This is a genomic window from Clostridium sardiniense, from assembly GCF_016907995.1.
In the GTDB taxonomy this organism is placed as follows: Bacteria; Bacillota; Clostridia; order Clostridiales; family Clostridiaceae; genus Clostridium; species Clostridium sardiniense.
Genome location: NZ_JAFBDA010000007.1, coordinates 57,672 through 173,014 on the forward strand (window position 1 = coordinate 57,672; position 115,343 = coordinate 173,014).

At 28.8% G+C, this 115,343-nt stretch carries 103 protein-coding genes and 1 other annotated feature (2 of these 104 cut by a window edge); of the genes, 19 read left to right on the forward strand and 84 right to left on the reverse strand.

Features of this window, described 5'->3' with window-relative positions; translation table 11 throughout:
* The 9 genes from lon to JOC62_RS07740 all read right to left on the reverse strand — a co-directional run.
* Positions 1 to 313: the start of an endopeptidase La gene (gene lon, locus JOC62_RS07700; protein ID WP_204594675.1), read on the reverse strand. The gene continues 1,997 nt to the left of window position 1, outside the view; only the first 313 of its 2,310 coding nucleotides appear in the window; the start codon lies at positions 311 to 313; the stop codon falls past the left edge of the window.
* Positions 314 to 440: 127 nt separating this feature from the next.
* A complete protein-coding gene (gene clpX / locus JOC62_RS07705) occupies positions 441 to 1,739 on the reverse strand; it encodes an ATP-dependent Clp protease ATP-binding subunit ClpX (RefSeq protein ID WP_204594676.1) in 1,299 nt (432 codons plus the stop codon).
* A 32-nt stretch (positions 1,740 to 1,771) separates the two neighbouring features.
* Positions 1,772 to 2,368, reverse strand: a complete 597-nt coding sequence (clpP, locus tag JOC62_RS07710) for an ATP-dependent Clp endopeptidase proteolytic subunit ClpP (RefSeq protein ID WP_204594677.1) — start codon at positions 2,366 to 2,368, stop codon at positions 1,772 to 1,774.
* A gap of 147 nt (positions 2,369 to 2,515) precedes the next feature.
* Positions 2,516 to 3,799 carry a trigger factor gene (tig, locus tag JOC62_RS07715; RefSeq protein ID WP_204594678.1) on the reverse strand — a complete coding sequence of 428 codons (1,284 nt, stop codon included), beginning with the start codon at positions 3,797 to 3,799 and terminating at the stop codon, positions 2,516 to 2,518.
* Positions 3,800 to 3,913: 114 nt separating this feature from the next.
* Positions 3,914 to 4,708 carry a hypothetical protein gene (locus JOC62_RS07720; protein WP_204594679.1) on the reverse strand — a complete coding sequence of 265 codons (795 nt, stop codon included), beginning with the start codon at positions 4,706 to 4,708 and terminating at the stop codon, positions 3,914 to 3,916.
* Between the two features lie 85 nt (positions 4,709 to 4,793).
* Positions 4,794 to 4,949 carry a hypothetical protein gene (locus JOC62_RS07725; protein ID WP_204594680.1) on the reverse strand — a complete coding sequence of 52 codons (156 nt, stop codon included), beginning with the start codon at positions 4,947 to 4,949 and terminating at the stop codon, positions 4,794 to 4,796.
* Positions 4,950 to 5,380: 431 nt separating this feature from the next.
* Entirely contained in the window at positions 5,381 to 6,682 is a 1,302-nt protein-coding gene (locus tag JOC62_RS07730; protein ID WP_204594681.1) for a murein hydrolase activator EnvC family protein, read from the reverse strand.
* Between the two features lie 18 nt (positions 6,683 to 6,700).
* A complete protein-coding gene (locus tag JOC62_RS07735; protein WP_204594682.1) occupies positions 6,701 to 7,960 on the reverse strand; it encodes a TcaA 3rd/4th domain-containing protein in 1,260 nt (419 codons plus the stop codon).
* Positions 7,961 to 8,127: 167 nt separating this feature from the next.
* Complete coding sequence (locus JOC62_RS07740) at positions 8,128 to 8,469, reverse strand: hypothetical protein (protein WP_204594683.1); 342 nt, start codon at positions 8,467 to 8,469, stop codon at positions 8,128 to 8,130.
* A gap of 94 nt (positions 8,470 to 8,563) precedes the next feature.
* On the opposite strand from JOC62_RS07740, the gene JOC62_RS07745 reads away from it, so the two are divergent.
* Complete coding sequence (locus JOC62_RS07745) at positions 8,564 to 9,337, forward strand: histidinol phosphate phosphatase (protein WP_204594684.1); 774 nt, start codon at positions 8,564 to 8,566, stop codon at positions 9,335 to 9,337.
* 8 nt (positions 9,338 to 9,345) lie between these two features.
* On the opposite strand, the gene JOC62_RS07750 is transcribed toward JOC62_RS07745, so the two are convergent.
* Complete coding sequence (locus tag JOC62_RS07750) at positions 9,346 to 10,323, reverse strand: aromatic acid exporter family protein (protein ID WP_204594685.1); 978 nt, start codon at positions 10,321 to 10,323, stop codon at positions 9,346 to 9,348.
* A 262-nt stretch (positions 10,324 to 10,585) separates the two neighbouring features.
* On the opposite strand from JOC62_RS07750, the gene JOC62_RS07755 reads away from it, so the two are divergent.
* Positions 10,586 to 11,617, forward strand: coding sequence for a glycoside hydrolase family 18 protein (locus JOC62_RS07755; protein ID WP_204594686.1), 1,032 nt, complete (start codon positions 10,586 to 10,588; stop codon positions 11,615 to 11,617).
* Positions 11,618 to 11,656: 39 nt separating this feature from the next.
* Here JOC62_RS07755 and JOC62_RS07760 read toward each other — a convergent pair whose 3' ends face one another.
* Together JOC62_RS07760 and JOC62_RS07765 are read right to left on the reverse strand one after the other, a co-directional pair.
* On the reverse strand, positions 11,657 to 12,859 hold the full coding sequence (locus JOC62_RS07760; RefSeq protein WP_204594687.1) for an alanyl-tRNA editing protein: 1,203 nt from the start codon (positions 12,857 to 12,859) through the stop codon (positions 11,657 to 11,659).
* Positions 12,860 to 13,002: 143 nt separating this feature from the next.
* Complete coding sequence (locus tag JOC62_RS07765; RefSeq protein WP_204594688.1) at positions 13,003 to 13,518, reverse strand: nitroreductase family protein; 516 nt, start codon at positions 13,516 to 13,518, stop codon at positions 13,003 to 13,005.
* A 155-nt stretch (positions 13,519 to 13,673) separates the two neighbouring features.
* On the opposite strand from JOC62_RS07765, the gene JOC62_RS07770 reads away from it, so the two are divergent.
* The gene (locus tag JOC62_RS07770) at positions 13,674 to 14,270 is read left to right on the forward strand and encodes a sigma-70 family RNA polymerase sigma factor (RefSeq protein ID WP_204594689.1); all 597 of its coding nucleotides are present in this window, start codon (positions 13,674 to 13,676) and stop codon (positions 14,268 to 14,270) included.
* Complete coding sequence (locus JOC62_RS07775) at positions 14,263 to 15,378, forward strand: DUF4179 domain-containing protein (protein WP_204594690.1); 1,116 nt, start codon at positions 14,263 to 14,265, stop codon at positions 15,376 to 15,378. The genes JOC62_RS07770 and JOC62_RS07775 overlap by 8 nt, the downstream gene beginning before the upstream one ends.
* A 220-nt stretch (positions 15,379 to 15,598) precedes the next feature.
* Here JOC62_RS07775 and cax read toward each other — a convergent pair whose 3' ends face one another.
* Entirely contained in the window at positions 15,599 to 16,645 is a 1,047-nt protein-coding gene (gene cax, locus JOC62_RS07780; protein WP_204594691.1) for a calcium/proton exchanger, read from the reverse strand.
* 263 nt (positions 16,646 to 16,908) lie between these two features.
* Positions 16,909 to 17,143, forward strand: a binding site (T-box leader).
* A gap of 342 nt (positions 17,144 to 17,485) precedes the next feature.
* Here cax and tyrS point away from each other — a divergent pair.
* Positions 17,486 to 18,715: a tyrosine--tRNA ligase gene (gene tyrS / locus JOC62_RS07785; protein WP_204594692.1), complete on the forward strand. Its 1,230-nt coding sequence runs from the start codon at positions 17,486 to 17,488 to the stop codon at positions 18,713 to 18,715.
* Between the two features lie 442 nt (positions 18,716 to 19,157).
* Positions 19,158 to 20,069 (forward strand): AEC family transporter, encoded by a 912-nt coding sequence (locus JOC62_RS07790; RefSeq protein WP_243425037.1) that lies wholly within the window; start codon positions 19,158 to 19,160, stop codon positions 20,067 to 20,069.
* A gap of 133 nt (positions 20,070 to 20,202) precedes the next feature.
* Here JOC62_RS07790 and tdc (JOC62_RS07795) read toward each other — a convergent pair whose 3' ends face one another.
* The 3 genes from tdc (JOC62_RS07795) to tyrP (JOC62_RS07805) all read right to left on the reverse strand — a co-directional run bounded on the left by tdc (JOC62_RS07795) (position 20,203) and on the right by tyrP (JOC62_RS07805) (position 25,570).
* Positions 20,203 to 22,056 (reverse strand): tyrosine decarboxylase, encoded by a 1,854-nt coding sequence (tdc, locus tag JOC62_RS07795; RefSeq protein ID WP_204594694.1) that lies wholly within the window; start codon positions 22,054 to 22,056, stop codon positions 20,203 to 20,205.
* A 208-nt stretch (positions 22,057 to 22,264) separates the two neighbouring features.
* Complete coding sequence (gene tyrP, locus JOC62_RS07800; RefSeq protein ID WP_204594695.1) at positions 22,265 to 23,674, reverse strand: tyrosine-tyramine antiporter; 1,410 nt, start codon at positions 23,672 to 23,674, stop codon at positions 22,265 to 22,267.
* Positions 23,675 to 24,163: 489 nt separating this feature from the next.
* Positions 24,164 to 25,570: a tyrosine-tyramine antiporter gene (gene tyrP / locus JOC62_RS07805; protein ID WP_204594696.1), complete on the reverse strand. Its 1,407-nt coding sequence runs from the start codon at positions 25,568 to 25,570 to the stop codon at positions 24,164 to 24,166.
* 604 nt (positions 25,571 to 26,174) lie between these two features.
* Between tyrP (JOC62_RS07805) and JOC62_RS07810 the strand changes: the two genes are divergently transcribed.
* Positions 26,175 to 28,046 (forward strand): pyridoxal-dependent decarboxylase, encoded by a 1,872-nt coding sequence (locus tag JOC62_RS07810; protein WP_204594697.1) that lies wholly within the window; start codon positions 26,175 to 26,177, stop codon positions 28,044 to 28,046.
* A 61-nt stretch (positions 28,047 to 28,107) separates the two neighbouring features.
* Here JOC62_RS07810 and tdc (JOC62_RS07815) read toward each other — a convergent pair whose 3' ends face one another.
* The 4 genes from tdc (JOC62_RS07815) to JOC62_RS07830 form a co-directional block, all read right to left on the reverse strand.
* The gene (tdc, locus tag JOC62_RS07815; protein ID WP_204594698.1) at positions 28,108 to 29,961 is read right to left on the reverse strand and encodes a tyrosine decarboxylase; all 1,854 of its coding nucleotides are present in this window, start codon (positions 29,959 to 29,961) and stop codon (positions 28,108 to 28,110) included.
* Between the two features lie 184 nt (positions 29,962 to 30,145).
* Positions 30,146 to 31,558: a tyrosine-tyramine antiporter gene (gene tyrP / locus JOC62_RS07820; protein ID WP_204594699.1), complete on the reverse strand. Its 1,413-nt coding sequence runs from the start codon at positions 31,556 to 31,558 to the stop codon at positions 30,146 to 30,148.
* Positions 31,559 to 32,498: 940 nt separating this feature from the next.
* Positions 32,499 to 34,220 carry an MFS transporter gene (locus JOC62_RS07825; protein ID WP_204594700.1) on the reverse strand — a complete coding sequence of 574 codons (1,722 nt, stop codon included), beginning with the start codon at positions 34,218 to 34,220 and terminating at the stop codon, positions 32,499 to 32,501.
* A gap of 56 nt (positions 34,221 to 34,276) precedes the next feature.
* Positions 34,277 to 34,825 (reverse strand): TetR/AcrR family transcriptional regulator, encoded by a 549-nt coding sequence (locus JOC62_RS07830; RefSeq protein ID WP_204594701.1) that lies wholly within the window; start codon positions 34,823 to 34,825, stop codon positions 34,277 to 34,279.
* 443 nt (positions 34,826 to 35,268) lie between these two features.
* On the opposite strand from JOC62_RS07830, the gene aspD reads away from it, so the two are divergent.
* Positions 35,269 to 36,915 (forward strand): aspartate 4-decarboxylase, encoded by a 1,647-nt coding sequence (aspD, locus tag JOC62_RS07835; protein ID WP_204594702.1) that lies wholly within the window; start codon positions 35,269 to 35,271, stop codon positions 36,913 to 36,915.
* A 57-nt stretch (positions 36,916 to 36,972) separates the two neighbouring features.
* On the opposite strand, the gene recQ is transcribed toward aspD, so the two are convergent.
* The 4 genes from recQ to JOC62_RS07855 form a co-directional block, all read right to left on the reverse strand.
* Positions 36,973 to 39,147 (reverse strand): DNA helicase RecQ, encoded by a 2,175-nt coding sequence (recQ, locus tag JOC62_RS07840; protein ID WP_204594703.1) that lies wholly within the window; start codon positions 39,145 to 39,147, stop codon positions 36,973 to 36,975.
* A gap of 168 nt (positions 39,148 to 39,315) precedes the next feature.
* Entirely contained in the window at positions 39,316 to 39,822 is a 507-nt protein-coding gene (locus JOC62_RS07845) for an AAA family ATPase (RefSeq protein WP_204594704.1), read from the reverse strand.
* Between the two features lie 30 nt (positions 39,823 to 39,852).
* A complete protein-coding gene (locus tag JOC62_RS07850) occupies positions 39,853 to 40,413 on the reverse strand; it encodes an NUDIX hydrolase (RefSeq protein ID WP_204594705.1) in 561 nt (186 codons plus the stop codon).
* Positions 40,414 to 40,457: 44 nt separating this feature from the next.
* Complete coding sequence (locus JOC62_RS07855; protein WP_423882975.1) at positions 40,458 to 40,934, reverse strand: GNAT family N-acetyltransferase; 477 nt, start codon at positions 40,932 to 40,934, stop codon at positions 40,458 to 40,460.
* Positions 40,935 to 41,019: 85 nt separating this feature from the next.
* Between JOC62_RS07855 and JOC62_RS07860 the strand changes: the two genes are divergently transcribed.
* Entirely contained in the window at positions 41,020 to 41,865 is an 846-nt protein-coding gene (locus JOC62_RS07860) for a response regulator transcription factor (protein ID WP_204594706.1), read from the forward strand.
* 205 nt (positions 41,866 to 42,070) lie between these two features.
* Here JOC62_RS07860 and JOC62_RS07865 read toward each other — a convergent pair whose 3' ends face one another.
* From JOC62_RS07865 to thrC, 12 genes are all read right to left on the reverse strand, one after another.
* The gene (locus JOC62_RS07865) at positions 42,071 to 42,643 is read right to left on the reverse strand and encodes a DJ-1/PfpI family protein (RefSeq protein ID WP_204594707.1); all 573 of its coding nucleotides are present in this window, start codon (positions 42,641 to 42,643) and stop codon (positions 42,071 to 42,073) included.
* A 115-nt stretch (positions 42,644 to 42,758) separates the two neighbouring features.
* The gene (locus JOC62_RS07870) at positions 42,759 to 43,529 is read right to left on the reverse strand and encodes an EFR1 family ferrodoxin (protein WP_207758164.1); all 771 of its coding nucleotides are present in this window, start codon (positions 43,527 to 43,529) and stop codon (positions 42,759 to 42,761) included.
* A gap of 418 nt (positions 43,530 to 43,947) precedes the next feature.
* Positions 43,948 to 44,082 (reverse strand): clostri-philic family protein, encoded by a 135-nt coding sequence (locus JOC62_RS19330; RefSeq protein WP_279381512.1) that lies wholly within the window; start codon positions 44,080 to 44,082, stop codon positions 43,948 to 43,950.
* 178 nt (positions 44,083 to 44,260) lie between these two features.
* Positions 44,261 to 44,866, reverse strand: a complete 606-nt coding sequence (locus JOC62_RS07875) for a hypothetical protein (RefSeq protein ID WP_204594708.1) — start codon at positions 44,864 to 44,866, stop codon at positions 44,261 to 44,263.
* 64 nt (positions 44,867 to 44,930) lie between these two features.
* Positions 44,931 to 45,503: a class I SAM-dependent methyltransferase gene (locus tag JOC62_RS07880; protein ID WP_204594709.1), complete on the reverse strand. Its 573-nt coding sequence runs from the start codon at positions 45,501 to 45,503 to the stop codon at positions 44,931 to 44,933.
* On the reverse strand, positions 45,496 to 46,023 hold the full coding sequence (locus JOC62_RS07885) for an ECF transporter S component (protein ID WP_204594710.1): 528 nt from the start codon (positions 46,021 to 46,023) through the stop codon (positions 45,496 to 45,498). The genes JOC62_RS07880 and JOC62_RS07885 overlap by 8 nt, the downstream gene beginning before the upstream one ends.
* Before the next feature lie 111 nt (positions 46,024 to 46,134).
* On the reverse strand, positions 46,135 to 46,623 hold the full coding sequence (locus JOC62_RS07890) for a hypothetical protein (RefSeq protein WP_204594711.1): 489 nt from the start codon (positions 46,621 to 46,623) through the stop codon (positions 46,135 to 46,137).
* A 131-nt stretch (positions 46,624 to 46,754) separates the two neighbouring features.
* A complete protein-coding gene (locus JOC62_RS07895; RefSeq protein ID WP_204594712.1) occupies positions 46,755 to 47,426 on the reverse strand; it encodes an HD domain-containing protein in 672 nt (223 codons plus the stop codon).
* Positions 47,427 to 47,465: 39 nt separating this feature from the next.
* The gene (locus JOC62_RS07900) at positions 47,466 to 47,966 is read right to left on the reverse strand and encodes a GNAT family N-acetyltransferase (RefSeq protein WP_204594713.1); all 501 of its coding nucleotides are present in this window, start codon (positions 47,964 to 47,966) and stop codon (positions 47,466 to 47,468) included.
* A 137-nt stretch (positions 47,967 to 48,103) separates the two neighbouring features.
* On the reverse strand, positions 48,104 to 48,541 hold the full coding sequence (locus tag JOC62_RS07905) for an ACT domain-containing protein (RefSeq protein ID WP_204594714.1): 438 nt from the start codon (positions 48,539 to 48,541) through the stop codon (positions 48,104 to 48,106).
* On the reverse strand, positions 48,538 to 49,434 hold the full coding sequence (gene thrB, locus JOC62_RS07910; RefSeq protein WP_204594715.1) for a homoserine kinase: 897 nt from the start codon (positions 49,432 to 49,434) through the stop codon (positions 48,538 to 48,540). Before thrB ends, JOC62_RS07905 begins: the two co-directional genes overlap by 4 nt.
* Position 49,435: 1 nt before the next feature.
* Positions 49,436 to 50,899, reverse strand: coding sequence for a threonine synthase (gene thrC, locus JOC62_RS07915; protein WP_204594716.1), 1,464 nt, complete (start codon positions 50,897 to 50,899; stop codon positions 49,436 to 49,438).
* Between the two features lie 312 nt (positions 50,900 to 51,211).
* Here thrC and JOC62_RS07920 point away from each other — a divergent pair, with 312 nt between their 5' ends.
* Positions 51,212 to 52,240 (forward strand): hypothetical protein, encoded by a 1,029-nt coding sequence (locus tag JOC62_RS07920; protein WP_204594717.1) that lies wholly within the window; start codon positions 51,212 to 51,214, stop codon positions 52,238 to 52,240.
* Positions 52,241 to 52,340: 100 nt separating this feature from the next.
* Here JOC62_RS07920 and JOC62_RS07925 read toward each other — a convergent pair whose 3' ends face one another.
* The 6 genes from JOC62_RS07925 to JOC62_RS07950 form a co-directional block, all read right to left on the reverse strand.
* Positions 52,341 to 52,907 carry an NUDIX hydrolase gene (locus tag JOC62_RS07925; RefSeq protein ID WP_204594718.1) on the reverse strand — a complete coding sequence of 189 codons (567 nt, stop codon included), beginning with the start codon at positions 52,905 to 52,907 and terminating at the stop codon, positions 52,341 to 52,343.
* Positions 52,888 to 53,868, reverse strand: a complete 981-nt coding sequence (locus JOC62_RS07930; RefSeq protein ID WP_204594719.1) for a PD-(D/E)XK nuclease family protein — start codon at positions 53,866 to 53,868, stop codon at positions 52,888 to 52,890. Before JOC62_RS07930 ends, JOC62_RS07925 begins: the two co-directional genes overlap by 20 nt.
* A 110-nt stretch (positions 53,869 to 53,978) precedes the next feature.
* A complete protein-coding gene (locus tag JOC62_RS07935; protein WP_204594720.1) occupies positions 53,979 to 55,562 on the reverse strand; it encodes a 3'-5' exonuclease in 1,584 nt (527 codons plus the stop codon).
* A 4-nt stretch (positions 55,563 to 55,566) separates the two neighbouring features.
* Positions 55,567 to 55,872 carry a hypothetical protein gene (locus JOC62_RS07940; RefSeq protein ID WP_204594721.1) on the reverse strand — a complete coding sequence of 102 codons (306 nt, stop codon included), beginning with the start codon at positions 55,870 to 55,872 and terminating at the stop codon, positions 55,567 to 55,569.
* Positions 55,873 to 55,887: 15 nt separating this feature from the next.
* On the reverse strand, positions 55,888 to 56,223 hold the full coding sequence (locus JOC62_RS07945; RefSeq protein WP_481128549.1) for an alpha-helical endospore appendage domain-containing protein: 336 nt from the start codon (positions 56,221 to 56,223) through the stop codon (positions 55,888 to 55,890).
* A 147-nt stretch (positions 56,224 to 56,370) separates the two neighbouring features.
* Complete coding sequence (locus tag JOC62_RS07950; protein ID WP_204594723.1) at positions 56,371 to 56,703, reverse strand: alpha-helical endospore appendage domain-containing protein; 333 nt, start codon at positions 56,701 to 56,703, stop codon at positions 56,371 to 56,373.
* A gap of 244 nt (positions 56,704 to 56,947) precedes the next feature.
* Between JOC62_RS07950 and JOC62_RS07955 the strand changes: the two genes are divergently transcribed.
* From JOC62_RS07955 to JOC62_RS07970, 4 genes are all read left to right on the forward strand, one after another.
* Positions 56,948 to 57,172, forward strand: coding sequence for a PspC domain-containing protein (locus tag JOC62_RS07955; RefSeq protein WP_204594724.1), 225 nt, complete (start codon positions 56,948 to 56,950; stop codon positions 57,170 to 57,172).
* A gap of 278 nt (positions 57,173 to 57,450) precedes the next feature.
* Positions 57,451 to 58,041, forward strand: coding sequence for an ECF transporter S component (locus tag JOC62_RS07960; RefSeq protein WP_204594725.1), 591 nt, complete (start codon positions 57,451 to 57,453; stop codon positions 58,039 to 58,041).
* Positions 58,042 to 58,102: 61 nt separating this feature from the next.
* Entirely contained in the window at positions 58,103 to 59,071 is a 969-nt protein-coding gene (locus tag JOC62_RS07965; protein WP_204594726.1) for a P1 family peptidase, read from the forward strand.
* A gap of 207 nt (positions 59,072 to 59,278) precedes the next feature.
* Entirely contained in the window at positions 59,279 to 59,473 is a 195-nt protein-coding gene (locus JOC62_RS07970) for an alpha/beta-type small acid-soluble spore protein (protein WP_204594727.1), read from the forward strand.
* Between the two features lie 58 nt (positions 59,474 to 59,531).
* Here the strand turns inward: JOC62_RS07970 and JOC62_RS07975 are convergent, their stop codons facing one another.
* The 4 genes from JOC62_RS07975 to JOC62_RS07990 form a co-directional block, all read right to left on the reverse strand.
* The gene (locus tag JOC62_RS07975) at positions 59,532 to 60,203 is read right to left on the reverse strand and encodes an ABC transporter ATP-binding protein (RefSeq protein ID WP_204594728.1); all 672 of its coding nucleotides are present in this window, start codon (positions 60,201 to 60,203) and stop codon (positions 59,532 to 59,534) included.
* An 11-nt stretch (positions 60,204 to 60,214) separates the two neighbouring features.
* Complete coding sequence (locus JOC62_RS07980; protein WP_204594729.1) at positions 60,215 to 61,690, reverse strand: ABC transporter permease; 1,476 nt, start codon at positions 61,688 to 61,690, stop codon at positions 60,215 to 60,217.
* Positions 61,691 to 61,779: 89 nt separating this feature from the next.
* A complete protein-coding gene (locus JOC62_RS07985) occupies positions 61,780 to 63,216 on the reverse strand; it encodes a sensor histidine kinase (RefSeq protein WP_204594730.1) in 1,437 nt (478 codons plus the stop codon).
* Positions 63,200 to 63,862: a response regulator transcription factor gene (locus JOC62_RS07990; RefSeq protein WP_204594731.1), complete on the reverse strand. Its 663-nt coding sequence runs from the start codon at positions 63,860 to 63,862 to the stop codon at positions 63,200 to 63,202. The genes JOC62_RS07985 and JOC62_RS07990 overlap by 17 nt, the downstream gene beginning before the upstream one ends.
* 180 nt (positions 63,863 to 64,042) lie before the next feature.
* Here JOC62_RS07990 and JOC62_RS07995 point away from each other — a divergent pair, with 180 nt between their 5' ends.
* On the forward strand, positions 64,043 to 65,200 hold the full coding sequence (locus tag JOC62_RS07995; protein WP_204594732.1) for an AI-2E family transporter: 1,158 nt from the start codon (positions 64,043 to 64,045) through the stop codon (positions 65,198 to 65,200).
* A gap of 115 nt (positions 65,201 to 65,315) precedes the next feature.
* On the opposite strand, the gene JOC62_RS08000 is transcribed toward JOC62_RS07995, so the two are convergent.
* The 15 genes from JOC62_RS08000 to JOC62_RS08070 form a co-directional block, all read right to left on the reverse strand.
* The gene (locus tag JOC62_RS08000; RefSeq protein ID WP_204594733.1) at positions 65,316 to 65,594 is read right to left on the reverse strand and encodes a NifU family protein; all 279 of its coding nucleotides are present in this window, start codon (positions 65,592 to 65,594) and stop codon (positions 65,316 to 65,318) included.
* A 23-nt stretch (positions 65,595 to 65,617) separates the two neighbouring features.
* Positions 65,618 to 66,253, reverse strand: a complete 636-nt coding sequence (locus JOC62_RS08005; RefSeq protein ID WP_204594734.1) for a nitroreductase family protein — start codon at positions 66,251 to 66,253, stop codon at positions 65,618 to 65,620.
* Between the two features lie 116 nt (positions 66,254 to 66,369).
* Positions 66,370 to 67,488: a 4-hydroxybutyrate dehydrogenase gene (locus JOC62_RS08010; protein WP_204594735.1), complete on the reverse strand. Its 1,119-nt coding sequence runs from the start codon at positions 67,486 to 67,488 to the stop codon at positions 66,370 to 66,372.
* Positions 67,489 to 67,516: 28 nt separating this feature from the next.
* Positions 67,517 to 68,887, reverse strand: a complete 1,371-nt coding sequence (locus JOC62_RS08015; protein ID WP_204594736.1) for an aldehyde dehydrogenase family protein — start codon at positions 68,885 to 68,887, stop codon at positions 67,517 to 67,519.
* A 36-nt stretch (positions 68,888 to 68,923) separates the two neighbouring features.
* Positions 68,924 to 70,447, reverse strand: a complete 1,524-nt coding sequence (locus JOC62_RS08020; protein WP_243425036.1) for an acetyl-CoA hydrolase/transferase family protein — start codon at positions 70,445 to 70,447, stop codon at positions 68,924 to 68,926.
* Positions 70,448 to 70,489: 42 nt separating this feature from the next.
* Positions 70,490 to 71,440, reverse strand: coding sequence for a DMT family transporter (locus JOC62_RS08025; protein ID WP_204594737.1), 951 nt, complete (start codon positions 71,438 to 71,440; stop codon positions 70,490 to 70,492).
* 134 nt (positions 71,441 to 71,574) lie between these two features.
* Entirely contained in the window at positions 71,575 to 72,876 is a 1,302-nt protein-coding gene (locus JOC62_RS08030; RefSeq protein ID WP_204594738.1) for an acetyl-CoA hydrolase/transferase family protein, read from the reverse strand.
* Positions 72,877 to 72,909: 33 nt separating this feature from the next.
* Positions 72,910 to 74,364 (reverse strand): 4-hydroxyphenylacetate 3-hydroxylase family protein, encoded by a 1,455-nt coding sequence (locus JOC62_RS08035; protein WP_204594739.1) that lies wholly within the window; start codon positions 74,362 to 74,364, stop codon positions 72,910 to 72,912.
* 325 nt (positions 74,365 to 74,689) lie between these two features.
* Complete coding sequence (locus JOC62_RS08040; RefSeq protein ID WP_204594740.1) at positions 74,690 to 75,982, reverse strand: acyl-CoA reductase; 1,293 nt, start codon at positions 75,980 to 75,982, stop codon at positions 74,690 to 74,692.
* Complete coding sequence (locus JOC62_RS08045) at positions 75,979 to 77,091, reverse strand: LuxE/PaaK family acyltransferase (protein ID WP_204594741.1); 1,113 nt, start codon at positions 77,089 to 77,091, stop codon at positions 75,979 to 75,981. Before JOC62_RS08045 ends, JOC62_RS08040 begins: the two co-directional genes overlap by 4 nt.
* Complete coding sequence (locus JOC62_RS08050; protein ID WP_204594742.1) at positions 77,084 to 78,574, reverse strand: AMP-binding protein; 1,491 nt, start codon at positions 78,572 to 78,574, stop codon at positions 77,084 to 77,086. The genes JOC62_RS08045 and JOC62_RS08050 overlap by 8 nt, the downstream gene beginning before the upstream one ends.
* A complete protein-coding gene (locus tag JOC62_RS08055) occupies positions 78,571 to 78,813 on the reverse strand; it encodes an acyl carrier protein (RefSeq protein ID WP_204594743.1) in 243 nt (80 codons plus the stop codon). The genes JOC62_RS08050 and JOC62_RS08055 overlap by 4 nt, the downstream gene beginning before the upstream one ends.
* Before the next feature lie 61 nt (positions 78,814 to 78,874).
* Complete coding sequence (locus tag JOC62_RS08060) at positions 78,875 to 80,305, reverse strand: sigma-54 interaction domain-containing protein (RefSeq protein ID WP_204594744.1); 1,431 nt, start codon at positions 80,303 to 80,305, stop codon at positions 78,875 to 78,877.
* A gap of 195 nt (positions 80,306 to 80,500) precedes the next feature.
* Positions 80,501 to 82,660 (reverse strand): YhgE/Pip domain-containing protein, encoded by a 2,160-nt coding sequence (locus tag JOC62_RS08065; RefSeq protein ID WP_204594745.1) that lies wholly within the window; start codon positions 82,658 to 82,660, stop codon positions 80,501 to 80,503.
* A 25-nt stretch (positions 82,661 to 82,685) separates the two neighbouring features.
* Entirely contained in the window at positions 82,686 to 84,845 is a 2,160-nt protein-coding gene (locus tag JOC62_RS08070) for a YhgE/Pip domain-containing protein (RefSeq protein ID WP_204594746.1), read from the reverse strand.
* Between the two features lie 237 nt (positions 84,846 to 85,082).
* On the opposite strand from JOC62_RS08070, the gene yjeM reads away from it, so the two are divergent.
* On the forward strand, positions 85,083 to 86,582 hold the full coding sequence (yjeM, locus tag JOC62_RS08075) for a glutamate/gamma-aminobutyrate family transporter YjeM (protein ID WP_204594747.1): 1,500 nt from the start codon (positions 85,083 to 85,085) through the stop codon (positions 86,580 to 86,582).
* Between the two features lie 113 nt (positions 86,583 to 86,695).
* Here yjeM and JOC62_RS08080 read toward each other — a convergent pair whose 3' ends face one another.
* The 11 genes from JOC62_RS08080 to JOC62_RS08130 all read right to left on the reverse strand — a co-directional run bounded on the left by JOC62_RS08080 (position 86,696) and on the right by JOC62_RS08130 (position 95,971).
* Complete coding sequence (locus JOC62_RS08080) at positions 86,696 to 87,124, reverse strand: MOSC domain-containing protein (protein WP_204594748.1); 429 nt, start codon at positions 87,122 to 87,124, stop codon at positions 86,696 to 86,698.
* Positions 87,125 to 87,126: 2 nt separating this feature from the next.
* Positions 87,127 to 88,107 carry a GTP 3',8-cyclase MoaA gene (gene moaA, locus JOC62_RS08085; protein WP_423882976.1) on the reverse strand — a complete coding sequence of 327 codons (981 nt, stop codon included), beginning with the start codon at positions 88,105 to 88,107 and terminating at the stop codon, positions 87,127 to 87,129.
* Positions 88,108 to 88,116: 9 nt separating this feature from the next.
* Positions 88,117 to 88,593 carry a cyclic pyranopterin monophosphate synthase MoaC gene (gene moaC / locus JOC62_RS08090; RefSeq protein WP_204594749.1) on the reverse strand — a complete coding sequence of 159 codons (477 nt, stop codon included), beginning with the start codon at positions 88,591 to 88,593 and terminating at the stop codon, positions 88,117 to 88,119.
* Positions 88,594 to 88,597: 4 nt separating this feature from the next.
* Positions 88,598 to 89,617, reverse strand: a complete 1,020-nt coding sequence (locus tag JOC62_RS08095; protein WP_204594750.1) for a molybdopterin-binding protein — start codon at positions 89,615 to 89,617, stop codon at positions 88,598 to 88,600.
* A 13-nt stretch (positions 89,618 to 89,630) separates the two neighbouring features.
* The gene (modB, locus tag JOC62_RS08100; RefSeq protein ID WP_204594751.1) at positions 89,631 to 90,287 is read right to left on the reverse strand and encodes a molybdate ABC transporter permease subunit; all 657 of its coding nucleotides are present in this window, start codon (positions 90,285 to 90,287) and stop codon (positions 89,631 to 89,633) included.
* Between the two features lie 2 nt (positions 90,288 to 90,289).
* On the reverse strand, positions 90,290 to 91,066 hold the full coding sequence (gene modA / locus JOC62_RS08105) for a molybdate ABC transporter substrate-binding protein (RefSeq protein WP_204594752.1): 777 nt from the start codon (positions 91,064 to 91,066) through the stop codon (positions 90,290 to 90,292).
* Positions 91,051 to 91,542 (reverse strand): MogA/MoaB family molybdenum cofactor biosynthesis protein, encoded by a 492-nt coding sequence (locus tag JOC62_RS08110; protein WP_204594753.1) that lies wholly within the window; start codon positions 91,540 to 91,542, stop codon positions 91,051 to 91,053. Before JOC62_RS08110 ends, modA begins: the two co-directional genes overlap by 16 nt.
* A gap of 2 nt (positions 91,543 to 91,544) precedes the next feature.
* Positions 91,545 to 92,054 (reverse strand): molybdopterin-guanine dinucleotide biosynthesis protein B, encoded by a 510-nt coding sequence (gene mobB, locus JOC62_RS08115; protein WP_204594754.1) that lies wholly within the window; start codon positions 92,052 to 92,054, stop codon positions 91,545 to 91,547.
* A 1-nt stretch (position 92,055) separates the two neighbouring features.
* Positions 92,056 to 92,631 (reverse strand): molybdenum cofactor guanylyltransferase, encoded by a 576-nt coding sequence (locus tag JOC62_RS08120; protein ID WP_204594755.1) that lies wholly within the window; start codon positions 92,629 to 92,631, stop codon positions 92,056 to 92,058.
* A 2-nt stretch (positions 92,632 to 92,633) separates the two neighbouring features.
* Positions 92,634 to 93,830 carry a molybdopterin molybdotransferase MoeA gene (locus JOC62_RS08125; RefSeq protein WP_204594756.1) on the reverse strand — a complete coding sequence of 399 codons (1,197 nt, stop codon included), beginning with the start codon at positions 93,828 to 93,830 and terminating at the stop codon, positions 92,634 to 92,636.
* Positions 93,831 to 93,901: 71 nt separating this feature from the next.
* A complete protein-coding gene (locus JOC62_RS08130) occupies positions 93,902 to 95,971 on the reverse strand; it encodes a molybdopterin oxidoreductase family protein (protein WP_204594757.1) in 2,070 nt (689 codons plus the stop codon).
* 368 nt (positions 95,972 to 96,339) lie between these two features.
* On the opposite strand from JOC62_RS08130, the gene JOC62_RS08135 reads away from it, so the two are divergent.
* Positions 96,340 to 97,305: a TDT family transporter gene (locus JOC62_RS08135; protein ID WP_204594758.1), complete on the forward strand. Its 966-nt coding sequence runs from the start codon at positions 96,340 to 96,342 to the stop codon at positions 97,303 to 97,305.
* 83 nt (positions 97,306 to 97,388) lie between these two features.
* On the opposite strand, the gene JOC62_RS08140 is transcribed toward JOC62_RS08135, so the two are convergent.
* Together JOC62_RS08140 and rpsD are read right to left on the reverse strand one after the other, a co-directional pair.
* Positions 97,389 to 98,108, reverse strand: coding sequence for a Bax inhibitor-1/YccA family protein (locus JOC62_RS08140; protein WP_204594759.1), 720 nt, complete (start codon positions 98,106 to 98,108; stop codon positions 97,389 to 97,391).
* 202 nt (positions 98,109 to 98,310) lie between these two features.
* Entirely contained in the window at positions 98,311 to 98,904 is a 594-nt protein-coding gene (rpsD, locus tag JOC62_RS08145) for a 30S ribosomal protein S4 (protein WP_204594760.1), read from the reverse strand.
* 390 nt (positions 98,905 to 99,294) lie between these two features.
* Here rpsD and JOC62_RS08150 point away from each other — a divergent pair, with 390 nt between their 5' ends.
* Positions 99,295 to 100,521, forward strand: a complete 1,227-nt coding sequence (locus JOC62_RS08150; protein WP_204594761.1) for an FprA family A-type flavoprotein — start codon at positions 99,295 to 99,297, stop codon at positions 100,519 to 100,521.
* 47 nt (positions 100,522 to 100,568) lie between these two features.
* Complete coding sequence (gene rd / locus JOC62_RS08155; protein WP_204594762.1) at positions 100,569 to 100,730, forward strand: rubredoxin; 162 nt, start codon at positions 100,569 to 100,571, stop codon at positions 100,728 to 100,730.
* 120 nt (positions 100,731 to 100,850) lie between these two features.
* Here the strand turns inward: rd and JOC62_RS08160 are convergent, their stop codons facing one another.
* The 10 genes from JOC62_RS08160 to JOC62_RS08205 form a co-directional block, all read right to left on the reverse strand.
* Positions 100,851 to 102,053 (reverse strand): cation:proton antiporter, encoded by a 1,203-nt coding sequence (locus JOC62_RS08160; RefSeq protein ID WP_204594763.1) that lies wholly within the window; start codon positions 102,051 to 102,053, stop codon positions 100,851 to 100,853.
* Positions 102,054 to 102,336: 283 nt separating this feature from the next.
* Complete coding sequence (locus tag JOC62_RS08165; protein WP_204594764.1) at positions 102,337 to 102,732, reverse strand: hypothetical protein; 396 nt, start codon at positions 102,730 to 102,732, stop codon at positions 102,337 to 102,339.
* A 120-nt stretch (positions 102,733 to 102,852) separates the two neighbouring features.
* On the reverse strand, positions 102,853 to 105,456 hold the full coding sequence (clpB, locus tag JOC62_RS08170; RefSeq protein WP_204594765.1) for an ATP-dependent chaperone ClpB: 2,604 nt from the start codon (positions 105,454 to 105,456) through the stop codon (positions 102,853 to 102,855).
* 106 nt (positions 105,457 to 105,562) lie between these two features.
* Positions 105,563 to 106,570, reverse strand: coding sequence for a DNRLRE domain-containing protein (locus JOC62_RS08175; protein WP_204594766.1), 1,008 nt, complete (start codon positions 106,568 to 106,570; stop codon positions 105,563 to 105,565).
* A gap of 279 nt (positions 106,571 to 106,849) precedes the next feature.
* Positions 106,850 to 110,890: an Ig-like domain-containing protein gene (locus JOC62_RS08180; protein ID WP_204594767.1), complete on the reverse strand. Its 4,041-nt coding sequence runs from the start codon at positions 110,888 to 110,890 to the stop codon at positions 106,850 to 106,852.
* A 292-nt stretch (positions 110,891 to 111,182) separates the two neighbouring features.
* Positions 111,183 to 112,445, reverse strand: coding sequence for a helix-turn-helix domain-containing protein (locus tag JOC62_RS08185; protein WP_204594768.1), 1,263 nt, complete (start codon positions 112,443 to 112,445; stop codon positions 111,183 to 111,185).
* Between the two features lie 18 nt (positions 112,446 to 112,463).
* Positions 112,464 to 113,765 carry a helix-turn-helix domain-containing protein gene (locus JOC62_RS08190; protein WP_204594769.1) on the reverse strand — a complete coding sequence of 434 codons (1,302 nt, stop codon included), beginning with the start codon at positions 113,763 to 113,765 and terminating at the stop codon, positions 112,464 to 112,466.
* A 253-nt stretch (positions 113,766 to 114,018) separates the two neighbouring features.
* Positions 114,019 to 114,186, reverse strand: coding sequence for a YtxH domain-containing protein (locus JOC62_RS08195; protein WP_204594770.1), 168 nt, complete (start codon positions 114,184 to 114,186; stop codon positions 114,019 to 114,021).
* 99 nt (positions 114,187 to 114,285) lie between these two features.
* On the reverse strand, positions 114,286 to 114,960 hold the full coding sequence (locus tag JOC62_RS08200) for a ribonuclease H1 domain-containing protein (protein WP_204594771.1): 675 nt from the start codon (positions 114,958 to 114,960) through the stop codon (positions 114,286 to 114,288).
* Positions 114,961 to 114,978: 18 nt separating this feature from the next.
* Positions 114,979 to 115,343 carry the final stretch of a YkvA family protein gene (locus JOC62_RS08205; protein WP_204594772.1) on the reverse strand. 739 nt of this gene lie beyond the right edge of the window, so only the last 365 of its 1,104 coding nucleotides appear in the window; its start codon lies off the right edge, out of view; its stop codon occupies positions 114,979 to 114,981.

The window sequence follows — 115,343 nt, forward strand, 5'->3', positions numbered from 1 at the left end:
AAACTTTCTTTGCCTGATATTTTTTTATTTTAGCTCTCTCTTTACCTTCAACTAAAACTCTTATTACATCATCAGGTAATTTAATTATCTGTTTTATATCACATATCGTTCCAAATTTACTTATATCGCTTTTTTTTGGATCATCTATCTCTACACTTTTTTGTGGTGCTAAAAAAATCTTTTCTCCATTTTGCATTGCAGCCTCTATAGCTGCTTTTGATTTTTCTCTTCCAACATCAAAATGAGTAACCATATTTGGGAAAATAGTTATCCCTCTTAGAGGAATTAAAGGAAGAATGTTTTCGTTTGTCATACCTGTCTTCCTCCAATCTTCATCATTATTTTTATTAGACCTAATAAGTATACCATAACCATAACTTTTTTCAATAATTGTAATCCTATAAATAAAAAAACACTCTTTATTAGAGAGTGTTTTTTATTTATGCTGTTTCCATATCTTCTTTATTCTTTGATGATTTATCAACAAGCATAGGTCTTACTTCACCTTCTGGTAATCTATGAACCTCAGGTTTTTCACCTTTTTTGATGGTATCTTCCGTTATAACTACCTTTGTAATTCTTTCATCTGAAGGAATTTCAAACATTATATCCATCATCATTTCTTCTATTATAGCTCTTAACCCTCTTGCACCCGTGCTTCTACTAATAGCTTCTTCAGCTATTGTATCTAATGCTTTATCTGTAAATTCAAGATTTACATTATCAAGTTCAAATAGCTTCTTATATTGCTTTACTAGAGCATTTTTAGGTTCACATAGTATTTTAACCAAAGCTTTCTTATCTAGAGATTCCAAAGTTACTAATATAGGTAATCTTCCAACAAATTCAGGTATTAACCCAAACTTTAAAAGATCTCCTGGCATAATCTCTTTGAATACTACTCCTAAATCTTTTTCTTGCTTTGATTGAATTTCTGCTCCAAAACCAATTGAACTTTTTCTTGTTCTCTTTTCAATTATTTTATCTATTCCATCAAAAGCCCCACCACAAATAAATAATATATTTGAAGTATTTATTTGTAATAATTCTTGATGAGGATGTTTTCTTCCACCTTGTGGTGGTACTGAAGCAGTTGTTCCTTCTAATATTTTAAGAAGTGCTTGTTGAACACCTTCTCCTGAAACATCTCTTGTAATTGATGGATTTTCTGACTTTCTTGCAATCTTATCTATCTCATCTATATAAATAATACCTTTTTCTGCTTTTTCTATATCAAAATCAGCATTTTGTATTAATTTTAATAAGATGTTTTCTACATCTTCTCCAACATATCCAGCTTCTGTTAATGTTGTTGCATCTGCAATTGCAAATGGAACATTAAGAACTTTAGCTAATGTTTGAGCAAGTAATGTTTTACCTGAACCTGTTGGTCCAAGTAGTAATATATTACTCTTTTGTAATTCTATATCATCATTTGAGACTTTCTTAGTATTTATTCTCTTATAATGATTGTATACTGCAACAGCTAATGATTTTTTAGCTCCTTCTTGACCTATTACATATGAATCAAGATATTCCTTAATTTCTTGTGGTTTAGGTAAATCTTGAGAAACTACATCACTAGTTTCTTCAAATTCATCTTCTATAATTTCTGAGCATAATTCGATACATTCATCGCATATATAGACTCCCGGACCAGCTATTAATCTTTTAACTTGATCTTGATTCTTGCCACAGAAAGAACATTTTAACTGTTTCTTTTCTTCGTATTTAGCCATATTTTCACCTCGCTAAGGACAAATCCTAATTATTATGCATTTTCGATTTCATTCTTAGTAATAACTTTATCAACTAATCCATATTCCATAGCTTCGTCTGCTTCTAAGAAGTAATCTCTTTCCACATCAACTTTTATTTTGTCTAAAGGTTGATTTGTGTTTTCACTTAGTATTTGATTTAATTTATCTTTTATTCTTAAAATTCTCTTTGCATGTATATCAAAATCAGTTGCTTGACCTTGGAATCCACCTAAAGGTTGGTGTATCATAATCTCAGCATTTGGAAGGGCATATCTCTTTCCTTTTGCTCCTGATGAAAGTAAGAAAGATCCCATTGATGCAGCTAATCCAATACATATAGTACAAACGTCTGGTTTGATATATTGCATTGTATCATATATAGCCATACCAGCTGTAATTGATCCTCCTGGACTATTTATATAAATATATATATCCTTATCTGGATCTTCGCTTTCTAAGAATAAAAGTTGAGCAACTACTAAATTTGAAGTCGCATCATTTATTTCACCATTAATCATTATTATTCTATCTTTTAATAATCTAGAGAAGATATCATAACTTCTTTCTCCTCTATTTGTTTGTTCAACAACCATTGGAACTAAGCTCATTACTGTTCCCTCCTTTTTAATGTAACTTTAAATAAAATTATACCTCAAGATTTATCTTTTGTTAATCTTTTTATTTGAAATAATTGCCAGAAAAACATTTTCTGGCAATTATCTAATCGTTACATCTATTAACTTTTAATATATCAATTATTTACAGTTATCTTCTAATAACTTAATTGTCTTTCCAACAACGATATCTTTTTCAATCATGTGCTTTTGAGTTTGAACTAGCATTTCAGCCATTTTTTCGAATTCATCTCCAGCATACATCTTAGCTATTTCAGTAGCTTTTTCTTTAATCTCTTCTTCAGTAGCTTCGATTTTTTCAGCCTTTGCTATAGCTTCTAATACTAAGTCAGCCTTAACTTTCTTATCAGCATTTTCTTTCATGTATGATCTCATTTTTTCTTCTGTGTTTCCAGTGAATTGCATGTATTGTTCTAATGATAATCCTTGTTGGCTTAATCTTGCTTCAAGATCTTTAACCATGTTATCAATTTCTTTTTCAACCATTACTGCTGGAATGTCCATTTTTGAATTTTCAATAACTGCTGTTATTAATTCATCTTCAAATTCTCTTTCAAATGAAGATTTCTTAGTTTCTTCTATTTTACCAGTTATATCAGCTTTTAATTCAGCTAATGTATCAAATTCTGATACTTCTTTAGCAAATTCATCATCTAAAGCTGGCATTTCTTTAACTTTTATTTCTTTAACTTTAACTTCAAAAGTAGCTTCTTTTCCGTTTAAGTCTTCTTTTCCATAATTTTCTGGGAATTTAACTTTAACTTCTTTTTCTTCATCAGTGCTTAATCCTATTAATTGATCTTCAAAGTTATCAATAAATGATCCTGAACCGATTTCTAATGAATAATCATGTCCTTCTCCACCTTCAAAAGCAACTCCGTCGATGAATCCTTTGAAATCTATAACAGCGATGTCGCCTTTTTCAATTGATCCTTCTTCCTTAGTTTCTACTCTTGCGTTTTGAGCTTGCATGTTCTTTAATTGGCCTTCAACTTCAGCATCTTCTACTTTAACTTCTTTTCTCTTAACTGATAATCCCTTGTATTCTCCAAGTTCGATTTCTGGATATACAGTAACTTCTGCTGTATAAACTAAATCTTTTCCTTCTCCAACTTCTAATACATCTATGCTTGGGAAATCAACTGGCTTTAAGTTGTTTTCTTCAACTAATGTTGGGTATGTTTCACTTACTACTGTGTTTATAGCATCTTCAAATAATACTTCTATACCGTAGTGCTTTTTAACCATTGCCATTGGCACTTTACCTTTTCTGAACCCAGGTATATTAAAATTCTTCTTATTCTTGTTGTAAGCTTTATTTAAAGCAGCAGTGAATTTTTCTGCCTCTACTCTCACTTCAAATTTAACAACATTAGCTTCTATCTTTTCCATTTTAGCTTCCATTTTTGTTCTTCCTCCTAAAATAGTTCTTTATTCTCGTTTATTAACTACGTTATTATAACATAGATTTCTACACATTTTCAAATGCTTTGTGTTATATAGCAAATTTGGTATATCTTACTTTACAATACTTCCCTTATTATTAATTATATATTCATTTTTATCTACCTTAACTTCTATCCCTTTTTTAGGAACAACTTTACCTATAGTAATATCTTTACCAGATATACTTCTTACTAACGTATTATTTTTACTCTTTATATTGTATATCCATAAATATTCCTTATTAGCTGCTGTCCCAAAGTATGGTAAATTACTTCCATAAGCTATATTATCATCATCTATGAACTTAGCTTGATTATGCCAGACATAACCCTTGTCCTTTTTGATTATAGTATCTTTAGGGAATTTATCTCCCTTTGTAGATACATATTCTTTTCTTGTTATATCTGTAACTTTTCCATCTATATCTACTAGTTTAATATTTTGATCTTTATCTAATATTAGTAACAACTGTTTATTAGGTGATATATCATAGCTAGCCCCTTCTATTTTTTCCATTCCAACGAATTCTTTCTTGTCATCAACTATTTTATATTCACATTTAGCTACAATGTCCCCATCAAGCTTCGCTTCTATATAAGTCTTCTTTGGAGGTTCCGGCTTAACTTCCGGTTCCTTAACTTCTGGCACTTTAGATTCTTCTACTGGTTTTTTTATGTCTGGATTATCACTATCAACCCATGCTTGCAATTTATTTCTTACATTAGAAAAATCCATATTTTCTATTTTAAATTTATATATAAGCAATCCAGCAATAATTGCTACCAAGCCAACTATTATTATAATTCTAAGCCTTCTTCGCTTCATCTTCTTTTCATAATCTTTACTAAAAATACTTGGTTTAGCCAAAATATTTACCTCCTAAATTTACTAATAATAAATATAGTATACAATATTTATTTAATTAAAATAATAACTTTTTCTTATATTTTAATTACTTTTTTACTTTAGCCTTGCTTTTACAACGACAATTGCACACTTTAATTCCTAAAGATCTCTTCTCATCATCTGTAAGTTTAGCCACATTATCTGAATACTCTTCATATTCTGGAGCATCTTTTAAAAAAGTCTTCTTTTCTAGTCTTAACATAACTACTCTCCTTTATTAAATTATTAACACTATGTGTGGTATTTTATTCTAACAAAAATTTGTAATTTTCTAAATTATATTTTAGCACAAATCCGATAATATAATACTCTTTATATAAATATTTTTATTTTTCTCCTTTTTTCAACATATTTAAACATTCTTTTAACTATTAATTAACAAATAGTAAATTAATCCTTTACCTATTGGAATTTATTTTAAATTTTAGTATAATTACATTAACAGATAAATAAAAATTAATTAAAGCCCATACCACTCTATTAGCAAACGCTATAGAGTTTAAATAAACCCCACAAAATGTTCATTTATTCCCTTTCTTAAATGAACATAACCCTTTAACCTGTGCTATTTTAGTGCAGGTTTTTTATTTTATATAATAATATAACCGCTAAAAAACTTAAGCGGTTATATTATTACAAGTATCTCATAGGATCTGTATGATTACCATTAATTCTTATTTCAAAATGCAAATGTGCCCCTGTACTCATCCCAGTACTTCCAACTTTAGCTATAACTTGTCCGCCAGAAACTTTCTGTCCAGCAGAAACTAAAAGTTCACTTGAATGTGCATATAAAGTTTGCTTCCCATTCCCATGATCTATTATTACAGTCTTTCCATACCCACTCATCCATCCAGCTGTAACAACAGTTCCACTTTTTGATGCTTTTATAGGTGCTCCATGGGGTGCTCCATAATCTACCCCTGTATGGAAGCCATTAGCACCTGTTACTGGATGTACTCTTGCCCCATAAGAACTAGTTATAGGTCCTACTGTAGGAACCATGAATCCACTTTCATTTGGATTATTATTACTTAAATCAGAATTATTATCATTATTGGTATTACTACTACCACTATTATTGTTATTATTACTACCGCTATTATTTTTTTTATTTATTTCATTAAATATCTTGTTTATTTCATTTTGAAGTTCCTCATTGTAACTTAATATATCCTCAATCTTATTTTTCACGTTCTTCTCTTCTGATGATAGTTTATTTATTTTACTCTCTTTTTCATGTTCTAAACTTTTCAGCTTATTAACCTCTGCTTCATGCTTGTCCTTCTCTATTTTAGACTTTTGCTTCAATTCTTCTTGCTCTTTTTTTGCATTTTGCACTTTAATCTTCTTATTATTAAGGGTTTCCTTTTTTTCTTCTAATTCTTTATGTAGTTCTTTTATTTCTTTTAGAAGCTCATTATCTGTCTTTATTATCTTATTTACATTAAATATATTTGAAAATAACTCTCCAATACTTTTACTTGAAAAAATCATATATAAATATTGAGATTGAAAATTTGCTTTATAATAACTTCTAAGTCTATTTTCTAATAACTCTTCTGTATTTTTAGCTTCTTCTTCGTTTTGTGCTATTTCCTTCTCATTTGTAGATATTTCTGTGTTGATTTTATCTACTTCCTTATTCAATCTCTGTACTTCATTTTCGTATTTTTTCAGTGTATTTTCTGACTTTGTAAGCTGAAGGCTTTTCTCTTCTATCTCCTTCATAAGGAAATCAAGTTCACTTTCTTGCTCTTTTTTCTTCTCTTTTATATTATTCTTTTCTTTTTCTAAATCATTAATTTTTTCTTTATTACTCTCAATCTTTTCTTTTTTAGAATTATTAGCTGCGTATACATTAAAATTATCAATTGGAGCTAATACAGTTACCATGGTTATAATTATCGTCAGTGATATTACCTTCTTTTTCATGCCCCATTCCCCTTTCATTTATAACGAAAAGTTCTCTACATCATCGACAGTCCACTTATTATTCTTATATATAAGCTTAGTTAAGAACTTCTTGCTATTTTCTTTTCTTCCTAATCCAAACAATACTTTGCTAGTATCATACTTTACCTCACAAACTATAGTTGCTTTATACTCTCCATTTTTATATTGAAAATTGCTCTTTTCTTTATCAATATCTAAAGATTTCATTTCATAATTATTTTTCAGTATGAAATACTGCTTCTCTATAACTGAATATATTTTATCCCTTGCTTCATTAGTCGCTCCTTCTATAGCCTCCTTATCTTCATTATTTAAAGCTTCAAATACACTTTTATAAAAAGTATTTAAAGATGTATTTATTTCATTCCACAGTGCATCATTCTCTATATCTAGTTTTAAAGATATATTTGGTGTTTGAAGCACTTCACTTTCTTTTCCCTTTACAAGCCCCCAAGGAAATTCCTTCTGAATTGAAAGCTTTATACTACCATCAGTTGGCATTGGCCCTATATTTCTAAAATCTTCACACTTTATCCCGCTATCCTTACCATTTATAAATACATTAGCATCTCCAAATTTACTATCTACAGTTACCATAATCCCGTCTAGCTTAATCTCTACAGTCTCATCATTCATTAAGGATATGTCTTCTTCTTTTTTGATTTTCCCATATTCATTATCTATTGATCCACTAATCTTATATTTACCTGGTATAAGGTTATTTAATGTATCTCCTGAATTTACTTTTTCTTTTTCATTTAAATATATATTGGCATCTTTAAAGTTACTTACAATTTTAAGATTAAAAGTCTTTAAATTTACATAATAATTATCACCAAATATACCTTTTTCATTTACTAATTCAAAAATAGCCTTTTTATTATCATCCTTTAGTCCATCAATTATATTATTAACCTGTGAATCTTGTCCTTTATAATAAGCTATTAATGGAGCTAAATCCTTCTTCTTTAGTTTTTTATCATTAACTCTTATAACATCTTGAAGTTTAGATGAACTTCCATCCTCAAGACCTATCTCTAATTTTTTAAGGAGTTGCTCTTTTGTAGTTCTAATATTTCCTACAAAATATCCAGATAACAAAAATATTACAATACCAATTAAAATAATTATCTTGATATTTTTTTTAAGAAATTCTCTATAAGTATCTTTGTTTAACTTTCTTATTTCATAACTTTTATTAACTAAGATATCCTTTGTTTTCTTAATAAATCTATCTAATTTTTCTTTAATCGCCATTTTTCACCTCAACCTTTAAATATATAATAATAAATTATTTGCCATAAAATCAATATTTTATTAACCTAATTCTTTATTTTTTTAATCATTTATTGTTAAACTTAATATTTTAGTAATAATTTAAGGCGTTATATAAACATTTTCGTCTATATAACGCCTTATTTTCACTATTCTAAAATATCTATAATCCACTTTCCGCAATCAACACATTTGTATACTCTTATAACAAATAAATCTAATGTTTCTTTGCTTAATACATTTTCAAATTTTTCTTTTTCTTCTTTTGTTATAAACTCGTCTTCTTCATTTATATATCCATGAATTTCGATATAATAATTATCTTTACTTACTTTACAGCATTCATTAATTTCAACACAGCTAATTCTTTCATAATCTAATTGATCCGCTAAATCTTGTATTATAGGAATTATATCTTCATACTCTTCAATTTCATCTAAGAAATCTTCTTCATAAAATGACATATCTTTTATTTTAAATAACTCTTTCATAATCATTCCTCCATATATAGGTTATTATCCTTATAATTTATAATACTATGCTATAATATAAAAAAGCAATTTATTATTTTGATGGAGGTTATTTATGATTTTCGATTGTCATATGCATACAGAGTTTTCTTCAGATAGTAAAATGAAGATAGAAGATGTAATAGAAAAAGGTAACCAATTAAATATAGGCACTATAATAACAGAACATATGGATTATAATTATCCTAAAAAAGATTTATTTAAAGTTGATTGTAGTGAATTTTTTAATAGATATTCTAAATACAGAAGTGATAATTTATTACTAGGTATAGAAATTGGACTTTCACATACTATAGTTCATAAAAATAATATCATATCTAATTCATATCCTTTTGATTTTATTTTAGGTTCAATACATTCAATAAATGATGTTGATATCTTCTTAGATGCACCAAAAACAAATGTGTCAAAACAAGAGTATTTATCTAAGTATTTTGAAGAGATTATAAAAGACGTAAGCGAATTTGATAATTTCGATTCGTTATCTCACATTGATTATCCTTGCAGATATTTAAAATATGCTGATAATGAAATATATTTATCTGAGTTCTCAGGTTATCTTGATAAAATATTTAGTATACTACTAAAAAAGGACAAGGTCTTAGAAGTAAATACTAGACGTCTTGGTGATGAAAAGGCAATTAAATCACTTATACCTATTTATAAAAGATATAAGGAACTAGGTGGAAAATACGTAACTATTGGATCTGACGCTCATTCTAAAGAAGGCATAGGGTTACATATTGATGCTGCAAAATATATCATAAAAGAGGCTGATCTTACTCCTGTATATTTTAAAGAAAGAAAAATGCATATTATTAATATATAAAAATAAAGCTAAGATAGTCTCTTAGCTTTATTTTTATATATTTTTCTAAATTCTTTCTTTATTAATAAAAACTCTTCTAAATCATTCAAAAACTGAAATAACATTGCTCTATTTTCAAACTCTTCTCTAGTTTTTGGAAGAGGCATAGACTTATAACTCGCTCTCAACTTAGTTAATTCATAAAGAAGTTCTATACAATCATTATCAGCATATATATTAGTTGCTATATTTTCTGTAAAAGTAGCCATTATTAATGTTTGATCATAAGTTATTGAAAATCTTGAAAAATGTGAAGTCATTCTCTTTATTGCTTCTAGCTGCTTCACTCTCATTTCTATATAATCTATGTAATAAAGCTCATCTTTAAATAAATAATTATTATTTATTTGATAGGCTAGTGCTCTAGTCTCTTCTATAACCTTCTCTACCTCAATAAGTCTTTTTCTTTCATTTACTGGAACAGCTTTTGTAATTAAGCTCTTTGACATATCAAAAATTATATTTCTATACTGATTCTCAATAAACTCCTTATTTAGATTAAATTTATCATCAAGAGATGGCATATATAAATTGAATAACGATGCTATGCCTATACCTATAAAAGTTAGAGCCTCTTCATTAACTATCCAACTCAAGTTTATATCACTACTAACTAAAAGGTGAGTTGATAAAACAGCTCCAACTACCATTCCTTCTTCTATTTTGAACTTCTTAGTTATAGGAATAAATATAAGTAAGAAAAGTCCAAATACTAAAGAGTTATTTCCAAGTAATACATATAGTAAATATGATAATAATACAGCTATAGTAGCTGCTATTACTCTTCTTCCACCAACTAATAATGCTTCCTTTTTTGTGTCTTGTATACTAAGTATTGCAATTATTCCAGCAGTTACTCCAAATTTTAAGCCAAATCCTTCCGCTATAAATATTGCAATAGTTGCAGATACTGCCATTTTGAATGTATTTCTTTTAAAAAATTCCATGTTTATCACCTTAAATTACTTCCTTAAGTATATAATAATAAATTTTGCTGACTTTTTCTATTTAAATATTATTTAACAATCTTTCTTATATTTTAATATAATTTTTTAACCTATAAATCGCTTACTTATTATTGTTAGTTTGATTCAATTATTACTATATCAATCACTAATCCTAAGTTTATGTATAAGTTATTTATAATATGTTCCATGTAATAATTGATAAAACATTTAATAAATCAAAAAAATCTTGGAGGATTCATTTATGAGAAAAAAATATGTAATCGCTTATTTAAGAGATTCAGGCCTTAAAGATATTACAAAGAAAGATGCACTAAAACTTACTCATATAAATATTGCATTTGCCAAAATAGATGACTGTGAAATATATACTAAACTTAAAAAATTAGATCAATTAGATAAAATAAGAACTTTTAATCCTAATTTAACTATTTTAATATCAATTGGTGGATGGGGAGCTGGAGGTTTTTCTGAAGCTTCTTCAAATCCTATAAACAGAAGATTATTTGTTAAAAATGCAATTACATTTATGCATACTCACAAATTAGATGGAATTGATCTTGACTGGGAATATCCATGCTATTCAGTAGCTGGAATAGATTCATCTCCTGCTGATAAAGAAAATTTCACACTTTTATTAGAAGAGTTCAGAAATCAATTAGATATTGAGGAAAATAAATATAACAAACACTTTCTTTTAACCATAGCTGCTGGTGCTGATAAATATTATACTGATGCAACTGAAATGAATAAAGCACATAATTATTTAGATTATGTCCAACTTATGACTTATGATTTAAGAGGTGGATTTCAAATTTTAACTGGTCACCATACTAATTTATATAATTCAACTGGAGATATCTTTAGAATATCCACTGATTCATCAGTTAAATTATTTATTGAATCTGGTGTTCCTAAGGAAAAGTTAGTAATAGGTTCAGCCTTCTATGCAAGGGCTTGGAGATATGTTCCAAACTTTAATAACGGATTATTCCAAATGGCAAAAACAGTTGGTCTCTTTGGTGGAAATTACGATGTGTTAGAGAGTAATTTTATAAACAAAAATGGATTTAAAAGATATTGGGATAACGAAGCAAAAGCACCTTACCTATTTAATGGATTCGATTTTTTATCATATGATGATGAAGAATCTTTAGAGCATAAATGTAATTACCTAAAGAGGAATAACCTATTAGGAATGATGTTTTGGCATTATTCTGCTGATAGTACAGGAACACTCCTTAACAAGATTTATAAGGAACTTATAAAAATATAAGACTTATCTATAAACATAGATAAGTCTTATATTTTTATCTTATTCTAATGAACTCTTTACTTTTTTGAAAGCATAGTCAAGAAGAGATTCAAGATTATTATTATTCTTTCCTCCACCTTGAGCTAATATTTTACTTCCGCCTCCTCTTCCATCAATTAAACTAATTGAATCCTTAAGAAGACTGTTCATATCTGCATTTTTTATATTTTTTGATGCTGCAAATATCAAGTTTACTCTATCATTATTCTTCACTGCCATTAAAGTTATCACTTTGCCCATTTCAGTAAGCTTACTTGCAAGCTTACTTACATATTTAACATCCTCATTATCATATATTTCTCTAATCACTGATACATCAGATACCTTATCAGCATTTTCTATAAGTTCTTTACTCTTATATTCTGATATTTCTATTGTAAGTTCCTTATTCTTGCTATTTGCAGTTTTTAATTCATTATTCAAGTTATTTATACTATTTATAGCTTCATCTTCGCTACAGCTTAAGAATCTACATATTTTCCTTGAAAACTCATCTTTTTTAAAGCTATCATTAATAGCTCTATTGCCAGCTAAATACTCTATTCTAGTATTCCCTTTATGCTTTTCATATCTCCCAAGCTTTATAGCTTGAAGTTCTATAGTTCTACTTGGATGAACACCACAACAAGCATTTATATCTAAATCTTCTATTTTTACAATTCTTATTTTTTCATTTGTCTTCGGAAGATCACGTCTAAGTCCCATCTTCTTAAGTTCTCTTTTTTCTGGGAATAAAAATTCTACCTTTAAATTTTCATTTATAACTTTATTTGCATACTTTTCAGCTTCTCTTATTTGTTCTTCTGTAATTTCTCCTACTATATCTATAGTGCTTATTTCTTTTCCTAAGTGTATACCTGCAGTATTATGATTAAATAGTTTGAAGAAGCATCCTGAAAGTATATGTTGTGCTAAATGCTGTTGCATATAATCAAATCTTCTTTCCCAATCTATCTTACACTTTACTTTATGTATTTTTATAGGCTTTCTAGATACAACATGATATACCTTTCCAGCTTCTTCATATGCATCTAAAACTTCATGTTCTCCTATGAATCCTAAATCGCAAGGCTGACCTCCCCCACCTGGGAAGAATGCAGTTTTATCTAGAATTACATGAAATCTATCATCTTTTTCAATTATATCCTCTATCTCTGCTGTAAATTCTTTTATGTATTGATCTATATAATATAACTTTTCCAAATTATACACGTCCTTTCATAATTACTACCCTTAGTATATCATTTATACAATTTAAATTTAACATTCAAGTTTAAAAGTAAATATTAAAATGGCTATACTAAATATTATTAGTATAACCATTCATTTTATATTAAATATTAATCTTAAAACTTACCATAATGAACTTTTTCATAATTTAACTTTGAATCATCATAAGCAGGCTTTTCTTCATCTTTATATCCTATAGTCAATATAGTTAACACTCCATAATTTTCTGGTAACCCTAAGAGATTTCTTACAGCTTCTTCTGAATCTCCATTTTCACTTTGTCTATTTCTTATTTGTATCCAGCATGATCCAAGATCTAATTCTTGAGCTTCTAATTGAATTAATGTTGATGCTATTGAAGCATCTTCAATCCATACATTACTTCTTTCCGTATCTGCAATAACTACAATTGCAAGTGGTGCGGTCTTTAATCCAAGTGTTCCTTTAGCCTTACATTCTTCTAATTTTAGTAATGTTTCTTTGTCATCAACTAATATAAACTCAACCGGTTTCTTATTCATTGATGATGGTGCAAGGAGCGCCGCTTTAAGTATTTTATCTATCTTTTCTTTTTCAATTTTTTGTTCTTTATACTTTCTTATACTTCTTCTTTCTCTTAGCATTTCTAACATTGAAATCATCCTTTCAAATTGCATTTTTATTATTATATCACCTAATATTTAATTTAACTAATTAATTGGATATTATTAATTTTTTTGAAACTTTTTGGTATAGTATAAAGACTAATATATGAAACATCGATGTTACTAATCAAGGAGGACAACTTATGATTGATACTATAAATATTAAAAGCTTAATTTTAAGACCAAAATCTAATTCAGAATTTACTTCAGAAGAATTAATTATAAAAAGAGCCATAAAAGGTGACAAGATTTCTTATGAGAAGTTAATCAAAGCCAATAAAGAATACTTATATAAACTTGCTTTTTTATATGTAAAAAACGAGCAAGATGCCCTCGATATAATTCAAGAAACCGTATATAAAGGATTCTTAAATATTAGCAAACTAAAAAATGTTCAATTTTTTAATACATGGTTATCAAGAATATTAATCAATACATCAATAGATTTTATTAAAAAGAGAGATAGAGCACTTCATACCCCTATTACTAATATAGATTATAGCTCAATTTATATTCAATACAATACATCCAAAATTGAATCAAATCTTGATCTATACAATGCAATTGACTTATTAAAATATGAATATAAAACAGTTATAATTTTAAAATATTTCGAGGATATGAAAATAGACGAAATATCAAAAATTTTAGACATACCTAAAAATACAGTAAAAACCTACTTAAAAAGAGGTCGTGAATCATTATCTAAAATATTAAAGGAGGACTATTTAAATGAATAATCAATTTAATAATATTAAATTACCAAATAATATAGATGATGTTATAGATTTAGGTGTAGAAAAAGCTTGTGCTCAAAAAAAGAATAAAAATAAAAAATTTAAGATAAAGGTAGCTTCAACAATCTTAATAATCACTACTACTCTTACTATTTTAGGTATCAAAAATCCAGCTTTTGCATCAAGCATCCCACTTATTGGTGGCATATTTGAAAAACTTCAAGATAAGATTAATTTCTCAGGAAATTATAAGGATTATTCTAGCAATATTAATGAAATATCTCATAGTAATGGTACTTCTGTAACTATATCTGAAGCTCTTTGTGATGGTGAATCTCTTTATATAACATATAAAATCGAAAGTAAAAAACCATTTAAATACACGACTTCTGATGAAAGTTTAATAAATTATATAGACAATTCTAATATTGGAGTTAAAGAAAATGAATTGATGCAAATTTTAGAGGAGGGTACAATTAAAACTAACTTTTCTAACATTGAAATCCCAACTGCTACATCTGGTATACAAGGTAATTATTTAGATAAAAATACATTCATAGGTGCTGCAAAATATGATATTCCAAAGTTAAATACAACAATACCAAAAGATTTTAAATTAAATATAAACCTTAAAGCTTTAAGTATCCCTTCAACCCTTTATGAACCAGCGAAGGATATTGTTGTTAATAAAGATCAAATATTAAGGGGAAATTGGAAGTTTAATATACCTATATCTACTGACAATTCACTAGTAAAAATAATAAATGTAAATAAGAGAAATAACTATGGTTCTAGTTTGGATAGTATTTCAATCACTCCGTTTGAAATTAAGTTACAAGGCAAAACTGAAAAGATCCCACCTACAAAAGCTGGCGGAAAAATCCATCAATATGGAATAAATATCAAAGATGATAAAGATTCTCTTGTATCATCAAGTTCACAAACCTTTAAAGATGGTAGCTATTCAGTTATTTTAGAAAGAAAAAATATTAATTCAAGATCTTTAACATTGTCTTTATTTGAAGAAATCTTATGTATTCCAGATGAAAATGGAAATACAACCATAATAGATGAAAAAACTTTATTTAGCACTAAATTTAAAATTGATTGATATAAAACATCGTTTCTATCCATAATATACCTACTGATCCAGATATAATACTTTTTAAATAACTGAAGATTATAAATAATTTATTGCATTAAAAATCACGTGTATCTTAACAAGGAAAATCACGTGATTTTTATATTTTATAATTTTATCTACTCTATATATCTAAATTTAATAATTGTTTAACTTTAACTATCTACTCTATATCAATAAAATTAAACTTCTACACTACAAAAAAGGCAGCAGCTATAATTATATATACAGCTAATAATTGTACTCCTTCAAGCCAATTTGATTCACCATCACTTGCAACTTTATTTGCAATTATGACTGAAACAATTAAAGCAACAAGCTCAAAAACATTAAATACAATACTCATCGGAGTGAACAAAAGACTTAAGAAAATTAGAACTGGTGCAACAAATAAAATTATTTGAAGACTTGATCCAAGTGCTATTTCTACGGCAACATCCATTTTATTTTTAAGTGCCATAACAACAGCAGTACTATGCTCTGCTGCATTTCCAATTATAGGTATTAAAATTATACCTACAAAGAATTCACTTAATCCAAGTGATTGTGTCATAGGTTCCACTGCCCCAACTAAAAGTTCACTTTCAATTGCAATTAAAACTGTTGCTACAGCAAGAACTAATATAGATTTTTTAAGTGACCATTTAGCTATTTCTCCATTCTCTTCATGTTCTACTTCATATATATCCTTATGAGTAAAGAATGAAAATACTAAACTTAATATGTAAATTGCAAACATTATAACAGCAACTATTATACTTAATCCTTCGTATTTTGTATTTAATAGCTCTGGACTAACTGTATGTGTAAATATAGCTGGTATACTTAATCCTATAACTGAAAATAAAAGCATACTTGAGCTTATATCTATAACCTTTTTATTAAATTTTTGAGTCTTAAATTTAAGTCCTCCAACTAACATACTTGCACCTAGAACTAACAGCGTGTTTCCTATTACTGACCCTGCTATTGATGCTTTAACCACATCAAACAAACCACTCTTTAATGCAAAGAATGATATTATAAGCTCAGTTGCATTCCCAAAGGTGGCATTTAAAAATCCACCAAGTTTTGGCCCTGTATAAAATGATATTTCCTCTGTAGCCTCCCCCATAAGTCCAGCAAGCGGAATTATAGCAAGTGCTGCTAATATAAATAATATTGTAGGTGATAAATGCATAAACTCACCGATTATACTTATAGGTATAAATATTAATAAGTACTTTAAAAATTTCATGTTAATACCTCTTTCTTCTTTACTATATTCTATTTTTTATTATTTTTTTTATTATTATACAATATAATTGTTAAATATATATAAATAGCTTAACTCTCGTATTTACTACGTTTCCCATAATACTTTTAAAATTTATTAACTTAAAAATCTATGTTTCAATGGTATTTAATGCAATTTTTTTTAAATTAATGTTGACACTAAGATTTTATGGAGATATAATGAGTTCAAGCAGTCAAACAAAGCACTGCTAAATAAATTAATAACTAAAGACAATGAAGAGAACAAGTAGGAATACCTAAGCTTAACAGAAAGTTGCCGGGTGATGAGAGGCGCTAAGACATTTATTTTGAATACATCTCGGAGTCATACATTGAACTCTATTTATTAGATATTAGGTGTTATCGATTAAGTATCGTTAAAAACTTTTAATGAGGTTATATATTAATTAAAGTATATAATAAATTAAGGTGGTACCACGTGAGTAATCTCGTCCTTATTATGGATGGGGTTTTTTTTGTTATATAAAAAGATTTTATACTCACACATTTGAGGCAAAAAAAAACTATATCAAATTAATATTTATAACAATGTATCTAATGTTATAACTTCACTACTTCAATCGTCCAAAAAAGAAGTATAATTAAAAGTTATTAAGCAAATAGTACTTAGTGTCATAAATAAAAATTCGTATAGCAAATAAAAGAGCCCACAAAACTGCATAGTTATTGCTCTTCTACAATATCATTATTTCACAGATATATTATATTGTTTTATTTAAAGAAGGTCAATAATTAATGCAAAAAAAAATAAAAAATACATTAATTATTGGAGGTTTTAGTAATGGAAAGAAATGTTTTAGATATCCTAAAAGAACGTGGATACATTAAACAGTTTACTCATGAAGAGGAAACAAGAGAATTATTAGGAAAAGAGAAAATTACTTTCTACATTGGATTTGACCCAACAGCTGATAGCTTACATGTTGGTCACTTTATCGCAATGATGTTCATGGCTCACATGCAAAGAGCTGGACATAGACCAATTGTATTAATTGGTGGTGGTACTGTTACTATCGGAGATCCAAGCGGAAAAACTGATATGAGAAAAATGTTAACTGATGAACAAATTCATCATAACGTTGAATCAATAAAGAAACAAATGGAAAGATTTATAGATTTCTCAGATGATAAAGCTATCTTAGTAAATAACGCTGATTGGCTTAGAGGATTAAACTACATCGATTTCTTAAGAGAAGTTGGTGGACACTTCACAGTTAATAAGATGTTAGCAGCTGATGCTTTCAAGAAAAGATTTGCTCTTGATAGAGGTTTATCATTCTTAGAATTTAACTACATGTTAATGCAAGCTTACGATTTCTTAGTATTAAATGAAAAGTTCGGTTGTAAAATGGAACTTGGTGGAGACGACCAATGGTCAAATATGATTGCTGGTGTTGACTTATTAAGAAAGAAAAAAGGCGAAAGCGTATACGCTATGACTTGTAGCCTACTTACTAATAGCGAAGGTGAAAAAATGGGTAAAACTGTTGGAGGAGCTTTATGGCTTGATCCTGAAAGAGTTTCACCATTTGAATTCTTCCAATACTGGAGAAATATAGCTGATGCTGATGTTGAAAAGTGCTTAAAACTTTTAACATTCTTACCAATAGATGAAATAAATGAATTATGTGCTCTTGAAGGCGCAGCAATTAACGAAGCTAAGAAAACTTTAGCTTTCGAAGTTACTAAATTAGTTCATGGTGAAGAAAATGCTCAAAAAGCTTTAGCTGCTTCACAAGCTTTATTCGAAGGTGGCGTTGATTTAGAACACGTTCCAACTATTGAAATAACTGAAGCTCATTTAGGTAACAACTTATTAGATGTATTAGTTGAATTTGATGTATTCCCATCAAAATCAGAAGCTAAGAGATTCGTATCTCAAGGTGGATTAGCTATAAACGAAGAAAAAGTTTCTGATATAGCAAAAACTTTAGAAAAAGAACATTTTGAAGAAGGTTTTGCAATGATTAAAAAAGGTAAAAAAGGTTTCACTAAAATAATAGTTAAATAGTGATTTAGTAAGTAATAATTTATTTAGGGGATAAATTATACTGTAATAAATACTATAACAAATAATAATGTTTTAAACGGAAATAGTTAAACAATAATGCTAAAATAATTTTAAAATAAAGATTCGGAAAATTTTAATTTAGTTAATGCTTAATAAATTAAAATAAAAATTTAAATATACACACTGTTCATAAAAGATAATTTAAAATAGATAAATAAATTTTAAAATAATGCTTAAAATAATGTTTAAATAAGTCACTCATTTATAATTCAAATAGATAAATAATGCTTAAAAGGGTATCGATGTAATGCTTTGTCGATACCCTTTTATTTTTCATGTTAATAATATATTAAGCTTCTTTATTTTATCAACACTATATCTATTATAAATGTATAATTATAATGTGTATTAAAATATAACACTGGAGTTGATAAAATTGAATATGACAATAATAAATCAAGTTATAATACTATTTTTAATTATGCTTGTTGGAGTATATGCTAGGAAAAAGAACATCATTACTGAAGAAAGTAATGAATCTCTTTCTAAGTTTTTATTAAATATAGCACTTCCCTTTTTGATCCTTTCTTCATTTGATTATAATATATCAAAAGAGGAAATATTTAATGCAGAACTTATATTTTTATATTCTACAGTTATACACCTTTTCTTAATCTTTATAACAAAGATATTATGTATTAAGTTTGATAAAGATACTTCAATTGTATCTAGATGTGCTCTTATATTTTCAAATGCTGGCTTTATGGGATACCCTTTAATGGCTGGTTTATATGGAAAAATTGGTGTCTTTTATACAGCAATTTATGGAATTCCTTATAATATAATTCTTTTTACTTACGGAACTATATTATTTAGTAAAACCAATTTAAAGGATAACTATAAAGATGCTTTAAAAAAGATAATTTTAAACCCAGGTATTATAGCTATATTTTTAGGTATGATTCTACTTATAACTAAATTTAAATTACCAGATCCAATGTCAGAGACAATATCATTAATTGGTAACACAACTACTCCCCTTGCCATGATTATAGTTGGAGCTATGCTTGGTAATTTAAAACTTAAAGAAATATTCAAAGGAAAAATTATATATTACATAAGTTTTATAAAACTTATATTAATACCTGTAATGGTATTTCTTTTAATAAGCCTTTTTAATGCAAATCATTTTTTAAAAAATATTTGTGTACTACTAGAAGCTACGCCTGCCGCAGTTGTATGTTCTGCATTTGCAGCACAATATAATATACAGAAAGATCTGGCGGCTAAATTAGTCTTTGTAACTACTCTATTTTCAATTATAACTATTCCTATAATTATGAGTATCTTTTAATTATACTTACTTATATAAAAATAAGGCAACATTATAATTGATATAATGTTGCCTTATTTTTTTGTCATTCTTTTACTATATCAAAATAAAAAAAGTAGCAAAGTAATAAACCTTGCTACTTTAATATAATATACTATCTTACATCATAGATTTTATCTAATTTCTTTTGAATAGCTATGTGAATCTTGTCCATATATTCATTGAATACTTCTTTATCATTTATAAATGGTGAAAGTACACAAGCTCTTAAGATAGTAACCTTTTCTTCTTTATCCCATTCTTTTTCAGTTATTCCACATCTTTCAACGAAGTTAAGTGGGCTATTTCCGTAGTCTGGTACAGCGAAATCAGTATGTGATGTAATGAAGTCATTATTGTATAATCCTCCATCAACATATGAAGCTTCATCATAGAAATCATGATTTAACTTATTCATTTTAGCTAAATCTGTATTTCCTTCTTCATTAAATACAAAGTCTACCATGTTGAAATCTGGTCTTGTTAAATTGTGCATCTTTATAGTTTTATCTCCAACCTTAAATTCTTTTCCTTCAAGGTAAGTATAGAAATTATATGCACCTTCAATACCTGCTCCTATAAGTTTTCCGTATCCTGTAATATTTAATGGTAATATTCTATGTGCAGTCCAAACTGATGCTGCAGTAGCTCCTGCTTTTGATCCTTCAAGCATGAATGCTCCAAGTAATGCAGGGATATCCATTCCTTTTTCAAATACGTAAGTTGCAAAGTATGAAATTGAATCTCTCATTCTCTTATCTTTTATAACTATACCACCAGCTGAATATGGTACATATCCCATTTTATGTGGATCGATTGTTACTGAATCAGCTTCACTTATAGCTTTAAATGCTTCATAAGTATCATCTGAAGGCCATTCAGTTTCTTTATTTAAGAATACTCCATGTTCTAAATATTTTTCTTTTAATTCATCCTTAGCTATGAAATTATAATCTTCATCTAAGAATATTGATCTTGCATATCCACCGTATGCAGCATCAACGTGTACATAGAAATGTATTCCTTCTTTAGCTAACTTATCTCTTACAGCTATGATTTTGTGTATATCATCAACTGCTCCTTCTTCTGTTGAACCAACAACACCAACAACTCCTAGAGTTGGAATTCCTTGTGCAGCTAACTCTCTGATTTTCTTTTCAAGAACTTCTGTGTTCATTCTAAATTTATCAGTAACTTCTACAGCTTCAACATTGTCTAATCCAAGACCAATGATATCAGCAGCTTTAAGCCATGAATAGTGCTTAGTTTGTGGAACTAACCATTTACCTAATTTTTGAATGTTTTTACCACTTCTTGCTGATTTATCTTTTAAATCATCTAATTTTTCTGGAACCTTAGCTACTAAATCTAAGATTTCTTCAGTTGACATATTTAATAATTCCCATTCAGTTTTTCCTTTTACAAGTTCTGGGCAAACTTCACTCATTGCAAGTGGTAATGATTTTAAGTTTCTTGCATACCAAATACCTTCTAAATTAGCTATTGATCCATCAGCACTGATGTGTCCCCAACCAATTCCATCTTTATATCCCATAAGTCTTGCAAAATCAGCTCCAACTTCTTCTTCCATTTGTGAAGTTCCTGGTGATGATTCATACGCAACGTTGTTACCATTGTATAACATTGCAGTGAAGTATCCTAAAATTGCTGGCATTAAAGTTTCTGAGTTCATGTGTCCTAAGAATCTTGGTGAATGCCATGGTAATGATTTTGATCTAAGTTTAACTGATAATTCTGTTAAAACTTCTTCCATTTTATCTGAAGTCATTCCAAAATCTTTTTCATTCATATCGTTCTTTTTGATTATTGGCATATCTTCTGGATGATAATTTTTTCTCCATTCACTATGATCTTCAAATAACATCTTTAAATACTTTTCGAAAGTTTCTTTGTTTTCTGACTTTGGTCCTAAAAATAATGCTTTTAAGTTTAAATCTTGTCCATTCATTTATATCTTCTCCTTCGTAGACTCAATTAAAACTATATGACCATTTAAAATGAAACTAATGCAATTCATTTTAAATTACCACACGTTTCATTGAGGGCTTTATAATATTTATTAAAATCATATGACATCTAAGATAATGCTAAGACTTAAATGTCATATGATGTTTTACTATATTAATAGTATTTTTAATGCTTTTATTGATAATTTATTATTTTACTTTTTTCCATTCAGGTTTTCTAAAGTGGAATATAATAAGTGGTATTACCACACTTACTATTGTTCCAATTACTTGGAATGCTATATATCCAGGACCTTCACTTGCTGGTAATATTGATGGTGGTATTAAACTTACTAATATAGTAATTGATACACCAATAATTGCAAGTATTGCAACAATCCACATTAATGAATTTCCTTTTGCTCCAAGTCTAAATGGTCTCTTAACATCTGGTCTCTTATATCTTAATACAATTGCTGATATGGCCATTAAGATATATGCAACACAATAAACAATAGTTGTTGTTATTGTAATCATAAAGAATGCACTGTTAACATCTGATGTTACTAAGTAAGTTATTGATATTAATGAAATAACTATAGCTTGTATTAAAACAAATGTTATTGGTACTCCCTTTTTTGTTCTCTTTTGGAAAAATGGTGGTAAATTCCCCTCTTCAGCAACTTTAATCATTGCTTTTGATGGTCCAAGTACCCAAGCACTTAATTGTGCTAGAACACCAATTGCTATCATAGCTGATATTATATTATTAAATATTGATGGTATTCCTAAAGCTTCACAGTATATAACAAATGGTTGAGTTATATTTGATAGTTCCATCTTACCCATTGGAACTGCATTTGCAACAGTTAAACCTGCAATTAAGTTAACTATTACTAATAAAATAACTGATGCTATAACAGCTATTGGGTAATTTTTCTTAGGGTTTTCAATATTATTAGCATGTACTGATGATATTTCTACCCCTGCAAATATAAATATAATTCCTGAGAAATATGTTAAAGTTCCGAAATCGTGGAAATTAGGTATAATTTTATCTGCGCTAAATGTTCCTAAATAACTACCTGGTTGAATACCAACTTTAATTGCATATGCTATACCTAATACAACTAATGCTATAAATGGAATATAAACACCTATTAAAGAACCTATATTACCAACAACCTTAACCATGTCAAATTTAAGGTTTAATAGAGTAACACCCCAATAAGAAATAATAATTACTATAAATACGAATATGTGGTTTTGTGCAAGTTTTGCATCACCTACAACATAACCAAGTAAAACTCCAACTGTTGAAGCAACCATTACCATTCCAAAGAACATTTGAACCCATAAAAGCCATGAAGTTACAAATCCCCATCTTTCACCTAGCGCTTCTGTAACCCAAACTTGAGGACCACCTTCTTCTGGCCATCCAGTTGCAAGTTCTGCTGCTATAAGTGATATTGGAATAGCAAATACAATAACTGCTCCTACTAAATAGAAAATTTGAGACCAACCATTAATAGCTAATGTAGGTACACTTCTTACTGTACCAAAGAAAGCCATAGTAATCCCAATAAGTTGGAATAGTGTAAGTTTTTTAACACTGCTCATAAGAATAATTCCTCTCTTTCAATATTAAATTTTTAATCTTACAATCAGTGATTTTTGTTTTATTACCAATGCTTTTAATAAATTTAATGCTTTAATAATCTATATCTGGATTTAACAAAACAATAATCACTAAACTGCTGTAGCTTGGCTACATCTTTATCTTATACCTTAGCGAGTTATTGTCAAATTGCCCAGATTCAATTGCGTATATTTTAAAAAAATTTGTTTACTTTTTAATACTTTGTTGATTTTTTATTCATGCAAAATTTTCCCATATATACATATAATTCATCTTATTGAAAAGATTTTGATTAATAGTTCATATTTGATTAATTTTTCTGTATTAATATGGATAAACATTAATATTTACATGATTACTTTATTAATAATGTGAAAATATAGCTTTGTAAATCAATCTTTTAACATCACTGCCTTAATAATACATTTATTGTATTATTAAGGCAGTGATTATTCTATACTTATTCTTCTTTAATTCTTCTTCCATTCAGGTCTTCTAAATTTAAATATTAATAATGGAATTATAACACTTACTATTGTTCCAATTATTTGGAATAATATATAGAAAGTATGTTCACTCTCTTTTAATATTGATGGTGGTATTAAACTTACTATTATAGTAAGGATAACTCCGAACAAAGCAAGTAAAACTATTACCCACATAAAGCCATTTCCATGTGAACCTAATCTAAATGGTCTATTAACATTTGGTTCTTTATATCTTAGCAATATAGCGGATACCCCTATTAAAATATATACTATACAATAAAGTATAGTTGTTGTTATTGTAATCATAAAGAATGCACTATTTACATTTGGAATTGCTACATATGCTAATGTAAGAAGAGATACAACTATAGCTTGTATTATTACAAAAGTTATAGGTACTCCCTTATCGGTTCTCTTTTGGAACAATTTTGGTAAATTTCCTTCCTCAGCAACCTTAATCATTGCTTTTGATGGTCCAAGTACCCAAGCACTTATTTGCGCCAATACCCCAATTGCTATCATAGCTGATATTATATTATTAAATATTGCTGGTATTCCAAGTCCTTTGCAATAAATAACAAATGGTTGTGTAATATTTGCAAGTTCCATCTGTCCATCAGGAACTGCATTTGCAACAGTAAGTCCTGCAGTTAAATTTAATATTGCAAGTACTATTACTGATAAAATAACTGCTATTGGATAATTCTTCTTTGGATTTTCAATATTATTAGCATGTACTGATGATATTTCTACCCCTGCAAATATAAATATAATTCCTGAGAAATAAGTTAAACTTCCCAAATCATGAAAATCAGGAATTAGTTTACTTGCACTAAAAGTTCCTAGATAACCATTAGGATTTAATCCAAATTTAATTAAATAAGCTATTCCTAATGCTACAAGTGCTATAAATGGTATGTATACACCTATTACTGCTCCCCAATCACCAACTATCTTAACCATATCAAATTTTAAATTTAATAATGTAACACCCCAGAATGATATAAGTATACAAAGTGCTACGAAAACATTATTTTGTGATAATGTTGGATCGTTTACAACATATCCAAGTAATACCCCTACTGTAGTTCCTACCATAACCATACCAGTCATCATTTGAACCCATAAAAGCCATGAAGTTACAAACCCCCACTTTTCTCCAAGAGCTTCTTTAACCCAAACTTGTGGTCCTCCTTCTTCTGGCCATCCAGTTGCAAGTTCTGCTGCTATTAATGATATCGGAATAGCAAAAATCACTATAGCTCCAACAAAATAAAATATCTGTGTCCATCCATTAATAGCTAATGTAGGTACACTTCTTACAGTTCCAAAAAACGCCATGGTTATACCAATTAATTGGAAAAGTGTCAGTTTCTTTACACTGCTCATATCTCCTTACTTCCTCTCGTAATACTTGTTTTCATATGATAATAAAACCATTACTGACAAGTACGTATTTTTTAACTTTATGATAAACCTTTCGCCTTCATTGTCAAACATAGTATTAATTATCATTTTTTTGCATTTAAATTTTATCTTTACATACTTAAGAAAGTTAAATATTTTTTTATATTTCTCAAAGTAGTTTTATTAATATCTTCTTTTTTTAATCATTAAATTCATGAACCATTAACACTAATCTATAATTTATCTATAACTACTAATTTTTGTATGAAGTTTGTCATAATAAATAATTAATAATATTTACTAAAAAAATCCCCTTTGTAATCTTTTTCATAGTATCTATTGGATACTTTATTCCAATAATTATATATTATATATACTTTTTTCCTATTCTATCATTTATCAAGTACCTTTTTTATTAAACTAATAATTCTTCCCAGTATATACCCTTTATTCAAATATTGTTAATTTTTGCACTATATTTACTAAACATCTATTATTTAGTAGTAATAATTCAAGTCAATGTAATTAATATAATAATATATTTCTTACATTGGCTATTTTTAAATATATTAAGGAGATGTTTTTAATGGAAAATACTACCGATGTAAATTTAGGTGCCCTATTTTTAGGACCAAAATCTGAAAACGAGGATTTTTTCTTAAAAAATCTAACAAAAATGTTTAATCAACATTCTCAATGGAGAAAAAACTTTCATCCAGAAGATGGTGATGTAATACTTAATGATACAATTTCATCTCAAGACTTTATAAATACACAAAATAAAACTGAAAATATATTAGAAGAACTTTCTTCTAAATTAAGATCTAACATGATGCCTTGGCATTCAATGAGATATATAGGTCATATGAATACAGATACACTTATGCCTTCCTTACTTGGATATTTTGCTGCTATGCTTTACAATGGTAACAATTGTGCTTATGAAGGTGCACCTGCAACTACTATTTTAGAAGGTGAAGTTGGTGAAGACTTCTGTACTCTTATGGGAATAAATCCTCAAACAGGTTGGGGACACATAAGTGCTGATGGTACAACTGCAAACTTAGAAGCCTTATGGTATGCAAGAAACTTAAAATCTATCCCACTTGCCCTTAAAGAAGTTTCTCCTGAACTTGTTTCCGGAAAGTCTGAGTGGGAATTATTAAACATGTCAGTTGATGAAATATTAGATTTATTAGAAAAGAATCCTAAGAAACTTGATAAAATAAAATCCAATTCTGCAAGAGCTGTATCTTCTATCATACCAAAACTCGGAAAGTTATTAGTTCCACAAACAAAACATTACTCATGGCTTAAGGCCGCAGATATATTAGGTATTGGCAGTGACAATTTAATTGAAGTTCCAGTAGATAACCATTTCAGGATGGATATAACTGCCCTTGAGAACATAATAAATAATTGTATAAAAAATCAAGTTCCTATTTTAGGTGTTGTTGGTGTGGTTGGGTCTACAGAAGAAGGTGCTGTTGATTATATAGATAAAATAGTAGCCCTAAAAGATAAATTTTCAAAGCAAGGTATTAACTTCTATTTCCATGTAGATGCTGCTTTTGGCGCCTATGCACGTTCAATATTCCTAGATGAAAACTTTAATTTTATAAAAGAATCAGATCTAAAGGAAAAGTTTAAGGAACATAATATATTCCAAAACCCTGATGATGTAGATTGGCCATCTTCTTCAATATATAATGCTTTTAAATCTATGGACAGGGCAGACAGTATAACCATAGATCCTCATAAAATGGGTTATGTTCCTTATGCAGCAGGTGGAATATGCATTAAGGATAAAAGAATGAAAGATTGCATATCATATTTTGCTAATTATGTTTTTGAAAAAGGTATGGATATTCCAGTTTTATTAGGTGCTTTCACTCTAGAAGGTTCTAAAGCTGGTGCATCTGCCGCTGCTGTTTGGGCTGCTCATAAAGTATTACCCCTTAATATCACAGGATATGGTAAATTAATAGGATCTAGTATAGAGGGTGCTCATAATATTTATAATAGAATAGAGTCTCAAAAAACCTTTGAGATTCGTGGTAAGAATTTAGTAGTACATGCTTTAGTTAATCCTGACTTTAATATGGTAGATTTTGCTTTTAATATAGAAGGAAATACTGATTTAGAACTTATGAATGAATTAAATCATAAATTTTATGAGGAAGCTTCCTTCTGTACAAAACTATTTACAAATGATTTTATAACATCTCATACAGTATTTGATTATGTAGATTATGGTGATAGTCTCGTAGATTTTGTAAATAAATTTAATATATCAAAAGATGAATGGGATAAAGTTCATCAAGTAAGTGTATTAAGGGCTACAGCTATGAATCCTTTCTTTGCAGATAGAGAAACCTTCAATACTTATAATGAAAAAATTAGTGAAGCTATAGTTAATGATTTAAAATTAGTCTTAAGTGACCTTGATATAAAATAATATTTAAAGCTAAAAAGGACCTCACAAAATGTGAAGTCCTTTCTTATATAAGAAATTTATATTATCTTACGTCGTAGATATTTTCTAATTTCTTTTGGATTGCTGCATCTACTTTATCCATGTATTCAGCAAATGTTTCTTTGTTGTTTATGAATGGTGAAAGTACGCATGCTCTTAATACAGTAACCTTTTGTACTTCATCCCACTCTTCTCTTGAGAATCCAAGTGATTTAACAAATGGGTATGGGCTGTTTCCGTAGTCTGGTACTGCGAAATCAGTATGTGAAGTGATGAAATCATTATTGTATAATCCACCTCTTACATATGAAGCTTCTTCATAGAAATCATGGTTTAAGTGATTCATCTTAGTTAAATCAGTGTTTCCTTCTTCGTTGAATGCGAAGTCAACCATGTTGAAGTCAGGTCTTATTAATGTGTTAAGTATAACCTTCTTGTCTCCAACCATGAATTCTTTTCCGTTGAAGTGGTTGTAAAGGTTGAATGAACCTTCAATTCCAGCTCCGATAAGTTTTCCGTATCCAGTTATGTTTAATGGTAATGTTCTGTGAGCTGTCCAAACTGATGCAGCTGTAGCTCCTGCTTTTGATCCTTCAAGCATGAATGCTCCAAGTAATGCAGGGATGTCCATTCCTTTTTCAAATACGTAAGTTGCGAAGTATGAGATTGATTCTCTCATTCTCTTATCTTTTATAACTATACCACCAGCTGAGTAAGGGATGTATCCCATCTTGTGAGGGTCAATAGTTACTGTATCACATTCGCTTATAGCCTTGAATGCTTCATAAGTATCATCTGAAGGCCACTCTGTTTCTTCGTTTAAGAATACTCCATGCTCTAAATATTTAGCTTTTAATTCATCTTTAGGGATGAAGTTGAAGTTTTCATCTAAGAATATTGATCTAGCATATCCGCCGTATGCAGCATCAACGTGTACGTAGAAGTTTATTCCTTCTTTAGCTAATTTATCTCTTACAGCTATGATTTTGTGTATATCATCAACTGCTCCTTCTTCTGTTGAACCAACAACACCAACAACTCCTAGAGTTGGGATTCCTTGTGCAGCTAATTCTCTTATTCTCTTTTCAAGAACTTCTGTATTCATTCTGTATTGTTCGTTAACTTCTACAGCTTCAACTTGGTCTAAACCGATACCGATTATATCAGCTGATTTAAGCCATGAGTAGTGCTTAGTTTGTGGAACAAACCATTTTCCTAATTTTCCTAAGTTTTTACCGCTTCTAGCTGATTTATCTTTTAAATCATCTAACTTTTCTGGTACTCTATCAACTAAGTCTAAGATATCTTTAGTTGACATGTTTAATAATTCCCATTCAGTTTTTCCTTCAACTAATTCAGGTGCTACTTCTCTCATTGCAAGTGGTAGTGATTTTATGTTTCTTGCATACCAGATAGCTTCTAAGTTAGCGATTGATCCGTCAGCACAGATGTGTCCCCAACCTATTTCATCTTCGTATCCCATAAGTTTTGCAAAATCTGCTCCAACTTCTTCTTCCATTTCTGAAGTTCCTGGTGATGATTCATAAGCAACGTTGTTACCATTGTATAACATTGCAGCGAAGTATCCTAATATAGCTGGCATTAAAGTTTCTGAGTTCATGTGTCCTAAGAATCTTGGTGAATGCCATGGTAATGATTGTGATCTTAACTTTCTTGATAATTCAGTTAAAACTTCTTCCATTCTGTCAGCAGTCATCATGTAGTCTTCTTCACTCATGTCTGTTTTCTTTATTATGTTCTTATCTTCTGGATGGTAGTTTTTTCTCCATTCGCTGTGATCTTCGAATAACATTTTTAAATGTTTTTCAAATGTATCTTTGTTTTCTGACTTTGGTCCTAAAAATAATGCTTTTAAGTTTAAATCTTGTGCGCTCATTTATAAGTCTCCTTTTCATATGCTTTGTAATATATTACAAACCATATGACCATTTAAAATGAAAGATTAACCTCAGTTTAAATAATCATACGTTTCAAATATATTGATTTAATGCTTTTTGTTTTAAATAATGCTTTTTTGTTTTTAAATAATGCTTTTAATTTATAATAAAATAATGCTTAAATTATTTATTATCTACTTTTTTCCACTCTGGTTTCTTACATTTGAATATTATAAGTGGTATTACTACACTTACTATTGTTCCAATTACTTGGAATGCAATATATCCAGTATGTTGTTCTTTTGGTAATATTGATGGTGGTATTAAACTTACTATTATAGTGATTGCTACACCAAATAAAGCAAGTAATGCAACTATCCACATTAATCCATTTCCTGATCCTAATCTGAAAGGTCTTTCAACATTAGGTGCTTTGTATCTTAAAACTATAGCTGAAACTGCAATTAAGATATAAACTACGCAGTAAAGTATAGTAGTAGTTACAGTGATCATAAAGAATGCACTGTTAACATCGTCTGTTACTAAGTAAGTTATTGATATTAATGAAATAACTATAGCTTGTATTAAAACGAATGTTATTGGTACTCCATTTGAAGTTCTCTTTTGGAATACTCTTGGTAAGTTTCCTTCGTCAGCAACTTTAATCATTGCTTTTGATGGTCCAAGTACCCAAGCACTTAATTGAACTAATACACCGATTGCTATCATAGCTGATATTATGTTTGAGAATACTGCTGGTATTCCAAGACTTGCACAGAATATAACAAATGGTTGAGTTATATTAGCTAATTCCATTTTTCCCATTGGGACTGCATTTGCAACTGTTAAACCAGCTATTAAGTTAAATATAACTAAAAGAATAACTGAACCTATAACAGCTATTGGATAATTTTTCTTTGGGTTTTCAATATTATTAGCGTGAACTGATGATATTTCTACCCCTGCAAATATAAATATAATTCCTGAGAAATAAGTTAAACTTCCGAAATCACTGAAGTTTGGTATTAACTTGCTTGCGCTGAATGTTCCTAAGTAACTATCAACTTGGATTCCGTTTTTAAAGAAGTATGCTAAACCTAGTACTACTAATGCTACGAATGGAATATAAACACCAATTATAGCACCCCAGTTACCAACGATCTTAACCATATCGAATTTAAGGTTTAGTAAAGTAACTCCCCAATAAGAAATAAGTATAACGATAAATATAAATACATGGTTACTTGCTAATTCTGCATTTCCTACAACATAGCCAAGTAAAACTCCAACTGTTGAAGCAACCATAACCATTCCGAAGAACATTTGAACCCATAAAAGCCATGATGTTACGAATCCCCATTTTTCTCCTAGGGCTGCTTTAACCCAAACGTGAGGACCTCCTTCTTCTGGCCATCCTGTAGCTAGTTCTGCTGCTATTAATGATATAGGGATAGCAAAAACAACAACTGCTCCTACAAGGTAAAAGATTTGAGTCCAACCGTTTATTGCTAATGTAGGAACACTTCTAACTGTACCAAAGAAGGCCATTGTGATTCCTATAAGTTGGAAAAGTGTAAGTTTTTTAACACTGCTCATAAGACTACTTCCTTTCATGAAAATATTTAATTTTTTAATCTAGAGTAAATTATTTATATGTATAAAGATATATTAGTTATATAATCTACTCTAAAATTTACTTCATATTAAAACATAATGTGTTTTCTACGAAGCACATACTCTATATTATTCTCTTTTATTTTTTTGTCAAATTAGCAAAGAATGTGTCGAACACAGTTTGTTTATATTTTTTACATTTAAGTAATTTTATTTTCATTTTATTCATTTAAAATGCTATTAAATCTAATTTATATTCAGTCTAATAATAGATTTATTTAGTTTTTTTAAATATTTGTTCATAAATTATTGGTGATACCAATATGAATTCGTTTTTATATTTTACCTTTTTATTAACTAAATTTAGTCTTAGTAAACCGTTTTCTCTACTGTTTTATTTATAAAAATAAATAAATATTGTATAAATACTTCTTAAATTAACATAAAATACAATATATAGAAATTTTATTGTAAATATTATTACAAATATTTTTCAATATTATGCCCATATGTCTATAGTATTTTTTTACATTTTTGAAGGTTTTAGTATATTTGTATAGAATACTAAAATAACATCTTTATTTTGTGGGGAGGGAATTTATGAGTACAAAATCTGATGCTGTTAAAATTAGTTTAGGAATAATCGCGCTGTTTGGCTTTTTAGTAGTGTTTGCTCTTTTCTATCAAAACTTCTTTTTGTAAATTTTAACCAAACAAAAAGTGCTTTGTTTTAATCAAACAAAGCACTTTTCTCATTATATAATTAACACATAATAAATATATATCATTCTTAAATTATGTATTCAATTCATATTTTTAACATTTTAATAACTATTATAAAATGTATATTTATTAGTTTTATATACCACTTTTATTTATAAAAATTATAGAATCACACTAGTAATATAAAACTAATACATATTTAAGCTTCTTCTTTCTTCTTATTAGTTAAAAATAGTGCAAGTACAAATCCAACTGCAGCTATTATTGCTGATGCAATAAATAACTCTGCAAATCCACTATTTAAGGTTTGTTGGAAAGTATTTTCTATTGTAACCCTTGCAGCATCTACTTTAGTTAAATATTCTGCCTTCATTCCATTAAATACTGCATCTACAGTAGTATGTGGTGGTATATGACCTGCAAGACCTTGTTCTATTGCAGGTTTTGCTTTATCAAACATGAAACTTGCAAACTCTTTCATTACACCTGTAATACTTGTTACATCAGCATTTTGGAATGAATTTAGTATATTTTGTGGAACATTTCCCATTGCATGTCCCATATTTGCTGATGCTCCCTGAATTGGTGGCATAACTTCCATAAGTTTTGCTGGCATTTTATCCCCAGCTTCAGCTATAAAGTTTACTAATATATTAGGTGATACTGCAATACCAACACTTTTTATAAGTGATAGTGTTGCCTGTGCTGATCCTGCTTCTTCTTTTGGTACATTTACTTGCATCAAATAATTAAGTGGTGTACCCATTGTTAGTCCCATACCAGCACCCATTATACAAAGAGCTATAATTAATAAAGGTGCATTATCTGACTTTGAGACAAATAAAGCTAAAGTAAGAGTTCCAACTACTGTACACCCAAAACCTACTAACAGTACCGCTTTTGCTGAATATTTATCTATAAACTTACCACCTATAGGTGCTGCTATTCCTGAGAAAATAGCCATTATTGTTATTAGATATCCACCTGAGCCTTGGCTTAATCTTAATGTATTTTCACCAAATTGAGGTATAAATACAACACTCATCATTCCACATCCAACAACTAAACTCATAATTAAAGTTATACATATATTTCTGTTTGTAAAATAACCTAAGTTTATTATTGGATCTTCTGCTCTATTTTCACGATATATAAATATAGGTAATAATACAACAAATACAATTAAGTAAGGATATACATCAACTGACTTTAATGATGCTGAGAAGCTATGGAAATTTAAATTTGTAACTCCATACATTAATGATAAAATCATTATTGCTACAATTATACTTCCCCAAGTATCCATTCTTTTTTTAGTATGCTCTACTTCTACGATCTTTATCTTAAGAGCCATTATAATAACTACTATACATATAGGAACATTTATAAAGAATAATAATCCCCAGTTATCAGCACCAAAGCCTTGTATAATTCCTGATCCTATTGATGGTCCAAGAGTTGTAGCAATACCATAAGTTGCACCAACTAAACCTAGTGCAGCACCTCTTTTTGCTTTTGGGAAACTTTCTCCAATAAACGCTGTAGCTATTGGCATTATTCCTCCACCACCAATAGCTTGTATAACTCTAGCTGTTAGTAAGAAATTATATCCTCCAACATAATCTGATATACCACATAAAGCTGAACCTATACCAAATAGAGTTATTGAAAATACAAACATCTTCTTCTTTCCATACCTATCTGATAATTTTCCTGAGATAGGCATTACAACTGCATAGGCCAGAGTATATATTGTAATCATCCAAATAGAACTATCTGCACTTACACCTAATGCATCTGCAATAATAGTTCTAGCCGGTGATACAATACCAGAGTCCATACCTCCAATAAATATACCAAGTAAAAACATTATCATTAGTGCTTTTTGTGTCTTTTTACTATAGCCATTCTCATTTTCCATTTTTCTTCCTCCTTTGTAACTGCTATTTATATTTTTTATAATAATAAACCAAATTATTAATTAGAGTATTTAGAGGTTAATATACATATTAAATCTTCAAAAGAAAAGGTTCTACTTTTTATAATAGTAATCATATTGCTAACTATAAACTTACTAAGTACTCTCTCATTTAATGCTGATTGTATATCGCCATTATTTATATGATATACAATAATCTCCTCTGTTATATCGTATAAAGGTCCAAATATACTATCAATGTTATGATTTGGCTTAGACTTCTCTTCCTTATATACTTCAAAAAATATCCCCATATGATTTGAGAAATAATTATCCACAGCATCATATATAATCTTCATTTTTTCTTCGAAGCCTTTATCTAACTTATTAACATCTTTAAGTTTTAAAATAACCTCTTTCCAATCACCCCTAATTATCTCTAGGACTATTGAATGTTTATTTTTAAAATAGTTATAAACTGTTCCAAGACCTATCCCGCAACTTTTAGCTAAATTTCTCATACTCAATTTACTATATCCATCTTCTTTAATCATAAATCTAGCTTCGCTTAATATTTTCTCTTTAGGATTATCTAATATCTTTGGCATCTATGAATCACCTTCTTTATGAACCATGTTCAAATTATAATTTTATTCTACCTTTAATTCAATAGACAAAGTATGATATTTCTGTTAATTGATAATTATTATTCAAAACTATCTATAATTTGTTAATATATAATACATTTTTATTGCGTAACCCTGAATAATTATCTCCTATTTCCATTAACTAAATTGACCATTAAATTAATTATTATAGTTACCTCCCTAATAATTAATTTATCTATTAATCCATTATAATTTATAAATATCCTCTATGAATATATTCCTTTATTTATCATAATATTACTTTTATGGATTTAATTAAATATATTTTAGTAACTTTTCAAAAAATTTAACAATATTATTACGGTTTATTTCTTTTATTAGCGAAAAGTTGTTGTATAGTTTTTTTGGGGCTAAAGTTAACTACACTTTTAGGAGGATAAAAAATGAATGAGAATAAAAAACTTAAAGAGATAGAGGAAATCTATGAGAAGATAAGTCCCTTTGAATTTAAGAATGAGTTAATTAAAGTTGCAAAAAAAGAGCTTGATGGAAGTAAGCGTTCATTGCTTGATGCTGGAAGAGGAAATCCTAATTGGACAGCTGCAACTCCTAGACAAGCGTTTTTTACATTTGGACAATTTGCTGTACTTGAAACTCAAAGAGTTTGGCAAGAAGGTGATCTTGCTGGTATGCCTCACCAAAAAGGAATTTATAACAGATTTAAAGAATTTGCTGATGAAAATATAAATGCACCAGGTATGGAGCTTTTAATAAATATAATTGAATATGGAATAAATAAAAAAGGATTTGACCCTGATAGCTATGTATATGAGTTAGCTGATGGAATAATTGGAGACAATTATCCATTTCCTGATAGAATGCTAACTCACACTGAAAGCATAGTTCATGATTACTTAGTAAAAGAAATGTGTTCTGGCGATATTAGTGATGGAAACTTTGATATCTTTGCAGTAGAAGGGGCAACTGCTGCAATGTGCTATATTTTTGATTCATTAAAAGCTAATGAATTATTATGTAAGGGAGATAAAATTGCCATAATGACACCAGTATTTACTCCTTATTTAGAGATTCCAAATATTCCAAGATATAGTTTAGATATAATCCAAATAAAGGCTGAGGAGTATTCAGCCAATGGAACACCTTCATGGAGAGTACCACAAAGCGAATTAGATAAGCTTAAAGATACTACAATAAAAGCTTTATTTATTGTAAATCCAGGTAACCCATCATCAGTTGCATTAACAGATAAAAGTAAACATAGTTTAATTAAAATAGTTAATGAATATAATCCAAATTTAATCATAATATCAGATGATGTGTATGGAACATTTGTACCTAATTTCCGTTCATTAATGGCTGATCTTCCATATAACACAATTGGAGTTTATTCATTCTCAAAATATTTTGGAGTAACAGGATATAGATTAGGAACAATAGCACTTCAAAAAATTAATGTACTTGATGATTTAATAAAAAATCTTCCTTCTGATAAAAAAGAACTTATACGCTCACGTTATAAAGATTTATGTACTGATTGCGAAAACATACCATTTATAGATAGAATTGTAGCAGATAGTAGACAGGTTGCCCTTAATCATACAGCTGGCCTTTCAACACCTCAACAAATACAAATGGCATTTTTCTGTGCCTTTGCTTTATTAGATACAGATGATAATTATAAAAATCTAACAATAAATATATGTCGTCGTCGTAAGCAATTATTATTTGATGGATTAGGTGCTGAATTAAAAGATGATCCATATAGTGCTTATTACTATACAGAATTTAATATACTTGAGTGGGCAAAGATTAGCTTTGGTTCTGATTTCGCAGACTATCTTAAGAATAACTATAGTTTAGTTCATATACTTTATCATCTAGCTAAAGATTGTTCTGTAATATTATTATCTGGAAGTGGTTTTGATGATTCTGAATGGTCACTTAGAGTATCTCTTGCTAATTTAGATGATCGTGAATACTATAGAATAGGTAAGATTATGCGTAATTTAATGATAGATTTAATATCTAGATGGCAAGAATCTGAAAATTCTACTAAGATATCATCTTAGTTATGTTTTCTATATTTTAAATTTAAAATTTATAAAAAGAGCCTAATACTATAAGTATTAAGCTCTTTTTTCTTCAATAATCTTTTTTAGTATAATAAATTTTATTTTATCATAAGAAAACTCTTCTGAAAGTTCATCCTTTATAGGTTTTACTCTATAAAATCCAATCTTATCTACAACTTCTAATACTTTATTCTCTTCTTCATTATTAAATAAATCTGAAAAGTCTATTTTAAAATCTATATCATTTCCTGCATTCATATATTGCTCTATATGAGATATTATTGTTGTTATAGCAAGACCTCTTTCCTCTGATATACAGTTAAAATCCTTTCCCTCTTTTATCATATTGATTGTTATTTCATAAGATTTTTGTTTTCCATTATTACTTCCTTTAGATTGTTTTTTATCATTACCTTTATCACTTTTTTTATTGTTATCTTTATGGCTCCATTTAACCTCTATATTGTTTTCATCTATATACTCTTTTATCTTATTTAAGAATTTGTCCCCATACTTTTCTATCTTCTTCTCTCCAACTCCACTTATTTCTATAAGCTGAGTATTATTTATAGGCATTCTAACACTCATATCTTTAAGTGTATTATCCCCAAATACTATATATGGAGGCACTCCTTCTTCCATAGCAATATCTCTACGAATATCTTTTAATATAGCAAATAAATCATTATTCGTATCAAGCTTTTGAATTTTCCTCTCTTCTTTAAATAATACTTTTTCATTACCTTTTATCACTTCTAATGACTTGGTATTTTGCTTAACTACAGGATATTCTCCACCATAATTTATATATCCATGAGATATTAATGTATTTATAAAATCCTTTAATTCTTCTTTTGAGTAATCCTTCATTATTCCATACGTGGTAAGTTCATTAAGTTTAAAGTCAATTATCTTTTGATTTTTAGACCCTCTTAAAACATCTACTATCATCCCTATTCCATATGGTCTTTTCATTCTATAAACACATGATATAACCTTTTGTGCATCTATTGTTTTATCAACAACTTCAGCAGTTGATTCACAATTACTACAATTGTTACAATCTTCTTTAAGCTCTTCGCCAAAGTACTCTAATATAAACCTTCTATAGCATCCATTACAATACACTAAATCAGTCATAGTTTGAAGTTTTGATAATTCATTCATTTTTCTCTGTGGATTAAGTGTTCCTGTGTCTATAATATATTTTTGTGTTTGTACATCACCTGGTGAAAATAATAATATACATTCTGATTTTTCTGAATCTCTACCAGCTCTTCCTATCTCTTGATAATATCCTTCTATATTCTTAGGCATGTTAAAATGTATTACATATCTTATATTAGGTTTATCAATCCCCATACCAAAGGCATTCGTTGCTATCATCAGACTGCTTCTATCATATACAAAATCTTCTTGATTTTCTTTTCTCTCTTCATCTGAAAGTCCAGCATGGTATCTTCCAACACTTACACCTTTTGAACTTAAAACCTCATATAATGAATCTACTTCTTTTCTTGTAGCACAGTATATTATTCCTGATTGATCCTTATTTTCTATAACATAATCTAATATATATTGTTTTTTATTAACACCTTTTTCTATAATTATCTTTAAATTTTCTCTATCAAATCCAGCTACAAATACTTTTGGATTATTAAGATTTAAAAGCTTAACTATATCTTCTCTTACTTCTTTAGTTGCTGTTGCTGTAAATGCTGATACAACTGGTCTTTTATTTAACAGTTCTATAAATCTACTTATATGTTTATAACTACTTCTAAAATCATGTCCCCAAGTTGACACACAGTGTGCTTCATCTACTGCTACTTGAGATATATTTATATTAGATATTATATTTAAAAATTCCATTGATTCTAATCGTTCAGGGGCAACGTAGAGAATTTTTATGTCTCCATCTTCTATCTTTCTAAAAACCTCTCTTATTTCTAAAGTTGAAAGAGATGAATTAATATATGCTGATTCTATTCCAACGCTATTTAAAGCATCTACTTGGTCTTTCATAAGAGATATAAGTGGTGAAATTACAATTGTTATGCCATCCATCATAAGAGCTGGAACTTGGTAACATATAGACTTGCCTCCCCCTGTTGGCATTATGGAAACTACATCATTTCCACTTACTATTTCATTTATTATTTCTTCTTGTCCTTTTCTAAAATTACTATATCCAAAATAACTTTTTAAAACCTTTAATGCATTCTTCAAAATTACTCTCCTCTTTATTTAAATCATATTATTATTATAGACCAAATTTTAAACTTATAAAAAGGAATTACAACCTGTAATCCCTTTTTATAAGTTTATTTTAAATAAGTGATTATTCTAAATAACCATTTATTTATTCTATAACTAATCTTTTAAAATACTCTTCATCTACTGTCTTATTAAGTAAGTACAGATTTCTTCTACTACTTCATCTACATTCTTTTCAGATGTATCAAATTTTTCTGTATTCATATCTTTATATAAATCTAAGTAATTAACACTTCTCTCTAAACAAGCTATATCTCTCTTACCCTCATCTATATCTTTAGAAATTCTTGCTTTTAATGCACTCTTAGAACATATTAAAGTTATCTTTTCAAGATCATATCCTCTATTCTTAAGCCCTAATAGAATTTCTTCCATTATAGATTCATCATGAATTACCCAATTAAAAATAATATTTTCTATATTAGAGTTATTCATAAAATTATTTAGCAGAAATATAATGTTTTCTTTAACCATTTTCTTATTCTCTTCATTTACAATAAAGGGATCCATCATCCAGCACCAATCCCCATCTAACCAAACTGAATTATTTAATCTTTTGTTTAATTCTTTGCAAGTTGCTGTTTTACCAACACCCATTGTCCCATTTATAACAATTAACCTCTTCATAATAAATAATTCCTTTTTATAATATAAATACTATTTTATATTTACTCTATCTAAAATCTTTTGGTATACATTTTGCATAAATGGTTCTTTCTCTGTATATTTCATAAGATCTTTTATAGGAAGCCATTTAACTCCGCTATTTTCATCTTCCTTCATTCTAATTTCTTCATCTTCATCACCTTCAAAAAGATAAGCAATTGATAAATGTAGATGTGGTGATACAAATTCGCCTCTTTTTATATGTCCATTTACAGGAAGAACATCTAATGAAGCTATTCCATTATAAAGAAGTCTTGCATTCTTTAATCCTGTTTCTTCTTCAAGTTCTTTAAAGGCTACTTTTAAAAAGTCTTCATCTCCATCCATATGTCCACCAGTCCAAGCCCATGACTTATAAATATTATGGTAAGCCATAAGTGCTTTATCCTTTTCTTTATTAACTACAAATGCTGAACTTGTTAAATGGCAAACTATATTCTTTCTTGTAAAGATATCTTCAAAATTATTTATACACATAAGTATACTTTCTTTATCCTTTACCTCTTGTTCATTTACAGGTATATACTCCTCTATTTCCCTTTTCCAATTCATAAATTGCTCCCCACTCTCTTTAGTTATTCATTTTTTATATGTCATTATATATTTCTTTCCATCATTACTACATCATCCACAGATTCATATTCATTTTTCTTATAAAACCCTTCTGTCTTATCTGTTCTTGATGTAAATAAATATATATAATTTATACCTTTATCTTTTAATCTATTTGTAAATTCATTTAATACTTTCTTGCCTATTCCTTGTCCTTTTTTACTATGATCTACACAGAATTCTTTTATATTAAAATGCATGGCATCATAATAGTACTCATGATTTCCAAGAATCATTCCTACAGGCTCCTCATCCAAATAACAAACTAAACCATATGATCCTTCACAATTTATCATCTGTGTTAATCTTTTTGTAGCACTTTCTTCTGTCCATCTATCATTCCATGGCTCTGAATTAAATGATTTAATGTAAAAATTAACTACACTTTCTAAATGTTCTAAAGTAATCTCTTCAAACCTCATTTCTATTACTCCTTTTAAATAATATACAAACTTATTCATTATAACTTTACCTCTTAACATTATATCACATTACTTATAATTCTATTTATGCTATAATATAGGATGTATTTCAAAGGGGGATAATATGAAAAAAAAGGATATTTTTTTAATTATGCTTTCTGCATATATAGGACTATTAACCATATCAAATATTAACTTAAAGGAAAATAATGAGGCTTTAAACTCAGAAATAAATAATTTAAATTTATCAATTAACACTATAAATTCACATATAAGTGACATATATTCTAAAATGGAAGTTTTGAGTGCTCCAACACATTTATTAAGTAGCTATAATTTTGAAATAAAAGATAAAAATATATATATAACAGCAGATATAACCTCTCCTTCTAAACCATCTAAAGTAGTGGTTAAATATAAAGATTCTACTAAAGATAACTGGCGGGAAAAAGAGATGACTACTACTGAATACCCACACTATTTCACTAGCATTGATTTTGATCCATCAAAGGACTATAATTTTTCTCTATACTTTATAGAGGGCAATAAAGTATATCCATTTAAAATGGATAACTACTCATTTAAAGCTTTAGCTAAATCTTCTATAGTTCATTCTATAAATTTATACTATAACCCTTTTAATAATTCTATAGGCAATGATTTTTATTTTTCAACTAATCTAAGAGGCGATAATAGTAATTTGTTTAATGTAGTCGACTTAACCTATAGAATAGTTTATAATGGAAAATTAATTAAAGAGTATACTACTAAAGATTTTGACAATAGAAATAATGGAGCAAGCAACACATTTTTACTAAGCTCTACTATTCCTTCAAAAGATATAAATAAAGATATTGATAGTTCTTTACTTAAAGGAGAGTTCGTTGCAAAAGATTTAGCTGGAAACATCTTTAAAGGAACATCTTTAAATAATGATTTAGATATAACATTATCTGATTCTAATAAATAAAAAGCCCACAGAATACTATTAAACTACGATTATTTTAATTTTTAAATTACTATTTATCATTTATATATGATAATAAATAGTACAATATAGGATATAAGCATATATGCTTATATCCTATATTTATTATAATCTATCTTATTTTTATTATTTATGTAATATTATACTTATATTTCTATAAATATAATGTTTTAAGATACATGTTCTTTTATTTAAACATCTCTCTAAAACTTTGTTTTTCTTTATTGCTCTCGAATAAATTCAAGAAATCACATATCTCAACTCCAAAATCTATAAATGAATTACCAATTGCAGTTATTACATTACAATCTCTAACTATATCTACATTAACAAAGTTCTCTCTATTAAAAGGATCCTCTTCTCCAAATATAATTTTGTGTCTATTTGACCACTTCTTTATTGGAGTTGTATATTGTACATTATCTAATGCAGTTGATTTAGCTAAGTATACTGTACCAGCCCCACAAATTCCTGCAATTAACTTATTATTGTCTTTAAAGTATAATATTAAATCTTGAAGTTCTTCTCTATAGTCCCAATTCCAACCACCTGGAATTATAAGACCATCAAATTCGTCATACTCAATATCTTTTAATATCATTTCTGGACTATATATAAATCCAGTTTGTCCTTTAATACTTCTCTCTTCATAAGCCACAGTAACAACTTGTATATCTTCTTGAGTATTTAAAAGATGTGATACAAAGGTAACTTCATAATCAGTCATATTTTCAAAAATAAATAATGCTATTTTTCTCAAAGGTTTATCCCCCACTATTCTCGTTATATTTTCCCATTTTTTACTATAATTATATCTTAATTCTACTCTAAATAAAATATATTAAAATTAGCTTTTATATTAAATATTTTATCTATTATTTAATTAACTCACTTCTTTTTATATATGGATTTATATATCTATCCTTCTTTAATGTTTTATTGCCTATATTAATTGCTTTGCTTGGACAAATATTTATGCAAGCCATACAATCTATACATTTCCCATTCCATGTTGGCTTACTTTCTTTTAATTTTACATTACTCACTGGGCAAATTTTTTCACAAGTTCCACAACCTGTACAATTACTATTCACATTAAATTTCTTATCTTTATTCTTATATTTGTTTTTCCAAAGAGAATGAACAAAATTGCTTACTGCTTGTTTTCTAATCTTTAAATTCTTATCATCTTTATTTTCTATAGATGTTATGAAATCATTAAGCTTACTTTTTTCATCTTCTATAGATTTAATTGCTCTATCTTTTGAAGGATTTCTTCCTGCTCTTATATAGTTAGATATATATTTTATCTCTTCAAAATTATTAAGTCTAAGCCCTTTAATGTTTAAGATTTCATTTATTCTTACAAAACCATTCTTTGAAGATCCACCTCCTGTAACTTGTACTGCAAAAACATAAGGACTACCTTCTAATTTTAGTTTTTCTAAGAATTCTTCAACAACAGCTGGAAGACTAAAGCAATGTAGTGGATATATTATCCCTACCATATCACTATCACATATAAGATTTTTCTCTTTCATTGCTCTTGCTATAGGTATTAATTCTACTTCATCTATTTTATTTTTAATTTCCTTTCCAACATACAGACAGTTACCTGTTGATGTGAAATAATATATTTTAATCAAATTTATCACCTACTATAATTTATTAATATATTTTTGTAGTCTATAAAACTTATTATAAAGTATCCAGTCTTATATTATCTATTAACTTTTTAATTGTATTTTTAAATTAACAATCTAAAATTTAAATATTATCTGCTTAATTAATTTTTTCAACTACATTATTTTCATATTTTGTATACTATATTTTTCTAATTTGTGTAATAATTTAAAATAAATAATTTACTACTTAAAATCTTCAATAACTTATTATCTAATAATATTATGAAAGTAAAATGAAAATTTTCTTAAATAATTTTATAACTATAGAATAAAACTTATAAAAGTTAATATTTCAATATATAATTTATTTAATATTAAATAAATTATATAAAAAAGTAGTGCATATAAAAATATATACACTACCTAATTTAGTTATTACTTAAATGTCTTCTCCATCAAAACTCTTATATTTTGGTGGATTTTTATCATTACCTACATTATTTTGTTTTTGATGTAATCTTTGTCTTCGTTCACCTTTTTGCATAGGATTTCCAAGGTTATCTTTCTTTGGCATGGCTATCACACTCCCTTCAAATATTATCTTTCTCCTTATCATATTTAAAAATTCATGTAAAAAATAAGATATAAAAGAGTTCCGTAAGGGATTTATTGACCGTATTATGGAGCCTAGTATTAATTTATAATTAAAAAGACATTGAAGTTACTATTCAATGTCTTTAAATGCCTTTTTCTTAATTAAGTTTTGTGTATCTAAAAGAACATCCTTCATAATTAATTATTAAGATATTCCCATTAGTATAGAAAACTGGTGTATCTTTGTAATTATCATCATTCTTATGCTCTTCATCAGTAACTACTACCTTATATACCGGACCTTCTGTATCAAGTCCAAGCAATGCAGGTTTCATTATATATAAATTCTTATCATTATAATCGATAATTTTATCATCTACCTTACTTATTCTATAATAAGGCTCTTTAAAATTTTTATCATAATAAATACTATCAAATATATTAAAGTATCTATGATCTGATATTATAATATTCTTTTTAGCTAACCCAGAATATTTTTCCATAATTTTTTCTGTTGGCTTTGAGTCTAATTTATAACTATACATAACTCCAGTTCCCCATATTCCTTTAATACTTTCTAAAACATTATTACTATCAATAGATCCTTTTTCATTCTTTTCTAGATTATCCTCTTTAACATCATCAATTTTATTATAATTTTGAAGTGCTTGTACCACTTTTTCTTCATCGCCGTTTTTAATGCAATATCTTCCTGCAAAAACTAATAATAATCCAATACCAACCCCTAAAATTGCCCTTCTCACTGGTCCACTCCTTTGATAAAATATATAAATTACTATTAAATATTACTATTTTTATATAAGCACTTCAAGAAAAATAATCTAATATTACAAGATAAATTTTATTATTATCAATAACTAAATTCTCTTTTAAAAATACAGGCGCAATTTCAACTAATTCTTTTCCAGAAATAAGCTGTGATGATATTGATTCTGACATATTTTCGTGTATTTTATCTATACTTTTCCTACTAAAGTTATGACATATTATAAGCCTTCCACCTATCTTTAAAAGCTTACTTAAATGACTTAGAAACTTTTCCTTATCTACAAAATGTGGAAATGAATTAAATACTATTATAAAATCCCATTTTCCAGCTTCTATATTGAAAATATCTTCGCATAAGTATTTTACTCTTTGATCATTATTTTTCTCTTTAGCTATTTCTATCATATTTTTAGATATGTCTACTCCAAGTATCTCTTTTGGATTATATTGCAATAAATATTCTTCTAATATCCCAGTTCCACAAGCTACATCTAATATTTTCGAATTCTCATGAATATCTATTTTCCTTATTATATATTCTATATATTTATGATTACTTCTTCTATCCCAATCCGATGCTAAATTATCAAAGAACGTCTTTATATCACACATTTATATAATTTCTCCTTTTTAAAAAGTTATATAATATAGGTATTAATATTAATTGAATTATAATTCCAGGGAATGCTGTAACAAAAGCACCCATTAAAAATGCAGAAAAAGTAAATGTATTTTGTACAACTCCTAAAATAATAAAATTAGCTATACAAGATAATGTTCTCCCAACTAAAAGAGTTACAATTAGTGATACTATTATAGATCTTCTCTTTAATAAAATTCCTAAAGTTAATCCATAACATCCAAGCTCCAAGCTCATTATTATAGCTACTGGAAATATAGGTGGCATCCCAGTTAAAAATGATGAAAGTATTGGAACAATTAATCCACAAATCCCTCCATATTTTTCTCCACATATAACTGCACATATTAAAATAGGTATATGCATTGGCAAGAATATATTGCCTGCCATATTAAAAGTATGAAATATAGAAGGCAATATTACACCTATTGCAATAAACATCGCTGTTACTAAAATTTTTCTTGTACTAAACTTATTCTTTAATCTTTTCATATAAATCACTCCTTTATATACTAAATTTATATTTTTAATCTTATACTTTTAGACATAAAAGAATTTATAAAAAAAGACTATAGATAAATTAAATTTATCTATAGTCTAATATTATTTAGTACTCATTGCACCATACATTTCATTTTTTATATTAGTAATCTCTTTACTAGCACTATCATAATGCTTATTACTTAATAATTGTTCTACTTCTTTTATTTGACCTTCTATTTTGGCTCTTGAACCTTTTTCTATTTTATTTAAATCAATACTCTTTAAATCCTCTAATTGTCTATTTAATATTTGTCCATTATCTTTTTCAGCTTTTTCAATTAAATTATCTAATTTTTTTTCAAGCTCAGGCATTACTTTTACATTTCTAAATGAGATTGCATCCTTTGATTGTTTTATTAAGCTTTTATATGTGTTTTGTTCTTTTCCTATCATATATTGTTTAAATGCTGTTTTATGTCCATCTAAGTATGTTTGGAATTTGGCGATTTTTTCATTTTCTCTATGTGTGTTGAAAATTAACAATCCTAATACAAGTATTGCCACTATAATTCCGATGATTAATTGCTTTTTTCTCTTTACATTCTTCATATCATTTTCACCTTCACTGTATTAATTTATCAATAATATGTCCGATTGTAATATCATATATCAGAATTATAGATACAATATATTTATATTTTAAAATATTTGTTAATTATTTTTACAATTATAATTTGAATTTATAAAATAACTTCAAATTCTTCAAAAAATCTATTTAAATATTCTTCCATATAATCTATTCTATTTTTTGCAATTCTTCGTCCTATATTAGTTCCCATATCCTCTTCTAATCTAAATAGCTTTTCATAAAAATGATGTACTATTGACTTACTCTTTTCAGTTAAGTTGTACTGCCCACCATCTAAGTTTGTATGTGGATCATACATCTTTTCTCCTATATGCTCACCAAACATAAATGCTCTTCCTATTCCAACTGCTCCTAAAGAATCTAAATTATCAGCATCTTTTAGTATTATTGCTTCAATAGGCAAATCACTTTCTAGCTCATCCCCTAGGAAGCAATGCTTGTCTGTTGATTCTATACATTCTTTTATTTTTTTTATTAATTCCATATCTAATTCAAGCTTTATGCATAATTCATAAAATATTATTCCCATTTCATGAGAATGTTTTAATTCTACTTCATCATTCATTTGTAATCTATGAAGATCGTGCATATAGCTTGAAAGACATAGTACATCTTCATCACCTGATAGTCCTTCCTTCTCGTTTATAAGCTTTGCCATTTTATATACTCTGTCTAGATGATATATATCATGAGCCCCCTCCTTGCAATGCTTACTTAATAATTTTATCATTTCTTCTCTCACTGAATTGTAATACTTGCTCATACCCTAAATTTTCCTCACATTCTAATTTAAATATTGTTTTTAAATTCCTGCCAACTTTCTTATCTTATCCTCTTCTAATCTATATACAGTCCAATCACTCATTGGAATTGCTCCTATGCCCTTATAGAAATTTATTGACGGCTTGTTCCAATTAAGGCAACTCCACTCAATTCTCTTGCATCCGTTGTCAAATGCAATTTTAGCAATAGCCTTAAATATTTCTTTTCCAATTCCTCTTCCTCTATATTCAGGCTTTATATAAATATCTTCTAGATAAAAACCTGATCTTCCTATAAATGTTGAGTAATTAAAGAAATAAAAAACATATCCTATTGGATTTCCATTAAATTCTGCTATCATAACATTAGCATCTTTTCTTATAAAAATCGACTCCCTTATGCTATCTTCAGTTGCAATAACTTCATCTAACATTTTTTCATAAACTGCGAGTTCTTTTATAAGCCCCAAAATTAAATTAATATCATTCTCTTCTGCTTTTCTTAATTTAAAGCCCTCAATATTTGTGTCTATATATTCCATATATAAGCCCCCTTTTCACTGTTATATTATACCATATTTAATATGTCCTTATAACTATTTTATACTAACTACAAGAACAATATTATCAATTTAAAAATTTAAAAGCAATGTGTATATACACATCGCTTTTAAAAAAGTTATTCCATTGCTATAAAATTAACCTCTTGAGTATTAGGCATATCACCTAATCCATCTAAAAGGTCTGATATATCGCACTCTAAAGATGACATATCAATTGTTATACTTAAATTTGCAGAACCATTTATTGGTATGCCTTGATCTATTGTAAGAACATTTCCACCCTTATCTGAAATATAATTTAATACATCTGATAGGACACCTTTTTTATGTTCTATAATCATACTAAAAGTCATTTTACGACCTTGTATGCTCTCTGCAAAATCAAAGACATGATCCTTATACTTGTAATAAACACTTCTACTTATCCCTACTATTTTTGTTGCTTCGGTTATCTCTTTGATTTTTCCCTCTTTAAGTAAATTTTTAACCTCTATTACTTTTTCATATACCTCAGGCAAAACTTTCTTGTCTACAACTAAATAATTACCTTTCATTTGTTACCACCTTCTATAACAACTGCACCCTCATTATCTATAGAGAGAGTCAAAATAGAGTAATTTACCCCTTCCCTATCAAGCACTTCTCTCATCTTATTGCTAAAGCTATTTTTTCTATTAATAATTGTCATTATTGTTGGCCCTGCACCACTTAAAAAAGATGCTAGTGCTCCATTATTATATGATTCTTTTTTAATAATATCAAACCCTTTTATTAAATTTCCTCTATAAATTTCATGAAATCTATCATCGCATGCAAATTTAAGCAAATTATAACTACCATTATTAAGAGCTGTTACCATTAAAGCTGCCCTTCCAACATTATATACTCCATCTTCAAAGGATATTTTATTTGGAAGCACTTTCCTTGCTTTTTCTGTAGATAATTCAAAATCCGGTATTATTGGAATAAAATTCAAGTCATCTTTTGCTTTAACCTTATCGTAAATCACTTTGCCTTTTATCACTATAGCAACAATAATTCCTCCAAGGAGTGCTGGTACAACGTTATCTGGATGCCCCTCCATAGAAACAGCTAATTCTAATAACTCTTCCGTTGATAACTTTTGACCCATAATTTCATTTGCTCCAATAATTCCGCCAACAATGCAACTTGAACTACTTCCAAGACCTCTAGAAATTGGTATTTCATTTTTTAAAATAGATATTCTTAATCCTTTTATCTTATAATTCCTTTTTTTAAAACATTCAATCATCGCTTTATATATTATATTATCTTCATTACAGAACTCTTTTTCTATTCCAAAAAATTCTAATCCATTCTCTATTTCTTCAAAAGCATATTCATTATATAGATTTAACGCTACTCCTATAGCATCAAAACCTGGCCCCATATTCGCTGATGTAGCTGGTACCCTAACTCTAATCATATCATTCACTACCTTCTAAATATGATAGTAAAACCTCTTTCATAGAATCTTTTGTACACTCTTCATCATGCCTTATTTTTTTATCTTTTAACTTTGCTAAACATTTTGGTATCTTATTACTACTTTGTTCAAACAAAGCTTTTAAAACATCAAAGTCATCCATAAAATCCACATCTATTCCTAGTGAATTGCATATACTTCGTGGAAATTTATATGGACTTGCAGTTGAAGCTATAAGTACTGGTGTATTATCGCCAGTTTCTTTTTTGTACTTCTTATATACACTGTACCCTACAGCTGTATGTGTATCGATTAAATAGTTGTCTTTGAAAAATATTTCTTTTATAGCCTCGTATACTTCTTCTTTGGTAGAAAATCCCCCATAAAATTCTTCTAAGAACTCTTTCATCTTATCATTTACTTCATATACGCCTTTTGTAGTTAAATCATTCATAAGGTTATTAACCTCTTTTGAATCTCTTCCACTTGCTTCATAGAGTAATCTCTCTATATTTGATGAAATCAAAATATCCATAGATGGAGATTCAGTTAATATAAGTTCTCTTCTTCTATCATATATACCACTTTTAAAGAAATCTGAGAGTACTTTATTTTCGTTAGATGCACATATAAATTTATTAATAGGTAATCCCATTTGTTTTGCGTAAAATGCAGCTAAAATATTCCCAAAATTCCCTGTTGGAACAACTATATTTATTTCTTCTCCTATTTTAATCTTATTTTTATTGCAAAGATTAAAATATCCATAGAAATAATAAACAATCTGAGGTATTAATCTACCTATATTTATTGAATTTGCAGATGATAATAAATAGCCCTTTTTTCTTAATTCATCTTTTAAATCACTATCATTAAATATAGATTTAACACCATTTTGAGCATTATCAAAGTTACCATCAATAGCTATCACCTTAACATTTTTTCCTCTTTGAGTTATCATTTGTCTCTTTTGTATCTCACTTACTCCATTCTTTGGATAGTAAACAACTACTCTAAACCCTTCAATATTTTTAAAGCCCTCAAGTGCCGCCTTTCCAGTATCCCCTGAAGTTGCTGTAAGTATTACTACTTCTTCATTGATATTACAAAGTTCTTTAGCCTCTTTCATAACTTGAGGAAGAAATAATAATGCAGCATCTTTAAATGCACAAGTAGGTCCATGATACAACTCTAAAAATTTTTTTCTAACTCTTACTTTAAATCTTTTATTATAAGCTCTATTTATAGCCCCATTAAGCTTATCTTTATCTATATCTGTAAAGAAATTTTTTATTATTTCAAATGCTAACTCTTCATATGTGCAATCTTTACTTTTAATTAAATTCTCATAAATTTTAGGAAAACTCTCTGGAACAAATAGCCCACCATCAGATGCAATCCCTTTAATTATTGCCTCGGATGAATTTATTCCTTGTTCAGCCCCCCTTGTACTCCTAAATTTCATTTAACCACCCCAAAAGTTTAATTCTAGAAATATACCCTTATTTATCATAATATCATGTACTCATCATGAATACAACTGTATTTTATTTAAATACACTTCTTTTTTCATTCCCATCCTTCAATTCTATAATCTACCATTTTGCATTTAACCTAGTTACTCGATTTTATTTCTCAAATAATTTTCTTCTATTCTAACTCTAAATTCTAAAAATATAAAATTCCTTTACTGGTAATTTTATTCAATATATGATATTATTTCAATATATGCAATATATAAAATTAATCTAATTAAATTTTGTAAGGAGGAATACAAATGATAAAAATTTTTAAAAAATTGAGTGTTGTTTTAATAATAACAACTTTATTTTCTCTATCTTTAATTAGCTGCACTAATAGTAAAGTAAATAAATATATTGAAGCTGGAAAATCATCTTTAAATTCTAAGCAATATGATGAAGCTAAAACTAACTTTGAAAATGCACTAAAAGAGGATAAGGATAATAAAGACGCTTCTGATTTATTAAAAATAATAGAAAACTATGAATCTGCTAAGAAAAGTTATGAATCTAAAAATTATAAAGAAGCTGAAGAATATCTATCTAAAATAGGATCAGATTATTCAAATTATAAAATAAAAGAGGATATAGATAAATTAAAGGAAGATATAACCTTAAAAGAAGAAGCAATAAATAAAATATCCGATCAAATTAATTCTGTAGATAAGTTAATTAATGATAAAAAATTTACTGATGCAGAAAATGAAATCAAATCTATTAAATTAGATGATGCTGATAATGATCAAAAGAAAAAAATAGGTGATCAAATTAATAAAATAAACAAAGAAAAAGCTGAAGCTGACAAAAAAGCTAGTATAGAATCTAAACCTAATGAAAATACAAGTAAAAATACTACTTCACATAAAGAAGCTTCTTCTAAAAAAAGTTCTGCAAATAATAGTACATCTAAATCTAATAATAATAGTAAAACTAAAAAAGAACCTGCTTCTAAAAAAAGCGTAACTTACACAAACAAAAAATTTGGTTTTACCTTTAAAATACCATCATCTTGGATAGGCCATTACTCAATAAAAGAGCGTGCTACTGGAGTTAGTATAGTTTTTAATGCAGCCGATGGTACTCCAGGACTATTGCTTGAAATAACTAATGACATTGAGGATGGACACTATTTAAATAATACTACATCTAAAACTATAAACGGCACCAAATATATATTAGGTCTACCATCTGATATAGGACTGGATCCTAATAATTCAAGCTATAAATTATATAAAGAACTTGAAAAAGACTATAAGGTAGTAGTTGATTCATTTAAAGGAATATAATTAGTATAAAGTAAACTTAATTATAAAAATAGAGAGGACTTACATATAACTATTAATGTATTAAAAATAGTTATATAAGTCCTCTCTTTTACTCTATAGCTTATATTCCATTAGCTATTAAATTTAGTATTATTCCACCCTTTATTGATATATTGTTATTCTTCACAAATTCCTTGCAATCTTCTATTTTTAATTTAATAACTTCTATTTCTTCATCTTCTTCTATATTATCTGTACTTATTTCTCCGCATACTCCCACCTTTACAATAGCTGTTGTTTCATCTGTCATTCCAACAGATGTATAGCTTGGTTTTAAAAATACCTCATAACTTGTAGCAGTAAGTCCTGTTTCTTCAAAAAGTTCTCTCTTTGCTGCCTCCTCCATATCTTCTCCTGGATCTATAATGCCAGCTGGAAGTTCATATATATAATCATCAATTACAGGTCTAAATTGTTTAATTAAAACTACTTCTCCTTCTTTAGTTATTGGAATTATCATAACCCCATCTGCCTTTGTATGATCTTTAGTCTTACAAGCAAGATCTTCTTCATCTCTTCTACTTGCAAAAAAATATTTTTTAGGATTCCCTTTTTTATTCTCAAGATCTAATTCATACATGTTTAAATATTTATTATTTGTTTGTTTTTTAATTCCTAATATTTTCATCGTTCTCTCCTCTTTCTTCTTCACATAATATTTTATACTTACATTTATTGCATTTATAATCCTCATCTCTCATTATAAACATCTCTTTATCCTTTGGTTTGTTAATCTCTTTATCAGAAAGCATGGCATCTATAACATTAATCTCTTGTTCTACTCTTAACTTTATTTCTTTAATTTCTTCATTTGTAATTTCAAATTCATAGTTCTCCCCTGTAAATAAATACTCTATTCTTCCTCTTATATTTTCAACGGGAATTTTATACTTTTCCATTACATAAAGGGCATATACTAATAGCTGCTCTTTATTATCTTCATTATGTTTACCACTTTTCCAGTCTACTATGATGCAATGTCCTTTATCATCAATATAAAGCATATCTATTATTGCAAAAACCTTAACTCCATTTATAAATATATAGTCAAAATTTCCTTCATCAACTTCCAGTACTTTTAAGAAGTTCCCCTTTTGTATATCAAAAAACGTCTTGCTCTCAAAGAAGTTCTCTACACATTGTTCTATTCTTTCCTTTACTTCACTTATATCCTCTGAATCTAACTTTCCCTCATAATAATACTCCTGTAACATCTGTCCATTTGGATACTCATCCCACTGAAGCTTACTTCCTTTTCTACTACTTTTTCTAACTATATTATTTAATTTAAGTCTTACAAAAGATTTAAACTTATCTACATCTATCTCACTATCTTTATTATTAATTTTATATTTAACTATTCCTTTTATTCCTTCATGAATTATATCCCCAAAAGCTATCCATATATTAGTTAATTTTTTTAGTCTCCAAGCTCTTTTTCTTTCTAATGATACCTCCGACTCCCACCCCCTATGAGACCCATAATAAGTGTAATAATATTCTCTTAGACAAGATTTTATACTCTTTATCCTTGAAATACTCCATGACTTTTCTGGATAATCTTTAACTAAGAACTTCTCTTTCCTCATATTTTCCTCCATTATTACTTTATATATTAATTATTATACTCCTTGAAAAACTTTAATAAAATAAGGCCCTCTAGAAAATTTCTAATTTCTAAAGAACCTTATTGCTAAAATCAATTTTTTAAATTCTCATAAATCTTATAAACAGCCATAGCTGTACTTAATGCTTTTGAATCATAGGCATACAAAATCTTATCAGGTTCTGTGCTTAATACACCTTCTATGCAAGCCTCTATACTTGTGTCCTCTGCCTTTACTCCAAAACGCTCCTTATATTTTTGTCTATATAATTTCATAATACATAACTCTTGATTTAAAAATTCTCTTCCATATATTTTGCTATACTCTTCTTTTATAAACCTTAAGTGATAACCCATATTATAGCCAACTAATCTATCACTTCCAATGAAATTTAAGAATTGAGGCATAATATTCCTTATACTAGGTTTTCCCTCTAACATTTTATTAGTTATACCAGTTTCTGCTTCAATATTTGCTTGTAACTCCTTTTCAGGATTTATATATGTTTGGAATGTTTTAATTATCCTTCCATAAGATACTTTAACTGCTGCTACCTCTATAATTGAGCTGTTATTTGAAAATTTACCTGTTGTTTGTATACATATAGCAGTGTAATTGTAAAAATCCCTTATCTCTCTTTCACTTCTCATTGTTATAAACTCTAATGTTCTAACCTGCTCTTCTACGTATTTATTAATATCTCTATAATTTAAAGTTAATGAATTAACTCCCGCATTAGATATTTCTTTAATCCTTGGAAGATATATATCCTTAATTTTAAATAGCCTTTCTGATAAATTACTTATAGATATATTTTTATTATCGATTTTATTCTTTAAATCGTTTATTTCACTTTCCATAATAGATAACTCATTTTTAAAGGTTAAAATTCTACTCATTTCTATCATTCTTTTATCATTTAATATTCTTTCTTCTTCATAATCTTTTTTATCTTCAATACATTCTGCTACTTCCTTACTATTTTTTTCCTTGTTATTCCCTTCTTCGTTATTCTGCTCTATTACTTCCCTATCTTTTACCTCGTCTCTATCTTTTACCTCGTCTCTATCATCTTTCTCTTCAATCCCTGGCTCTTTACCTCTAAGACTACCAGCCTCTTTTAATTCATCAAATGTCCCTTCCATACTATCTTCATTATCTTCTATATTTTTTTCTACTATTTCTTTATTCCTTTTTATCTCTTCCTCGTTGCTCTTTTGCATTTCCCTCTCTAGAATTTCTATGTCTTGTCTCTCTATCTCTTGCCTCTCTATCTCTTGCCTCTCTATCTCCTGTCTTTCTACTTCTTGTCTTTCTATCTCCTGTCTTTCTATCTCCTGTCTTTCTATTTCTTGTCTTTCTATTTCTTGATTCTTAATCTCTTTTAAATTTTTTTCCTTAGCCTCAATATTCTTTTTATATCTTTTAATAATATTTATCTCTTTGTTTATATCGATATTTACCTTCGCACCACTTTTTAAAAATATCTTTAATCCTCTAAATACCTCTTCCGCTTCATTTATCTCCTCTTTTTCTATTTCTTTGTTATTAATTTTCTCTATTATGCTCTCGCCCTCTTCTTCTAAATCTAACAATCTTCTATTACATTCTTCACAAAGATTGTTCTTTAATTTTAAAAACCATCCTCTTTTAGAACAAACAGAACATTTTTTCATTTATTCACATCCTTTTATTATTTATAAAGGCTTCTCTTATAACCTCATTTTTTTTTAATCTTATCCATTCATACATTATTAATGAATCTATTATTTTATTGCATTCTTTAAATATATCTAATGTCATTTCCTCGCTAATTTTTGAATTCTCATCTAACATCTTAATAGATATTTTTATCTTCTCTATTTCTAATCTTAAAAGTTCTAGCATAGAATCTTCACTAATTGAACTTTTATATAGCTCTTCTAATTTATTTTTATTGTCATTATCTATAGAATTCACTTTCTCACCTTCTGTTAAATTATTCATATACTTCTTAAGTCCTTAATCTAGTAAAGTCTCCTCTTCCACAGAATATACTTTAGAGTACATCTCTAAGATATCCTCCAACTTAAATTGAAGTAACATTTGATTACTAATTACATTTCTTAATGTCTTATCTAAAGATTTATTTACATCATTTATATCTTTTAAAGTAAAGCCAGAAATCTCCCTTTCTTCCTCTTTTAATGTTTCTAAAATATATTGCATCTTCTCTGCTTGGACATTAATTATATTACTAAGTCCCATATCCTCCATAGCAACTGATGCTATAAGCATATTTAATGCTTCTTCTGTACTTATATTAATTTGTGGATTCATATTGGGTATATTAGGCATAGACACGTCACTTCACCTCCTAATATATTTATATATTTTACTTTTCATAATAATTCCTATTTATTACAAATAAAAAGTGAGGAATATAACCCCTCACTTTTTTAAATATTATTATGTTCTATTTAATGTTAATTATATAAATATAACTTATTTTATATTTTTTTCTGGTAAAAACTCTTTCAACTCTTCTAATTTAAGTTGTAATAATAATTGATTTCTTATTACATTTTTAAGAGTTAAGTTTAATGCTTTATTAGTATTTAATAAATCTTCAACTCTGACGCCTCTAGGCTGTGGTATAGGATTTCCATCTCCATCTAATAATGTACCTAATAAATATTGTATCTTCTCACCTTCTACATTAATTATATGACTTAGTCCAATCTCTTCCATCCCAATTGAAGCAAGCATTAAATTTAGTGCTTTTTCTCTATCAAAATCTACTTGCGAATTTAAATCCGGTATCTTAGGTAATGACATAAACTTTTCACCTCATAAAAATTTAGCATTTCATTTATATGTTATTCTAAAAATAAATATTTGTTACTACTGTCTATGTTGCAAGATATAAATCTTAAAATCTTCTTATAAACTCTATCAAATCTTAAAAAATACTAAATATTGTATTTTTCAAAATCATCTTATTGTAATGTTAATTAAAGTAGCATATACTAATTTTATCTTAATTCAATTTTTATAAATATTTATTGGAGGAATACTATAAATGAAAAGATTATACAAAGTTCCAGGGCACGGTAAAATAAGTGGTATATGCCAAGGGTTATCTGAATACCTTAATGTTGATGTAACAATAATAAGACTTTTATGGATTGTCTTAGCTTTCATTTCTTGTGGTACTGCTATTTTCGGTTATATAGCATGCATATTCATAATTCCTAATAAAGAAGATGTAATAAATAATGACAACAACAATTTCACAAAATATTAAGGTCAAGAAATTGATCTTTTTTATCAATCTGAATTATCAGAATTTTTTGAATATAATTACTTTCTATGAGTAAGACCACTTATTTCCTCACTCTCTCTTTTTCGACAAAAATATATCGATAAATTTTTAACAATATCTATTGCAACCCTATATACTTCATTGTAAAATATAAACTGTCGGTATTCTTTTACAGAAACTGAACGCAAAAATCAAAAATTTATCAATTGTTTTTTGCCGAATTATATCCTAAATGGGGGAATAAGAACGGAGGTTACAAAATGGAAAGAAGTACAACAAAAAAAGTTTTAGGTCTTCGCCAAATGGTAATTGTAGGTATGCTATCAGGTATATCAATATTTATGGGGTTAACAGGACTTGGATTTATTCCACTTCCATTCATGAAAGCAACCATAATGCACATACCAGTTATAATTGGTGCAATAGTTGAAGGACCTATAGTAGGGGCATTAGTCGGAGGAGTATTTGGATTATTTTCAATGTATCAAGCATTTACAGCTCCAGGCCCAACATCATTTGTATTCTATAATCCAATAGTTGCAATTGTTCCAAGAGTTTTAATTGCAATTGTTGCATACTATGTTTATAGAGCACTAAAAAACAAATTTAAGAAAGATTCATTACCAATAGGTATAGCTGCAGTACTTGCAACATTAACTAATACTGTAGGTGTTTTAGGATTAACTTATGTTTTTTACTTAGAAAAATATTCACATGCTTTAGGTATAGCACCTTCTGCAACAGGGGCAGCACTTGCAACTGTTGGAGTTACAAATGGTATTCCAGAGGCCATATTATCAGCCGTAATTACAATACCAGTAGTTGCTACACTTAGAAAGATTAAAAAATAATAAATTCACGCTCCTATATTTTTTATAGGGGCTTTTAATATATAATGGAGGTTTTAAATTTATGAAAGAAATAAAATTTACTGATATAGATAATATAAGACTTGGTCATGCACAAAATGAAGAAGGTTGTACTGGGTGCTCTGTAGTTATATGTGAAGAAGGCGCAACAGGAGGAGTCGACGTGCGTGGTGGTGCACCTGGAACTCGTGAAACTGATCTTTTAGATCCCTCTGAAATGATTGAAAAAATTCATGCAGTTATTCTATCTGGAGGAAGTGCCTTTGGCCTTGATGCTTCATCTGGTGTTATGAAATATCTTGAAGAGAAAGAGGTCGGCTTTGATGTTAAGGTTGCCAAAGTTCCTATAGTATGTTCAGCAGTACTTTTTGATTTAGCTTTTGGTGATCCAACTATACGTCCTAATAAAGAAATGGGATATAAAGCTTGCTTAAATAGTGAAGCTTATAATGGTGATATAAATGGTAATATAGGTGCTGGCTATGGAGCAACTGTAGGAAAAATACTTGGACCTCAAACAGCTATGAAAGGTGGCCTTGGAACTTATGCTGTCCAAGTTGGAGATCTTAAAGTTGGTGCTATAGTTGCTGTAAATTGTTTAGGTGATGTTGTTGATCCTAAAAATTTAGAAATTATTGCAGGCGCTTTAAATAAAGAAACTAATGAATTTTTAAATAGTGAAGAAATTTTAATAAATAATATAAAAACACCAAGCGACCCTTTTAAAGGTAACACTACTATCGGATTAATAGTAACTAATGCTAAGTTTACAAAAGCTCAAGCAAAAAAGATTTCTTCAATGGCTCATAATGGATTTGCAAGAACTATGAGGCCTGCTCACACAATGTTTGATGGTGATACAATATTTACTATGGCGACTAATAAAGTTGAGGCTGATGTAACAACTGTTGGTATGCTTGCAGCTAATGTTATGGAAAAAGCTATATTAAGAGCTATAAAAGAAGCAAATACTTTAAATGGAATTATATCTTTTAATGATTTTAAAAAATAGAATAATATTTCATTAAGACGCTAATAATAGGAAGGTTCCTGTTTAATTACAAATGTTGATATACACATTTTTTCCTTATGTCTAATTACTTTCCAATATTGGTTATAATATTATAGTTTATAAAAAGTAAACTGACGCAAACTATGAGTGTAAAGTAAAACAAACAAACTTTACGAAATATTTATAAGATATAAGGAGGAATGAACCATGGGAAGAAGTTCATCAACAAAATTAGTTCCAGAAGCTAAAGAAGGATTAGCAAAATTCAGAAATGAAGTAGCTAATGAAATGGGAGTTCCATTCACTGACTACAACGGAGACTTATCTTCAAAACAATGCGGAAGCGTTGGTGGAGAAATGGTTAAGAGAATGGTTGAACAATACGAAAACAAAATCAAATAATCTCTTAATTAAATAAAAAAAATGGTAGAATTAATTTTCTACCATTTTTTATTATAAGCTATAATATTTTTATCAATTTTTTATCTGACAATTTATATGTTTCATCTGAACTTCTAGCAATATCGTTATTATGAGTAACCATAATTAAGCACTTATTTTCTTCTTTCACAATATCTCTAAATAGCTTAATTATGTCATTTGATGTTTTTTCATCTAAATTACCTGTTGGCTCATCAGCTATTATTATTCCAGTTTCTGAAACTAATGCCCTTGCAATTGCTACTCTTTGTTGCTGCCCTCCACTAAGAGTTAATACCTTTTGATCTGCCTGTTCTTCTGTAAGACCTACCTTTTTTAACATGTCTAAAGCTCTAGCTTTCTTATTATCAACCTTTAAGCCTTTTATAGAAATAGCTGAAATTACATTTTGTAGTGCAGTCATATAGGTAAGTAAATTATAGCCTTGAAATATTATTGATACATACCTATTTCTATACTTAGTAAGCCCTATTTTCTTTATACTTTTATCCTTGTATAATATTTCACCATCTTTATTCTTATCTAGACCGGATATAAGAGATAAAAATGTAGTTTTTCCACTACCTGATGGTCCAATTACAGTATAAAATTTCCCATTCTCAAAATTTACACTTAAATCCTCTATTATTTTGTTATCATTATCATACCAATATGATACGTTTTTTAATTCTAATATTTTTTGATAATTCATTTACTTCACCTCTAATCATGCTTACTTAAAATTTCTTTTGGTTGTAATCTCATTATTCCAATTGAAGGAATTATAACACCTATAAATGATATTAGTATTGCAAGTCCGCACATTTTTGCATAGTCATCTCCTGAAACGCTAACATCTAATGAATCTATTGTCTCTACTTTAGATTTATTATATCTACCTTCTCCTCTTTCTTTCATATCACCTCCTCCAGATGCACTCATGTCTGGTACTCCTTGCATGCCTTGCATTCCAGGCATATCATAATTACTATTCTGTTCAACTGAAGTTTCCTTTGCAAGAAGTACATTCCCAATTTCTTTGCTTATAGAATTACCTAGTACAGCTGATACTCCAAAGGATAATGCTAATATAATAAGTATCTCAACCCCAAATTGTGCTATTATCTTAAGCTTCTTCTCTCCTAGTGATAAAAGAATACCTATTTCATTTCTTCTTTCCTTTATTGAAAGCATAATTATAAGTCCTAATATCACAGCTCCAGCAATTGATACAATAATTACTGTCATCTTAGCAAACGATGCTATATTCTCTATAGGTCCCATCATTGTTTCATAGGCTCTGCTATTCGCGTCTAAAGTATATGTGTTAAAATCTATATCAAGTTTTTTACCTTTTTCTAAGAATGACTCTACATTTATAGGATCATTTAAGTAAAATTGTGCGCTATCAACTTTATCTTTATAATCTGTTCCTTTTAAAGTATTAGAAACTGTATATGGTACATAAATTTTATTATATGGATTCATTACTTCATTTCTCATAGCTCCTTCTGATATTTCTGAGCTATTTTGATATATACCAATTATCTTAAGTTCTACTGTTTTCGTGCTATCTTGAGTAGACTTAACCTTTATTTTGTCTCCTACTTTTAAGCTATTTTGATCTGCTAATGTCTTCTCAATGACAGCAACGTTTTTATCCTTATCATCACTAGTAATACCACTTCCATCAACTAAAGCATCCTCCTCATTTATAAATGCACTTACATCTTTTAAATTTAAAATACCATCTAAAGTAACATCTCCCATTACTCTACTTTCTCTATTAGGATCCTTCATAAAACCTTGTTCTTCTTCATTGTTATTTGATTCTGTGCTAGTTATTGGAGTAAAGCCATCAGCAGTACCCTCAGTAGATGAAGTTACATTATAACTACTTATATTATCTAAGGTTAATACCTTATCTACATCCTCTAAAGATATTGGAGTTCTTTCTAATTTAAATCCTTTCTCTCCTCCTTCTTCTCTCATCTTTTCCTTAATCTTCTCCATATTAGGTGACAAAGTAACTGTTGCACCAAGCTTTTGCCTTGCAAGTACTCCTGCTTTCTCCGTAGCACTTTGAATTGAAAATCCTGCTAATACAAATACACAAATAGATGTCATAACTAAAAATAGTATTGCCGACTTTCCAATTCTTTCTTTCACACTTAAAAATCCTCTAAATAAAAAATTCATGTTTTCCCCTCTCTCTTTGCAAGTTATGTACTTATCTTAAAGTACCAAACTGTAAGTAAAGTGAAGTCAACATGAATTCTATGTGAAGTTTACTGTTTATTTTTAAAATCTAAAAAAAACTTAAATTTTTCTCCTTGAGTATCTATGCCATAATTAATATCTCCATGAGTATCTAAAAGAGTTTTTACTATATACAATCCAAGTCCACTGCCGCCTGTTTCTTTATTTCTAGATTTCTCTGCCCTATAGAAAGCTTTAAATAAAAGATCTGTTTCTATGTTATCTAAATTGTTTGCATAATTTATTATCTGAACTCTTCCATTTTTATTTATATCTATTTCTATGTCTTTATTATCTAATGAATATTTTAAGCTGTTATTAATAAGATTTGATATAACCTTTCTTATTATATTTTTATCTCCTCTTATTTTTAACTTACCATCTTCATTTAACTTTATATTTAAATTTCTCTCATTTTTAAAGTATTCATATCCTGAAATAATATCAATTATTAAATCATTTAATATAAACTCTTCGTAATTTAAATCTATGCTCTCTTCATATTTTGCAAGATTTATTATCTCTGAAACCAGAGTTCTAAGATCCGATACACTATCTAAGCTTTCTCTTAAATATTTATCCCTATCTTTATAAGGACCTATTTCATAAATCATTCCTTCTATTTGACCATTGATAACTGTTATAGGTGTTTTAAGTTCATGAGAAATTGCCTTTATAAAATCTCTTCTTCTTTTATCTTGAAGTTTTTCCTTCTCGATATCACTTACAAGTTTCTCATTAGCTTCTTTTAAACTAAATATTGTCTCTTCAAGGTTACTACTTATAGAATTTATGCTATTTGATAATTCTGCAATTTCATCCTTTCCCTCATAAGGAAGCTTTTCATTAAAGTTTAATTTGGAGATCTTCTTAGCAACACTATTGATTTTAAGTAAAGGCTTACTAATTACAATTGAATATATATACTGTGATAAAACTCCTATTCCTATTGTTATTAAAATTATAGCAGGCAGTATTCTAATCATTACCCTTCTCATATCATTTAAGAATTTAATTGGAACATTTGTTGTAATTATGCATTCTCTACCTATATCTTTAAAATAAAACTGCTTACTAACTTTTATATCATTTTGATCATTAAACTTGTCATTAAAGAAGATATCTTTTCTTCCCTCTTCTTTAGGTGGCTTTCCAAAAATTCTATTTGAAGAATATACAATATCTCCATAAAGAGTTGTTATTAAAACCATACCTCCATTATCATAAGAATATTTATCTAAGACCTCTGTATAATCAATATTATTATCATTTTCACTCTCTAATGTTGTAATTAACTCATTTGTCGAGGTTTTAACATTATTCTCTTTTATATCTAAATATATCATTGGAACAATTAAAAATAATATACTATATATAACTACCGATGTTATTAAAACTACTGTGCTAGATATTACAAATAGTTTTTTCTTAATCCCTATCTTATCCCATTTATTCCTTAAGTACATATCCAACACCCTTTACTGTCCCTATATAATCATAATCTATCTTCTTTCTTATATTCTTAATATGAGCATCAATTACCCTCATGTCGCCATAATAATCATACCCCCACACCTTATCCATTAACATCTCTCTTGAAACTACATTAGGATAAGACTTCATAAGTATATTAAGTATATTAAATTCTTTAAGGGTAAATTCTACTTCTTTATTATCAATATAAACCTTATATGTATTTAAATTTATATTTAAATTCCCAAAGGATAATTCATCTTTTACATTATTTGTTTTCTCACTTCTTCTAAGCACAGCTTCTACTCTCTTAATTAAAACATTAAAAGAAAATGGCTTAGTTATATAATCATCTGCCATAGCATCGAACCCTTTTATCTCATCTTCGGCTTCGCTAAGAGCTGTTAAAAATATTATTGGAACATCGCTTTCCTCTCTAATTAAATTACATAACCCATATCCATCAAGCTTTGGCATCATTATATCTAATATTACTAGATCATAATTATCCTCCTTAAATTTTGAATATCCAGATAATCCATCAAAAGAGCTATCTACCTCATATCCCTCACTTTTTAAAAATTCAATAATAAGTTCATTTATTTTTATATCATCTTCTACAACTAATATCTTTTTCATAGTACCCTCCTTTTTGTTAATTTTATCATTATCTTATATATATTTATTAAACTTCACATAGATTTCACATTGAAATAACTCATTTTAATATATTGTTATAAAATGCTTAACCCTGTATAATAACTCTTATACTAGTTAAGGATACTATATATCTTTAACAAATAATAAGGGGGTTTATTTTTGAAAAATATTAATACCAAGTTAAAGCCTTATATTCTACTTTCTACATATATAATAGTTTTAGCATATGTAGTTTTAAATATATCAACGGTTTGGACATTTTTTGGGAAGATACTTGGGATTCTTAGTCCATTCTTAACTGCTATTGGTATAGCTTTTGTTTTAAATATTCCAATGAGACTTTTAGAAGATAAAGTATTCTTTTTTATGGATAATTCAAAAAAATTTCCATTTTTAAAATCATTTAAAAGACCACTTTCTATTGTAGTTACACTTTTACTTGTTGTTGGATTATTAGCTACTTTAATAACATTTATTATACCTCAACTTATAACTAGCGTTTCAACACTTATTGATAGTGTTCCATCATATGTTAAATCCTTTGAAGAATTAGTTACTAATAATCTTGGGTCTATTGCAGGCTTTGATAAAATATGGTCCGATATAATGAATGCTTGGAAGGATATTTTTGGTTTTGCTAGTCAATTCTTAGGATTTACTATAAACCATATATTTAATTTAACTGTTAGTATAACATCAGGAGTAATTAATTTCTTCTTATCAATAGTTTTCGCTATTTATATGTTATCTAGTAAAGAACTCCTTATCTTCCAATGTAAAAAGTTTCTATATGCACATCTTAAGAAAAGACATGCAAATAAAATACTTAAAGTTGGACGTGTAGCAAATGAAACTTTCCAAAGATTTATTGGAGGTCAATGTACTGAAGCAGTTATAATCGGAACTCTTTGCTGTATTGGTATGCTTATATTAAGAATCCCTTATGCTCTTTTAATAGGATTTATAGTTGGTATCACAAGCTTAATCCCTATCTTTGGAGCATTTATAGGTACAATACCATCAGCTCTTATAATACTTATAATAAATCCAATAAAAGCAATTATATTTTTAATATTTATAATTGTTCTTCAACAGGTTGAGGGAAATCTAATTTATCCAAAGGTTGTTGGAAATTCTATAGGACTATCTGCAATTTGGGTAATGTTTTCAATGCTTGTCGGTGGAAGTTTACTTGGATTCTTAGGATTACTTCTTGGTATTCCTCTATTTGCAGTTATATATAAGCTTCTTAGAGAGAATACAAATAAAAGAATATATAATAAAGGTCTTACCTTTGAAGATATAGATAATAAATAAAAAATAGAGTAGTTACAAAAATCAATTTGTAACTACTCTATTTTAATGTTTTTTTCTTAAGCTTTTCATTAAAGTTTATTTTTGCGATACCCACTTCTGTAGAAATAGCTATTGATTATTTATTCTTACTAAGTATTTTTCTAGCCATGTCCAAAAGCTCCTCACTAACTTCATGAGTCGCTATAACCTCTTTTATCTCAGGAACTCCATTCTGTAATGTTGTCTGAACTACATGCTCAAGTGTAAACTTAGCAGATGGACAACCACTACATTGACCCAATAATTTAACAGTAACTACACCATCTTTAACATCTACTAATTCTATATCACCATTATGCTCTTTAAGAGCTGGTCTTACCTTTTCATTTATTATACTATTAACTCTATTGTACATACTATAAAAACTCTCCTACTCTATTACTCTATTATTGTCATTATTTCTTCCAAAGGTTTTCTTGGTGGTCTCTTAAAATCAGTGCTTAAAGGAACTCCAATTGGAGTCATTGCTATCAATGAATAATCTTCTTTTTCAAAGCCTATAACTTCATTTATCTCCTTAGCTGCATAATCTGGTCCTGTTATCCAACATGTTCCATACCCCATATTTGCTGCTGTAAGCATTATATTTTCTAAAGCAGCAGATACTCCTTGTATTCCAGGGGCAGTATTCCATAAATCTTTAATTTCTTCCTCAGGGGCACCACTTAATTTTAATTCTTCATATCCTGTTGGGGTATACTTCCTAGCATATACTAATATCAATGTTTGCGCACTCTTAAAAGTTAGCTGATATTTTATGCCATTTAAGAATTTATTCTTAATAGTTTCATCAGAGATTTTATCACATATATCTTTATTTTTCTTTTCAATAGCACTAGCTAACTTATCAACTTGATCTTTTCCCCTTAATATTACAAAGTGCCAATTTTGACTATTCTTCCCTGAAGGAGCATAGGAACCAGCTTTAATTATTTCTTTTAAAGCATCTATTGAAACTTCCTCATCCTTAAATTTTCTAACGCTATGCCTATTATATATGTAACTATTATCCATAAAAACCTCCTTATTGTATACAATTTCATAGTTTTATTTTAACCTAATTAAATAAATAAAGAAATATAATTATTTATCAAAAAGGACTTCTCATTCTTGAGAAGTCCTCCAATAATTTAATATAAACTCTTATATATATCGCGAATTTCATCTCTAGAAAGTGGTACATAATTATTTGCTAAAAGTCTTTGTTGACCTGCTATAACATTGTCTGTAAAACTTTCTATTTCTTCTTCCTTCATTCCATATTCCTTAAGAGGTTTTCTCTCTAATAATTTATCAAGAAGCTTTGCAAGTTCAGCATATACATCAGCATCCTCACTAACACCTAGTGCATTTGCTAGAACTTTATTTATCTCTTTAATTTTTCCATCTGGATTCTTCTTGTTATATGTTTTAAATACCTCAACAAAGAATTGGTAATTAGCTTCACCATGAGGAACATGATAAACTCCACCTAAAGGATAAGATAATGCGTGAACGGCTCCAACACCTGTATTTCCAAAAGCTATACCAGCATAGTTACTTCCAATAACAAAATCCTCTATTATTTCTGTTCTATGATCTTCACCGTATTTTATTATTTCTTTATATCCTTTTATAATAAGGTCTATTGCCTTAACGCTGAATATTTCAGTATAAGGATTAGATTTTGGTGACACATATGACTCAATAGCATGAATTAATGCATCTATTGAACTTGTTACGAAGAATTTAAATGGAAGCCCCTTAACAAGTTCTGGAATTAATACAGCATATTCTGGATATAACTCATCTGTTGCAAGTCCCATCTTAGTATGCTTTGACTTTATCTCTGAGATAGATATGTTGGTAACTTCGCTACCAGTACCACAAGTTGTTGGAACAATTATTAATTCTTTTTCCTTAACTATTGGCACAGTCTTTTCAAATAACTTAACACAGTCTCCCTCATCCTTAAGTGCTAGAAGTTTAGAAATATCTATTATACTTCCTCCCCCAATAGCAATTATTCTATTATAGTTCTTACCTCTCATTTCCTCCATTATTGCATTTATCATTTCATCAGATGGTTCTCCAAGTCCAAATCTTTCTTGGAATATAAAATCTGATTTTAAGTTAAGATCTTGCATAAATGGTGTATAAAGAAATTCATTTGTAAGAATTAAATCTCCCTCACCTATATTAAACTCTTTTGCGAACTCTTTAAAAGTATCAAATTTATGAAGTTCAGGTTGAACCTTTAGTACTCTCATATCTTAGACCTCCTTACCATTTAGTTTATTATGCCCAGATTTCCTCATCAGTTGGAACTTTAGCATCTTCAATAACTCTTCCAATTCTTGATACGTTTATTAAGTGCTTGTAATCAAGGTTTTCTGATATTACATTGTTACCCCAAGTTCCACATCCTAATGTTGTAGTTGGTGCAAATCCATTAGTTAAAGATCCTCCAGCTGTTGTTGATGATGGTGCATTAACAACTAATCTACTTACTGTTAGATTAATTCCTGCCTTATCTATATTCTCTGGATTATTAGAATGAATAGCAGCTGAGTGTCCTTTTCCTTCTAAGTTTAGATTAGTTTGTGCAATCCTTATAGCATCATCAAATGTTTCATATTTAAATGAAGCCATTACAGGACACATTTTTTCCTTACATAAATCATCCTCTGCTCCGATTCCTTCAGCCTTTAATAATATAACCTTAGTTTCTTCTGGAACTTCAACTCCTGCAAGTTCTGCAACCTTTTGTACTGATTGTCCAACAACATCCTTATTTATATGTCCATTAACAAAGATTGTTTTTCTGAATTTATCTACAACTTCTGGATCATCTATATAGTAAGCTCCATTTGAAACTGCAGCTTTTATAACTTCATCATATTTATCAGCAGGTGCTATTATTGTTTGTTCTCCAGAACATATTATACCGTTATCAAATTTTCTTCCAGCTATTATTTTTGCAGTAGCATCTACAAAATCTACATCTCTATCAATAATAACTTGTACATTTCCTGCACCAACTCCATAAGAAGGTTTTCCGCTTGAGTAAGCAGCCTTAACCACTCCCATTCCGCCAGTAGCAAGAACTACATCTACAGCCTTCATAAGTTCATTAGTCTTTTCTATAGATGAATCTCTTATTATTTGAATAGCATTTTCTGGACATTTAACTCCTTGGTCTTTTAGTGACTTCTTTATTAAATCTACTGTATAAGCACTACATTTTTCTGATCTTGGGTGAGGTGCTATTATTATTGCATTTCCACCTTTGATTGCAAACATTGAGTTGCACATTGGAGTAACTATTGGATTAGTAGTTGGTGTTACTGCTGCTACAACTCCTACTGGTTTAGCAACCATAGTAAGAGCTTTCTTTGCATCTCTTTCTATAATACCAACAGTCTTTTTATCTCTTAAATTATTCCATATAGTCTTAGATTTCCCCTTATTTTTAGCTACCTTATCTTCATATACTCCCATTCTTGTTTCTTCAACAGCCATTTTAGCTAATTCTTCAGCATTATCATAAACAGTCTTTCCTATAACTTTAACTATAGCATCTAGCTCCTCTTGAGAATATGTAGCTAATTCAGCTTGCGCAACTCTTGCCTTTTCTACCATTTCTTCGATTAATTTTTTGTTATCCATATTAATTCCTCCTAAAATCCATTTTAATTTATTTTCTTAAGCTTCCATGTACTCTTCAGTTATCTTCATACTACCTGTGTCCATAAATCTAGAATGCCATGACAATGCTTCTTCTAGCATGTGTGGAGTATGCTTTGCACCTCTTTCATTTGCTCTATTATAATAATCTAACAACATAGGTTTATAATCTGGATGGGCACAATTATTAATGATTTCTAATGCTCTCTCCTTTGGACTAAGCCCTCTTAAGTCTGCAATACCTTGTTCAGTTATTAAAACCATTACATCATGCTCTGTATGATCTACATGAGATACCATAGGAACAATTGATGATATAGCTCCTCTTTTTGCTGTTGAAGCTGTTGTGAATATTGTTATATAACTATTTCTAGCAAAATCTCCTGAACCACCTATACCATTCATCATTTTAGAGCCCATTATATGAGTAGAATTCACATTACCATAAATATCTACTTCTAGAGCTGTATTCATAGCAATAACTCCAAGTCTTCTAGCTACCTCTGGATTATTACTAATCTCTTCTGGTCTTAATATTATCTTATCCTTAAAGAAATCTATCTCTTTTAAGAATCTTTCAAATCCTTCTGGTGAAGGGCTAATAGCAGTTGTAGATATAATATTGGCCTTACCGCACCTTAATAAATCTAACATTGAATCTTGTACAACTTCTGTATAGCATGTAAGTCCTTTAAATTCAGATTCACACAATCCATAAAGTACAGCATTTGCAACACTTCCTACTCCTGATTGTAGTGGAAGTAAATTTTCTGGAAGTCTTCCTTCTTTAACTTCTTTTCTAAAAAACTTTAATATATTATCTGATATTTTTCTTGAAACCTCATCTGGTTCAGTAAGAGGTCTTGCCTTATCTTTCATATCAGTTTTTACTATTGCTACTATCTTATCTAACCCACATTCTATGTAAGGTTTACCTACTCTATCTCCTGTTTTATTTATAGGAATAGGTTTTCTATATGGTGGATTTTCATTGATATATATATCTGCCATTCCTTCAAGCTCCATTGGTTTAGCTGTATTAATTTCAACAATTACCTTATCTGCACTTTTAATGAATGCTGGAGTATTTCCAACTGCTGTTGTTGGGATTATATCCCCATCTTCAGTAATTGCTAATGCCTCTACAATAGCTAGGTCTACTTTTGGCAGAACTCCGCAATTTAAATATTGTGTTGAATGGCTTAGATGCATATCTAAATACTCTACATTACCTGCATTAATTTCATTTCTTAATGTAGAATTTGTTTGATATGGCAATCTTTTATTTATTATTCCAGCCTCAGCCCATGCTCCATCAACCTCTGGCCCTAATGATGCACCAGAATATAAGGTTAATTTCATTTTTTCACCTGTTCTCTTTACCTTTTCTGCAAGTGTTAGTGGTACTATCTTTGGATAACCTGATGGTGTAAATCCACTTACTCCTATGACCATTCCATCTTTTATATAATCTGTTGCCTCCTCAGCGGATACAACTTTATTCAATAGTTCTTTGCTTCTGATTCGTTCCATATTAATCATATGTATCCTCACTTTCTCCCATAAGCTTTCTCATAAGATTCTCTATAACTTTTCTCTTTCTAATTCCACTACCATAGTTGATTCAATATTTTCTTCTGACTTTTCTTCTGATTTCTTCGCACTAAAGCTAATATATGAACCAACTATAATAAATCCTATTCCAATTATCATAGTTGGAACAATATCTTCTCCAAGTATAATAACTGCTAATATTGTCGCTAGTGCTGGTTTAATTAAAAAAACCATTGATGCTGTAACAGCTGATGTTAGCTTGATAGCTCCAAGATAGAATATATATCCAAGTGCCTTGATGAAAATTCCCATGTATAATAGCACTAAAATACTTTGGAAATTTATTCCTGATAGTATAGGTCTTCCTGTAGCTATTAATATAGCTAGTAACATTATTGATCCAAAATAGAAGACAAAGCAGTTAAATATGTATCCACCGTATTTTGCTATTTTCATCTTACTTACTACTGCAAATAACGCCCAAGCTATCGCAGCTCCTAAAGAAAGACCTATTCCAATTAAATCTGTTCCTCCTTCAGAATCTTGAATAATTTTGCTTGGATTAAAGATTATAACAACACCTATAATACTTATTATTAAAGATATTAAAGTTTTTTTATTTACCTTCTCTTTTAAAAGGAAGTATGCAAAAGGTACTGTAAATACCGCATTAGCACTAAATATTACTGCACTTGTTGATGCTTGAACGTATTTTCCTGCAAGGGATAATAAACTCATTGATATTGGTATAGATAACGCAGCATTTATTGCAAAATATCCACAGTCCTTACCTTTAATTTTCATATTTTTTTGTTTCAAATCTTTAATAGCTGATGGAGTTAATAATACTGCTGCTATTAAAGATACTATGAAGTTTAATTGAAATATATCAAGGTGGTTTTGCATAAGCATTTTATTGGATATTTCTTGTGTACTATATAACAAAGCAGTCAAAATTATAAATATATATCCTTTTTTCATAAAGTTCTCTCTCCTTTAAACTTAAACTGAATTTATAACACTCAAAAAGTCAAATCAATTATGTCCATTTAAAAGTATACGTTTTCTAACAGCCTTGTTAATGTTTTAACAGTTTTCCGCAAATAAAAAATCATTTAAAATTTTGTATTGAACTTCTTTTCGAAGCTTTCTATTAATTCCGTTCTAAAATCTGGGTGAGCTATATTTATAAGTGCCTTAGCTCTATCCCTTAATGTTTTACCACGAAGTCTTGCTATTCCATATTCAGTAACTATATAATCAACATCATTTCTTGAAGTTGTAACAGTAGCTCCATCATCTAGTCTAGATACTATTCTAGATACTTTACCTCTACCTGCTGTAGATGGCATAGCAATTATAGATTTACCGCCTTTTGCCATCATTGCTCCTCTTACAAAGTCTACTTGACCTCCAACTCCACTTATTTGTTTATCTCCTATGCTTTCTGAACATACTTGTCCCATTAGATCTACTTGAACACAAGAGTTAATTGAAATAATATTATCATTTTTAGCTACAACTACAGGATTATTTACATAGTCTACTGGATACATTTCCACATCTGGATTATTATTTATGTAGTCGTATAATTTTTTAGTACCCATAATAAATGAAACTACAGTTTTTCCAGGATGTAGTGATTTCTTTTTATTTGTTATTACACCTGCTTCTACTAATTCTACTACTCCATCTGAAATCATCTCAGAGTGTATACCAAGATCTTTTTTATCTTTTAAGAATAGTAAAACTGCATCAGGAATAGCTCCAATCCCCAGTTGTAATGTGTCTCCATCATTTATTAATGATGCACAATTTTCACCTATAGCTCTTTCCACATCTCCTATTTTAGGTGGATGAAGCTCAATTAAAGGATATGAAGCCTCTACTATATAATCTAAATCCTTTACATTTATAAGTGTATCTCCACCTGTTCTTGGCATTTGATCGTTAACCTCTGCAATTACTATCTTTGCAGATTCTGCTGCTGGCTTTGTGTAATCTACTGATACTCCAAAACTACAATTACCATTTTCATCTGGTGAACTAACCTGTACTAATGCTACATCTACAGGCAAAAAACCTTCTCTAAACATTTTAGGAACTTCACTAAAGAAGCAAGTTGTAAAATCAGCTCTTCCTGAATTAACAGCCTCTCTAGTACTTCCTCCAACAAATATAGCATTATGTCTGAAATGCTCCTCCATTCCTGGCTGAGCATATTCAGCTCCTCCCATAGCAACCATATGAACTATCTCAACATCCTTATATTGATCTTTATTATCAACCATAGCTCTTAGGAGAATTCCTGGTTCTCCGCAAGCATGACCTGTAACAACTCTGTCTCCAGATTTTATTTTAGAAACTGCTTCCTCTGGTGTTACAATCTTACTCTTATAAGTCTCTCTCCATTCCATTAGTCATCTCTCCCCCTTTGGCTATATACTGAACTAATCTTCTATTCTAGCAATAGCTTTAGCAAGTTTTTTCTTCTTACCTAAGTTGGATTGTCTTGCTATCATTATTCTTTGAGCTTGTGGTGAACCTGCTCCATGCATTGATTCAGTTCTATAACCAACTGCTGCAGTTCCTAATGTAATATTTTCAATTAATCTTAAAATCTTCATTCTATCTATAGTTGGTACTGAGTCTACTCCAACTAAGTATTTTTCAACATAATGTCCGACCTTCTTATTTCTGAAATCTTGTTCTGAAGGCATTGTAACCATTATTCCACCTGCTATATCTTCAGCAAGTCTTGCAATTTCATATGGGAATCTTGTAACATTTTGCTTACATACATTAGCAAGAAGTAAATCTATTAAATAGTTACCTGCTTCAGTCTTATCTCCTTCTGCTGAACAAGCTATTCCACATGCAAATAAAGTTTCATTTAAATGAGTCATTTCTATAAGCTTATCTTTTATATGAGAAGCTTTTGCTGCTCCGTTATAATCAGCAGCTAATGCAGCAGCTCCAATTAAAACATCACCAACTCCAACTTTACATCCACCGTAACTTTGTCTATGGTATCCTGCAAATCTTTCAACTAGCATTCCAGCAAATTCAGTTTCGCCATCTAGGAATATTCTCTCATTTGGAACAAAAACATCATCAAATACTACTAACGCTTCTTGTCCTCCAAAATTATAGTTACCTACATCTATGTCTGCTCCTTCTTCTAACTTTCTTGTATCACATGATTGTCTACCCATTATGATTACTATTCCTTCAGTATCTGTTGGTACTGAGAATGATATAGCATAATCTTTATCCTCTGGTCTCATTGCTATAGTAGGCATTACTAATATTTCATGAGAGTTTGTCATACCAGTTTGGTGAGCTTTTGCTCCTCTAACAACAACACCATCAGGTCTTCTTTCAACAACTCTTAAATATAGATCTGGATCAGATTGCTTACTTGGTGATAAACCTCTATCTCCTTTAGGATCTGTCATTGCTCCATCTACTGTTAAATCGTTTTCTTGAACATATTTAGCAAATTTCTTAAATCTTTCAAAATAATCTGTTTTATAAGCCTTATCTATTTCGAATGTTGTGCTATATTCTGCATTAAAAGCATCCATACCAACACATCTTTGGAAACATGCAGCTGTCTTTTGACCAAGAAGTCTTTGCATCTTTACTTTTTTGATTAAATCCTCTGTATTTTGATGCATATGTGTGAAACGATTTACTTTTTCACCAGTTAAATTTGAAGTAGCTGTCATTAAATTCTCATATTCAGGCATTTGAGCTAAATCATATGTCATTTTAACTGAGTTAAGAGATGGTCGAAGGATTGGATGATCCACAACATTCTCTATTTTTTCTCCAAACATATAGACATTTAAATTAAGTTTTCTTAGACTCTCTACATACTGTTCTCCTGTCATTAAAGCCATTACTAATCATTCCTCCCGTATTTTTTGAATTATCTAAATATTTTTAATTTTTTGTTATGCCTATATATAGAGCAATCTTTATGCCAATATATATAATTTCTTATAAAAATTTCTTAAAACCCACTATATACGTAGAATAGATTGTTTATTTTTTAACTAATTTGAATTTATAAATTTATATGAAAATTTATTTTTTGTTGCAATATATCAACAAATTTAATATTTCCTCAATATTATTCCTCTATAAGTAAGTATATTAGCCTATCAGCATACTTCTGTTGCGTTATTGCAACAAATTGCAATAATGCAACAGAAATGAAATTGTTTAATAATTAACACTACACCACCTAACAAGCTCATTTAATACAAGTGAACCATCCCATGGCAAATCATAAATATTCATTGTACCTACTCTATTTATTCTATCAACACCTTTCTCAGTGCTCATATTAGAAAATTCCATTAGTTTTTCAATATTTTCAAAAGCAACTCCAACACATTGAATTCTAGGTGTTATGAGAGGTACTATGTCCTTTACATTATTTACTTCTTTTAAAAATATAGTTCTGCATCCTACAGGCTCTTCTAATTTTATATCTCTATCAATTAAAATTGTATAATCTAATCCTTTACTACACACTAATGCCTTATCTATACTTAATCCGTATTCACCACGTTTATTTATTATCTTTACAGCTACCCCCTCTAAAATATCAGTTAGATGAGCTCTTTTATTAATTCTTTCAAAGGCTTCTGCTAATCTTCCCCCTACTTCTTCCAAAGAACACAAGCTCTTTTCAAGGAATACTACCTGTGGTGAAGAGCATGCTCTTTGATCAAAAGCTATTATATCTTTTACAAGTCCTTCAAAATACTCATTATTCTTTGATGATTCAATAGCATCTTTATCAAATACGGCAAATGAGTATTTAGGACCAAATACTAAGTCCTTGCAAGTAGTTTTCCTCTGTAGCTTCAGTATTTCTTTAACTGCTCTCTCACCGCCCCAAATAACTCTAGCATCTGATATTAAAGACATTTTATTATTTAAATCCATCCTATCACTATCAAAATATACTAGACATATATTTTTTAAAAGGCTCACGCCAGTATATATTCTCCCATCATACTCAACTTCTATATCCTCTAATAAACTGAATAATCTGATTGCATCCTTAATAACTTCTTTAGGTATCCTCAAAATATTACTGTTTCTGCACAATAATGAATGAAATGACGAATATATAGATAGTGTAGGAACATTCCCTGCTATCCAATGTGAAGTTATGCCTCTCCCTTGAGCCTTCAGGAGCTTTCCACCTTCAACTTGTAAAAACTTATCTAGATATTCTAAATCCCCTAAACTTGTCTTAATTAATCTAATTAAATTATTCTTTTTTAAATATAATGATAGATATGCAACTCCTTCTATATCTGCTAACCCCCTAGAAATTAATAGCTTTTTACTGTACTTATCTAATAATGAAATCATTACTTGAATAGGCATTCCTTGAAGCTCGGATATATTGTGCTTCATTATTTTCTCAATACATGAAAAGTCCTCATATTCTAATCCATTACAATAAAACTTACCATCAATTCCATAGCATCTTATCATATGTCACCAGTCCTCTCAGCAAAAGTATCTCCGCACCCTCTGGTTTCAGTTTTTTCAGCTCTCGCTTTAAATTTAAAGTACTTTCCTTTTCTTCCACATTTACAATTATCTACTCCAAGCAATTCTCCTATATCTTCAGTTAGAATACCTTGTGATGGATAGCTAGAGCCTAAAATACTTATAACTTCTATTAATCCCGACTTACCTACCTCAACCTCGTCTAAGGTAAGGATATCCCTTATGATAACATCTGCAAAATCAGGAACATGCTTATAACCACATTCACAGTCTATAAACACAACTCCAACCTGCTCTACCATTCCATAGAAATCAATTATATTATTTTCTTTAGTATTTAAGTGCTTTGCTAGGACTTTAGAGAATTCCTCTTTATCAACCTTCTTTTTAATTAGCTTTTTCCAACCACCACTATGTAACAATTTAGACTTTGGTAGATTTAGTGATAATCCTATTTTCTCTAGTTCCTGTATAAACTTTGACCATATTATATATGTAAACCCATAAATTAATACTTCCTCTTCACCATAATTATCTGCGAAGTCTTGGACCCTTTTTAAATTTAGCTTTAAGTCATCACCTGACTTATCCATAGCATATACAATTTTACTAGCGAAACTACTAACTCCTCTTATGGCTGCACCTCTAGCTGTAATTGAGTCTCCTCTTTTGTTAGAGTCCTCACTATCTATAACTAGCATAGGCCTTCTTTTTCCACCAAGAAAATTATTTAAGGTGGAAATTAAACCCTGTGTTTGTCTTATTGAAGTTTTTTTATCTATGTATATTTTGCTAGGTATACCGGTAGTAGTGGCACTTGAATTTAGGATTCTGACTACATCATTAAAATTACAAGTATTAAGATCAAAGGACTTAAACATATTAACAGGTATAAAGGGTACTTCTTCTAAAGAATTTACTTTCTCTATATTTAAATTTAATTTGTTATATAAACTATTTATATTTTCATTGTTTCTATTATGCTTAATTTGAGGTTTGATAATTTCTAAAAGTTCTTTTTCCTTATCACTTTGATTTTTACAAAATTGATCCCTAAATATAATCTCATCAATACTCTTGTCATTACCCATTGCTCTCACTCTTTTCTTTTAGCTTTTTAAAAAGAATCTTACCTGAAGAATTCTTTGGTAGTGAATCCATAAATTCTATATATTTAGGTACCTTAAAACTTGATAGATTCTCCTTGCAAAAGTTAATTATATACTTATGATCTATGTTTTTGTCATTTACGACTATAAATGCTTTAATTCCTTCTCCTAGAAAATCATCCTCTACCCCTACCACAGCACATTCTATAACCTGAGGAATTCTAACTATTACATCCTCTATTTCTCTTGGACTTATTCTATTTCCACCACTTTTTATTATATTTTTTTCTCTAGCTACTATATAAATATATCCATCCTCATCAATTTGAGCTAAATCCCCAGTGTAAAGCCATCCATCTCTTATAACCAGTTTAGTTTCTTCAGGATTATTAAAATATCCCTTCATAACGTTTTCACCCTTTGCAATAAGGTGTCCAACTTCATTAACCTTTACACAATCTCCATTCTCATTAACAATCTTAAGTGCTACTCCAGGTATACCTTTACCTATAGACCCAAGCTTTTCCTTTATCTTTTCAGGCGGAAGATATGAAAGTCTTGCAGTCCCTTCTGTTTGACCATACATTATGTATAAGTCTGTATTTGGCAATGTATCTATAAGCTCTTTGATAAAAGAATTTGCAAGCATTCCTCCTGCTTGAGTTATATATCTAAGGCTGTTAAACTTCATATTTTTCATATTAGTCATCCTTAATAAAATCTGATATGTACTTGGTACCCCTGCAATGCTTGTACAACTATATTTATTTATATCTTCTAGAACATCTTGTGAAAACATAAATTTATTATTTATGACTAAGCTTCCACAAACTCTAAAATGTGTGTGAAGAAGGGATGTTCCATAACAATAATAAAATGGTAACACAACCTCTACTCTATCATTTTTAGTAAGTTTTAAATACTCTATTATAGAATTTGTGTTATGAATTAAGTTCTTATGAGTTAACATTACGCCTTTAGGCTTTGATGTAGATCCTGAAGTAAATATCATAACTGCTACATCCTCATCTGAAACTTTTTCTTTTTTTTTATTGCAGTTATCTGATGTACTTATTTGTACATTGTCAGAAAAATCTTCAGTTATAATTAATACACCTTTATCTTCCATGTAATTTATTTTCTTCATATATTTATTTTGTATAAATATAGCTTTAGGCTTTACAGTATCAATAATATAACCTATTTCACTTTCTTTTAAAGTAGGATTTATTGGAACACATACATTTCCATTTTTTATTATTCCAAAATAGGATTCAATAAAAAATCTAGAGTTATCTGAAATTAAAATAACAGTATCACCTTTAACTATATCTATATTTTTTAATAAGGATTGTATCTTTATTACACCATCATATATATCTCTATACCTTATTTTTTCATTGTGAATAACTGCTATCTCATCTAGATTATGTGAATACTCAAAAATATAATCAGTAAAAATCATAACTCTACTTCATACTTTCCTAATATCTTCTTTATGTCTCCAATAGTATACATCCTTGATACATCTATTACTTCAAGGGAAATATCAAATCCCTCTTCTAACTTTAATACTAGCTCAATATGTGCCATAGAATCCCATCCCTCTATTTCATCAGGACCTAACTCATCCTTTAAATCTTCTACATCCTTAATTTCAAAAAGCTCACAAAGTATCTTATTTAATTTGTCTAAATTTTTCATATATAATTCCTCCATTTTGTTTATTAAGTTTATACTTATATTTAAAGCAAGGTTTGTGCCATTATTCTTTTTCTTCCTTATATTTTTTTTCGTATTTTTTTCTTTTTCTTACAAATGTAGATGCATCTATTCCTAAAACTGAAGCTGCACTTCTAACATTTCCGTATTTTTCAAAGGATTTTTTTATAAGCTTGTACTCTAACTGCTCTACCCCTAGCTTTAATGGAATTATCTCCTCATCCTGTGAAATATATTTATCCTTTAAATGTAGCCTATAGTTCTCAGATAAATCATTAATAGATATTTTTTGTTTATCACTCATAATAACTAATCTTTCTACCACATTTTTTAGTTCTCTAACATTTCCAGGCCAACTATATTCATAAAAGCACTTAAGTACCTCTGAGTTAAAATAGCTTTCAAGCCCATATTTCCCATTAAAATGTGATAAAAAATGATTTAATAACGGCATTATATCTTGTTTTCTCTCTCTTAAAGGTGGTATTACTATAGGAACAACATTAAGTCTATAGTATAAGTCTTCTCTAAAAGTCTTATTTGCTACCATTTCTTCTAAGTTTCTATTAGTTGCTGCAACTATCCTAACATCAACCTTTATAGGTTTTATAGCCCCAATTCTTGTAATTTCATTCTTTTGTAATACTCTAAGCAGCTTAACTTGCATATCTAATGGCAATTCACCAATTTCATCTAAAAATAAAGTTCCACCATCTGCCGCTTCAAATAGTCCTATCTTTCCAACTTTATTTGCTCCAGTAAATGAACCTTTTTCATAACCAAATAATTCTGCTTCAATAAGAGATTGAGGTATTGCTCCACAATTTATTTCTAAAAACTGTTCATTTCTTCTATTACTATTTTTATGTACATACTTAGATATCTCTTCTTTTCCAACGCCAGTCTCTCCTAAAACAAGGACAGTGGTATCCACTTTCGCTACTCTATTAGCTAGCTTTAGTGTTTCTAGCATTTTATGGTCTTCAGCAATTATCTCATCAGTATTTAAAACACTCGCCTTCATATGCTCTAGCTTTTGATAATACTTTTCTGTAATCTTCTCACTTATCTCTAACTTTTCTTTAAGTTCTGCCAGAGCAGTAACATCTCTAACATTAGTAACTACTAATGAAATTCCATCTTCTTTATTGAATATAGGCGTACTAGATATCATAACCTTTCTTCCGCTTTTATACTCTTGTTCCATTGTCACACTTTTCTTACTTTCTAACACTAATAAAGTAGCTGATTTTGATATAAAACCCTCAATTTCTAAATCTCTCATATTCTTTCCTATCATATCAGCTCTTTTTAATCCTGTAATATCTTGATATGATTTATTTATTCTTAGGGTATTTGCCTCACCGTCAGTTATATATATCCCATCATAGGATGACTCTATTATTGAATCTAGTTCATCCCATGTAAACTCATATCTCTTACGATTCATGTTTTCGTTTACATGATTCTTCATAATTCCTCGCCCCCGTTAAGTGTCTATCTCTCTTTATAATACTCAAAATTTAGACAATTTAAAAGATATTTCTATTTTTTATAATTATAATTAAATTTATATAAAGATTATCTTTTAAAAATTAACTAAATTTAGTTAATTTAATCTATCTATGTTTGCTAAAAATAAAAAAAAGGAGCTTTGCTCCTTTCTTTATTATAATCCAGACTCTTTAAATTTATGTTCCATAAACATTGTTACTTTATATATATTTTTCTTTACAACTCCAAGAATAAAGAATATTACTCCAAATAAAGAAAGCATCTTTATATCATGAATTGTATTACTCCATATCGGACCTGCGATGGCTTCTCTAAATCCATCAATTGCATAAGTAAATGGCCATAATGGTTCTAGAATTTCAAATATCTTTGGATTTGTTTGTATTGGATATATTCCTCCTGCCCCTGCTATTTGGAATACCATAATTACTACTGCTATTGCCTTACCTATATTACCAAATAATGAAACAAGGGTGAATATTATCATAGTAAATACTATACATGATAAAAGTCCCATTCCAAAGAATAATAAAGTATTTTCGGGTCTTACACCTAAAATCCCAATGTCACCTGCTAATACTATAACAGTTTGAATTATACCTACTGTTAAAAATAATAATAGCTTACCAAAATGCTTTTGCATTACTGATATTTTTTCTCCATCTTCAAAATCTTCACATTCAGTTGTTAGAAGAGCTAACATTAGAAGTATTCCAACCCATATACCAAGTACGGTATAGAATGGTGTAAGTGCAACACCAAATATTCCTGTATCATAAACCTCTACAGTTTTAACTTCTATAGGTGATGACATAAATGATGCCATCTCATCTGGGCTTTTTTCCATCATTTTAATTGCTTCATCTAAACTGCTACTTGTAATATCTTTTGTTTCATTTTGAACTGAATTTAATTTACTCCTGAATTCAGTTAATTTAGAACTTACATTAGATATTTGTGATGATGCTACATCCCCACTTGCTATTCCAAAGTTTGCTAAAGCATTTAATTGTGGAATTACAACCTTGCTTCCCTCTAATACATTGTTAGCATTTGTAGCTCCTTGTGATAGATTACTTCCTATTGCATTTAATGCTGGCAATGTACTATTGTAAAAAGTATTACTTGAAGAAGTTAAATTGCTTGAAAAGCTTGTGCTTAAGTTATCTAATGTTTTAAGAAGCTTATCTGCACCATCTGTAATTTTTCCTGAATCAATAAGTCCCTTTAAACTAGTTAATGTACTCTTATCTTGGGCTATTGTTCCTTGAAGAGCATTTAAAATATCTATTTGCTTTTGTATTTTATCATCTTTAGAAGTTTTATTTATATCTTCTAAAGTCTGTTTATTGGATTCTATAGTTTTATTTAATGTATCAAGAGTTGACTGCATTTGATCTATTGTTTTATCTAGTGCTATAACATCTACAGGGTTATTATTTATATCCCCAAGCTTATTTAAAAGCTCATTATATTTATCATTTATCATTTGTATTTGAAGCAAATCATTTTTCATTCCATTACTTAAATTCTGAGTACTTAACTGTGTATTTGTTATTAACTCCTTACTTCCTTGTACCATACCTTGAAGAGAATTTATTGAATTAGTAACAGTTGGTAATTGATTCTTTGCTTCACCTAAATATTTTTGAATATCACTTATATCTCCTGTTGAAGTATTTAATTGATTTGATATTTTATCTAGGTTATTTTGTGCCTGATCTAAAGAGGTTTTAAGTTGCAATATTTGTGGCTTATTCTTTTTAATTTCGTCTCCAAATTTATTTAAATACTTAAAAGCTTCTTTATTTACAGTATCTATAAAATTACTTTTTATCTCTTGTGTTAAGTGGCTTTTAGCTACAGATGTTATTTTAGTTGCTATAGCATTTACTTTTTCATTTGCTTTATATATTATATCTGGTTTTTTAGGGTCTTTAGTTGATAAACTAACTAAATCGCTAGAAAAATTTTGAGGTATCTCTATTAACGCATAATAGTTTCCTTCATTTAATCCATAATTTCCTTGCCAATCCCCAACAAACTGCCATCCTATATCTTTATTTTTCTTTAATTGATCAACAATTTTATTCCCCACATTGACACTTTCACCATTTATAGTTGCTCCTGTATCTTCATTTACTACTGCAACAGGTATTGATCCTGTATTTACGTAAGGGTTCCAGCATGCCTTTATATTTACCCATGCATAAAGTGAAGGAATAAAGGATAGACCAGTTATAATAATTATAGCTGCTGGATTTTTAATGATATTTTTTATATCTCTCTTAAAAACCTTGAATATTTTTTTCATGTTTTCCTCCTAAAGAATAATCCTTCTATTCCGCTATTCCTGATTCTTCAAATTTATCTTCAAATTTCTTTACTTGTTTACATACCTTTTCCTTAAATAATATACCTATAATTAATGCTATTGCTGCAAATACAATTAACATTACAATATCAAGTACTACGCTACTTATAAGAGGTCCAGCTATAGCTTCTCTAAAACCTCCAAGTCCATAAGTAAATGGGAAAAATGGTTGCAATACTCTAAAGAATTTTGGATCAACTTCAATTGGATAAGTTCCTCCTGAACCCGCAATTTGAATTACCATAAGTATTATTGCAATTGCTTTACCTATATTTCCAAATAGTGATACTAATGTATAGATAATTGTACAGAATGATAAGGAACAAAGGACACCAAATAGTATAAATAACGGTGTATTTACAGTTTGAACTCCTAATAAATACTTATCACCTAATGCAATAATAAATCCTTGTATTGATCCAAGTAATGCAAATGTAATAAATTTTCCTAAATATTTTTGTCTTATAGTAAGATTTTCGCTTCCTTCAAATTCAGTTACAGCTGTTGAAAGAAGTGATGTTAATACAAGGCCTCCAACCCATGTTGCAAGTACAGAGTATATTGGCGCCATACCTGAGCCATAGTTTGCAACCTTATATATTGATTCGTCTTTAATATTAAATGGGTTTGATATATACTCACCCATAACTTCTGGCTTACTTTGGAGTATTGATACAATAGCAGCTAGATTATCATTGCTAACTTCTCCAAGCTTTTTGCTTAGCTCACCTATTCCACCTTTAAAATACTCTAGTTTTTCTTTTAAATCATTTGCTGTATCTGATGTTAAGCTTGTACCTTGTAGTGCTGATCCTATAAGTTTATCTATATTTGTTACCATTCCCTTTGAACTACCAAGTAGCTTATTTGCTTCTTCTGTTGCTTTAATATAATTATCACAAATTCCTGTAAGTGCCTTTTTAGTATTTGTATTATACTCATTTATAACTGAATTTGTTTTGTTGTTCATTGAAGAATTTAAAGAATCTAATTGACTTAATATATCACTATTTAACTTTCCTGTTGATTGAAGAGATTTATCTAAATCATCTAGCTTATCATTTTCATTATTTAATGATGCCTTTAAATTGTTCAATGAAGAAATCATATCAGAAATTTTACTATTACTTGCTTTCTTATTTAATTCAGTTAAGAATTTTACGATATTATCAATACTACCATTCATGTAGCTAATTTCTTGCTTCATTATTGATATTGTTGTACTTACTCCTTCAGAAGTTCCAGATGATAATGCTTTATTTAAACTTTCCAATAAAACACTCATTTTATTTCCTGAGGAATGTATTTGATTTAAGTTAATATCTAAGCTATTAAAAGAATTATTCATTGTATTTTTTGTATAAGTAGTTAATTCCTTTGACTCTTTAGTACTATCTTGAATTGTATTAATTCCACTTGTTATTTGTGGAAGAGTATCTTTTATACTGTTTAGATAAGTATTTAAGTTTTTAGCATTATTACTTGTATCTCCTAATGCACCTAAAATAAGATTAATATTCTTATTTATATTAATTACAGCATTTTTAAGCTGAATTATTTCATCCTTATTCTTTTCAAGCTTATCTCCAACTTGATTAAGTGAAGAAAATACAGTCTTATTTACAGTTGATACAAAATTAGATTTAATCTCATTAACTAGCTGTCCTTCTGCAACTTCTGTAATCTTACCTGCAACTGGATTCGCCTTTGTATCAACCTTATATGTAATTTCTGGCTTCTTAGGGCTATCTGTTGTAAGACTTGTAAGATCCTTTGAGAAATTCTCTGGAATTTCTATAATAGCATAGTATGTACCATCTATAATACCTATATTAGCTTGCTTAGAATTAACAAATTTCCATCCTATTGATTTATTACTTTTAAGTTCAGAAACTACTTCATCCCCCATGTTCATTTCCTTAGAACCTATTGTTGTCCCTTTATCGTTATTGACCACAGCTATTGGAACTGTACTTGTATTTTCGTAAGGATTCCAACAAGCTTCTATATTTACCCATGCATAAAGTGAAGGGATAACACATACTCCAGCTATTATTAACATTGCAACTGGATTTTTAATAATTGCTCTCATATCTCTCTTAAATACAGAAAGAATATTTTTCATAATTCACCTCCAAATATTTTCACAATATTAATTTTATCAACTTTAAATGTATTATTATAAAATTTTCTGTTAAGTTTCTATGTCTTATTTTCTACCACATGTCGTTATGCTGCATAAAATCTCAATATCTATATATAACTATTAATGAAATGTTTATATTTATTTAACTTATTTATAGCTTTAATGTGATAAAGTTAAATATTATATAAAACAACATTGACATTTAGGAGGAACATAATGAGCGAAAATCATCATAAAAAACTGACACTTATATCACTGATACTAATGATATTCACCTCTGTATTTGGATTTACAAATATAGCTAGAGCCTACTTACTTATGGGTTATGGTGCAATTCCATGGTACATATTATCAGCAATTACATTCTTTATTCCATATTCATTCATGATGGCTGAATACGGTGCTGCTTTTAAAAATGAAAAAGGTGGGATTTATTCATGGATGGACAAATCTGTAGGATCTAAGTATGCATTTGTTGTAACATTTATGTGGTATACTTCATACATAATTTGGATGGTATCTACATCATCATCAATATGGGTTCCACTTTCTAATATGATATTTGGAGAAGATAAAACTTCTACTTGGTCTTTATTTGGATTAAGTGCTCCACATACTATGGCAGTTCTTGCAATAATATTATTTGTTATAATCACATTTACTGCTTCAAAAGGATTAAATGGAATTAAAAAAGTTACATCTATTGGTGGTACATTTATAGCACTTTCAAATATAATTTTATTAATTGGTGCAATTATAGTACTTGTAGCAAATGATTTTAAATTAGCACAACCAATTGCAGCATCCTCCTTCGTTTCTTCGCCAAATCCGGCCTATCAATCACCTATTGGTATTTTAGGCTTTATGGTATTTGCAATCTTTGCATATGGTGGACTTGAAGCTATTGGTGGATTAGTTGACCAAACTGAACATCCAGAAAAAACTTTCCCTAAGGGAGTTAAAATAGCTGCTATAGTTATTGCAATTGGATACTCACTTGGAATATTATGTGTTGGTTTCTTTACAAACTGGTCTATTACGCTAGATAAAACTACAGTTAATATGGCTAATGCAGGTTACGTTGTTATGAATAACTTAGGCTATACTTTAGGTCTTGCATTAAATCTTGGTGCATCTGGTGCAGCAGCTTTAGGCGCATTCTTCTCAAGATTTATTGGACTATCAATGTTCTTAGCATTAATGGGTGCATTCTTTACATTAACATACTCTCCAATAAAACAACTTATCGAGGGTACACCTAAAGCAATATGGCCAAAATCATGGGTTAAACTTGATAAAAACAATATGCCAAAGAATGCAATGTGGGTTCAATGCATTGTAGTTGTAGCTATTATTTTAATCTCATCATTCGGTGGAGATACAGCTTCAACATTCTTAAATTATTTAATACTAATGAGTAATGTTGCTATGACAATTCCTTATGCATTTATTGCTTTTGCATTTATTTCATTTAAGAAAAAGGAAAATATACATAAGCCATTTGTTATGTATAAGAGCCATACAGCAACAACAATTTGGACAATTATAGTTATAATAACTATTGCCTTTGCAAATATATTTACTATAATAAAACCGATATTAGACTCTGGTGACTATGTTGCAACAATATTCCAAATTGCAGGACCAGTAGTATTTGGTGCTATTGCATTAATACTTTATGATAGATACGAAAAGAAACTAAAATTTAATAAGTAATTTTAATATCTTATTAAAAAATAAATATAAAAGAAGGCATATAATTACTTAAAATTATATGCCTTCTTATTACATTAACTATATTTATTCTTACTATTTACATTAGCTATTTTTTATATTAACTCTGCTTTATCATTAACTTTAATAGTTCCACCTTTTAGAACTTTACTAAATACGCCATGTATAGGCATTATACACTTTCCTACTCTATGGAATATTTCACATTCATTATGGCACTTCTTCCCTATTTGAGTTATTTCTAGGATAGCCTCTCCTATTTGAATCTTTTGACCCACTGGAAGTTCATCAACTTCTATTCCATCTATTACGATGTTTTCTCCAAAATCTCCAAACTTAACATTACCGCCTTGTGCGTTGAAGTCTTCGATCTTTTTAAGCTCTAATAAGCTTACTTGTCTATGCCACTTTCCTGCATGAGCATCATCTTTTACTCCAAAATCTTCAATTAAAAGCGCCTCTTCTACTTTATATTTCGCAGTTCCTTTTTTAGGACTTGTGCAAATTGCTGCTATCTTTGCCATAGCTATCCTCCTATTTCATTCATAAACTTTTCTTCTTTATTGTTATCCTGAACCTTAAATAAATACTTTTCTGGCTTATTATATATGCCATCTTTAATTGTAGCTTTTAACTCATCATCACTAACTCCATTTTCTAAAAGAGCTTTAAGATTGATTCCACTTTTCCAATTTAGGCATTGCTTAAGCATTCCATCTGTTGTAATTCTTATTCTATTACAATCACTGCAAAAACAATTACTCATAGCACTTATGAATCCAACTCTACCTATTGCATTTTCGAGCTTTATATACTCAGCCGGTCCATCGTGCATATTTCTCTTTTCTTCTTTGAATTTAAGCTCTTTATCCTTTAAAAATTTAATTAATTCTTCGTTTGATAATCCAGTATACTTTTTACCTTCACCTATTGGCATAAGTTCTATAAATCTAACATCCATATTCTTATTTAATGTTAAGTTTACTAAATCAATTATTTCATCATCATTAATGCCCTTAATTATAACTACATTTAGCTTAACCTTAATTCCTCTATCTAAACATTTATCAATAGCTGATACAACCTTATCTAAGCTTCCGCCTCTTGTTATTTTAGAGTATTTAACTTTATCTAATGTATCTAAACTTATATTTACCTTCTTTAGTCCATTATCAATTAGCTCATTTGCTTTATCATCTAATAATATTCCGTTTGTTGTAATTGCAATTTCTTCTATTCCATCTATAGAATTTATCCTTTTTATTAAGTCAACTATCCCAGGACATACAAGAGGTTCTCCCCCTGTAAGTCTTATCTTTCTAATACCAAGCTTTGATGCTTCCCTTGCAATTCTATAAATTTCTTCATTAGAAAGTCTCTTCTCTTCTTTGCAGAATACACTTCCTTTCTCTGGCATGCAATATACACATCTTAAATTACATTTATCAGTAATAGAAATTCTAAGATAGTCTACATTTCTTCCATATCTATCTTGTATTGTCCTCACCTCAAAACACTAATAATTAAATTCTCCACTCTTTCCACCAGTTTTTTTAACTAAGTGTATTCCGCCTATTTCCATTCTCTTATCTACAGCTTTACACATATCATAGATAGTTAATGCTGCAACAGAAACTCCTGTTAAAGCTTCCATTTCAACACCTGTCTTTTCAAAGATTTTCACTTTAGAATTAATTATAATCTCTGAATTATCTTCATCTATTTCAAAGTCTATACTACATCCATTTATCATAAGTGGGTGACACATAGGAATTAAATCTGATGCTTTTTTAATTGCCATAATGCCTGCAACTCTTGCCACTCCAAGAACATCACCTTTTCCTATCTCTCCATTTTTTATAAGGTCAATAGTCTCTTTACTTGTTTTAACTTTTCCTGTTGCAATTGCAACTCTCTCAGTTTTATTCTTTTCAGTTACATCTACCATAACTGCATTTCCTTCATTATCAAAATGTGTAAATCTATCTTTCATAAAATTATTCTCCTTTTCCGAAGGAACAATGTGGAAAGGTGCAAACTTCACAGCTTAAGCATAATCCTCCATGTCCATATAACGCAATATCTCTAAAACTTAATCTTTCATCACTTAATATTCTAGGTAACACTAAATCAAAGACAGTTCTCTTAGAATACATTACACATCCTGGTAGACCTAATATCGGAATATCTCTACTATATGCTAATAATAGCATTGCTCCTGGAAGTACTGGTGCCCCATATGTTATAACTTCTGCTCCGCACTCTTTTATTGCAGTTGGAGTTACATCATCAGGGTCTACAGACATACCACCTGTACATACTATCATTTCTGCACCTGAATCTATAGCCTTCTTAATTTCTAAAGCTATTCCTTCTTTATCATCTGGAAGTATAACCTGATTTTCTAAAGTACATCCGAAATACTCTATCTTTTTCTTTACAGCAGGTCCAAATGCGTCCTTTATTCTTCCATGATATACTTCACTTCCTGTAGTTATCATGTGTACCTTTTTAGGTTTAATATCTATAACTTTAATTATCTTTTCTTTTATTAATTTCTCTGCTTCTATTATCTTTTCTTCATCAATTACTAAAGGAATTACTCTTGTTGCACCAACAAGCTCACCTTTCTTTACAGGAGTATTATTTTGTATAGTTGAAACTATTATATCTCCTAGCATATTTATTTCTAGTAACTTTTCTTTATCTATTTTTAAAAGACCATCTTTTGAAGCTATAAAGTTAATCTTACCTTCTTTTATTTCTCCAAACTCTAATCCTTCTCCACAAACTAAATCTTTTAATCTTATAGCTGCATCATTTTCATGAAGAACACCCTCTTTATTTTCCCAGACATAAATATGTTCTTTTCCTATTGATAATAATTCATTTATATCTTCTTCTTTTATTATATGACCTTTTTTAAAGGCTCTTCCTTTAAACTCTCCTGGTACTATCTTTGTAATATCATGACATAATACCATTCCTACAGCATCTTGTACTCTAACACTCTTCATATTTGTTCTCTCCTTAAGATATTCTTTTAAGTATTCTGTTGTATGACATTGTTAAAATCACAGAAATAATAACAATTATAATAAGTATTGTCTTTGCAGTTGTTTCATCATTATTTTCTATAGCATAATACATAGCCATCGGAACTGTCTGAGTTTCTCCTGGAATATTTCCTGCAACTAATATAGTAGCACCAAATTCTCCAAAAACTCTTGCAATACTTAATATTAGCCCTGTAAGAATACCCTTTTTACATAATGGTAAACTAATCTTTTTAAATACTTGAATATTACTTGCTCCCATTTCTCTTGCTGCATTTTTTATATCCTCATTCACTCCTAAAAGTGGTGCTTTAATACTCTGATACATTACAGGAAGAGAAACAATAACACCTGCAACTACTGCTGCAAACCATGTAAATATTATTGTTAAATCAAAATTGTTAGAAAGAAATTCTCCAATAAATCCTCTTTTTCCTAAAATTATTAATATTAAATATCCTACAGCTGAAGGTGGAAGAAACATTGGAAAAATCATTATAGTCTCTATAAAACTCTTCCCCTTGATTCCTCTTTCAACTAAGAAATATGATCCAATTATTGATAATACTAAGGTTATAACTACTGAAACTATTACTACCTTAAATGATATGACAAATGCACTTAACATCATTTTTATTCTACTCCGAATCCGTATTCCTTAAATATCTCCTTGCTCTTATCACCCTTTAAAAAGTCAATAAACTTTTTGCTTTCATTCATATTCTTACTATCTTTTAAGATACATAAAGAATACTCTATCATCTTATGATAATCATTTGGTACTTCATAAACTATCTTACTATCTTTTAGATTCATAGCATCTGTTTTATAAACAAATCCATAATCTACATCTCCACTTTCAACATAGTTTACTACATTTGTAACACTCTTTGCATAAATAAATTTATCCTTTAAAGAATCCCAAATCTTTAGGTTATCTAAAGTTTGTTTAGTATATTGCCCTGCTGGAACTGTTGATACTTCTCCAACTCCAATTTTACCTTTTACCTTCTTTAATTCATCTAAATTATCTATTTCCTTCTCATTATCTTTATTTCCTATTAACACTAAAGAATTTCTTAGGAAATTATAAGTCTCATCTTTTTTTACTAATCCTTCATCTACTAATTCATTAGCATACTTAGTGTTTGCTGAAAAGAATATATCAACATTTGCACCTTCAGCAATTTGCTTTTTAAGTGTTCCAGATCCACCGCTATTATAATTAACCTTTATTCCAGATTCTTTTTGGAATTCATCTTTAATTTTATCCATTGGTTTTTGTAGACTTGCTGCTATACTTACAGTGATCTCTTTATTTTCACTTTCTTTTTTACTTCCACATCCAGCTAATATTAACGAAAACGTCATAGCTCCAACTAACAGTCCTGCTATTACTTTCTTGCGCATTCTGAAGCACTTCCTTTCATTATATCTAATCCATGTTTTAAATCATTTAATATGTAATCTAATATTTCTTCACATGCCTTTGGACTTCCTGGCATATTTACAATTAGTGTTTTGTTTCTAATACCAGCAGTCCCTCTAGATAACATTGCTCTTTTTGTTATTGTAAAGCTATAATTTCTAATAGCTTCTGCTATTCCAAGAGCTTCCTTATGTATTATATCTTTAGTTGCCTCTGGAGTTATGTCTCTATCACTAAAACCTGTCCCTCCTGTTGTAAGCACTAAATCCACACCTATCTCATCACTCATATATTTCATTTCATTTGCAAGTTCTTCTCTTTCATCTGGAAGAACTACATACCTTTTTGTTATAAACCCACACTTTTCAGTTATATTTTTTATAACTTCTCCACTCTTATCTTCACGTTCTCCTTTTGACCCTTTGTCACTACTGGTTATTATCCCTAGAGTATACATCTTTAACATCTCCTCTCTTTTCCATTATATTTCAAACTTTCTAAACAGTCTATCAACATTTCGTAATCATTAATATAGACTTCTTTTACTCCTTGTATATTTAATTTTGTATCTGTTGCTAAACATATTAATTTATTCCTTGGAGTAATTATCTTCTTACTAACTTCTCCTCTAAATATTTCAATCTTTTGAAGAGAACTTTTTTTATATCCTTCTACTATTACAAAATCTTTATCAGATACCATATTAATTAATTCTTCAAGAGGCACTTCATTTTCTACTTCTTTTATCATTGCCATTCTATTTTCAGATGATATTATTACAGTTTCAGAACCTGCCTCTCTATGTCTATAAGTATCTTTTCCTTTTTTATCTATATCAAATCCATGAGCATCGTGTTTTATTGTTCCTACTGAATATCCTCTACTTTTAAGCTCTTTTATCATACCTTCAATAACTGTTGTTTTTCCAACATTCGATACTTCACTAACAACATTTACTACAAATGCCATGTTACTCACTCTCTTTTCTAATTAGTTTATTATACTCTTCTACAGTATTAATGTTTGAAAAGTTATCTTCTTCATTTATATCTATATATCTAGTATTTATATTTTCTAATAAACTTTTAAGTCTGTAGTTATCTTTTTCAATCATTTCCTCTATAACACCTAAAATACTTTTCTTATAAATGCCACAAAGAGGTTGTATACGCCCATTAACTACTGGAATTAAAGCATCTTCTACAAAGTCATATTTCCCTAAATACTTTAAAATATCTCTACTTAAAAAAGGCATATCTCCTGCAACTATTAATACAGAAGAGAAGCTAGCCTTCTTTAATGAAGAATAGATACCACTAATCGGTCCTATGTCTTTAAAATCATCTAAAACTAATATAGCTCTATCTTTAAACTCGCTATATTTGTCTATATCATTGCAAGATATTATCTTCTCTTCATAATCTGAAATTGCATTTAATGCTCTTTCTATAAATCTACTTCCCTTAAACTCTAAAAACGCTTTTATTTTATAGTTCATTCTTGTATTTTTTCCACCTGACAGTATTACTGCACTCTTTCTAATCATAATTATATTAATACCTTAACTTTGTCACCTTTCTTTAAAGATGTATTGGGTCTTACTTCAAGTATTGCGTTGCTATTTATCATAGTGTGTACTTGACCTGGTGTTTGATATACATTATTTATATGAACTTCATTTTTAGAATTTATATTAACTCTTAAAAATCTTCTCTTGTTTGATACCTTATTAAAATCATCCATTAATATAGCTTCTCTCTCTTTAAGTGCTATTTCATCTGAAGATAGCATCTTACCTATGACTTCTCTACAAGTAAGTTCAAAGCTTGTAGCCGCTGCAACTGGCGTTCCTGATAACCCTATATATACTTTCCCATCTTTATGAGCTCCAAACATCGGAGAACCAGGCTTCATGTCTATCTTCCAAAATAAAATTTCATAACCTGCTTTCTCAGCACTTATTCTAACTCTATCCTTTTCTCCAACAGAAACTCCTCCTGTAGAAATTATAATATCGCAATTTTCCTCAAGCTCTTCTATACCCTTAATTATTTCTAGGTCTTCATCACATATAAGACTATAAACTATACTCTCGCAACCAAGCTCTTGTAATCTACTCTTTAAAAAATATCCATTACTGTTATAGATTTTTCCATACTTTAATTTTGTTCCTGGATTTTGAATCTCATCTCCAGTATTTAATATTCCAACAACTGGTCTTTTATAAACCTTAATTTTATCAATCCCAAGTGATGCTATACACATTATTTCTGATGATGTTATAAGTACATCTTTCTTTAAAAGCTTCGTTCCAATCTTAAAGTCTTCTCCTTTATAACAATAATTATCATAAGAATTATGTTCTTTATATATTTTCACTATAGAATCTTTATCTTCTAAGGTATCTTCCTGTCTTATAATACAATCAGCTCCATTTGGTATTGGTGCTCCTGTCATTATTCTTATTGCTTCACCTTTTCCCAGTTCTTTTTCTGATACATAGCCTGCATATATCTTATCTATAGTTTTAAGTTCTATAGGATTTTCTTTAGATGCACCTTTAGTATCCTCTCCTCGTACTGCATATCCATCTAGAGGTGAACGTGGAAAAGGTGGATTATCAATTTCAGAATATATATCTTCATAAAGTACTCTACCTAATGAATCTTCAATACTAACTTCTTCATAATCCATTTTTTTTAATTTACTAAATAATAACTCTCTAGCTTCCTCTAGACTTATCATAATACACTCTCTCCTTAAAATTAATAATAATGCTCACTCCTTATGCAGAATGAGCATTAAATTTAATTATTTTATTTCTTTATATTAATCGTTACATATTTGTATGATGGTTCTCTTGAGTAAGTATCAAAAGCCCCTTTTGTTAAAGTATTAATTTCAATATAATGCATTGGACCATATGCTTGATCTTTCTTAAGTCCAGCATTTATTTTAGCTTTTACTTTAACCACTTCTCCATTTGATGATGATACTTCAATCATATCTCCATCTTCTATACCATGAGCTTTAGCTATCTCTTCACTTATTTCTATATAAGCTTCAGCTGATGTAGTCTTTGTAACTATTGGTATTTCTCTTGTTCTAGTTTGAGTATGCCATTGTCCTACAGTACCTCTTCCTGTATTTAATATGTAAGGATACTCTTTACTTTGCTTTTCTTTATTCTCCTTTACATCTTCATACATAAACTTCATCTTACCATTTGGTCTGTAGTACTTTCCATCTTCAAAAAGTCTTCTTTCATCTTGCTCTAATTTATCACCCTTTTTAAATGGCCACTGAACTCCTCTACTCTCTCTAATCATATCATATTCTACACCTGTTATATCACAAGGCATTCCTTCTGATGATTTTTTAAGAAGTTCAAATACATCTCTTGGAGTTTTCCACATTTCTAATTCTTTTTCTTTACCTATAGCCTTACCTATCCCAGTTAGTATTTCAAAATCAGTAAGTTCATTTTCACCTTTTTCAATTAAAGGTACTAATGCAGACATTCTACGTTCTGTATTTATATATGTACCATTTTTCTTTATTCCAGGTATTGCTGGTAAGAATAAATCACAAAGTTTTGCAGTATCTGTATCACTATATAAATCTTGCACTACTAAGAAATCAATTTTTTCTGCTGCTTCTTTAAACTTATTATTATCAATCCATGAGTCAGCTGGGTTTGTTGAAACTATCCAAAGTGCTTTCATAGTTCCATCTAATGCACCTTGTATTATCTCTGGATACGCCATTGTTGGCTTAGTTGGGATATATTCATCCTTTATTCCCATAACCTTAGTTATAAACTTTCTATCCTCTTCACTTGCGTAATCTCTTCCAGCATAAAGACATGCAGTATTACTGTATAGTCTTGATCCCATAGCATTACATTGACCTGTAATTGAATTTGGACCTGTTCCTTCTCTTCCTATATTTCCAGTCATTACAGCAATATTTATTATTGCTTGTGCTGTTCTAACTGCCTCATATCCTTGATTAACTCCCATAGTCCACCAGAATGAAACTTTTTCTCCATTATGTATAGTTTCAGCCAATCTTTCTGTTTCTTCTATTGTTATTCCTGTATTTTCAAGAACATTCTCTAACTTATATTTACTAACATGTTCTTTGAATCCTTCAAAGTCTTCTGTATACTTTTCAATATATCCTTCATCAATATACCCTTTTTGTATAAGAACATTAGCTAATGTATAAAGAAATTCTAAGTCAGCCTTTGGCTTTATTCCATACCATTCATCTGCAAATTTTGTAGTTTCTGATTTTCTAGGATCTATAACTATCTTTTTAGCACCCTTATTTTTTCTTATTCTTCCCCATAATACTGGATGTGCTACAGCTGGATTTGCTCCTATAAATATCATTGTATCAGAAAGTTCTAAATCATTTAAAGTATATGGTGGAGCATCAAATCCAAAGCTTTGTTTATATGCTACAACAGATGTTGCCATACAAAGTCTTGTATTACCATCTCCATGCATTCCCATAAATCCTCTTCCAACTAATCCAAGTAGAGCCATCTCCTCCATTGGTAATTGTCCTGTACTTATAAATGCTGCACTTTCTTTACCATACTTTTCTTGTATTTCTGTCATTCTCTCTGCAAAGACCTTAAACGCTTCATCCCATGATATTTCATGCATTTTTCCATCTTCACCTCTAAGTAGAGGTAGTCTTTGAGCACCGTATTCAGTACATTGTTTATCTAAATTTAAACCCTTAATACAAGCAGTACCTGCATTTACTGGGTAATCTTTATCACCTAATATTTTTACTATTTTTCCGTCTTCCACACTAAAATCTAGATTACATCCTGTAGAACAGTAATTACACACAGATTGTTTAACTTCCATTAACAATTCATCTCCTTAATTTAAACGCCATATTTAGTTATAATTTTAACAGTATCTTTATTCAATAAATGTGATAATCATCACAAATTATATTTTGTTCACAGTTTGTTTACAATTTTTCGTGATAAATATCACATTTTTCTTTTTGCTAATTCTTTATTATCATAGTATATTATTAATAATATTTACTATGGAAAGAGAGGGATTTCTTTGAAAAAAAAGAATTCACAAGAGTTAAAAGCTACTCCATTAGTTAAAGTTCTTGCTTTACTTGGTTTTTGCTTTTCTTTGTTAATAATTTATCTAATTCAAATTTTATAATACATTAATACTAAATGTATATTAAGAAATAATTTCGAGGTGATTTTTTGAACAATAATAGTATTTCCAAAATAGAGCTAAAGGAATACCCTATAGCATTTATCGGTACATGTCTTGGTGCAGTTACCCTTACTAATTTATATGATAATTTTGAATTTACAGCAGTCAGATCAATCTTTATATTTATAGGATGTTTAGCTCTAATATTCGCTGCTTATAAAGTATTAAGACATCCTGATGTTGTATGGAATGAAATGAATAATACAATTTTAATGGCATTATATCCAACTTCAACAATGCTTCTAATGAACATAGGTGTATATTTCCTTAAATTTAATTATGCACTTGGAAAAGGATTATGGTTTTTTGGACTAATATTAAATGTTATATTTGTTTTGTTCTTCCTAGTAAGACACGTTATAATTGGATTTAATATGAAATTTGTGCTGCCTTGTTGGTACGCACTTTTAGTTGGTGTTTCTGTTTCTTGCACTACTAGTCCTCAGATGCATGAAACAGCATTAGTTAAGCCAATATTTTATTTTGTAGTTATAGCATTTTTAACATTCTTACCTGTAGTTATATATAGACTTTGTACTTTAGAAGTGCCGGATGAACATTATCCATTAATTGCAATTTTTGCAGCGCCTGCAAGTCTTTGTACTATAAGCTATATAACATTATTTAAGGATGCTAATATATACATAGTAATGTTCTTCTTTGCATTAACACTACTTACAACTTTATTTGTTTATATTAATTTCCCTAAATTCTTTTCATTAAGATTTAATCCAACATTTGCAGCCCTTACATTCCCACTTGCTGTTTCATTTGCAGCATCATTTAAAGTAAAGGGATACTTAGCAAGCCTTGGATATACTACAGCATCAAGAATTGTAACTGAAATAGCTGGTATTGAATTCTTTATTGCAACTGCAGTTATAGGATTTGTATTCTATAAGTTTGTATTTACTTTCCTATTTAACATACCAGCAAGGAAATTTACTAAATAATTTTTATTATTTCCTAAAACATTAATAAAATTACTATAAAAAAGCTACCACAAATCTTGTGGTAGCTTTTTACTTATTATGAACTAATCATTGCTTGAGAATATCTTCGCTAATAATTGTAATATCTCCATGTATAACCAGATTAATGTTACCATTAATCCAAATGCTCCATACCATTCCATATATTTTGGTGCTCCATATTGAACTCCTCTTAATATAAAGTCATAGTCTTGCATTAAGCTTATTGTAGCAATAATTACAACAGCTAAACTAAATATAATACCTATTGGACCATTACTGTATATTGGTAATGTTATTCCAAACCACATAAGGACAATTCCTATTAATGATGTAATTATTATTGTCCCAATTGCTATCATTACACCTTTTCTAGTTCTTTCTGCTATGCTAGGTCTCTTGCCATATATTGTAACAGTTACTACAACTGCAACAATTGTAAGCATAATTGCTGGTAGTACTATTCCAGGATACATAGCATTAAATAATTGTGATATACTTCCTAAAAGTAATCCTTCAAAAGCTGCGTAAATTACTGCTGTAAACTGTGATGCCTTTGGTGAAAAGCTTGTTATCATAGCTACGATAAATGTTCCTATAGCAACTACTCCCATTATTCCAGCACTATAAGGTATATAAAACCAACTATATACAAATGATGCTGCAACTATTGCAAGTAGAATTAATATCTTTACTATTGTTCCTCCAATAGTCATTGTAGTTCCATCTGCAACTGCACTCTTAAATCCCTTTTCTAATGCTGGATTAGTTTCTCCTATATTCATATAAACATCTCCCTTCAAATTTAATTCTATCACTTTATAAAGTTATTATACATTGTAATTGTGTCAATTTATTGTATGTTTTCATTTTTCATAAAAATTTTTATAATTTATTATATAAAAATAAGTATTAGGCTCCTGCACGAGCCTAATACTTATCTTATGGCAAAATATACTGTATTTATATATGAAGGCTTTTTTATTATTATTTAGAGTAGAATTCGACTATTAGTTGTTCATCTATTTCTATTGGCAACTCATTTCTCTCTGGTTCTCTTACATAAGTTCCAATAAAGTTATCCACATCTTTTTCTATGTATGGTAAGCTATTTAATTCATTTTCTTTAAATGTATTAGTAAAAAGTTCTACTTTACGTGATTTTTCTCTAAGCATCACTTTATCTCCTGGCTTAAGCTTATATGAAGGAATATTTACCTTCTCCCCATTGACTAGAAAATGTCCATGATTAACCATTTGTCTACTAGCTCTAATTGAGCTTGCAAATCCCATTCTGTAAACCATATTATCAAGTCTTGATTCAAGTCTTAATAATAAAGCTTCACCTGGTTGTCTTTTTGATTTAAAGGCTTCTTTTACGTATCTTGAAAATTGCTTTTCTAATACTCCATAGTAAGCTCTTAATCTTTGTTTTTCTAATAGTCTTACACCATAGTCAGATAATTTTTTATCTGCTCTACTTGTACCTCTAGCGGCACGCTTCATTGCATTAGGATGACCTATAACATTAAGTCCTAATCTTCTACACATCTTAAAGCGTGGTCCTCTCATTTTAGCCATCTATTTACCTCCTATAAAAATACTTTATGGAAACATAATAACATAATATTTCTCTTATTGAAAATGATTATCATTATTAAATTATCTTATTTTTTGTATTTATCTTCGTTTTTCGATATTTTTCTCACTTTTATGTAACTTTACATATTATATAAAAGTATTTAACTTATATATTAAGATTACTCTTTATAAATTCAATAGAATTTGTATCAAGATTTATCATCAGTAATATATTAGTAAGTGTTAGGATAAAGATTTATTTCTACTAATTATTAATTTTATTCACTTATTATTAAATGTTTTTGTAACTGTAATCACATTTTTATTTTTCCATATGTGGTAACATTATCTTATACAAAAGATTTGAGTTTTATGAGGAGGGCAAAATTAATGATAAAAACTGAAAAATTAAATGAAAATTCTTATTGTATTGGAAAAATAGATGATAGGGACGTTCCATTTCATAGACTTATTTTGAAGAAAGGAACTACTTACAATAGCTATCTATTAAAAACTAATAAACCAACAGTTATTGATACCGTTGATATGATGTTTGGTAAATCTTATATAGATAATCTTTCAGAACTAATAAATTTAGAAGATATTAAATATATCGTTATTAATCATACAGAACCAGATCACTCTGGTGCATTAGGCTCACTTGCAATAAGAGCAAAGGATGCTACTATCGTATGTACAGAACCTGCTGTATATGAACTTAAAGAAATGTATAGATTACAAAATAGAAATTTCTTAGTTGTGAAAGATGGAGATAAATTAGATATTGGTGGTAAAACCTTATTATTTAAAATAACTCCTTATCTTCATACTAAAGAAACAATGATTACTTACTGCATAGAAGATAAAACATTATTCTCATGTGATATATTTAGTACACATGTTGCAGTTAAAGATTATTTTAATGATACATGTGGATTTGATATAACAGAGGATTTCATTTCATACTATAATGCAATTATGAAACCTCATAGATCTTATGTCAGAATAATGCTAGATTCTATAAAAAATTTAGATATAAAAATGATTTGTCCATCTCACGGATTTATAATCAGAAAAGATGTAGATAAATTTATTAAAATATATGATGATTTAAGCCAAACTAAAAATAATAATAAAAAGGTGGTTATTGTATATACTACTATTAGACAGAATACTAAAAAGATAGCTGAAATGTTTAAAGACTTAATCTCAAATAATAATATAGAAGTTCTATTATTTAATGCCGATAAAGATTCATCAGATGAAATAATAAAAGCTATTGAAAATTCTGATTGTACTTTATTTGGTACTTCAACAAGATATGGAGACATGGTCGGAAACATGGAAGTATTACTTAAATTACTTCAAAATAAAGATTTAAAAGGAATTCTTGCTGGAGCCTTTGGTTCATTTGGTTGGAGTGGCGAAGGTATTGAATTAATACAAGAGTATTTAAATAAGACTAATATGACTATATTGAATACTTCAAGTATAATCAAATCTACTGGTATGAATGATGTTGAGTTTCCAGTTAGAATAAGATTCTCAATAGGTGATGAAGAAGCAGATAAAATTAGAAGAGCTGCTTACTACATTGTAGATTTATTATTAAGCTAAATAAAAAATTTATTATATAAAATAAACAATATTAGGAGGAATTTATTATGCAAAAATATATTTGTGATGTATGTGGTTATATTTATGATCCAGCTGTAGGAGATCCAGACAATGGAGTAAACCCTGGAACTAGCTTCCAAGATGTACCTGAAGATTGGGTTTGCCCACTATGTGGAGTTGGTAAAGATCAATTCTCAGAAACAGAATAATATAATTAGACATTTCTTAAATTTCTTGTATATAAGATAAATAAAAGGAAGTATTCATTATATGAATGCTTCCTTTTATTGTTTAAATTATATTATTCTAATTCTATTACTTTTATTTTATTATTTTGCATATGCTACTTTAATTTGCTGTTGCCTTTTAAATACTACTTTTAAAAGTATAGGTGTTATTATGGTCGTAACTACGACTACTATTATTATGGGGGCTAAAAATGCTGGATTCATAAGCCCAACTGCTATACCTTTATTTGCAACTATTAAAGCAACCTCCCCCCGAGATATCATACCTACTCCCACTTGAAGAGATTCTTCCTTATCATATCCACATATTCTTGCTCCTAATCCACAACCAACAATCTTGCTTATTAGAGCTACTAACAATAATACTAAAGTAAATAATAATATTACAGCAGACATCCCTGAAAGTTCAACTTTTATACCAATACTTGCAAAGAATATTGGTGATAATAACATATATGATAATGTCTCAAATCTAGTATTTATATATTTTGTTCTCTCTGTATTTGATATTATAAGCCCAGCTATGAATGCACCTGTAATATCTGCTACCCCAAATATTTCTTCTGCTGCAAATGATAGTAATAAACAAAAAACAAAAGATACAATTACAAATCTTCTCATATCCTTATGGTATCTTTCCATCCATTTGCTAAATAATATATAAAATAAATACCCAATAGCTCCAGAGAAAATAAAGAATAATACTATTTTAAATAATACGATTCCTATTTGAACTGATGAATCTGCCATACTAGTTATAATTGTTAGTGCAACAACTCCTAATATATCATCAATAAGAGCTGCTCCAAGTATAGTATTTCCTGCTCTTGTATTTAGCTTTCCAAGTTCCTTTAAAGTCTCAACTGTTATACTAACTGATGTGGCTGTAATTATTACACCTATGAATATATTTTGTAATAAAGAACTTGTACTAGCATGAGAAATTTCTCCTCTATTAAAAATATATGCTACTACAAATCCTCCAACTAATGGAATTAAAACACCCAATATAGCAACTAAAACTGATGCCTTTCCTGTTTTTTTCAATTCATTTATATCAGTTTCAAGTCCAGCTGTAAACATCAACACGATTACACCTAATGCTGCCATTTGTTGAATAAATTCAGTTTCATGAAGCACGTCCAACATAGCTGGTCCAAGTACTATACCTGCCATTAATGCTCCTACTACCTGTGGCATTTTAAACTTCTTTGTTATTAATCCTAATAACTTTGTACTTAGCAGAATAACTGCTATATCAAATAAAAACCTATATGATAACATCCCCTATACCTTTATCCCTTTCTCTTCTTTTCTAATGAAATTATAGGTTTAATTACCATATATTACAACGCCTTAATTCTTCACTATTTGTTCAAATTTGTGTAAATATTATTATTTTATGTAAATATTAGTTATTTGCATTCTTTTGCATGATTTTACTTTCTATTCTTAACTTTTATTAATATTAAAAAATACTAAGTTTTATTTAACAATATACATATAATTTAAGCTAATACATAATAATTTAATTACATATTAGCCTAAATTAACTTTAAGTTTTTTATTAGAATCTTCCTTCTATTATATCCGGTATATTTACTAACATCTCATCTAATCCAAAATGAGTAGTATCTATTCTTGAATTTCTACCTAAAAGCTTACTTATTACTTCTTGTTGTTCTTCTATAAAGGCACCTGAATTCTGTATAGCTTCAAAAACATCATCTAAATAGTAGACTTTGGCATCTCCTTCTTCTGCTCCTAGTATTGTTCCTATTATATCTCTTGCATCTTGTTGTGTTAAATCATAATTTTCATAAATTTCATTTGTATGTAAGCTTACTCTTTTCTCATAATATCTATTAATATAAGCATCACATTCTTCTATATCTTTAAAGGTGATAGCCTTTCCACCAGGAAGTACTACTAGATAATTATCTTCTGGAGTCAAGTATTCCATTAAAATCCCTCCTAAAAATTATAAGATTTATAAAAAAGGTAGGATTAAAAGAAAATTTTTCTTTCATCCTACCTATTCTATTTGTCTTTATTTTTTGTAGTTTTATATATTTGTATACTTTTAATTAGTAGGGTTAATTGTTAAGTTATCCCCTTCACCATCAATTTTTACATTTGAACCATATCCAATAGTTCCTTTAATTATCATTCTTGCTAATTTATTTTCTAAAGTATTTTGGATATATCTCTTAAGTGGTCTTGCGCCATATACTGGATCATATCCTTCTCTTGCTAATATATCTTTAGCACCGTCTGTTATTTCTAATGTTATATTCTTTTCAATTAATCTCTTTTCAACATCTTTTAAGAATATATCAATAATCTTCTTAATACCTTTTTCTGATAATGGTCTAAACATTATGATATCATCAACTCTGTTTAAGAATTCTGGTTTAAATCTTGATTTCATTTCTCCCATTACAAAATCTCTAGCTTCATTTGAGATTTCACCATCTTTAGATCCTTCTAATAGGAAATGAGATCCTATATTTGATGTCATAATTATTATAGTATTCTTAAAGTCTACTGTCTTACCTTTATTATCTGTAAGTCTACCATCATCTAGTATTTGTAAGAATACATTAAATACATCTGGATGAGCTTTTTCAATTTCATCAAATAATACTACTGAATATGGATGTCTTCTAACAGCTTCTGTTAATTGACCTCCTTCTTCATATCCAACATATCCTGGAGGTGGTCCAACTAATCTAGATACTGATTGTTTTTCCATATATTCAGACATATCAATTCTAATCATGCTATCTTCGCTATCAAATAATGTTCTAGCTAAAGTTTTTGCAAGTTCTGTCTTACCAACACCAGTTGGGCCTAGGAATATAAATGATCCTATTGGCTTATTTTCATCCTTAAGTCCAGCTCTTGCTCTTAATATAGCATTTGATACTGATTCTACTGCTTCATCTTGATCTATTACTCTTGTTTGTAATTCTTCATCTAATCTTAGAAGTTTTTCACGTTCTCCTTCTAATAATCTTGATACTGGAATTCCAGTCCATTTTGAAAGAACCTCTGAAACCTCTTCTTCTGTTACTTCTTCTTTTAATAAAGCACCATCTGAATTTTCTTTAACTTCTTCTTCTTTTGCTTTTATCTTTTCTTCTAAATCTGGAATTACGCTATATCTAATTTCGGCAACTTTATTATAATCATAATTTCTTTCATATCTTTCAAGTTCGCCCTTAGCTTCATCCATTTGTTCTTTTAATTCTCTAAGTTCTACGATGTGTTCTTTTTCTTTTTCATACTTAGCAGTCATTTCATCGTTTTGTTCTCTAAGTTCTGCAAGTTCTTTTTCTATTATATCTAATCTCTTTTTAGAGTTTTCATCCTTTTCTCTAGATAGAGCTTCCTTTTCAGTTTCTAATTGGAACACTTTTCTTCTAACTGCATCAAGTTCAGTTGGAAGTGAGTCTACTTCTGATCTTATCATAGCTCCAGCTTCATCAATTAAATCGATAGCCTTATCTGGTAGATATCTATCTTGGATATATCTATCTGAAAGCTTAGCTGCTGCAACTATAGCTGAGTCATGGATTCTTACACCATGGTGAATTTCAAATCTTTCTTTTAATCCTCTTAAAATTGATATAGCATCTTCAACTGAAGGTTCATTTACAACTACTGGTTGGAATCTTCTTTCTAATGCTTTATCTTTCTCAATGTACTGTCTATATTCATCAAAAGTTGTAGCACCAATACAATGTAATTCACCTCTTGCAAGTAATGGCTTAATTAAGTTACCTGCATCCATTGCACCATCTGTTTTACCTGCACCAACTATTGTATGAATTTCATCTATAAATAAGATTAATCTTCCTTCACTATTTTGAACTTCTTTAAGTACAGCTTTTAATCTTTCTTCAAATTCACCTCTGTACTTAGCACCTGCTATTAATGAACCCATATCTAATGAGAATATTATCTTATCCTTTAATCCTTCTGGTACATCCCCATTAACTATTCTTTGTGCAAGACCTTCAACTATTGCAGTCTTACCAACACCAGGTTCACCAATTAAAACTGGGTTATTTTTAGTTCTTCTTGAAAGAATTCTAACAGTTCTTCTTATTTCCTCATCTCTTCCGATAACAGGATCCAATTTATGGCTCTTAACTAAATCATTTAAATTTGTTCCGTACTTAACTAATGCATCATAAGTTCCTTCTGGATCTTGAGAATCAACTCTTTGACTTCCACGAACTTCTTTTAATACTTCCATAAATCTATCTTCTGTTATATCATATGTTCTAAGAATCTTTCCTACAGCCCCGTCTTTGTCCACTTCCATTATAGCAAGCATTAAATGTTCAACACTTATATATGAGTCTTCAAACTTCTTTGATATTTCATCTGCCTTTATTAATACTTGTTGTATCTTCTTAGTTATATATACGCTTGACTCTGCGTCTGATGTTGAAGTTACTTTAGGCAAAAGACCTATTGATTGATTTATTGTATTTTCAAGTGCTTTTACTGGCACTCCCATTTTAGTAAATATATTTGGTATTAATCCATCTTGTTGTTCAACTAAACTTAAAAAAAGATGAATTACATCCATTTGTTGGTTATTATTTTTAACAGCTATCAAATTAGCTTCATTTAGAGCATTTTGCACTCTTAAAGTCATTCTTTCTACATCCATCTCTTATTTCACCTCTTACGTTTCATTTCTTAACATCATAATATTATATTAGTCAAAGAAAGTCAAAGATTATTTTTTTATTAAATACTCTGATTTTTATTTGTTTTTATATCTTTACTAAAGATAATCTTACTAAAGCTCTATTTTTCTCTAAATTTCTATTATTATCTATTAAAGTTATTTTCTCTAAGCCTATATTTATTAACGATAGTTCATCACCTCTTTGAAGATATGTTATATCAGAAGCTGTAATTACATCATTATTATCACATTTTAATTCTGTAATTTCACATACCTCTTTAGCGTTATTTATTGAAACAGCTAGGTTTAAAGAGTTTAAATTAAAATTTTTTATAAACCTTTTTTTTATTTTCCATGTGATAACATACATGCCTTCCATCTCTACTATCAATTTATTTTGTTCATTATTTACTAGAATATTCTTTAATCTCTTATTATTAAATTTTAATTTTTCATTTTTATTTAACATCAACGGATAATTATGACCAATATGTAAGTATTCTAATACTCCGTAAATATTTCTTGGGCAATTTAAATCATCACATCTCATATCATTGCAATAATTACAGCCATAAATCTCAAGACTTGGCTTAAACTTACCAAAAGCTGAATCTATAACTATATAACTACTATGTTCAGTTTTAGTAGTGCTTATGATTATATCCTTATTCTCTATATTCTTTCTATTTAAGTCTTTAACTACTTGAGTTAAGTCTAAGTAAATATACTTATCTTGCATATTTTTAGTTACTATAGTATTAGAAATTGATTTATTATAAACTTTCTTCCCTTTTACATTCTCATTAATTCCTATAAATTCATCATTATTTATATAGATATTAATGTTGTTTCCATATTTTCTTCTCTCATAATAGGTTTTATTTATATATAGTTTTAATATTGCCTTATTAATATTTCTAAACTCATTTAATTTATTGCCTAAATTAAATTTTATTGATGTACTAGAATGTTCTACTCTAAATCCCTTTTTGATACTTCCAACTGTAAGTGTTTTTGTATTACTAATAGATTTATTTTTATATAAATCAGATTTCATACTACTCGCTACAGCTTCTATTACAATCTTATTCATAATTATCTAACCTCTATTTAATAATTCTTATTATTAATATGTTTATTCCTATAGAAAAATTAAATATACATTTCAGCTTTTCAACCTTCATTTTATTTAAATAATTCAAATTATCTTTGAATTATTTACGTTGATGGGTTTCTTTTTAATATTTTTGAAAATTGTTTCATTATACTGTTATGCAAAAAAGGAGGATTCCAGTTCGAATCCTCCTTTTCTTATCAGTTAGTATCAAAATTTATTTTGATACAGCCCCTTATCTATTGTTCTTTTAAAATTTTATTTTCTTATGATAAAAGCTCCTCCAACAAGTGCTACTAATCCTAAAAATATCGTTCCTAAACCTTCTTGTCCTGTTTTTGGTATATCTTTATCATTTTCACCTGACTCATTTTTATCTAAGCTTGGTTTATCACCTTGGTTATTACTTGGTTTATTTTCTGGCTTACTTTCAGGTTTACTCTCTGGCTTATTTTCTGGCTTATTTTCTGGTTTAGTATTATCTTCTGGTTTGTTTTCTGGTTTATCTTCTGGTATTGATGTGTTGTCGTCATCTGATTCATTTTTCCAAGACATTAAGTTTGTAACTTCTGGAGTTTTATTTGGAATGTTGTCTCTTTCCATAAATGGAGCCATCCATACATTAATATTTCCTTCTTTTCCTTTAGATTTAACTATTAATTTTTTTATTCCTTTGTTAGGATTTTGTCCTTCTGGATTTGGTGATCCATCATATGGCTTAGCATCAACTATTTCAAACTTTTCATTTCCATCATTAAGAAGTTTTACATATAGTCTTTTATCTCCATCTTTTAAAATAACTGCTTTTCCATCTTCAGTTAATTCTGCTTCTTTATCAGTATGCATTTGCCATGCAACTTCACCTGATTTCTTTAGCATATATTCATCTCTTACAAGAATTTCTTTTCTATTTATGAATTTAATTCCTCTCTTCATACTTAAAGCTTCTCTATCATAAGCACTTGTCATATCTATTATTCCATAACCGTTATTGCCTTGATTTAATTTCATATCTATTATAGGTGAATATACATTAACTTCTTGGTCATATCCTGAACCTGGATTTATTATTAAAGTGTTATGTCCTTCTGCTCTCTTTCTGTAATAATTCCATCTTCTTCCGCCTTCTTCTTTTTCCCAATATCCTGGAAGATTATAATTTTCTTTTCCAAGGTCTAATGCCCATCTTTCACCTAATGCATCAAATACAAATGAACCAATATCTAAATCTCCATGTGGTGCACCATTTAATCCGCCCTTAAATCCTACGAAACTTGATAGTGGGTCTTCCCAATCTTTTCTCATAGTTATTACAGATTGTCTTTCTTTATAAGCTTTGTCTAATTCTTTTGGACTTTCTCCAGTATATAATTCTGGCTTATACCATAATAAGTCATATACATTTACTACAGCTTCATCTTGTGACATATAGTACTTATGGTACCATGTAAGATCTGGTCTATTTAATTCATTTGCAAACCAAAGACTTAAGTAACCAGCTGGTAAGTTTCTATCATTATCTGAATAGTTATATGCGCCATCCTTTCCAGTCATAAACATTGGATAATCTGGAGTTTCTTTAATTCCTGGTGCATTAATAAATAAATTTTCTCCTTTAACTGCTGAGCTTACAGATGATAAGAAATAAACTAAATATCTTGTACCATAATCCCAATATGATATTCCTTCTATTGAATCTCCTTCAGGATAATATTGAGTTAAACCATTCTGAATTGATTTAAATGCTTCTTGAATTATTTCACCAGCCATTTCATCATTATTTTCTCCCATTATAGCTAGTGCCCCTGCTGTTAATCCTGTATTACAAACAAAGTTCCAATTATATTTATCTTCAACAAAGAAGTGTGAATTATTTTTATAGTATCCAAGACCTATACTTAATGAATTCTTAACTAAAGCTTTCTCTATAGTAGCTCTTTGTTCTACACTTAAATATGAATATAACCAGTCAAATCCTATTGCAACTCCAAAGGATGTCATTGTCGCATCTAAATAGTGCTGATGGCTCCAATCTGGATATTTAACAGAAACATTCTCAAGTTCAAGCCAAGCTCTATCTGCATATTTCTTTTCACCTGTTATTTGATACATAAAGGCTAAATCAACAATATTTTTTGATGCAGTTGTATCCAATCTTAATCCGTCTGGTTTATTATATTCTACAACTGGTGATGTTAATATTTTATCTATCTTAACCTTTAATTTTTCAAACCACATTTTAGCATTTTCATCAGTCTTAACTAATTTTCTTAATGAATCAAACTCATCTTGTGATGCTAAAAGTCTTGGGTGCTCATTCTTTACAAGCTTATTTATATTTTCTATTGAAGGTGCAACAAATATGTTCCCCTCTGCTATAACTTCATTACCAAAAGTATCTGTAACTTTAACTTTTACAGAGTCATATCCATTAAAATCTTTACTCGGCTTGTAATTATATTTATTATCACTTATAGTAAATTCACCATTTTGTGCTTTATCAACAATTTGGAATTTTAAATCTTCGCCTTCTGGATCTTTTGCATTGAATTTTTTATCTTTTACTTCTTGATTTTCATTTAAAGTAATATTGAAATTTTCAAATATTGGAGCTTTATTATTTTTTTCAACTTGAACTTTTACATTCGCAACAGCAAAATTGTTGTTTATATCATTAACCTTTACTGTAAATATATCATCTCCATAATAATTTTTATTTGGATAATATTCAAAGTTTCCATCTTCTTTTAAGTTTAAAGTTCCATTGTTTGGGTCAGTTAAAACGCTATAATTTAGGTGTAAACCGGTTTGGGATTTAGCTTCTATTTTACCTTTTATAACTGAATTTTCCTTCCCCTTTATTGTTCCTATATCTTTTATATTTATTTGATCTGACTCTCCAACTATAACTGGTATCTCTAACTTAATGTTGCTATCTTTATTCTTAACAATGATATTACATGTTCCATTGTTTACTCCAGTTACTATCCCCTCATTATTAACAGTTGCTACTTTTTCATCTGAACTTTCAAAAGTAACATCTTTATTTGTAGCATTATTTGGAGTGAAAGTTAAATCTATTTTTTCACTTTTACCTTTTTCTAACTTAATTACATTTGATTTAGCTTCTATACTAGATAATTTTGTATATGGATTTACTTCTACATTATCTATCCAAACTTTACCTTTAGCATCGTCATATAAATATTCAAATACTATGCTACCTAAAGTTTCTTTTGGAAGATCTAATTTAAATTCAAAGTTTGTCCAATTCATATTTTCTTTAATATTTAAATCAACCATTCCCATTGGTTCAATTTTTTGACCATCTGGTGATTTATATTGAAGTCTTAATATAAGACCTTTTCCTTTAAAGTTTTCTGTTTTAATCCATTGGCTTATTTTAAGTGATTTACCTTGTGCATCTTTTGGTATATCTCTTATTGTTTGATTTAATGTACCTCTTGCAGTTTTATCTGCTTCTCCATTTTCTAATCTAATTGAGTTCTTTCCTTCAAAAAATACTTTATTATCAATTTCTGTATTAAATTTATTACTTCCACTTTGCCATCTTCCCCATTTCTCTGCTGTTCCATCAGTTTTAACTTTTTCAAAGTATCCATTTAATACTAGGCTATCTTTGTATTCAGGAACCTCTGGGTCCGGTGTTTCTTCCTTATCTGCATCCCCAATGCATACAAGCTTTGGTTCATTGAAGTAAACTTTACCTGTACTATTATTTGAAATATAGTTTTCAATTTTTAAGCCGCCAACTTCTACTCCACCCATTGAATCTGGTATATCAAGTTCATAACTTAACTCTGTCCAATCTTTATTCCCTGTAACCTTAGGATCTAATTCAAATATATCAAGCTTTTGATTACTCTTATTTACTATCTGTAATCTAATATGAGCACCTGCTCCAACAAAATTTTCTGTCTTTATCCATTGAGTAAATTTATATTTTTTATTTAGTTGATCTTTAGTTAAATTAACTGTCTGATGAACTATTATTGCATTGCTATCTTTTGTTTTAACATCAATTACTAGTGAATTAGGCTCTTTTTTATATTCACTATCTGAAATATGGGAATCATAATTATTACCTTTTGCATAAAAACTCCAGTAATCCGGTTTACTGTCTAAATTGTCATCAGAATACTTATAATTTTTTATTAAGTTATTATTTGTGTCTGCATTAACAAATTTAATTGGTAAAATTAAATTTATAATAAATACAACTACTAATAACTTAGATATATCCCTCCAATATGTATTTAATAGATATCCTTTTCTCATAATATTCCCCCTTATATTGATTATATAAAATTCAATTTAATTTTATATTATTTTTTAAACGTTTTCAATATTTATTTGTAAATTCATTTAATAAAACTAAAAAAAATTAATAAAACATATTTTTATTAGTATAAATTTGTCTTTATTAAGAAACCTGCTTGTTTCATAAGTAACCATTTTAAAAATATTTATTTATACTATTATATTCAAAAAGGAGGATTCAAATTCGAATCCTCCTTTTATTATGGGTAAGTATCAATATAAAATTTAATACTTTCCTTTAAAATTCATATTATATTTTTCTTTTTATGTTCATTGCTAATGTAAAATATTTTATTGAGTCTTGAACAGATTTAGTTTTATGGTACATATTAGCCATATCTATATATCTACTATATAAATCTTTTTTAGTACCAAACTTTACAAGGGAATCTAATGATAGATTCATATAAAGCTCTGCTTCTCTATATCTCTCTTGCATTTGAAGAAGCATTCCTTTTAAGTAATAAGCCTCTTCAATTAACTCTATATGATTTGTCTCTATTGCAATATTCAAAGCTTTATCTGCAAATTCATCTGCTAAATCTAGCTTATTATTTTTCTTAAGGAGTCTTGCCCCTTTTACATAGAGACTTCCAACATCGTAAAGTTGTTCTTGTGGTAATAAGTCAACAACTTCATTTATCTCATTTAAAGCTTTTTCATCTTCATTAACCCTAAAATAAGCGTCAGCATAATCAATTTTCGATTCTGCAATTCTTATATTATTGTTATTTAAAAACTCATAGGATTTTGATAAATAATCAGCCTTTCCTTCTCTATTATTAAGAATACTTATAAGAGAAGTAGCATAGTATATCTTACCTTTAAGGTCATCTGATTCTATATTATCTGAATTCTCTTTTGCTATAGTTAAATACTTTTCTGCTTCATCATATTCCTCACATCTTAAAAGACACATTCCCTCTCTGTAACTCATGTAAGGGTATAATTCATTTTTTGTATCATTTTTATCAATTAATATTTCTAAAACCCTATTATAGTAATTTCTAGCCTCACTATATTCTTTACTTGAATATAAATAGTTTGCCATATCTTTAAAGTATATTATAGTATTCTCATCTGTATTATTTCTTCTATATAAGTCATAATACTTTGGAACAAGTTCTAATATCTCATCTAACTTCTTTCCTCTTAAATAGTAATTAAATAGTCTATGTATTAAATCAAATGCTAATTCATAGTATTCATAATCAATAGCATATTCTAAATTTAACTGTATATCATTCTCTATATTACTATCTGTCTTAGCTTCCTCATCAAAGATCTTCATATTTTCAATTATTTGCTCATAAATATCTTTTGCCAAATAACTATAATCTAGCTGTATGATATCTGCTATATATCTTAATATTTCTTCATCTGGCTTTACTTTTCCATTCTCTATACAACTCATCTTGGATATAGAAATTTCTTTCCCACACAACTCTTTTAGCGTAATTCCTTTATATATCCTAGCTCTTTTTATCTTTTCTCCTGTTGAAAGTATCTCCATTTTTAACCCCCCACTTAGCTAGTTGTTTAGTATTCCAATTTCCCTAAATATACTAACTCCCTCATCTAAATATCTCGCTGCATTCTCATCATTTTTCTCATCAATATAGAATTTTCCAAGCATAATAGCAAGTTCCCCTGCCTTTTGGACCAATTCTTTATTTTTTGCATACCTATAGCTATCTAACAAAATATTTTCTGCCTCTACTTTTCTATCATCAATAATACACATTCTATACTTTATTAAATTGCATTCTATTTTTTCTTCTGCATCCTCATCAGTAAGTTTATCAGATATTTGCTCTAATACCTCTTTACACTTATTTAAGTCTTTTATCTTTAAATAGTTTCTGCATATATTTATTAAAGTTTCAATTAACTTTTTATCATTATTTTGTACTCTCATATCCCTTGCAAGTTCATAATGCTTAAATGATTCCTCTATATTTTCAAAATTATAGAAAAGTCTTCCTAGGTCATTTTCTATATTTGATATATTTGAAAAATCATTTAATTCTCTATAAATCTTTAAAGTTTTCTTTGAATACTTTATAGCATTTTCTAAATCTCCATTTTTATTATATTCTTCTGATAAGAATAATAATGTCTTCGCATATTTTTCTTTATTATTTATCTTTTCAAACTTCTCTTTAGCCAAGAATGAATAATCTATAGCTCGTCCTATATTGTCCATTTCAAAATAAGTCTTAGCTAGATAGAAGTAGATTTCTCCTAAAAGATAATCTTCTCCAACTTCATTATCCATAAATACTTTTTCTGCTTGTTTTAAATAACTATTTGCAGAATAGTATGCTTTTAGTTCTAAAGTTATCTTTGCAAGATTTAAGAATGTCTGAATTATTTCTTTATGTCTGCTATTTTTTATAAAAATAACATTTGCTGATAAGAAATATTGTTGTGCTAATGTAAGCTCACCTTTTCCAACATGTATATTCGCTCTTAAATAAAGTATCTTTGCTTTCTTATATTCTAAATTATAAAGTTCTGCATAATATAGTGCATTCTCTATATATTTCTCAGCTGCTGTAAATCCTTCATCTAATATATATGCCTCAGCTATTTGCTCATAATAAGTGCATACTTTTTCAGCTTGACTTTCTTCTGATTCCATTAAATACTCGACTGTTGTCTGTAAATTTGTTGCTAAATACTCTAATAAATCCATTGATGGATTTGATCTTCCTGATTCAACTAAACTAATCTGACCAGGAGTTATTCTGTCTTTAGCTAAGTCTTTTAATGTCATATTTAGTTCTTTTCTTTTTCTCTTTATCTTTTCTCCTAAAGATAGAATTTCCATACTCTTTCGTCCTTTTCTATTTCTTATTTTATTCAATGTTTGTTAATTTTATTTACATTTTGTATAAATTTAAACCTATTATAACACGCTTCTTTGAATATATACAACATTCTTGTTAAAGTTTGTTAATTTTTTTAACAGTAAAGTTTAATTAAAATTAAATTCCTCACATATTTTTCAAAAGACTCGACATATTTAAGGTAATAAATTTATAAAAAAACACTTACTATATTATAGTAAGTGTTTTTTTAGACTATCTTATCATTGACATCATATTGTCTACTCTAGCTGCATGCATCATTCTTCTACCGGCTCTTCTCATTGTTCTTCTAGTTCTTCTATCAATTTGTGGCATAATCATCATACTTACTGCTGTACCTATAACAGCACCTGCAGCCATTCCTCTAATTAATCTACCCATAAATAACACCTCTTTAATAAAATTTTATTTGTTTCTGATGCTATTTTTATGTTATGTAGTTTATTTATTTTTAAACTAAGAAATTTATGGCTATGTGCACTATATTATGCCTAATGCTGATTTTGCTAAAAGATCTGCCTTATCATTAAATCTATCTCCTGAATGACCTTTTACTTTTTTAAATCTTATATTTATCTCATTCATTTTTTCTTGCATAAATTCATGATATTCTGCTGTTATTTCATTATTTCTTTTCCATGTTCCAAGAGCCCAAGATTCTATTCCTTGGTAATCAAAAACTATGGATACAGACTTATATCCATTTTCTATTGCATATTCAACTGCCTTTTTAGCACCCAGAACCTCACCTGAAACATTTCTAAGTGGAATTGCCTTCTCATCAAAGCCAACACCATTGTCCTCATAAATAATTTCTCCATTATTTATTGCTAAAAGCCCATATGAAAAGTTTCCTTTTTGTACAGAAAAGCTTCCATCAACATAAATAGTTAAACCCTCTTCTGCTACAAAGCTCTCAGAAGAAACATCTTCATTATCACACTTACTTATATTATTTGATTTTATTTTTTTTGTACTTTTATTACTTCCGCCTTCTATATTTAAAAGAATAAATTCCTTCGCTTCATCCATTGTTTTAAAACTTTTATATATAGCACCTTTGCATCCTATAACTTCGGCTTTGCATTCATCCCAAGTTGTAAAAATTTTAGGTACACCTGATTTTCCTTTAAATACTGAATAATACTTTGCCATACTTTGCTCCTTTTTAATTTACAATACACTTAATTGTTCTACAACATTATAAACCTTCTCCACATTTCTTGCACCTGTGAATCCTGATACATAATCAAGTCCACTCTTTAAAACTAATATTAATTCATTTTTACCTGACCAATTTTCAACTATTACCTTTAAAGGAACATCATTAGCTATTCTATTTAATGCAAAGAAAAGGACAGCTAAATCATCAATCTTACCTATAAAAGGTATATTACTTGGTATCATATCTGTTGGACAAACTATATATGCTATAGATCCAGATACTGCAAGTTTTGTTTTAAGTGGCACTCTATCATCCTTTAATAGTCTAAATATTAATGCTGCTAAATCTGGTATTAAGAATAAATAATCTGAAT

Bases quoted from the DNA above. Each gene is read 5' to 3' on its own strand.
- JOC62_RS07825 (WP_204594700.1), bottom strand. From the start codon at position 34,220: ATGGAAAATGAGAATGGCTATAGTAAAAAGACACAAAAAGCACTAATG.
- JOC62_RS07770 (WP_204594689.1), top strand. From the start codon at position 13,674: ATGATTGATACTATAAATATTAAAAGCTTAATTTTAAGACCAAAATCT.
- JOC62_RS08030 (WP_204594738.1), bottom strand. From the start codon at position 72,876: ATGGAATGGAGAGAGACTTATAAGAGTAAGATTGTAACACCAGAGGAA.
- modA (WP_204594752.1), bottom strand. From the start codon at position 91,066: ATGCGCAAGAAAGTAATAGCAGGACTGTTAGTTGGAGCTATGACGTTT.
- JOC62_RS08010 (WP_204594735.1), bottom strand. From the start codon at position 67,488: ATGAGAGTACTAAAGGTTCAACCTGAACTTCATAAATTTGATACTTTT.
- JOC62_RS07790 (WP_243425037.1), top strand. From the start codon at position 19,158: ATGACAATAATAAATCAAGTTATAATACTATTTTTAATTATGCTTGTT.
- aspD (WP_204594702.1), top strand. From the start codon at position 35,269: ATGAATGAGAATAAAAAACTTAAAGAGATAGAGGAAATCTATGAGAAG.
- JOC62_RS07935 (WP_204594720.1), bottom strand. From the start codon at position 55,562: ATGAAAAAATGTTCTGTTTGTTCTAAAAGAGGATGGTTTTTAAAATTA.
- JOC62_RS07845 (WP_204594704.1), bottom strand. From the start codon at position 39,822: ATGAAGAGGTTAATTGTTATAAATGGGACAATGGGTGTTGGTAAAACA.
- JOC62_RS07830 (WP_204594701.1), bottom strand. From the start codon at position 34,825: ATGCCAAAGATATTAGATAATCCTAAAGAGAAAATATTAAGCGAAGCT.
- JOC62_RS07965 (WP_204594726.1), top strand. From the start codon at position 58,103: ATGAAAGAAATAAAATTTACTGATATAGATAATATAAGACTTGGTCAT.
- JOC62_RS08130 (WP_204594757.1), bottom strand. From the start codon at position 95,971: ATGGAAGTTAAACAATCTGTGTGTAATTACTGTTCTACAGGATGTAAT.
- JOC62_RS08175 (WP_204594766.1), bottom strand. From the start codon at position 106,570: ATGAATAAGATTGTAATAGAAGCTGTAGCGAGTAGTATGAAATCTGAT.
- JOC62_RS07850 (WP_204594705.1), bottom strand. From the start codon at position 40,413: ATGAATTGGAAAAGGGAAATAGAGGAGTATATACCTGTAAATGAACAA.
- JOC62_RS07970 (WP_204594727.1), top strand. From the start codon at position 59,279: ATGGGAAGAAGTTCATCAACAAAATTAGTTCCAGAAGCTAAAGAAGGA.
- JOC62_RS08055 (WP_204594743.1), bottom strand. From the start codon at position 78,813: ATGAAAAATTTAGACAAATTAAATAAGATACTTTGTGAGCTTTTTGAA.
- JOC62_RS07900 (WP_204594713.1), bottom strand. From the start codon at position 47,966: ATGGAATATATAGACACAAATATTGAGGGCTTTAAATTAAGAAAAGCA.
- JOC62_RS08200 (WP_204594771.1), bottom strand. From the start codon at position 114,960: ATGGCAAAGTATTATTCAGTATTTAAAGGAAAATCAGGTGTACCTAAA.
- modB (WP_204594751.1), bottom strand. From the start codon at position 90,287: ATGATGTTAAGTGCATTTGTCATATCATTTAAGGTAGTAATAGTTTCA.
- JOC62_RS08050 (WP_204594742.1), bottom strand. From the start codon at position 78,574: ATGATTTTTACTGATTATATTTTTGAGTATTCACATAATCTAGATGAG.
- JOC62_RS08020 (WP_243425036.1), bottom strand. From the start codon at position 70,447: ATGATTAATATGGAACGAATCAGAAGCAAAGAACTATTGAATAAAGTT.
- JOC62_RS07765 (WP_204594688.1), bottom strand. From the start codon at position 13,518: ATGTTAGAAATGCTAAGAGAAAGAAGAAGTATAAGAAAGTATAAAGAA.
- JOC62_RS07895 (WP_204594712.1), bottom strand. From the start codon at position 47,426: ATGAGCAAGTATTACAATTCAGTGAGAGAAGAAATGATAAAATTATTA.
- JOC62_RS07945 (WP_481128549.1), bottom strand. From the start codon at position 56,223: ATGCCTAATATACCCAATATGAATCCACAAATTAATATAAGTACAGAA.
- JOC62_RS07960 (WP_204594725.1), top strand. From the start codon at position 57,451: ATGGAAAGAAGTACAACAAAAAAAGTTTTAGGTCTTCGCCAAATGGTA.
- JOC62_RS08095 (WP_204594750.1), bottom strand. From the start codon at position 89,617: ATGAAGAGTGTTAGAGTACAAGATGCTGTAGGAATGGTATTATGTCAT.
- mobB (WP_204594754.1), bottom strand. From the start codon at position 92,054: ATGGCATTTGTAGTAAATGTTGTTAGTGAAGTATCGAATGTTGGAAAA.
- JOC62_RS19330 (WP_279381512.1), bottom strand. From the start codon at position 44,082: ATGCCAAAGAAAGATAACCTTGGAAATCCTATGCAAAAAGGTGAACGA.
- clpB (WP_204594765.1), bottom strand. From the start codon at position 105,456: ATGGATGTAGAAAGAATGACTTTAAGAGTGCAAAATGCTCTAAATGAA.
- JOC62_RS08190 (WP_204594769.1), bottom strand. From the start codon at position 113,765: ATGGAAATTCTATCTTTAGGAGAAAAGATAAAGAGAAAAAGAAAAGAA.
- JOC62_RS07950 (WP_204594723.1), bottom strand. From the start codon at position 56,703: ATGTCATTACCTAAGATACCGGATTTAAATTCGCAAGTAGATTTTGAT.
- JOC62_RS07975 (WP_204594728.1), bottom strand. From the start codon at position 60,203: ATGAATTATCAAAAAATATTAGAATTAAAAAACGTATCATATTGGTAT.
- JOC62_RS07725 (WP_204594680.1), bottom strand. From the start codon at position 4,949: ATGTTAAGACTAGAAAAGAAGACTTTTTTAAAAGATGCTCCAGAATAT.
- JOC62_RS07930 (WP_204594719.1), bottom strand. From the start codon at position 53,868: ATGAGGAAAGAGAAGTTCTTAGTTAAAGATTATCCAGAAAAGTCATGG.
- JOC62_RS08140 (WP_204594759.1), bottom strand. From the start codon at position 98,108: ATGAATATAGGAGAAACTAATCCAGCATTAGAAAAGGGATTTAAGAGT.
- JOC62_RS07885 (WP_204594710.1), bottom strand. From the start codon at position 46,023: ATGAAAAGATTAAAGAATAAGTTTAGTACAAGAAAAATTTTAGTAACA.
- JOC62_RS07955 (WP_204594724.1), top strand. From the start codon at position 56,948: ATGAAAAGATTATACAAAGTTCCAGGGCACGGTAAAATAAGTGGTATA.
- JOC62_RS07860 (WP_204594706.1), top strand. From the start codon at position 41,020: ATGAAAAAAAAGGATATTTTTTTAATTATGCTTTCTGCATATATAGGA.
- JOC62_RS07985 (WP_204594730.1), bottom strand. From the start codon at position 63,216: ATGTACTTAAGGAATAAATGGGATAAGATAGGGATTAAGAAAAAACTA.
- JOC62_RS07810 (WP_204594697.1), top strand. From the start codon at position 26,175: ATGGAAAATACTACCGATGTAAATTTAGGTGCCCTATTTTTAGGACCA.
- JOC62_RS07775 (WP_204594690.1), top strand. From the start codon at position 14,263: ATGAATAATCAATTTAATAATATTAAATTACCAAATAATATAGATGAT.
- thrB (WP_204594715.1), bottom strand. From the start codon at position 49,434: ATGATTAGAGTTAGGGTACCAGCTACATCAGCGAATATGGGGCCAGGT.
- JOC62_RS08065 (WP_204594745.1), bottom strand. From the start codon at position 82,660: ATGAAAAAAATATTCAAGGTTTTTAAGAGAGATATAAAAAATATCATT.
- JOC62_RS08125 (WP_204594756.1), bottom strand. From the start codon at position 93,830: ATGATAAGTCTAGAGGAAGCTAGAGAGTTATTATTTAGTAAATTAAAA.
- JOC62_RS08195 (WP_204594770.1), bottom strand. From the start codon at position 114,186: ATGGGTAGATTAATTAGAGGAATGGCTGCAGGTGCTGTTATAGGTACA.
- JOC62_RS07980 (WP_204594729.1), bottom strand. From the start codon at position 61,690: ATGAATTTTTTATTTAGAGGATTTTTAAGTGTGAAAGAAAGAATTGGA.
- tyrP (WP_204594699.1), bottom strand. From the start codon at position 31,558: ATGAGCAGTGTTAAAAAACTTACACTTTTCCAACTTATAGGAATCACA.
- JOC62_RS07730 (WP_204594681.1), bottom strand. From the start codon at position 6,682: ATGAAAAAGAAGGTAATATCACTGACGATAATTATAACCATGGTAACT.
- JOC62_RS08005 (WP_204594734.1), bottom strand. From the start codon at position 66,253: ATGGATAATAGTTACATATATAATAGGCATAGCGTTAGAAAATTTAAG.
- JOC62_RS07990 (WP_204594731.1), bottom strand. From the start codon at position 63,862: ATGAAAAAGATATTAGTTGTAGAAGATGATATAAAAATAAATGAACTT.
- JOC62_RS07855 (WP_423882975.1), bottom strand. From the start codon at position 40,934: ATGAATAAGTTTGTATATTATTTAAAAGGAGTAATAGAAATGAGGTTT.
- JOC62_RS07920 (WP_204594717.1), top strand. From the start codon at position 51,212: ATGATAAAAATTTTTAAAAAATTGAGTGTTGTTTTAATAATAACAACT.
- JOC62_RS08025 (WP_204594737.1), bottom strand. From the start codon at position 71,440: ATGAAAAAAGGATATATATTTATAATTTTGACTGCTTTGTTATATAGT.
- JOC62_RS08070 (WP_204594746.1), bottom strand. From the start codon at position 84,845: ATGAAAAATATTCTTTCTGTATTTAAGAGAGATATGAGAGCAATTATT.
- JOC62_RS07925 (WP_204594718.1), bottom strand. From the start codon at position 52,907: ATGAAAATATTAGGAATTAAAAAACAAACAAATAATAAATATTTAAAC.
- tdc (WP_204594698.1), bottom strand. From the start codon at position 29,961: ATGAGCGCACAAGATTTAAACTTAAAAGCATTATTTTTAGGACCAAAG.
- JOC62_RS08185 (WP_204594768.1), bottom strand. From the start codon at position 112,445: ATGGAGATACTTTCAACAGGAGAAAAGATAAAAAGAGCTAGGATATAT.
- rd (WP_204594762.1), top strand. From the start codon at position 100,569: ATGCAAAAATATATTTGTGATGTATGTGGTTATATTTATGATCCAGCT.
- JOC62_RS08120 (WP_204594755.1), bottom strand. From the start codon at position 92,631: ATGATTAGAAAGAGTGCAGTAATACTGTCAGGTGGAAAAAATACAAGA.
- JOC62_RS08000 (WP_204594733.1), bottom strand. From the start codon at position 65,594: ATGTACAATAGAGTTAATAGTATAATAAATGAAAAGGTAAGACCAGCT.
- JOC62_RS08165 (WP_204594764.1), bottom strand. From the start codon at position 102,732: ATGGAATACTTGACTCCAGAAGATAATTATCTAGTAGTACTTCCTGGT.
- JOC62_RS07905 (WP_204594714.1), bottom strand. From the start codon at position 48,541: ATGAAAGGTAATTATTTAGTTGTAGACAAGAAAGTTTTGCCTGAGGTA.
- JOC62_RS08180 (WP_204594767.1), bottom strand. From the start codon at position 110,890: ATGAGAAAAGGATATCTATTAAATACATATTGGAGGGATATATCTAAG.
- JOC62_RS07740 (WP_204594683.1), bottom strand. From the start codon at position 8,469: ATGAAAGAGTTATTTAAAATAAAAGATATGTCATTTTATGAAGAAGAT.
- tig (WP_204594678.1), bottom strand. From the start codon at position 3,799: ATGGAAGCTAAAATGGAAAAGATAGAAGCTAATGTTGTTAAATTTGAA.
- JOC62_RS08035 (WP_204594739.1), bottom strand. From the start codon at position 74,364: ATGGCTTTAATGACAGGAGAACAGTATGTAGAGAGTCTAAGAAAACTT.
- clpP (WP_204594677.1), bottom strand. From the start codon at position 2,368: ATGAGCTTAGTTCCAATGGTTGTTGAACAAACAAATAGAGGAGAAAGA.
- JOC62_RS07735 (WP_204594682.1), bottom strand. From the start codon at position 7,960: ATGGCGATTAAAGAAAAATTAGATAGATTTATTAAGAAAACAAAGGAT.
- tdc (WP_204594694.1), bottom strand. From the start codon at position 22,056: ATGAATGGACAAGATTTAAACTTAAAAGCATTATTTTTAGGACCAAAG.
- JOC62_RS07880 (WP_204594709.1), bottom strand. From the start codon at position 45,503: ATGTGTGATATAAAGACGTTCTTTGATAATTTAGCATCGGATTGGGAT.
- yjeM (WP_204594747.1), top strand. From the start codon at position 85,083: ATGAGCGAAAATCATCATAAAAAACTGACACTTATATCACTGATACTA.
- JOC62_RS07745 (WP_204594684.1), top strand. From the start codon at position 8,564: ATGATTTTCGATTGTCATATGCATACAGAGTTTTCTTCAGATAGTAAA.
- JOC62_RS08080 (WP_204594748.1), bottom strand. From the start codon at position 87,124: ATGGCAAAGATAGCAGCAATTTGCACAAGTCCTAAAAAAGGAACTGCG.
- JOC62_RS08060 (WP_204594744.1), bottom strand. From the start codon at position 80,305: ATGAAGAATCATGTAAACGAAAACATGAATCGTAAGAGATATGAGTTT.
- JOC62_RS08040 (WP_204594740.1), bottom strand. From the start codon at position 75,982: ATGATAAGATGCTATGGAATTGATGGTAAGTTTTATTGTAATGGATTA.
- JOC62_RS08150 (WP_204594761.1), top strand. From the start codon at position 99,295: ATGATAAAAACTGAAAAATTAAATGAAAATTCTTATTGTATTGGAAAA.
- tyrS (WP_204594692.1), top strand. From the start codon at position 17,486: ATGGAAAGAAATGTTTTAGATATCCTAAAAGAACGTGGATACATTAAA.
- JOC62_RS07750 (WP_204594685.1), bottom strand. From the start codon at position 10,323: ATGGAATTTTTTAAAAGAAATACATTCAAAATGGCAGTATCTGCAACT.
- tyrP (WP_204594696.1), bottom strand. From the start codon at position 25,570: ATGAGCAGTGTAAAGAAACTGACACTTTTCCAATTAATTGGTATAACC.
- JOC62_RS08015 (WP_204594736.1), bottom strand. From the start codon at position 68,887: ATGGATAACAAAAAATTAATCGAAGAAATGGTAGAAAAGGCAAGAGTT.
- JOC62_RS08045 (WP_204594741.1), bottom strand. From the start codon at position 77,091: ATGGGTAATGACAAGAGTATTGATGAGATTATATTTAGGGATCAATTT.
- cax (WP_204594691.1), bottom strand. From the start codon at position 16,645: ATGAAATTTTTAAAGTACTTATTAATATTTATACCTATAAGTATAATC.
- JOC62_RS07890 (WP_204594711.1), bottom strand. From the start codon at position 46,623: ATGAAGAATGTAAAGAGAAAAAAGCAATTAATCATCGGAATTATAGTG.
- JOC62_RS07755 (WP_204594686.1), top strand. From the start codon at position 10,586: ATGAGAAAAAAATATGTAATCGCTTATTTAAGAGATTCAGGCCTTAAA.
- tyrP (WP_204594695.1), bottom strand. From the start codon at position 23,674: ATGAGCAGTGTTAAAAAACTTACACTATTCCAACTTATTGGGATTACT.
- moaC (WP_204594749.1), bottom strand. From the start codon at position 88,593: ATGAAAGATAGATTTACACATTTTGATAATGAAGGAAATGCAGTTATG.
- JOC62_RS08110 (WP_204594753.1), bottom strand. From the start codon at position 91,542: ATGTATACTCTAGGGATAATAACCAGTAGTGACAAAGGGTCAAAAGGA.
- thrC (WP_204594716.1), bottom strand. From the start codon at position 50,899: ATGAAATTTAGGAGTACAAGGGGGGCTGAACAAGGAATAAATTCATCC.
- JOC62_RS07940 (WP_204594721.1), bottom strand. From the start codon at position 55,872: ATGAATAATTTAACAGAAGGTGAGAAAGTGAATTCTATAGATAATGAC.
- clpX (WP_204594676.1), bottom strand. From the start codon at position 1,739: ATGGCTAAATACGAAGAAAAGAAACAGTTAAAATGTTCTTTCTGTGGC.
- rpsD (WP_204594760.1), bottom strand. From the start codon at position 98,904: ATGGCTAAAATGAGAGGACCACGCTTTAAGATGTGTAGAAGATTAGGA.
- JOC62_RS08160 (WP_204594763.1), bottom strand. From the start codon at position 102,053: ATGTTATCATATAGGTTTTTATTTGATATAGCAGTTATTCTGCTAAGT.